Consider the following 92,943-nt stretch of genomic DNA (forward strand, 5'->3'; position numbering starts at 1 on the left):
GGGCAGGGGATCCAGGGGTGTTGGGCAAGGGGTGGCGCTCGACGTGCAGGCCGCATTCGCGGGTGTCGTCGTGTTCCCACCACCAGCGGCCGGCGCGAAAGTCCTCGCCGACGGCGATGGGGCGCGTGCAGGGCGCGCAACCGATGCTGGGCATGAAGGCGTCGTGCAGCGGGTTGTAGGGCACCCCGTGGCGGGCGATGTGGTGCCACACGTCGGCCCACGACCAGTCGGCCAGCGGATTGAGCTTGAGGCGACCCTGCGCATCCCGCGCCTGCAGCGGCACGTCGGCGCGGGTGGCGGACTGCTCGCGCCGCAGGCCGGTGATCCAGGCCTCGCGCCCTGCCAGCAGTCGCTCCAGCGGGGCCAGCTTGCGCAGCGCGCAGCACGCGTGGCGCAGCTCGCGGCTGCGGTACATGGCGTCCAGGCCGTGTTCGCGCTCGAAGGCGTCCACCGCCGCCGGGTCCGGCCGGAAGATCTCGACCGCCAGACCATAGTGCGCCTGCAGCCGGTCGATCAGCGCCCGCGTCTCGGGGTGCAGGCGCCCGGTGTCCAGCGTGGCCACGGCGATGGGCAGACCGTGGCGGGCGATCAGATCCGTGAGCACCATGTCCTCCGCCCCCAGGCTGGTGGCCAGCACGATGCGGCCGGCATGGGCGGCCGCGGCCTCGCGCAGGCGCTGCACCGTGGCGGCCACGCGCTGCGCATGGCCGGGCGTCTCGCGGGCGTACAGCGCGATGGCTCGGCCCGGCTCGACGGGCGGTATGTCGATCCGCAGCGACAGGGGTTCAGCCATGGGCGCGCTCCGGTGCCGTGCGTGTGCGGCGGGTGTCGGGTTGATAGTGGCCGTCGAAGGCCTGCAGCGCTTGCTGTGCGACTGCCGTCGATTCGCCCGGGCGCAGCACCGCGGTGTCGAAGCCGCTGCGCCACAGCAGCGGCGCCATGTCGGGGATGACGTCGCCCACGGCGCGGATTTGGCCGCGCCAGCGCCAGCGACCGCGCAGCAGCCGGGCCTGGCTGTAGGCCCGGCCGTCGGTCCATTTGGGAAAGGTCAGCGCGATCAGCTCCAGTCGGGGCAGGTCATCCACCAGCTCGGCGATGTCCGCGTCGTTGGGCCAGGTCACACCGACCGGGACTTCGGCCGGCCAGCCGGCGCGCACGGCACGCCACTGGTCGTGCCGGAGCAACAGGCCGGCGGCCGGGCGGGGCGCCGCCTCGTCCGGTGCGGGGCGCCACAGGTCCGCGTGGGGATCGATGAAGTGCAGGGTCGTCATGGCGGCGGGCTCAGGCGGGAACGGCGGTCGTGTGGCGCACGGCATCGGTGGCGGTGCGGAAAGGCTCCAGCCCCAGCCGGGTGAGCGTGTCCAGGAAGCGTTCGCCCGGTGCGCGCTGCTCCAGGTAGGTTGCGACCACGGCGTCCAGGGCATCGACGATCTCGTCGGCGGCAAAGGCGGGGCCGACCACCCGGCCCGCGCGCGCCGGGCCGTGACGCGTCTGTCCGTCGGAGCCGCCCAGCGTGAGCTGGTACCACTCGCTGCCGTCCTTGTCCACGCCCAGGATGCCGATGTGCCCGCTGTGGTGGTGTCCGCAGGAGTTCATGCAGCCGCTGATGTGCAGCGCCAGCTCGCCGATGGCTTCCAGCTCGTCCGGGTCCTGGTAGCGCTCGAGCACGGCCGCTGCGATGGGCAAGGTGCGCGCGTTGGCCAGACTGCACAGATCGCCGCCCGGGCAGGCGATCAGATCGGTCAGCAGGCCGTGGTTGGATGCCCCCAAGCCCACCGCCTGCGCGGCCTGCCACAGCGCGGGCAGATCGGCCTCGCGCACCCAGGGCAGCAGCAGATTTTGTTCGTGCGTCACGCGCGCCTCGCCGGCGCTGAAACGGTCCGCCAGATCGGCGGCTGCGTCGAGCTGGTCGGCACTGGCATCGCCCGGCGGCTGTCCGGCGCGCTTGAGCGTGAGCGTCACAGCGCACAGCCCGGGCAGCCGGTGCGCCTGCACATGGCGCTCGCGCCAACGCCGGTAGGCGGGCGGCAGCGCCGCGGCTGCTTCGGTCGGCGCAGCGGCGGCCGACGAGGGGGCCGATGGGGCGGTTGGTGGGGCTTCAGCCGCCCAACCCGGCGGGGGGGCGAAGTGCGCCTGCACCTCCGCCAGGGCGGCTGGTGTCAGACGCAGCTGCGCGCCCAGCGCATCGTCGTCCCGCAGCGCGCGGTATTCGGCCTCCACCGCGTCCACGAAGCGCTGACCCTCGGCCTTCACCAGAATCTTCAGCCGGGCTTTGTAGAGGTTGTCGCGTCGCCCGAACAGGTTGTACACGCGCAGGATCGCTTCCAGATACAGCACGATGTCCTGCCACGGCACAAAGGCGCGCAGCTCCGGCGCGATAAGCGGCGTGCGCCCCATGCCGCCGCCCGCCAGCACGCGAAAGCCCACCGCGCCGTGGGCGTCGCGGCGCAGTTGCAGGCCGATGTCGTGCCAGGCGATGGCCGCGCGGTCGTCCGCCGCGCCCGTCACGGCGATCTTGAACTTGCGCGGCAGGAAGGCGAATTCCGGGTGCAGCGTGCTCCACTGGCGCAGCAGCTCGCAATAGGGGCGGGGGTCCACGACCTCGTCCGGGGCGATGCCGGCCAGCGCATCGGTGGTGATGTTGCGGATGCAGTTGCCACTGGTCTGGATGCCGTGCAGATCCGCCTCGGCCAGCACATCCATCACATCGGCCGCGCGGGCCAGCGGGATCCAGTTGAACTGGATGTTCTGCCGCGTGGTGAAGTGGCCGAAACCACCCTGACCGGCCTGCGGCCCGTCGGTCACGCGGTCGAACTCGCGCGCCACGCGCGCCAGGGTGCGCAACTGGCGGCTGCTCAGTTCGCCATAGGGGATGGCCACGCGCAGCATGGGCGCGTGGCGCTGCACATACCAGCCGTTTTGCAGCCGCAGCGGCCGAAAGTCGTCGGCGCTGAGCTGCCCGGCCAGGTGCCGCCGCAACTGATCGCGGAACTGGGCGGCGCGCTGGCGGATGAAGCGTCGGTCGAAGTCGGAGTACCGGTACATCGCGGGGCATCAAGTCATCGATGCCCGGGATTCTCCGTTTTGGTTATGAAAAAACCAACGAAAAGATTGTTTGATATCTATAACCGGTGTTCATATGGCAGCGATTGCAATCCCCGCGATCGCCTCCACCAGCCGTGCGTCCTCGCCGATGGCCGGCGCCAGGAGCCACTGCACCGCCGGGTGCCGCGCGCGCAACCCTTCCAGGAGGTGGGGCAAATCCTTGCGGACGTGGCCGCCTGCGCCCAAAAACAGGGGCAGCACCGTCACCTGGCGGCAGCCGGCTGCCGCCAGGGCGGCGCCGGCAGCGGGCAAGTCCGGCGCCATGAACTCCAGGAACGCCAGCGACACCGCCAGCTCCGGCCGCGCGGCGCGCACGGCCGCCGCCACGCGCTCGAACGGGCCGGCCCAGGCCGGATCGCGTGCGCCGTGGGCGAACAGAATCAGCCCCACCTCGGGGCGGGGTGGCCCGCCCGGCGGGGCGGCGGGTGGCTCCTTGACTGCGTGCATGGCGCGCATAATGGCACGATCCGCGTAAAAAAAGGACCGTTGCCATGGATCTGTCGGACCGCTCGCACATCGTCGCCCCCACGGCCGGGGCGTTTACGCCCACCAGCGCCGAGGTCGCGCCCGGCGGCGCCGACTGGATGGCCGCGCACTGGATGCCGTTCACGGGCAACCGGCAGTTCAAGGCCGATCCGCGCCTCGTGGTCGCCGCCGAAGGCGCCTACTTGATCGATGCCGACGGGCGCCGCATCTTCGATGGCCTGTCGGGCCTGTGGTGCACGGGGCTCGGCCATGGCCGGCGCGAGATCGTCGAGGCCGTCAGCCGCCAGGTCGCGACGCTGGACTATTCGCCCGCGTTCCAGTTTGGCCATCCGCTGTCGTTCGAGCTGGCCAACCGCATCGTCGAGCGCATGCCGGCAGGCCTTAACCGCGTGTTTTTTACCGGGTCGGGGTCGGAGTCGGCGGACACCTCGCTCAAGATGGCGCGCGCCTACTGGCGGGCCAAGGGGCAGGCCAGCAAGACGCGCCTGATCGGCCGCGCCAAGGGCTACCACGGGGTCAACTTCGGCGGCATTTCGGTCGGGGGCATCGTGGGCAACCGCAAGCTGTTCGGCCAGGGCGTGGAGGCGGACCATCTGCCCCACACGCAGCCGCCGGCCGGGGGCTTTTACCGCGGCCAGCCCCCGGCGGATGCCGCCTATGCCCAGCATCTGGCCGACCATCTGCTGGACCTGATCGCGCTGCACGACGCATCGACGATTGCCGCCGTCATCGTCGAGCCGTTTTCCGGCTCGGCCGGCGTGGTCATCCCGCCGGTGGGCTATCTGCAGCGCCTGCGCGAGATTTGCACCGCGCACGACATCCTGCTCATCTTCGACGAGGTGATCAGCGGCTTTGGTCGCAGCGGCGCCTGGACGGGGGCCGAGGCCTTTGGCGTCACGCCCGACATCCTGAACTTTGCCAAGCAGGTGACCAATGGCGTGCAGCCCTTGGGCGGCGTCGTGGTGCGGCAAGAGATCTACGACACCTTCATGGCCGCGGGCGGCCCCGAGTATGCGCTGGAGTTTCCGCACGGCTACACCTATTCCGCGCACCCGGTGGCGTGCGCGGCGGGGCTGGCGTCGATGCGGCTGCTGGAGCAGGACGAGGCCATTGCCCGCGTGCGCGCGCTGGCCCCGGTGTTCGAGGCGGCGGTGCACGGCCTGCGCGGCGCCAGCCCGCACCTGACCGACATTCGCAACTACGGGCTGGCGGCCGGGCTGACCTTTGCGCCGGTGCCGGGCGAGCCGCTCAAACGCCCGTTCGAGATCGCCATGCGCATGTGGGCCAAGGGCTTTTACGTGCGCTATGGCGGGGACACGATCCAACTGGCACCGCCCTTCATCAGCACCGAGGCCGAGATCCACCGCCTGGTGGATGCGCTGGGCGAGACGATCCGCGAACTCGCCTGACCGGTGCCGACCCGTGCCGGGTCGCGGCCTCGGCCTCAGCGTTTGGTCAGCTTGAACACCGCGGTGCTGGCCAGCAGATTGGGCAGGGTGCGGACCTCGCGTCCGTTCTCCAGCCCAAACGCATCTTCGATGTGCAGGCCCAGGCGCTGCGCCAGCACCTCGAAGTCCGCGAACGTGCCGACGCGGATGTTGGGCGTGTCGTACCACTGGTACGGCAGCCGCTTGGTCACCGGCATGCGCCCGGCCAGCACGCGCAGGCGATTCGGCCAGTGCGCGAAGTTGGGGAAGGCGACGATGGCGCTGCGGCCCACGCGCGCGGTCTCGCGCAGCATCGTCTCGGCGTTGCGCAGGTGCGGCAGCGTGTCGATCTGCAACACGACGTCGAAGCTGCCATCGGCGAACATCGACAACCCTTCCTCGAGGTTGAACTGCAGCACGTCCAGCCCGCGCTTCAAGCACGCGAGCACCTGCGCGTCGTCCAGCTCGATGCCGTAGCCGTGGCAGCCGCGCGCCTCGCGCAGGTGCGCCAGCAGCGCGCCGTCGCCGCAGCCGAGGTCGAGCACGCGCGCGCCGTGCGGCACCAGGCCCGCGATGAGTTGCTGGATCTGGCGGTCGCTCATGCGGCACCTCCGGTGGTGGGCGGCTGCAGACCGGCGCCGACGCGGTGCTCGAAGTAGGCGCGCACGGCGGCGTGGTAGCGCGCGTCGTCGAGCAGGAAGGCGTCGTGCCCGTGCGGCGCGTCGATCTCGGCGTAGCTGACGGCGCGGCGGTTGTCCAGCAGCGCCTTGACGATCTCGCGGCTGCGCGCCGGCGCGAAGCGCCAGTCGGTGCTGAAGGACACGAGCAGGAAGTCGGCCTGCGCGCGTGCCAGCGCCGCCGACAGGTCTCCGTCGAACTCGCGCGCCGGGTCGAAGTAGTCCAGCGCGCGCGTGATCAGCAGGTAGGTGTTGGCGTCGAAGTACTCGCTGAACTTGTCGCCCTGGTGGCGCAGGTAGCTCTCGATCTCGAACTCGATGTCCTGCGTCGTGTAGCGGTAGGTCAGCCGCTCGGCGGCCTCCGCGTCGCCGGCGCGCAGCGCCTGCGCGAGCGGGCGCAGGCGGCGGCCGAACTTCTCGTTCATCACGTCGTCGCTCAGGTAGGTGATGTGGCCGATCATGCGCGCGATGCGCAGCCCCCGGCGCGGCTTGGTGCCGTGGCGCAGGTAGTGCCCGCCGTGGAAGTCCGGGTCGCTGACGATGGCGCGGCGCGCCACCTCGTTGAAGGCGATGTTTTCCGCCGTCAGGTTGGGGGCGCTGGCGATGACGACCGCGTGGCGTACACGCTGCGGATACTGCAGCGTCCAGCTCAGCGCCTGCATGCCGCCCAGGCTGCCGCCCATCACGGCGGCCAGCCGCTCGATGCCGAGCGCGTCCAGCAGCCGCGCCTGCGCCTCGACCCAGTCCTCCACCGTTACGACGGGGAAGTCCGCGCCCCACGGCTGGCCGGTGGCGGGGTTGACGTGCGTCGGCCCGGTGGAGCCGAAGCACGAGCCGACGTTGTTGACGCCGATGACGAAGAAGCGGCGCGTGTCCACCGGCTTGCCGGGGCCGATCATGTTGTGCCACCAGCCCTCGCTCTTGGGGATGGGCTGCCCACGTTCGTCGGCGTGCAGGCCGGCGACGTGGTGGCTGGCGTTGAGCGCGTGGCAGATCAGCACCGCGTTGTCGCGCGCGGCGTTGAGCTGGCCGTAGGTCTCGTAGACCAGCTCGAAGGCAGGCAGCACACCGCCCCCGCGCAAGGGCAGGGGTGTGTCGAAGGCATGACGCTGAGGAGTGACGATCACGGTATCGATCCTGTAGCCGCGCCGTGATCGAGGGCTTGCCGGACTTGGCCGATGGCCACGTCTTCCTCTTTAGCGGTATTTGTTACGCGCCCGCAAGCGGGACTCAAATCGGCGCTGGAAGGGAGTATACAAGCGCGGCATCCCACCCATGCGGGCGCGTGGCGGCGCGGGCCAAGTGTTGTTCTGACGCATCGCTGACGCGCTTTATCGGGCCGATCGTCGAAAAAACGGGCGCATATCGCGGCGAGCGCGCATAATGGGCGTTGCAAGTGTCCGCGACGCTTGCGTCTTGGTGATCGGTCGGTTTCGCGTGCTGCAGTTCTCTTGTGTGCCGTCGGGGCTCCATCGCTACCCTTTGTTTCGTGTGTTTTCAGGAGTCCCTCAGATGGGCAACAAGTTGTACGTCGGCAATCTTCCGTATTCGGTGCGCGATGGCGATCTCGAGCAGGCATTCAGCGCGTTTGGCCAAGTGTCCAGCGCCAAGGTCATGATGGAGCGCGATACCGGCCGCTCCAAGGGTTTCGGTTTCGTCGAGATGGGCACCGATGCCGAGGCGCAGGCCGCCATCTCCGGCATGAACGGCCAGTCCATGGGCGGCCGCGATCTGGTGGTTAATGAGGCGCGCCCGATGGAGGCGCGTCCCCCGCGCAGCGGTGGCTTTGGCGGCGGTCGCCGTGATGGTGGTGGCTTCGGCGGCGGCGAGGGCCAGTTCCGCAGCCCGTATGGCACCGGCCGTCGGCGCGACGACCGCGGCGGTTATTGACTCTGCGCTGGGCGTGCCACCAGCGTGGCGCGCACCTGCCCCTGCAGGTCGGCGATGCCATTGCGCTCGTCGTACCGCAGGCGGTTGCCGATGAGCGTGTCCGCACCGCGCGTCAGCCGAACCGGCTGATCCGATTCGAGCAACCGCCGATCGTCATGCCACGTCAGGGTCTGGCCTTCCAAGGTTAGGCGCGGCGTGGCATTTTTGCGTTCCCCCTCCGGCCAGGCCTCGCGCACCAGGCGCACGTCGCCGCGCAGGTGGTAGGTGGTGCGCGCGTCGTCGGTGCGCAGCTCGCGGGCGCGCGCCAGCAGCCGCATTTGCCCCGCGTGGTCGATGCGCTCCAGCGTGGCGTCCTGCACCCGCAGCAGGCCGTTGGCCGGAAAATGCTCCAGCACCGCACCGGTCAGCACCGATCCCAGGCGGCCATCGGCCTCGTAGCGGCGCAGGATGAAGCCCTCAAGGCGGTAGTCGGGCTGGCCTTCCGCCAGCGGCGTATCCGGTGCAGCGGCTGGCCCCGGGATGCGTTGGACGATCCCGTAGGTCACCAGGGCCAGTACCCCCATCAGCAGCACCGGCAGGTACAGCGACAGCCGCTCCCACAGCCCGTGCCAGCGCGGGGTGGCCGGGGACGGCGGGGCGGCGGGGATGGGGTTCACGCCGACGCCTCGGCCAGCAGGCTGGCGTAGCGGCCCGACGCCACCAGCAGCAGGTCGCAAAACTCCCGCGCCGCGCCATAGCCCGCCGCGGCCTGGGTGATGTGGTGCACACAGGCCCGCACCTCGGCGTGCGCGGATGGCGGGGCCACGGCGAACGCGCAGCGGCGCAGCACGGGCAGATCGGGCCAGTCGTCGCCCATGGCGGCGGCCTGCGACCAGTCCAGGCCCAGGGCATGCAGAATGGCCTCGGCGGCCGGCCGCTTGTCCTCCGTGCCGTAACGCACATGCTGCACACCGAGTGCCTGCAGGCGGTTGCGCAGGGCGGCCGAGTCGCGCCCGGTGACGACGGCGGGCTCGATGCCCGCGCGGCGCAGCAGTTTCAGCCCATGGCCGTCCAGGCTGGAAAAGCGCTTGAGCGCCTCGCCATCGGGCCCGAAGTAGAGCCCGCCGTCGGTGAGCACACCGTCCACGTCGAAGAAGGCGACGCGCACGTCCTGCGCCCGCAGCAGCGTTTCGGGGGGAAAGTTCAGCGCAGGCGGGGTCATCAGATCACCTTGGCGCGCATCAGGTCGTGGTGGTTGAGGGCACCCACCAGCCGCCCGCCGTCGTCGACCACGAGCACGCTGGTGATGCGGTGCGTTTCCATGAGGTCGGCCGCCTCCACGGCCAGCATCTGGGGCCGCACGGTGCGCGGCTGCGGGTGCATGACTTCGCCGGCGGTCAGCTGGCGCAGGTCGGCGCTCTCGCGCCGTTCGATCAGCCGTCGCAAATCGCCGTCGGTGAAGATGCCGATGGCCGCACCCGCGTCGTCCACCACCGCCGCCGCGCCCAGGCCGCCTGCGCTCATGGCGCGCATGGTCTCGATCAGCGTGGCGGTGGGGGGCACCTGTGGTGTCGCCTCCAGCGGGCGCATCACGTCGCGCACCAGTGTCAGCAGACGGCGGCCGAGCGCGCCGCCGGGGTGCGAGCGGGCAAAGTCGTCGGGCTGAAAGCCGCGTGCGCTCAGCAGCGCCACCGCCAGTGCGTCGCCCATGGCCATCTGCGCCGTGGTGCTGGCGGTCGGGGCCAGGTTATGGGGGCAGGCCTCGCGCGCCACCCCCGTGTCCAGCACCACATCGGCATGCCGGCCCAGGCTGGAGTCGGCCCGCCCCGTCATCGCCAGCAGCGGCACCCCCATGCGCTTGATCAGCGGCAGGATGGCGGTCAGCTCCTCGCTCTCGCCGGAGTTGCTGATGGCCAGGACCACGTCGGCCGGCGTGATCATGCCCAGGTCGCCGTGGCTGGCCTCGGCCGGGTGCATGAACAGGGCGGGCGTGCCGGTGGAGGCCAGCGTCGCGGCGATTTTGCGGCCGACGTGCCCGCTTTTGCCCATGCCGGTGACCACCACTCGCCCGCGGCAGGCCAGTACCGTGTGCACCGCCTGCGCAAATCGGATGTCCAGCCGGTCGGCCATCGCCTGCAGGCCCTGGATTTCGGTGTCCAGCGCCTCGCGCGCGAGGGCCAGCAGCGCATCGGCATCGGGCGCGGGATGGGTGGCGGGGGACGGCGTCATGTGGGGATTATCCGGCAAGGCCATCGCCCGCGCCGCCGTAAGATCGGCGGGATGAACTCGCTGGACATCGCGCTGCTGTATCTGCTGGCTGCCGTGCTGGGTGTCGTGGTCTGCCGCACCCTGCGGCTGCCGGCGATGATCGGCTACCTGGCGGTCGGCGTGCTGATCGGTCCGCACGCGCTGGCCTTGGCGCAAAACTCCGCCGGACTGCGCTACCTGGCCGAGTTTGGCGTGGTGTTCCTGATGTTCGCCATCGGGCTGGAGTTCAGCCTGCCCAAGTTGCGCGCGATGAAGCGCTATGTGTTTGGGCTGGGGACGGCGCAGGTGGTGGTGACGGTGCTGCTGACCACGCTGGCGTCGCTGGTGCTGGGGTGGTGGCTGCCGCAGTGGTGGAAGCTGGAGTGGCAGATGGCGCTGGCCATGGGCGGCGTCATGGCGATGAGCAGCACCGCCATCGTCGTCAAGCTGATGGCCGACCGGCTGGAGCTGGAGTCCGAGCACGGCCAGCGCGTGGTTGGCATTCTGCTGTTTCAGGATCTGGCGGTGGTGCCGCTGCTGGTGCTGATCCCGGCGCTGGGCGCCGACAGCGAGAACCTGGCCGGCGCGCTGCTGCTGGCGCTGGCCAAAGCGGCGGTGCTGCTGACCGTGCTGCTCACCGGTGGCCAGCGGGTGATGCGCTGGTGGCTGACGCTGGTCGCGCGGCGCAAGAGCCAGGAACTGTTCATGCTCAACCTGCTGCTCGTCACGCTGGGGCTGGCCTGGCTGACCGAGCATGCGGGGCTGTCGCTGGCGCTGGGCGCGTTCGTGGCCGGCATGCTGATCGCCGAGACGGAGTACAAGCACCAGGTGGAGTCGGACATCCGCCCTTTCCACGATGTGTTGCTGGGGCTGTTTTTCATCACCATCGGCATGATGCTGGACTGGCGCCTGGTGCTCGAGCGCTGGCCGTTGGTGTTGCTGCTGCTGACCCTGTCGCTGACCTTCAAGGTGGCGCTGATCACCGTGCTGGCCCGGGCGTTCGGCGCTTCGATGGGGACCTCGCTGCGCGTGGGGCTGTATCTGATGCAGGCGGGCGAGTTTGGCCTGGTGCTGCTGCAACTGGCCAACCAGAACGGCCTGGTGCCCCCGGCGCTGTTCAACCCGACGCTGGCGTCCATGGTCATCTCGATGCTGCTGACGCCCTTCATCATCCAGCACAGCAACGCCATCGTGGCGCGGCTGGTCGGCAGCGACTGGCTGATGCAATCGGTGCAGATGACGCAGATCGCGCGCAAAGCCATCGCGGCCGACAAGCACGTCATCATTTGCGGCTACGGCCGCTGCGGGCAAAACCTGGCCCGCCTGCTGGAGGGCGAGCGCATGCCCTACATGGCGCTGGACCTGGACCCCGACCGGGTGCGGCAGGCGGCGGCGGCGGGGCATTCCGTCGTGTTTGGCGACGCGGCGCGCCTGCAGTCGCTGATGGCTGCCGGGCTGGCGCGGGCGAGTGCCGTGGTCGTCACCTATCTGGACACCCCCAGCGCGCTGAAGGTGCTGCACCATGTGCGCGAACACGCACCGCACGTGCCGGTGGTGGTGCGCACGGTGGACGACGCGGATCTGGCCCGCTTGCAGGCCGCCGGCGCCACCGAGGTCGTGCCCGAAGCGCTGGAAGCCAGCCTGATGCTGGCCAGCCATGCCCTGGCACTGGTCGGCGTGCCGCTGCGCCGCGTGGTGCGGCTGGTCCAGCAGCAGCGCGAGGCGCGCTACCAATTGCTGCGCGGCTACTTCCACGGGGCCGACGACGACGCCACCGACGAACCCCACCAAGAGCGCCTGACGACGGTGGTGCTGCCCCCCGCGGGGCCGACCGTCGGGCGCACCCTGGGCGAGCTGGCCCTGCATGCGGTCGGCGTGCGGGTGGTCGGCGTGCGCCGTGCCGGCGGCCGACACGAGGACCCCACCGACGAGCTGCGCCTGCACGGCGGCGACGCCGTGGTGCTGTACGGCGCCCCGGAAGCGCTGGCGCTGGCCGAAGGCAAGCTGCTGGCCGGATAATCGCGCCCCTATGGACACCGCCGCCTACCTCAAAGCCCACATCCGCACCGTGCCCGACTGGCCTGCGCCCGGCGTGCAGTTTCGCGACATCACGCCGCTGCTGCAGGACCCCAAGGTCTTCCGCGTGCTGATCGACACCTTCATCCACCGCTACATGGACCGCGACAAGCGGCCCGATGTGGTGGCGGGGCTGGATGCGCGCGGTTTCATCATCGGTTCGGTGGTTGCCTATGAGCTGGGGATCGGCTTCGTGCCCATCCGCAAAAAAGGCAAGCTGCCCTTCACGACGGTGGAAGAGACCTACGAGCTGGAGTACGGCAGCGCCACCGTCGAGCTGCACACCGACGCCGTCAAGCCCGGCGACCGCGTGCTGCTGATCGACGACCTGATCGCCACCGGCGGCACCATGATGGCCGGCAAGAAACTGCTGGAAAAGCTGGGCGCCACCGTGACCGAGGGCGCGGCCATCGTGGCCCTGCCCGAGCTGGGCGGCCTGCAGCGCCTGCAAGAGGCCGGCTTGCCCCTGTTTACGCTGGTCAGCTTCGAGGGCCATTGATCTGGCCATGGGGCGGGCGGCCACCCGGCAGCGGGTTGCCGCGCCAGTACACGGCGCGCACCTCCAGCCCCAGGGTTTGCCGCGCCTCGGTCTGGACTTCCGCTTCCAGCCGCGCGGCCTCGGGTACGGGCCCGGCCGCCAGGCCCACCCGGTGCGGCAACCAGTCGATCAGCACCAGGTGCTGCAGGCCCTCGCGGTCCAGCGACAGCACGCGCACGCGGTAGCGGCCGGACAGCACCCCGTGGCGGATCATGATCTCGCGCACCAGCAGCGCCACCCGCTCGCGCTGGCGCCGCCGCGGGCTGGGCCGCGCGGCGTCGTGAGCCGACGCCTCGCGCGGCGCCAAGCCCCACCAGCGCCGCCACCGCGCCAGCCAGCCGGCGGCGGCAGGCGAGCGGCTGGGGTTGGGGGGCGGCGGCGACATGGCGGCGTGGGGCAAGGCGGGCAACGGCTGACATTTTGGCCACTTTTGGCGCGTCTGCGTCGCGTTTGCCGACTTTGCGGCCTGTTTTGCGCTTTCCGCGCGGGCGTTTTGGCCGATACTCTGTCACCATTGGTTTTGCGCCGTCCATCGTCGGCGGGCCCGTTCGCCCGGCCCCCTGCCCAAGAGGAGTCACCATGACCGCTGTTGCCACCTCGATCGCCGCCCATTCCGATGCCGCCTCCGGCCGCACGAGTGCCGAGTTTCTGACCTTCCGGCTCGGGGCGGAGGAGTACGGCATCGACATCCTGCGCGTGCAGGAGATCCGCTCCTACGAAAACCCCACCCGCATCGCCAACGCACCCTCGCACATTCTGGGGGTCGTCAACCTGCGCGGCGTGATCGTGCCGGTGGTGGACCTGCGCATCAAGCTCGGGTGCGAGAAGGTTGAATACAATGGCCTGACCGTGGTCATCGTGCTCAACGTCAAGGGGCGGGTGGTCGGTGCGGTGGTCGATTCGGTGTCGGACGTGCTGGAGCTGCCGCGCGACCAGATCCGCTCCGCGCCCGAAATGGCGTCGTCCACCGTGGACACGGCGTTCATCACCGGCATCGCCAGCGTCGGCGAGCGCATGCTGATCCTGATGGACATCGAAGCCTTGATGGGCAGCCCCGACATGGGGCTGATGGATGTTTGATCGCCCCCGCCATGCTGATCGAAAGGACACGGGCATGAGCACAAGCGACTGGATGCGCGCCTACAGCGTGCGCGTGCGCATGTGGGGCGCGATCGCCGTGGTGCTGGTGCTGATGCTGGCGCTGGCCGGGGTGGGTGTGTGGGCCGTGCACCACATGCAGATTGCGCAGCACGAGGCCCTGACGCTCGCCTGGGTGGCCGCCGGCAACGGCGCCAACGAGGCCTTCGCGCAACAGATGATCGAGCTGACCGAGCACGGCGAGCAGATCCGTGCGCAGTCGCTGTGGGCGCTGGCGGCCGCGCTGGTGGTGGCGATGGCCATCGTCGCGCCCACCACCTGGATGAACATGCGCAGCATCGTGCATCCGGTGCACGAGGCGCAGGCGCTGGCGGTGGCCATCGCCCGGGGTGACCTGACCACCCGCGCCGACACCGGCGGGCACGACGAACTGGCCGAACTGATGCGCAGCCTTGCCGATATGCAGGCGTCGCTCGCGCGCACCGTGGGCGAAGTCCACGCCACCGCCGAGCGCATGCGGGCCACGGCCGAATCGGTGGCCAGCGGCAGCCAGGACCTGGCCCAGCGCACCGAGCAGACCGCCGAGCACCTGCGCCAGACCGCCACCAGCATCGACGAGCTGACCCGCCATGTGGCGGCCAGCAGCGAGGCCGCGCAGGCCGCGATCGAACTGGCGCGACGCAACGCCGAGGTGGCCGAGCGCGGTGGCGAGGCCGTCGGCCAAGTGGTGGCGACGATGGACGGCATCCAGGCCGCCAGCCGCAAGATCGCCGACATCATCGGTGTCATCGACGGCATTGCCTTCCAGACCAACATCCTGGCGCTCAACGCGGCGGTGGAGGCGGCGCGCGCCGGCGAGGCCGGCCGCGGTTTTGCCGTCGTGGCCGGCGAGGTGCGGCAACTCGCGCAACGCAGCGCCCAGGCCGCCAAGGAGATCAAGACGCTCATCGAGGCCAGCGTGGTGCAGGTGGGCACGGGCACGGCCCAAGTGCACGCGGCCGGCGCCACCATCCGGGACATCGTCGCCAACGCCGAGCAGGTCTCCGCCTTCATCCGCGAGATCACCGCCGCCAGCCAGCAGCAGGCGCAGGGCTTGGCGCAGATCAACGCGGCCGTGGCCGAGGTGGACCAGATGACGCAGCAGAACACGGCGCTGGTGGCGCACAGCACCGACACCGCCACCCATGTGCGCGCGCAGGCGGAGCGCATGGCACAGATGGTCGCGGTGTTCCGCCTGCCGGGGGTGGCGGGCGAGCACGCACCGCTGGTGCCGGCGCAGGTGCGCGGGCATGGCGACCCGTCCAGCTACCACGGGCCGGAGCGGCGCCGCTCGCCGCGGGCGGCGTAACCCAAAGGCAAACGATTTCCTTCACTGCACGATACCAAATGGGGCTGCACCATGAGGCTCGATGACATCTCGGTCAGAGCAAGGCTTTACGGAGGATTTGGCGTGGTACTGGCGCTGCTGCTGATCGTGGCAGGCATCGGTCTGCTCGGGATGCTGCACATCGAAACCGACCTGCGCGAGGCCAAGGCGGTGGAGCGACGCGCGTTCACCGCGCAGCAATGGGCGGCGTTGACCGAGTTGAACGGCTCGCGCGTGCTCGCCCAGGTCAAGTCGGGTGGGGATCCTTCGGTCAAAGCTTATTTCGAACCGCTGATCAAGGAAACCACGGCCGAGATCAACCAGCTTCAAAAGGAGCTGGAGCAGTCCGTCCGGAATGAAGAGGTGCGGCGCGCGCTAGAGCAACTCGGCGCCATGCGCAAGGCGTACATCGATGCTCGTCAAGAGACGTTCAATGCGTTGTCCACCGGTGCTGTCGAGCTGGCGCAACAACTGGCTGACAGCAAGCTGCTGCCCGCGTTGCGCGCATATCAAAGCGCCCAGGCTCAGCTGGTCAAGCTCCAGACCGATCTGGCCGATCGATACACCCAGCAGACGTCGCAAGCCGTCGCCACCTCGGTATGGATCGTGGCGGGGCTGACGGTCGTGGCGCTGTTGCTGGGGCTGTTGGCCGCGTGGAGGATCACCCGCTCGATAGTGCAACCGCTGCGCTCCTTGCAGGATGTGGACACGCGAATTGCGCAGGGACACATCGAACAGACGCTCGACGTGCAGCGCCGCGACGAAATCGGCGACTTGTTGCGCAGCAAGGATTCGGTGCTGATCGCGCTGCGGCGCATCGTGGGCGACATTCGCCAAGCCAGCGTACAGATCGAGACCGCCAGTGCCGAGATTGCGCAGGGCAACCAGGACTTGTCGGCCCGTACGGAGAGCGCAGCCTCCAGCTTGGAGCAGACCGCCTCCAGCCTGGAAGAGTTGACCGAAGCGGTGCGCCGCAGCGCGGACGCTGCCCGTACCGCCAACCAGCTGGCGACCCAGGCGGCCGAACAGGCCCGGCAGGGGGGGCAAGTGGTGGAGCAGGCGGTGTCCGCCATGCAGGGCATCGAGGCGAGCAGCCAAAAGATCGCCGACATCATCCAGGTCATCGACGGCATCGCGTTCCAGACCAACATCCTCGCGCTCAACGCCGCGGTGGAGGCGGCGCGCGCCGGCGAAGCGGGCCGCGGCTTTGCCGTGGTGGCGGGCGAGGTGCGCGCGCTGGCCCAGCGCAGCGCCCAAGCGGCCAAGGAGATCAAGGCCCTCATCGAACAAAGCGTGGCCCAGGTGCGTGACGGCAGCGGACAGGTGCGCCAGGCGGGTGGGACGATACACGACGTCGTGCAGGCGATTCAGCGGGTCGCCGACATGATTGGAGAGGTCACCGCAGCGGCCAGCGAACAGAGCGAAGGGATCGCCCAGGTCAATGCGGCAGTGGGGCAGTTGGACCAGACCACACAGCAGAATGCGGCGCTGGCCGAGCAGGCCACCGCCGCAGCCCAAAGCCTGCTCGATCAAGCGCAGCGCTTGCGGGAGTTGGTGTCGTTTTTTCATACCAGCGATGCCACGGTGATGGTGGCGCGTGCGCCGACGTCCAAGGCGATGGGGAGCGTTTCCGCGCGGCCGGTACCCAAGGCCGTGGGCAACGCCGCCAAACCCGCTGTCCGTTTGAGTGCTCCCGCCTCCAAGCCACGAAGCGGACCGGCTGCCGCTTTGGCGACCCCAGCGCAGGGGGCTTCTGGGCCAACCAAGGCTGCCTCTGCTCGGCCGGCCGCGGCACCCGCGCCCAAGCCAGCCGACGACGGCGACTGGGAAACCTTCTGACCCTGGCTGACCGCGCGCGATGACCGACGACTTCATCGCCACCCTGCCCGGGATGGCCAGTGCGGCCGCCGACGAGGCCGCGCGCGCCGGCCGGCTGTCGGTGGCGCAGTTGCTCGACGCGCTGCAGCATGCGTTTGTGGTGCTGGACGCACAGGGGCGGGTGGTGGGCTACAACGCTTGCGCGCTGCAGATGCTGGAGTTGCCGCAGGAGCTGATGCAGCGCGCCCCATTGATCGACGAAGTGGTGCGTTGGCAGGCCGCGCGCGGTGACCTCAAGGGTGATCCACAGCGCCTGATCGAGCGCGTTTGGTACCACCTGCGGGCCACCCATGCCAGCGGCCAACCCCACGTGTACAGCTACACCACCGCCAGCGGGCGCACGCTGCAAGGCGCCACCGTCGCCGTGCCGGGTGGCGGTTGGGCGCGGGTCTACACCGACATTTCCAAACATGCCCAGGCGCTGGCGCAGCTGCGCGAAAGCGAGGAGCGCTTCCGCAGCCTCACGGAGCTGTCGGCCGACTGGTACTGGGAGTGGGACGTCCAAGGCCGCTACACCCGCCTGGAAGGGCGGGTGGTGCGCGAGCAGGGCATTGCGTCGATGTTTTTGGGGCGCGCGCCGTGGGAGGTGCCGGCCGCCAACCGCCCCCGGCCCGAGGATTGGCAGCCGCTGCGCGACGCCGTGGCGCAGGGCCGGCCGTTCAAGCGCTTTGAAATCCAACGTACCCTGCCGGATGGCGGCACCTATTGGTTTGCCATCAGCGGCGAGCCGGTGCGCGACGCCGCGGGACGCTGCGTCGGCTGGCGTGGCATCGGGCGTGATGTGACCGCCCGCAAAAACGCCGAGGCCACCATCCAGCGGCTGGCCTACTACGACGACCTGACGGGGCTGCTGAACCGCCGGGCGTTTCAGGATCGCTTGCGTCAGGCGCAGGCCAGCAGCGTGCGCAGCGGTCAGTGGGCGGCGCTGCTGTTCATCGACCTGGACGACTTCAAAGACGTCAACGACGCCTACGGCCACGCCGCCGGTGATGCCCTGTTGCGCGCCTGCGCCGAGCGCTTGCGCGCCGCGGTCCGAGCCGAAGATACGGTGGGGCGGCTGGGCGGCGACGAGTTCGTGGTGCTGCTGGAAGATTTGCACCCGCAGGCCGACCAGGCCGCCTGGCGCGCGCAGCATGTGGCCGAAAAAATCCGCCAGGTGGTGCAGCAGCCGGTCGTCGTCGACGGGCACGACCTGACGGTCACGCCCAGCATCGGCATCACGTTGTTCGCGGGGCAGGAGGAGAGCGCCGCCGACATCCTGGGCCGCGCCGACTTGGCCATGTACCACTCCAAGGCGGCGGGGCGCAACGCGGTGCAGTTTTTTGACCCATCGATGCAGGCCGCGGTGGTGCAGCGCGCCACGCTGCAGCGCGAGCTGCGCCACGGCCTGCGCGACGGCGAACTGCTGCTGTTCGGCCAGCCGATCGTCGACGTGCGCGCGCAGGTCTGCGGGCACGAGGCGCTGCTGCGCTGGCGCCACCCGGTGCGCGGCATGGTGCCGCCGGCCGAGTTCATCCCGGTGGCGGAGCAGACCGGGCTGATCCTGCCGATCGGCCAGTGGGTGCTGCGCGAGGCGTGCCGGGTGCTCGCGCGCTGGGCGGCCGACCCGGCGCGCGCCGGCTGGACGCTGGCGGTCAACCTCAGCGCCCGCCAGCTGCGCCAGCCGGACTTCGTCGACAGCGTGCGGCAGGCCCTGCACGCCGCCGGCGCCGACCCGCGCCGGCTGAAGCTGGAGCTGACCGAAAGCCTGCTGCTGCACGACGTGGAGGACACCATCGCGAAGATGGAGGCGCTCGCCGGCCTCGGCATCCAGTTCGCGCTGGACGACTTCGGTACCGGCTACTCGTCGCTCGGCTACCTGAAGCGCCTGCCGCTGACGCAGCTCAAGATCGACCGCAGCTTCGTGCGCGACCTGCTGACTGACCCCAACGACGCGGCCATTGCCCGCACCATTCTGCAGCTGGCGCAGAGCCTGGAGATGGAGGTGGTGGCCGAAGGGGTGGAAACCGCCGGCCAGTACGAGGTGCTGCGCGCCATGGGCTGCCGACTGTTCCAAGGCTACCATTTCGGCCGGCCCGCGCCGCTGGAGCCGGCCGCTTCTTCGCCTGAGCCAGCGCCGCCCGCCTGATCGGCGGGCCTGTCTCTCGCTCTTTGTTCCATCCGCCGACCCCGCACCCATGAACGCCCGCCTGCCCGACCCCGCCCAGCCCGTGCTCGACGTGCCCACTACCCGCGCCCGCGTGGACGAGCGCTGGCAGCGCGACATCCTGCCGGCGCTGCAGCGCTACATCGAGATTCCGGCCAAGTCGCCGATGTTCGACCCCGACTGGGCCACGCACGGCCACCTGGAGGCGGTGCTGCGCGACGCCGCCGACTGGGTGGCGCGCCAGCCGGTTCAGGGGCTTGCGCTCGAGATCATCCGGCTGCGCCGCCCGGACGGCACGCCGCGCACGCCGGTGCTGCTGTTCGAGGTCGCCGCACGCGCCGGTGCCGACGGCACGCCCGCGCCGGCCAGCGGCCAGACCGTGCTGCTCTACGGCCACCTGGACAAGCAGCCGGAGTTTGCCGGCTGGCGCTCGGGCCTGGGGCCGTGGACGCCGCGCCTGATCGACGACCGCCTCTACGGCCGCGGCGGTGCCGATGACGGCTACGCGGTCTATGCGGCACTCGCCGCCATCGAGGCGCTGCAGGCCGCGGGCCGCGCGCACCCGCGCATCGTGGGCCTGATCGAGACCGGGGAGGAGAGCGGCTCGCCGGACCTGCCGGCCACGCTCGAGGCGCTGCGCGCGCGCCTGGGCGACGTCGGGCTGGTGGTGTGCCTGGACAGCGGCGCCGGCAACTACGACCAGCTGTGGTTGACCGCCAGCCTGCGCGGGATGGTCAGCGGCGTGCTGCGCGTGGACATCCTGACCGAGGGCGTGCACTCCGGCGACGCCTCGGGCGTCGTGCCGTCGTCGTTTCGCATCCTGCGCCACGTCCTGGAGCGGTTGGAAGACAGCGCCAGCGGCCGCCTGCTGCCAGACTTCTTCCACGGCGAGATCCCGGCCGAGCGCATCGAGCAGGCGCGCGTCACCGCCGCGATCCTGGGCGAGGCGGTCTGGCGGCGCTTCCCGTGGGCGCACCACGACTGCGGCGGCAGCACGGCGTTCGCGCTGCCGGTCACGACCGACCCGGTGGAGGCGCTGCTGAACCGCACCTGGCGCCCGACGCTGTCGGTCACCGGGGCGGAAGGGCTGCCGCCGCTGCGCGACGCCGGCAACGTGCTGCGCCCCTACACCGCGTTCAAGCTCAGCCTGCGCCTGCCGCCGTTGGTGGACGCGGCGCAGGCCGCGCAGCGCCTCAAGGCGCTGCTGGAGGACAACGCCCCCTATCAGGCGCGCGTGACCTTCGAGCCGGAGGGCGCGGCCAACGGCTGGAACGCGCCGGGGAGCGCCCCGTGGTTCGAGCAGGCCCTGCAGGCCGCCAGCCAGGCGCACTTCGGCGCGCCGTGCGCCACCATCGGCCAGGGCGGCACGATTCCGCTGATGAACCTGCTGAGTGAGGGGTTTCCGCGCGCGCAGATGATGGTCTGCGGCGTGCTCGGCCCGCAGAGCAACGCCCACGGCCCGAACGAGTTCCTGCACGTGCCCTACGCGCAGCGCCTGACCGCGTCCGTGGCCGAGGTCATCGCGCGCATGCCGTGAGCGTCAGACGGGACGTGCCGGCCGGGTGGTGTGTGCCCGCTGCCGCCACGCCAGCGCCACGAGCGCCAGCCCCATCAGCGCCACCGGCACCGTGGAGCCGAGGTTGAGCCACCACCAGCCCTGCGTCGTCACCAGCGCGCCGGAGGCGAACGACGTCAGCGCCATCGTCGCGAAGACGCCGAAGTTGATCGCCGCCTGCGCGCGGTCCTTTTCCTCCGGGCGGTAGGCCTGCATCGCCAGCGTGGTGCTGCCGGTGAACAGGAAGTTCCAGCCGACGCCGAGCAGGAACAGCGCGATCAGGAACTGGTGCAGATCCTGCCCCGACAGCGCGATGGCGATGCAGGCGGCGTTCAGCAGCACGCCCACGCCCATGATGCGCAGCACGCCGAAGCGCTGGATCAGGTGCCCGGTGACGAAGCCCGGCGCGAACATGCCGATCACGTGCCACTCCAGCACCAGCGCCGCATCCGAAAACGGCATGCCGCAGGTCTGCATCGCCAGCGGCGTGGCCGCCATCAGCAGGTTCATGACGCCGTAGCCGAGTGCGGCGCCCAGCGCCGCCACCGCGAAGCGCGGCTCGCGCAGCAGCTCGGCGACGCTGCGCCCGCCCGCGGCCGCACCGGTCGGACGCGGCGGCTCGGCCGGAAAGCGGATGCCGGCCATCACCGCCATCGACAGCAGCGCCACCACCGCCAAGGCGAGGTAGGCGCCGAGGAACGGCGTGCCGAGCACGTCGCGCGTGTGGTTGGCCAGATTCGGCCCGACGATGGCGCCGATCAGCCCGCCGGCCAGCACCAGCGAGACGGCCTTCTCGCGCTGCGACGGCGCGGCCAGTTCCCCGGCGGCGAAGCGGTAGAGCTGCCCGTTGGCGCTGTAGTAGCCGGCCACCACCGTGGCCGCCACCAGCAGCGCGAAGCTGCCCACCCAAAGCGCCAGCGCCGCCAGCAGCGCCGAGGCGAACGCCACCGCGAGGCCCAGCTGGAACGCCACCTGCCGTCCCCAGCGCGCCTGCGAGCGCGCCACCAGCCCGGTGGACAGCGCCCCGCCGACCACGTAGCCCATCACCGGCAGCGTCGCCATCCAGCCGGCTGGCGCCAGGCTCAGGCCCACCAGCCCGTTGATGGCGATGAAGACGACGTTGTTGGTCAGGAACAGGCCTTGTGCAACGGCCAACAGCCACAAATTGCGGTTCATGGGCATTGGTTATAACCGATACCCGCCCGGGTTGTGGGAGCCGCGCGCGACTTCCTACAATCGGTGCATTCCCCCGCTGACGCCGTCCCGTCGGGCGGCCTCGTTCCTCATTCCGTCAGAGGGCCTACCATGGTTCCCCACCTCGTCACCGCGCTGACCGGCCCCATCAACGAGCTGGAGCAGCGCATCCTCGAATCCACCCCGGTCATCGAGCGCTGGTTCCGCCTGGAGTGGATGGAGCACACGCCGCCGTTCTATACCTCGGTGGACATCCGCAATGCCGGCTTCAAGCTCGCGCCGGTGGACACCAACCTGTTCCCCGGCGGGTGGAACAACCTCACGCCCGAGATGGTGCCGCTCGCGGTACAGGCGGCCATGGCCGCGATCGAGAAGATCTGCCCCGAGGCGAAAAACCTGCTGCTCATCCCCGAGAACCACACGCGCAACCTGTTCTACCTGATGAACGTGGCGCAGTTGCAGCGCATCTTCTACTCGGCCGGGCTCAATGTGCGGCTGGGCTCGCTCAACCCCGAGATCCAGGCCCCCACCACCATCGACCTGCCCAACGGCGAGCAGGTCACGCTCGAGCCCCTGATTCGCGAAGGGCGCCGCCTCGGGCTCAAGCACTTCGATCCGTGCACCATCCTGCTCAACAACGACCTCTCCGCGGGTGTGCCGGGCATCCTGGAAGATCTGCACGAGCAGTACCTGCTGCCTCCGCTGCACGCGGGCTGGCATGTGCGGCGCAAGAGCCACCACTTCCGCGCCTACGAGGAGGTGGCCAAGCGCTTTGGCAAGCTGCTGGGCATGGACCCGTGGCTGATCAACCCCATGTTCGCCCACTGCGGCCAGGTCAACTTTGCCGAGGGGACCGGCTTCGAGTGCCTGCAGGGCAACGTCGATGCGCTACTGGCCAAGATCCGCCGCAAATACAAGGAGTACGGCATCCAGGAGCGCCCGTTCGTCGTCGTCAAGGCCGACAACGGCACCTACGGCATGGGCGTGATGATGGTGCGCGACGCGGCCGAGCTGGCCAATCTCAACCGCCGCACCAAGAACAAGATGAGCGTCATCAAGGACGGCCAGCAGGTCAGCGACGTCATCATCCAGGAAGGCGTCATGACGCACGAGCGCATCAACGAGGCCGTGGCCGAGCCGGTGGTCTACATGATGGACCGCTACGTGGTAGGGGGCTTTTACCGCGTGCACGCCGAGCGCGGTGTGGACGAAAACCTCAACGCCCCCGGGGCGAGCTTCGTGCCGCTGGCGTTCGAGAAGAGCGCCCTGCAGCCGCAGCCCGGCACCCGGCCGGGGGCGAGCGTGCCCAACCGCTTCTACATGTACGGCGTGGTCGCGCGGCTGGCCATGCTGGCCGCCGCCTACGAGCTGGAAGCCACCGACCCCGAGGCCGAGCACTATGCCTGAGACCCCCACCGCACCGGGTGGCCTGGGCCGTGTGCTGGTGGTGGCCGATCCGCTGCACACCTTCGCCACCTACAAAGACAGCACCTTTGCGATGATGCGTGAGCTGGCGCGCCGCGGCGTGCGCCTGGCCGCGTGCGAGCCGGCGCACCTGCACTGGCGCCGCGGCGAGCCCGTGACGGCGCTGGTGCGCGAGGTCGAGCTGACCGGCGCGGCCGGCGACTGGTTCCGCGTGCTCGGCCAGCGCCGCGCGGCGCTGCACGACTTCGATGCCGTGCTGATGCGTAAGGACCCGCCGTTCGACGCCGAGTACTTCTACGCCACGCACCTGCTGCAGCAGGCCGAGCGCGAGGGCGCGCGCGTCTTCAACCGCCCGGCGGCGCTGCGCGATCACCCGGAAAAGCTGGCGCTGATGGAGTTTGCCGACTGGGCGCCGCCGACGCTGGTGACGCGCTCGGCGGAGGCGATCCGCGCCTTCCACGCCGAGCACGGCGACATCATCTTGAAGCCCCTGGACGGCATGGGGGGGCGGGGGATTTTCCGCGTCGGCCCGGACGGGCTCAACCTGGGTGCCGTGGTCGAGACGCTGACCCAGCACGGCCACACCACGATCATGGTGCAGCGCTTCCTGCCGGCCATCGCGCAGGGCGACAAGCGCGTGCTCGTCATCGGCGGCGAACCGGTGCCGTACTGTCTGGCGCGCATCCCGCAGGGCGGCGAGGTGCGCGGCAACCTGGCCGCTGGCGGGCGCGGCGTGGCGCAACCGCTGTCCGAGGCCGACTGGGGCATCGCGCGCGCGCTCGGGCCGCGGCTGGCCGCGCGCGGGTTGCTGCTGGTGGGGCTGGACATCATCGGCGAGCACCTGACGGAGGTCAACGTCACCAGCCCGACGTGCTTTCAGGAAATCACGCAGCAGACCGGCTTTGACGTGGCGGCGCGCTTCGTCGACGCGCTGCAGGCGGCGGTCGTCGCCGCGGCGGCGGAGGGCGGGGCGTGAGCGCGCGCTGGGGGCTGGCGCGGCTGGCGTTCGCGGCGGCGCTGCTGGCGGTGACGGTGCTGTCGCTGCTGCCGCCGCGCCACCTGCCGCAGGTCGCCGTCGACGTCTGGGACAAGGCGCAGCACGCGCTGGCCTACGCGGGTCTCGCGCTGCTGGCGTGGGCCGGCTGGCCGCGCGCGCCGTGGGCAGTCGTGGCCGCGGCGCTGCTGGCGCACGGGGCCGCCGTCGAGCTGGCCCAGCAGGCCAGCGGCTGGCGCCAGGGCGACCCGCTCGACTGGCTGGCCGACGCGGTGGGGGTGGGCATGGGCTGGGGGTTGTGTATCGCCTGGCTGCGCCAGCGGCCGGGCGCGGCCTGAGCCGCGTTCAGGTGCCCGTGTCGGTCATCGGGGCGCCATCGACGAACACGCGCAGTTCCCCTGGGGCGAACGGAATCCAGACCTCGTCCCTCGTCAGCGGGGTGGTGACGATCACCGCCACGCGGTCGCCCGGTTGGGTGACGGTGGAAAAGTCGATCGTCCAGTCTTCGTCGGCCAGTGTGGCGCGAGAAAACGGGTAATCCCGCACCCGGTAGTGCAACTGCGTGCTGCAGTGGGCCCACATCGCGTCGCCGCACGAGAGCAGGAAGTTGAAGGTGCCGTAGCGGCTGATGTGCGGCACCAGCTCGCGCAGCGTGGCGGTCAGTTCGTCCACGGGCGGCAGGCTGGCGTGCGACTTGTCCAGCTCCTGCAGCAGCCAGCAGAAGGCGCGCTCGCTGTCCGTGTCGCCCACGGGGTGGAAGTGGCGGTGCAGCTTGGGCTGATAGCCGTGCAGGTCGCCGTTGTGCGCGAACACCCAGTAGCGTCCCCACAGCTCGCGCATGAAAGGGTGGGTATTCTCCAGCGCCACACGCCCGAAGGTGGCCTTGCGCACGTGGGCGATCACATTGCGGCTGCGGATGGGGTAATGCTCGAGAAAGTCCGCCATCGGCGAACGGGCCGCCGCATCCGGATCGATGAACAACCGCACGCCGCGCCCCTCAAAAAACGCGACGCCCCAGCCGTCGGCATGCGCATCGGTGGCACCACCGCGGCGGCGGAACCCCTTGAAGCTAAACACCGCATCCGTGGGCGTCGCGCAGTTGAGGCCGAGCAATTGGCACACGATGGGCAAGGCCGGGTCGGCGACGGGTCAGAGCTTTTCGGTTTCGCCCGCCTTGGGCTGCCAGGTGAGCAGCCGCCGCTCGATGCGGCCGACCAGTCCGTCCAGCACCAGCGCAAAGGCCGTCAGCACCAGGATGCCGGCCATGACGGTGTTGATGTCGAAGATGCCCTCGGCCTGCAGGATCAGGTAGCCCACGCCCTGGCTGGAGCCCAAATATTCGCCCACCACCGCGCCGACGAAGGCCAAGCCCACGCTGGTGTGCAGCGAGCTGAACACCCAGCTCGTGGCGCTGGGCAGATAGACGTGGCGCAGCAACTGCTTGGGCGCAGCACCCAGCATGCGCGCATTGGCCAGGATGACCGGGCTGACCTCCCGCACGCCTTGGTAGACGTTGAAGAACACGATGAAGAACACCAGGGTCACGCCCAAGGCGACCTTGGAGCCGATGCCCAGGCCAAACCACACGGCAAAAATCGGCGCCAGGATGATGCGCGGCATGGAGTTGAGCGCCTTGATGTAGGGCTCCAGGATGGCCGAGGCCATGGGCGACAGCGCCAGCCACAGCCCGGCCGCCAGCCCCGTCACCGAGCCGATGCCAAAGGCCAGCAGCGTCTCGGCCAGCGTCACGCCCAGGTGGCGGTAAATATCGGCATCGGTCACGAACCAAGCCCAGATGCGCTCCAGCACCTTCAGCGGCTCGCCAAAAAAGAAGGCGGCCTGCCGGTCGTTGTCGAACAAAAAGGGCGGGATCAGGCCCGGCTGCGTCAGCACGTGCCACAGCAGGAACAGCGCGGCCAGCAAGCCCAGTTGCCACAGCCGCAGGTTGCCCGGTCGGGGTTTGATCAATTGCCACATAGCGGGGGTGGGGTGGGGTACGCTCAGGCAGCGCGGCGCAGTTGCTGTTGGTAGCCCTTGAGCACCTCCTCGCGCAACACGCCCCAGATGGCGGCGTGCAGCTCCAGGAAGCGCGGGGTCATCTTCACCTCGGCCACGTCGCGCGGGCGCGGGATGTCGATGGCGAATTCGCCGATCGGGCGCGAGGCCGGCCCGGCGCTCATCACCACCACCCGGTCGCTCATGGCGATGGCCTCGTCCAGGTCGTGCGTGATGAACAGCACCGCCTTGCGTTTGGCCTGCCACAGTGCCAGCACTTCGTTTTCCATCAACTGCCGGGTCTGGATGTCCAGCGCCGAGAACGGCTCGTCCATCAGGATGATGTCGGGGTCGAGCACCAGCACCTGCGCGAGGCTGGCGCGCTTGCGCATGCCACCGCTCATCTGGTGCGGATAGCGGTCGCCAAAGGCCCCCAGGCCCACGCGGCGCAGCCACTCCTCGGCCTGTGCGCGTGCCTCGGCCGGCGGCATGCCGCGAAACTCCAGCCCCGCCATCACATTGCCCAGCGCCGTGCGCCACGGCATCAGGCTCTCGGCCTGGAACATGTAGCCCGCGCGCGCATTCAGGCCCGTCAGCGGCTGGCCAAAAATGCGCACCGTGCCCCGGCTGGGGGCCAGCAGCCCCGCGGCGACGTTGAGCAGCGTGCTCTTGCCGCAGCCGGTGGGGCCGACGACGCTGACGAATTCCCCAGCCCCCACCGTCAGCGAGACGTGCTCGACCGCCGTGTAGCGCTGGCCCGGGGCGTCCTTGCTGATGAAGGTGCAGGCGATGTCCTGCAGCTCGATCGCCGGCGTCGTCACCGTCAGCCTTTCGGATACTTGGCGTTGGCCTTTTGCACGAAGGCGTTGGTGTAGACGGCGTTCAGGTCCAGCTTGGCCGCGGCCAGCTTGTCGTCCACGCTGCCCAGTGCGCGGAAGGCGGTTTCCGCCCCCTTGGCCGGGAACGCCCCGTCCGGCGACAGCGCGGGCTTGGACGCCAGAAAGCCGTCGATGTATACCGCGCGGTCGCCCAGCAGGTAGCTTTCCGGCACCACCTTGATGATGTCGCCCGCGCCGGCCTGCTGAATCCACTTGTTGGCGCGCACCATGGCGTTGGTCAGGGCCTGCACCGTGTTGGGGTGCTTGTCCACGAACGGCACCGGCGCATACAGGCAGCCGGCCGGCATCGGGCCGCCAAAGACGCGCTCGGCCTCGGCCGGCTTGCGTGTGTCGACGACGATGCGCAGATCGCCCGAGCGCTGCAGCAGCGTGATGACCGGGTCGAGGTTGCTGATGGCGTCGATCTGGCCCGAGCGCATGGCGGCCACCGCGCCGTTGCTCGCCCCCACGCCGATGACACTGACGTCGCTGGGCTTGAGCCCCGCCTTGGCCAGCACGAAGTTGAGCATGATGTTGGTGGAACTGCCCGGGGCCGTGACGCCGATCTTCTTGCCCTTGAGGTCGGCGATCGATTTGAAGTTGGGCAGGGTCTTGGGGTTGACGCCGAGCACGATCTGCGGCGCCAGCCCCTGCAGCACGAAGGCGCGCATCGGCTGGCCCTTGAACTGCATGTTGACCGTGTGCTCGAACGCGCCGGAGACGGCGTCGGCGCTGCCCCCCACCACGGCCTGCAGCGCCCGCGCGCCGCCCGCGAAATCGACGATGTTGACGTCCAGCCCCTCGGCCTTGAAATAGCCCAGTTCTTCCGCGATGGTCAGCGGCAGGTAATAGAACAGGTTCTTGCCGCCGACGGCGATGGTGACCTTGGTCTTTTCCAAGGCCTGGGCGCGCACCCAGGGGGCGGCGGTGGTGGCGGTCAGGGCCGCGGCGGCGGCCAGCCATTGGCGTCGTTGCATCGTGCGTCTCCTCGTCGTATCGATGGTGATGGTCAGCGGACACTGTAGCGCAAAAGCGCCCGGCCTCGCGGGTCGCCCGGGGGCACGGGGCAGGGGCCGGTGGCTCAGCCGGCCCGCAGGGCGGTCAGCACACCCAGCACCGCCAGCGCCAGGACGTTGAGCACCAGGCCCGCGCGCGCCATCGCGCCGGCGCCGACCACGCCCGCGCCGTAGACGATGGCGTTGGGCGGCGTGGCCACCGGCAGCATGAAGGCGCACGAGGCCGCCAGCGCCACCGACGCGGCCATCGCCGCCGCCGGCAGGCCCAGCTCGGCGCTCAGCGTCAGCACGATCGGCACCAGCAGCGCGGCGCTGGCGGTGTTGCTGACCAGCTCGGTCAGGAAGATCACGAACGCGATCAGCGCCAGCCCGATCAGCCACGGCGGCCAGCCGTGCAGGTGCGCCAGCAGCGCCTGCACCAGCCAGGCGGTGGCGCCGGTGCGCGCCATCACCTCGCCCAGCGCCAGCCCGCCGCCGAACAGCAGCAGCACGCCCCACTGCGCGTGGCGCTCCAGCGCCTCGAAGCGCAGCGCGCCGCTGCCCACCAGCGCCACGATTGCGGCCAGCGCCACCAGCGCGTCCGCGTCGCCGGCGATGCCAAGCCGGCGCAGCAGCGGCGCGCCGACTACCCAGCCCAGCGCCGTCAGCGCGAAGATGACCGCCGTCAGCACGCGCGCCCGGGTCCAGACGAACGGCGCCTCGGCGTCGGCGTCCTGGGCCGGTGCGGTGAAGGTGGAGTCGCCATCCGCCGCACGGGGGGCGCTGCCGGGGGGGCTCCCCGGGCGGTGGAATGCCGGGCGCAGCAGCAGCGCCAGCGCCAGCCCCATCAGCGGCCACAGCAGCAGCGCGGCCGGCAGCCCGTAGGCCAGCCACGCCGCGAAGTCCAGCCCCGCCTGCGCCGCGGCGATGGCGTTCGGCGGGCTGCCCACCAGCGTGGCCATGCCGCCGATGCTGGCGCTGTAGGCCACGCCCAGCAGCACGAAGGCCGCGGTGCGCGTCGCGGCCATGTCGTTGGGTGCGGCCGGTGCAGGCGGCCGCACCGCCCCGTCGCCGGGGCCGGCCGGTACCGCGGGCCACCAGCCCCCGCGCTGCAGCAGCCCGATGGCCAGCGGCAGCATCATGGCCGTGGTGGCGGTGTTGCTCAGCCACATCGACAGCAGCGCCGTGGTGCCCCACAGGCCCAGCACCGCGGGCCACGGCCGCCCGCGCGCCAGCCGCAGCAGCTGCCGCGCCAGCGCCCGGTCCAGCCCGTGCTGCGTCAGCGCCGCCGCCAGCGCGAAGCCGCCCAGGAACAAAAAGATCACCGGCTGCGCGAAGGCCGCCAGCGCCTCGCGCAGCGGCAGCAGGCCCAGGCCCACCGCCAGCAGCGGCACCAGCAGCGCCGTCACGCTCAGGTGCAGCGCCTGCGTCAGCCACAGCAGGCCGATGGCCGCAAACAGCGCCAGCCCGCCGCGTGCGGCGGCAGGCGCGTCCACGCCCGCGTGCACCGCCAGCGCCGCCACAGCGGCGGCCGCCAGACCCACGGCCGCGCGCGCCGTCATCGCCGCCCCTCCGGATGGCGGGGCGGTCGCAGCGCCCGGGCGCTCAGCAGCGCCAGCGCGCACACCCCGGCCAGCAGCCAGAACGTGTCGGCGAAAGCCCCCAGCCGCGCCGGCGCCGTGGCGGCCCCTGCCGCCGCGTCGGCCAGCGCCCCCGGCCCCATCGCGGCCACCCCGTGGGCCGCCAGCCGCCATTCCAGAAACACCCCGCACACGCTCACCCCCGCCGCCCCGCCCAGCATGCGCAGCAGGTTGATGGCGCTGGAGCCGTGCGGCAGCTGCGCTGCCGGCAGGCCCCGCATCGCCCCCAGGTTGAGCGACGGCAGCACGAAGCCCAGCCCGACGCGCCCGAGCACCGCCAGCGCCACCAGCAGCGCCAGCGGCGCGCCGGCCGGCACGAGCGCGAAGGCGACGAACGACAGCGTCAGCAGCGCCAGGCCCACGGCGACCAGCCGGTGGGCCGGCTGGCGATCGGCCAGCCGCCCGACGACGGCGATGGTCAGCGCCAGTACCAGACCGGCCGGCAGCAGCAGCGCGCCCACCCACGCCGCCGACAGCCCCAGCCCGAGCTGCAGATAGACCGGAAACAGGTAGGTGGAGCCGAACAGCGCCGCGCCGTAGATCAGCGACACCACGCTGCCGGCGGCGAACGCCCGGTGGCCGAAGACGCCCAGGTGCATCAGCGGCTGCGGCCGGCCCCGGTGCGCGCGCCGCCGCTGCCACGCCACGAAGGCCGCCAGCAGCACGCCGGCCAGCGTCAGCAGCGCCGCCGCCCGCCCCGGCGGGCCGCCGTGCAGCACGGTCAGCCCCAACAGCAGCGCCAGCGTGGCCGCCGCCGCCAGCGCCAGCCCAGCCAGATCCAGCGCCAGCCCGGGGCGGGCCGGCACGCCGCCCGGCGCCGTCACCGGCACGTAACGCCGCGCCAGCGCCCACGACACCAGCCCGAACGGCACCACGAGGAAGAAGATCGCCCGCCAGCCCCAGGCGTCCACCAGCAGGCCGCCCAGGCTCGGCCCTAGCGCCGGGGCCAGCACCACGCCCATCCCGAACAGACCGCTGGCGCGGCCCTGCTCGTCGGGCCCGAAGGCGCGCAGGATGATGATGGCCGGAATCGGCTGCACGATGCCGGCGGCCACCCCTTCGGCCAGCCGGGCCGCCAGCACCAGCGCGTAGTGGTCGGCCACGCCGCCCAGCACGCCGCCCGCGATCAGCGCCGCCATGCACAGCACGTAGGTGCGCCGAAAGCCAAAGCGCGCCAGCATCCACGGCGTCGTCAGCATCGACACCACCGAGGCGGCCATGAAGCCGGAGGTGACCCACTGCGCCGCGTCCTGCCCGAGGCCGAAGTGGTGGCTCAGGTCCGGGATGGCGACGTTGACGACGGTCGAGGACACCAGCGCCGCCATCGCGCCCAGCATCACTGACAGCAGCAGCCGCCAGCGGTAGCGCGGGCCGTAGCGCGCCTGCAGCGCTTGCAGGCTGTCGGGCGCGGCGGGGGCAGGGGCGGGCGGGGCGGACATGGCGGCATGGTAGCCGCTTCTACAATCCCGGCATGAGCTTTGTCGACATGCTGCTGCGCGCCGAGGCGCGCCACCGCTCGCGCCTGTGCGTCGGGCTGGACCCGGACCCGGCGCGCCTGCCCGGCCGCTGGCGCGGCCGCGTGGAGCACCTGTACGACTTCTGTGCCGCCATCGTCGACGCCACCGCCGACCTCGTCTGCGCCTACAAACCGCAGATCGCCTACTTCGCCGCACACGGGGCAGAGGCGCAGCTCGAGCGCCTGATGGCGCACATCCGCGTGGCCGCGCCCGAGGTGCCGATCATCCTGGACGCCAAGCGCGGCGACATCGGCAGCACCGCCGAGCAGTACGCCCGGGAGGCGTTCGAGCGCTACGGGGCGGACGCGGTGACGCTGTCGCCGTTCATGGGCTTCGATTCGGTCGAGCCCTACCTGCGCTACCCCGGCAAGGGGGTGTTCCTGCTGTGCCGCACCAGCAACCCCGGCGGCGACGACCTGCAGGCCCAGCGCCTGGCCGACGTGCCGGGCCAGCCGCGGCTGTACGAGCACATCGCGGCGCTGGCGCAGGGGCCGTGGAACCGCCACGGCCAGATGGGGCTGGTGGTGGGCGCCACCTACCCGCAGGAGATCGAGCGTGTGCGCGCGATCGCGCCCACGGTGCCGCTGCTGATCCCGGGCGTCGGCGCGCAGGGGGGCGACGCCGCCACCACGGTGCGCGCCGGCTGGCGCGGCGACGCGCAGGGCCGCACCACGGGGCCGGTGATCGTCAACTCCTCGCGCGCCATCCTGTACGCCAGCGCGGGCGAGGACTTCGCCGCCGCCGCGCGCGCCGAGGCCGAGCGCACGCGCGCGGCGCTGTGGCTGGCGCCCTGAGCGGGGGCCGCCAAGGATCAGCAGAGCACGAAGCGGATGCGTGTGCCGGCCAGTGCGATCACGTCCCCGTCGTGCAACGGGGCGCCGCTGGGGCCGATGGCCTGGCCATTGAGCGTCGCGGGGTGCTCCCCGGCCGCCTGGGTCAGCACATAGTCCGCGCCGGTGCGCGTCAACGTGGCCACCGCGACCCCGGGTTTGCCGATGGTGGTGGCCGCCTTGGTCAGCGCCACGGTTCGGCCGGCGGCCGGGCCATCCAGCACCTCCAGCCGGGCTTGCCGCGCCGGCTGCGCCAGGGCGGGGGGCGGGGCTGCCGCCGTCGCGGTCGGGGGTAGGGGGGTGTCGTCGATCACCCGCAACTGATAGCGCGCGATCTCGATCAGATCGTCGGGGCCCACGTCGGCCGACACGACGGCGCGGCCGTTGACGTAGGTGCCGTTGGTGCTGTTGAGGTCGAGCACCTGCACGCGGCCGTCCGGCTGCAGCACGAACACCGCGTGCTCGCCGCTGACGGCCAGGTGTTCCATCACGATGTCGTTGTACGGCCGCCGCCCGACCGTGGTGCGGGGGCGGGTCAGGGGCAGGCGCTGGAGCTCGCGGCCGTCCAGCGCGATGGTCAGCGTGGGCATGGGGCGCTCCCGGCCGCGCCATCGGGCGCGCAGTGGATCAGGGCGACGGTGAGGTTGTCGCGGCCGCCGGCGGCGTTGGCCGCGGCGATCAGGGCCTGCGCCGCGTCGGCGCCCCGGCCGCAGCGGCACAGCAGGTGGGCGATCTCCGGCTCCGTCAGCATGTCGGTGAGGCCATCCGAGCACAGCAGGTAGGTGTCGCCCGCCGCCACCGTATGTAAGGCGATGTCGGCGTCCACCCGCGGGGCGATGCCGATGCCCCGCGTGACCAGATTGCGGTAATCGGTGGCGCGGGCGTCTTGTGCGCGGATCAGGCCCGCGTCGATGTGCTCCTGCACCAGGGTGTGGTCGCGGGTCAGCGGCGCAAACTGCCCCTGGCGCAAGCGGTACAGGCGCGAGTCGCCCACGTGCCCCACGGCCAGGCGGTCCCCCCGCACCCATGCGGCGACCACCGTCGTGGCCATGCCGCGGTGCGCCGGGTGGCTCAGCGCGTCCAGATAGACCGCGGCATTGGCCCGTTCGATGGCCTGCGCCAGGGCCTGCCCGGGGTCGGTGCCCACGGTGTGGGGGTGTTGGCGCAGCGTGGCATGCACCACCTCGCAGCACAGCCGGCTGGCCACCTCGCCGGCGTTGTAGCCGCCCATGCCATCGGCCAGCACGGCCAGTCCCAATTGGGTATCGACGAGCACGGCGTCTTCGTTGTTGGGACGCACCCGGCCGACATCCGTGGCACAGGCGAACTGGTATTGCATGGTGCGGTGCAGGGCGTGGGGCTACCGCAGTGTAGCGCCCCGCGCGCGCAAAAAAACGGCCCCGCCAAAGCGGGGCCGGGCCGTTCTGGCGGGGCGCAAGGGGCGCCGCCGCTTGCGATCAGAGCAGGCTCTTGAGCAGCTTGCCCATCTCGGAGGGGTTGCGCGTGACCTTGAAGCCGCACTCCTCCATGATGGCGAGTTTGGCCTCGGCCGTGTCGGCGCCGCCGCTGATCAGCGCGCCGGCGTGGCCCATGCGCTTGCCCGGGGGGGCGGTGACGCCGGCGATGAAGCCGACCACCGGCTTTTTCATGTGCTCCTTGCACCAGCGCGCGGCCTCGGCCTCGTCCGGCCCGCCGATCTCGCCGATCATGATGACGGCGTCGGTGTCCGGATCGTCGTTGAACATCTTCATCACGTCGATGTGCTTGAGGCCGTTGATCGGGTCGCCGCCGATGCCCACCGCGCTGGACTGGCCCAGCCCGAGCTCGGTGAGCTGCGCGACCGCCTCGTAGGTCAGCGTGCCGGAGCGCGACACCACGCCGATGCGGCCCTTGCGGTGGATGTGGCCCGGCATGATGCCGATTTTGATTTCCTCCGGCGTGATCAGGCCCGGGCAGTTCGGCCCCAGCAGCAGCGTCTTCTTGCCGCCGGCGGCCTCCTTGGCCTTCATCTTGTTGCGCACCATCAGCATGTCGCGCACGGGAATGCCTTCGGTGATGCAGACCACCAGGTCCAGGTCGGCCTCCACCGCCTCCCAGATGGCGTCCGCCGCGCCGGCCGGCGGCACGTAGATGACGCTGACCGTGGCACCCGTCTCGGCCGCCGCCTCTTTCACGGAGGCGTAGATGGGGATGTCGAAAATCTTCTCACCGGCCTTCTTGGGGTTGACGCCGGCGACGAAGCAGTTTTTGCCGTTGGCGTACTCCTGGCACTTTTCGGTGTGGAACTGGCCCGTCTTGCCGGTGATGCCCTGGGTGATGACCTTGGTGTCTTTGTTGATCAGGATGGACATGATGCGCTTTCCTCTCGGCAGGGCCAATCAACGGCCGGCGACGGCGGCGACGACCTTCTGGGCGGCTTCGGCCATGGTGTCGGCGCTGATGATGGGCAGGCCCGACTCGGCCAGCATCTTCTTGCCCAGGTCCTCGTTGGTGCCCTTCATGCGCACGACCAGCGGCACGTTCAGGTTGACCGCCTTGCACGCGGTGATCACGCCGGTGGCGATCACGTCGCAGCGCATGATGCCGCCAAAGATGTTGACCAGGATGGCCTTGACGTTGGGGTTCTTGAGCATGATCTTGAACGCCTCGGTCACCTTCTCGGCCGTGGCGCCGCCGCCGACGTCCAGGAAGTTGGCCGGCTCGCCGCCGAACAGCTTGATGGTGTCCATCGTCGCCATCGCCAGCCCGGCGCCGTTGACCAGACAGCCGATGTTGCCGTCCAGGCTGATGTAGGCGAGGTCGAACTTGGAGGCCTCGATTTCGGCCGGGTCTTCTTCGTCCAGGTCGCGCAGGGCGACGATTTCCGGGTGGCGGAACAGCGCGTTGGAGTCGAAGTTGAACTTGGCGTCCAGCGCGATCAGGTTGCCCTGGCTGTCGCGGTTGAGCGGGTTGATCTCCACCAGCGACGCGTCGGTCTCCATGTAGCAGCGGTACAGGTTCTGCAGCAGCGTCACCGCCTGGTCCACCGTGTGGCCGGTCATGCCGATGCCCTCGGCCAGTTGGCGCGCCTGGGCGTCGGTCAGGCCGGTCAGCGGATCGACGAAGATCTTCACGATCTTGTCGGGCGTGTGCGCGGCGACCTCCTCGATGTCCATGCCGCCTTCGCTGGAGGCGATGATCGCCACCTTCTGCGTCGCGCGGTCGGTCACCACCGACACGTAATACTCTTTCTGGATATCGGCGCCGTCTTCGATGTACAGGCGCCGCACCTTCTGGCCCTGCGGGCCGGTTTGGTGCGTGACCAGCTGCATGCCCAGGATCTGGCCGGCCAGTTCGCGCACCTGGTCGATGCTCTTGGCGACCTTGACGCCGCCGCCCTTGCCGCGGCCGCCGGCGTGGATCTGGGCCTTGACCACCCAGACCGGTCCGCCCAGTTTCTGGGCCGCCTCGACCGCCTCCTGCACCGTAAAGGCCGCAATGCCGCGCGGCACCGGCACGCCGAACTGACGCAAGATTTCCTTGCCTTGGTACTCGTGAATCTTCATGTGGTTCCTGTCTGAAGTGGCGTCTGACGGGAGGTCCGCCCGGCAGCAGGCGAGGGGTCGGCCAGACCGCTCGCGCCGCCGCGTGCACGAGTGCGCAGCGCCCCAGCATGGGGCGCCACGGCTGGCGGGCCAGCGCGGGACAGCGCGAACTGTATCATGGTGCGTCGCACAAACCTTGTGCGAAGCTGACGGGCCGCGCCGTCCCGTCGGGCGGGATTTTGACCTTGTCAATGGGGGGCAACCCCCGTGGAGTATCGCGATGGCCCACATCTTCATCGACGGGGAAGCCGGCACGACCGGCCTGCAGATCCGCGAGCGGCTGCAGGGGCTGGCCGGCGTCACGCTGCTGTCGATCGACCCCGAGCGCCGCAAGGACCCGCAGGCCAAGCGCGAGCGCATGGCGCAGGCGGATCTGGTCATCCTCTGCCTGCACGACGAGGCCGCGCGCGAGTCCGTGGCCATGATCGACGCCTTGCGGGCCGAGACCGGGCGCGCGCCGCGCATCATCGACGCCTCCACCGCGCACCGGGTGGCCCCGGGCTGGGTGTATGGCTTTGCCGAACTGGCACCGGGGCAGGCCGAGGCCATCCGCGCGGCCGACCGCGTGGCCAACCCCGGCTGCTACGCCACGGGGGCCATTGCGCTGATTCGCCCGCTGGTCGATGCCGGCCTCATCCCGCCCGACCACCCCCTGTGCCTGCCCAGCGTCAGCGGCTACACCGGGGGCGGGCGCACCATGATCGAGGCGTACGAATCCGGCCGCGCCCCCGCCTTCGAGCTGTACGCCCTGGGGCTGGAGCACAAGCACCTGCCGGAGATCATGGCCTACACCGGCCTGCAGCGCCGCCCGCTGTTCGTGCCGTCCGTGGGCAACTTTGCGCAGGGCATGCTGGTGCAGCTACCGTTGCATCTGGATGCGCTGCCGGGCCAGGTGCGCCCGGCCGATCTGCACGACGCGCTGGCGGCCCATTACGCGGGCAGCGCGTGGGTGTCGGTCGAGCCGCCCACCGCCGATGGCAAGCTGGACGCGGTGGCCCTGGCCGGCAGCGACCGGCTGGAGCTGCGGGTGTACGGCAACGACGCGCGCCGCCACGCCCTGCTCGTGGCTCGATTGGACAACCTGGGCAAAGGCGCCAGCGGCGCCGCGGTGCAGAATCTGCGGCTGATGCTGGACGTCTGACGAGGAGACCGACCATGACCCGCGACCCCCACGACCGGCGCGCAAGCGCCCACCCCTTGCGGGGCTGGCACCGGCGTGCGCTGTCCGCCCTGGGCGCCCTGAGCGGCGCGCTGCTGTCCGCGTGGCTGGCCGGCTGCGCGGCCCCGCCGCGCGACTTCGACTACCGCGTTCCAGCCCAGCCGGAGGCTGCCACGGGCAGCGCCGCCAAGCCGGGCTGGGCCACGCAGCGCTTTGCGGTCGCGGCGGCCAACCCCCTGGCCACGGATGCCGGCTACCAGGTGCTCAAGGCCGGTGGCAGCGCGGTGGACGCGGCGGTCGCCGTGCAAATGGTGTTGACGCTGGTCGAACCCCAGTCCAGCGGCATTGGCGGCGGGGCCTTCCTGCTGCATTGGGACGGCCGGCAGATCCAGGCCTACGACGGGCGCGAAACCGCCCCCGCCGGCGCGGACGAGCGCCTGTTCCTCAAACCCGACGGCACGCCCATGGCCTTTCACGACGCGGTGGTGGGCGGCCGCTCGGTCGGCGTGCCGGGTACGCTGCGCATGCTGGAGCTGGCGCACCGCCAGCACGGCCGCCTGCCGTGGGCCAAGCTGTTCGAGCCCGCCATCCGGCTGGCCGAGGAGGGCTTCCCCGTCAGCCCGCGCCTGCACGGCCTGCTGCGCACCGAGGCCCACTTGAAGCGCGACCCGGTGGCGGCCCGCTACTTCTACCAGCCCGACGGCCAGCCCTGGCCCGTGGGCACCCGTGTGCGCAACCCCGAGCTGGCCGCCGTGCTGCGCGAAGTGGCTGCGCGCGGCGCCGATGCGTTCTACCGCGGCCCGATCGCGCGCGATGTGGTGGCCAAGGTGCAGGGCCATCCGACCAACCCCGGCCGCCTGACCGAGGCCGATCTGGCCGCCTACCGCCCCGCCGTGCGCGAGGCCCTGTGCGCCGACTGGCGGCAGTACCGCCTGTGCGGCTTTCCGCCGCCGTCGTCGGGGCATTTGGCCATTTTGCAGATGCTGGGCATGCTGGAGCACACGCCGGTGGCCGCGCCGTTGCAGGACGGGCTGCCGGGGGCGGACTTTTTGCATGTCTACACCGAAGCCGCGCGGCTGGCCTTTGCCGACCGCGCGCAGTACGTGGCCGACCCCGACTTCGTCGCCGCGCCCGGCGGTGACTGGCGCACCCTCATCGACCCGGCCTATCTGCGCCAGCGCGCCGCCCAGATCGGCGCGCAGTCCATGAAGCAGGCCAAGCCCGGCCAGCCCGCGCCGCTGCGCGTCTCCCAAGCCCCGCAGCCGGATCAGCCCGAGTACGGCACCTCGCACATTTCCATCGTCGATGCCGAGGGCCGCGCGCTGGCCATGACCACCACCATCGAAGACCAGTTCGGGGCGCGGCAGATGGTGCGCGGCTTTTTGCTCAACAACGAGCTGACCGACTTCTCCTTCGCGCCGGCCGATGCCGCCGGCACGCCGATCGCCAACCGGGTGCAGCCGGGCAAGCGCCCGCGCTCCAGCATGAGCCCGACGCTGGTGTTCGACCGCCGCGACGGCCGGCTGGTCATGAGCGCCGGCTCGCCGGGCGGGGCGTTGATCATCCACTACACCGCCAAGACGCTGCTGGGCACGCTGGCGTGGGGGCTGAATGCGCAGCAGGCCATCGACCTGCCCAATTTTGGCTCCACCAACGGCCCCACGCTGCTGGAAAAAGGGCGCTTCCCCGCCGCCACCGTCCAGGCGCTGCAGGCGCGCGGGCACGAGGTGCGCGAGATGGACATGACCAGCGGCCTGCAGGCCATCCAGCGCAGCGGCAGCGGCTGGTTTGGCGGCGCCGATCCGCGCCGCGAGGGCGTGGTGATGGGGGATTGACGCAGGGAAAACTCAACCGCCGTCCACCAGCCAGTTCCCCTCGCGCCGCGCCGCGCCGCTGGCGCACAGGTCGTCGATCAGGTCCTGCAGCCAGGTGTCGAAGGGCTGGCCCCCGCCGTGGGCGGTGTGCAGGCGCACCAGGTAGGGAACGCCCTGCGCCCAGGCGCGCACCGCGGCGAGGGACTGGCGCTGCCACGCCAGCAGCTTGAACTTGAGCAGCACCTTCAGCCCGTAGCGCCGGTGTCGCGCCGGGTCGGCGACGAACTGCGCCAGCCGTTGCCGGGCAACCGCCAGCGCCGCCGCCACCGGCGCGGCCGGCCCGCCGCCGCGGTGCGCCGCGTCGCCGAACGGGCTGCCGTGGCCGGGGATGACGACGCACGGCGCCAGCCGCTCGATCAGGTCCAGCGTCGCCGCCACGGCGTCGAAGCCGGGTTCTCCCTCCAGCTCCGGGAAGACGACGCCGAAGCCGTGCTGCCACAGCGCGTCGCCGCTGATCAGCGTGCGGCTGGTCGGCTCGAACAGCATCACCGCGTCCGGGTCGTGGCCCGGAGCGGCGTGGATTTGCCACGCGCGGCCGGCCAGCGTCACCGTCGCGCCCGGGGCCAGCAGCGCGTCGAAGGCAAAGCGCGCGCAGTCCTGCCCGGTGGCGCGGTAGCTCAGGCGATCCTCGTCCCAGGCGCGCACGGCGTCGGCCGCCCCGGGTGGGATGGCGGTGCGCAGACCGGGATAGCGGGCCTGCAGCGCGGCGTTGCCGCCGCAGTGGTCGCTGTGCAGGTGGGTGTTGAGCAGCCGGCCCAGCGGCCGCCCGCCGAGCGCCTGCTCCACCAGCGCCAGCGTCTGCGCGGCGTGGGTGACGTAGCCGCTGTCGATCAGCGCCGTGCCCTCCGGCCCCTCGCACAGCACATTGTTGGCCGACAGCCAGCCGCGCTCGAACACGCGCACGCCGGCGGGCAGGGCAGGGTGGTGCGTGCTCATCTCACCCCGCGCAAGCCCATCAGCACCGTGCCGACGAAGATGACCAGCGGCCCAGCCGCCCACCACGCGGCGGCGGGCAGCAGCTCGCGGTTCTGCCGCCACAGATGCAGCAGCACCACCGAGGTCAGCACGCCGATGGCGCCCAACAGCAGCACCACGGCGCGCAGGTCGAGTTCGCTCGTCATCGCCCATCCCTACGACGTTGCCGGATGGATACCAGTGTAGCCGGCTGGCGGGGCGAATCGGGCCGGAGCGTGGCGGGCGCGGGCGGCGCGAGGGCATCGGTCACAGCGCGAACGTCCAGCGGCGCAGCACCGCCACCGTCTGCGTCAGGCCCTGCGCCCGCAGGGTGTCGAGGTATTCCTCGGCGGTCTTGGGCGGGTGGCGCAGCGAGCGGCGGTGGCGGGCGGCCGCCTCCAGCGTCCGCGCCGGTTGCTGGTCCAGCAGGTCGGTGACGAAGTCGTCCGGGTGCTGCGCCACGAGGCCATGGGGCCGCAGCGCCTCGGCGGGGAAGTCCTGCAGGTTGAAGGTGACGATCAGCTCGGCCCCGGCGCGCCCGGACGTTGCGCATCCATTCCTCGTGGATGCGTGCACTCCAGCGCGCCCGCACCAGATCGGCCAGCGCCAGGTGCATCAGCAGGTCGCGCAGCGGCGCGGGGTAGAGCACGCAGGCGTCGTAGACGGCGGTCGGCGGCGCGCCCATCCCGTCAGTAGCCCATGCCGAGCGCCTGGGCCTGGGCCGCCAGCTCGTCGAGCGCCTGGCCGCGCGCGGCGTCGATGCGCTGCTTGTAGGCGAGCACGTCCTGGTAGCGCACGCGCCGGTGGCGGCCGACGCGGTGGAACGGGATCTCGCCCTTTTCCAGCAGCTGGACCAGGAAGGGCCGCGACACCTGCAGCAGGTCGGCCGCCTCTTGCGTCGTCAGCTCGGCGTGCAGCGGGATGAGGGTGACGGCGTGCCCCTGGCCGATCTCGGTCAGCACGTCCAGCAGCAGGCGCAGCACCGGCGCCGGCAGCGTCACCGAATGCACGCCGCCCTGCTCGTCGCGAAAGTCGATGCACTGGCTGCCCGCGCGGGTCTGCAGCACGGTCGATCCGTCATTCGTTTCTCTCGTCGCCCCTTCCTTCCCACGCCGCGGATCAGGTCTTGCCGCGCAGCTCGCGGCGCAGGATCTTGCCGACGTTGCTCTTGGGCAGCTCCTCGCGGAACTCGATGTACTTGGGCCGCTTGTAGCCGGTCAGGTTGTCGTGGCAGAAGCGCATCACCTGCTCCTCGGTCAGCGTCGGGTCGCTGCGCACGACGTAGAGCTTGACCGCCTCGCCGGAGTGCGGGTCCGGCACGCCCACCGCGGCGCACTCCAGCACCCCGGGGCAGGTGGAGACGACGTTGTCGATCTCGGTTGGGTAGACGTTGAAGCCCGAGACGATGATCATGTCCTTCTTGCGGTCGACGATGCGGATGTAGCCGCGCTCGTCCATGATGCCGACGTCGCCGGTGCGCATGTAGCCGTCGGGGGTGAAGACCTTGGCCGTCTCCTCCGGCTTGTTGTAGTAGCCGGTCATGACGTTGGGGCCGCGGATACAGATCTCGCCGACGCCGCCCGGCGGCAGGTCCTGGCCGTCGTCGTCCTTGATGGCGATGTCGACGCTGGGCAGCGGCAGGCCGATGGTGCCGGTGAACTCGGTGTTGGTGACCGGGTTGTTGGTGCCGATGGCGCAGGTCTCGCTCATGCCCCAGCCCTCGATCATGGCGCAGCCAGTGACCTTTTGCCACTGCCGCGCCGTGCCCTCGCTGGCCGCCATGCCCCCGGCCTGCGACAGCACCAGCGACGAGAAGTCCAGCTGGCGGAAGCGCGCGTTGTTCAGCAGCCCGTTGAACAGCGTGTTGACGGCGGGCAGGACATTGAACGGCCGGCTCTTGAGGACTTCGACGAACTTGGGGATGTCGCGCGGATTGGGGATGAGGGTGGCGTGCGCGCCGTGGCGCATGACCAGCAGCATCAGCGTCAGCGCAAAGATGTGATACAGCGGCAGCGCCATGATGTGGTTGGCGTGCCGCGGGTCGCCCACCTTGCTGAGCGCGGGGGTGAACCACGCCTCGGCCTGCAGAATGGCGGCGATGACGTTGCCGTGCGTCAGCACCGCGCCCTTGGACAGGCCGGTGGTGCCGCCCGTGTACTGCAGGAAGGCGATGCTGTCGCGGTTGACCGCCGCCGGCTTGAGGGCTTGCGACTGGCCACTCTCCAGCGCCCGGCGAAAGGGCACGATGGTGCGCGCGCCCCCGGGCCCTTGCAGCGGGAGCTTGAACGCCGGCACCAGCTTGGCCACATGCCGCACCAGGAAGGTCATCCATCGCCCATACCAAAAACCCAGCAGATCGCCAAAGCTGGCCACCACCACGTGCCGCACCGGGGTGTGGTCGATGACCTCCTCCAGCGTGTGGGCAAAGTTCTCCAGGATGACGATGGCCTCCGCGCCCGAGTCCTTGAGCTGGTGCTCCAGCTCGCGCGCGGTGTAGAGTGGATTGACGTTGACGCAGGTGTAGCCGGCGCGCAGCACCGCCGCCATGGTGATCAGAAACTGCGGCAGGTTGGGCAGCATGATCGCCACGCGAGCCCCCGTGGGCAGGCCCAGCGACTGCAGGTACGCACCCAGCGCGGCGCTGTAGCGGTCCAGTTGGCCGTAGCTCATCCAGCGGTCCATGCACACCGACACCGGGTCCTGCGGATGCCGGCGGAAGGCCTGTTCCAGCAGGCTCACCAGCGAGTCGTACTGGGTCGGGTCGATGTCGGCGGGCACGCCGGGGGGGTAGCTCGATAGCCAAATTCTTTGCATGGCGGCGTCGTGATCGTGTGGGCTGCCCATTGTGGCCGGTGCCCCGCGCCGCCCGGCTCAGGGGATGCCCCTAGAAGCTGTCGCCGGCGGCACAGTTGCGCGGGGTGCGCCGGCCGTCCCCGCGATGTGAGGGCATACGGGAAAACCCTAACCGTTTCGGGCGATTCGCCGTATAGTGTGGGCCATGGTCGTCTCCGCCCCGCCGCCCCACGTCGCCGCGCCCCTGCGCGGCGAGCGCGTGCCTGTGCGCGATCTGCCGGCCGCCACCGACCCCGGCCCGGTGCGGGTGCGGCGCCCGCGCGCGCCGATCCGCACCCTGGAAGCCCAGCACCGCGACGCCATCCTGCGCCACCTGCTCGCCCTGGGCGAGCGCGACCGCTACCTGCGCTTCGGCTACGCCGCGCAGGACGAGCACATCCGCCGCTACGTCGATGGCCTGCGGTTTGGTCTGGACGAGGTGTTTGGCATCTTCAACCGGCGGCTGGAGCTGATCGCCATGGCGCATTTGGCGTACATGGTGTCGCCCGAGCGCGGCAGCGACAGCGCCGAGTTTGGCGTCAGCGTCAGCGCCCATGCGCGCGGCCGCGGCTACGGTCACCAGTTGTTCGGCCGGGCGGTCGTGCATGCGCGCAACCACGGGGTGCGCTACCTGTACATCCATGCCCTGAGCGAAAACGCGCCGATGCTGCGCATCGCGCGCAGCGCCGGGGCCGCGGTCGTCCAGCACGCGGGCGAGAGCGAGTGCCACCTGGAGCTGCCGCCGGCCGACTTCGAGTCGCACGTCAGCGAACTCATCGAGGAGGAGGTGGCCCGCACCGACTACTGGCTCAAGGCCTGCCGCCGCGGCTGGCGGCGCCTGGTGCGCTGGCTGGCCGCGCGCGGCTGACGCCCGACGCGGGGACACGGCAAGGGGACACGCCAGGGACATGAGCCTGTTGTATCCTAGGGCCCGTCGCAACCCCTGACCACACCCGTGGCCGATTCTTCCCACTCTCCGGGGCCGCACGCAGGCGTGCGGCACGAGGACAAGCGCAGTTTCCTGCAGCGGCTCGCCGAGTTTCTGCATCCGGGGCCGGACTCCAAGGACGAGCTCATCGAGACGCTGGCCGAGGCCGAGGACAACGCCGTCATCGACGCCGAGTCGCGCGTGATGCTCGAGGGCGTCATCCGCATCGCCGACATGACCGCGGGCGATGTCATGGTGGCCGCCCCGCGCATGGACGTGCTCGACATCCACGCCCCCTACGCCGAGCTGCTCAACACCGTCATCGACACCGGGCATTCGCGCTTTCCGGTCTACGAGGGCGAGCGCGAAAACATCATCGGCATCCTGCTGGCCAAGGACCTGCTCAAGCTGCAGCGCGCGCCCGAGCTGAATCTGCGCGCCCTGCTGCGGCCGGCGGTGTTCGTGCCCGAGAGCAAGGGCCTGAACGACCTGTTGCGCGAGTTTCGCGGCAACCGCAACCACTTGGCCATCGTCATCGACGAATTCGGGCGGGTCGCCGGCCTCATCACCATCGAGGACGTGCTGGAGGAGATCGTCGGCGAGATCGAGGACGAGTTCGACGAGGACGAGGAAGAGGGCGACATCTTTGCGCTGGCCGACGGCACCTGGCGGGTGAGCGGCGACACCCCCATCGAGCGCGTCAACGAGTGGTTCCAGGTTGCGCTGCCGGAGGCGGACTTCGACACCATCGGCGGCTATGTGGCCCACGCCATGGGGCGCGTGCCCCGGCGGGGCGAGTCCCACCAGGCCGCGGGGTTGGTGTTCCAGGTGCAGCACGCGCGCGGCGGCGCGGTGCGCTGGTTCAAGGTCACGCGGCAGACGGCCGCATGAGGGGGCGGGTCGGCGCGGCGCTCGTGCTGGCCGGGCTGGCGCACGCGGCGGCGCTGGCGTGGCCCTTCGACCTGGCGCTTGGCGCGTGGCTGCGCCCCGGCGAGCCGGTGGCCGGGCTGCAGGGGGCGAGTCTGGTCGTGCTGGTTGCGCTGCTGGCCCGCGCGCCGACCGCTGCCGCCGCCGCGGTGCGGGCGGGCGGGTTTGCCCTCGCGTGGCTGGCGGGCACCTTCTGGTGGCTGTTCGTTTCCATGCATGTTTACGGCGGGCTGGCCGCGCCGTTGGCGGTCGCTGCCGTGCTGGCGCTGGCGGCCTTTCTGGCGCTGGACTACGCGCTGGCCGCCGCCCTGTGGTGGCGCTGGCGCCACGCGGGCGTCGCAGCCCGGGTGGGGGCCTTTGCCGCGCTGTGGACGCTGGCCGAGATGGCCCGCGGCGTGCTCTGGACCGGCTTCCCCTGGGGTGCCGGGGGCTACGCCCAGATCGAGGCGCTGGGCTGGCTGGCGCCCTGGGTGGGCGTCTATGGCATGGGCGCGGCGTCGGCCGCGCTGGCCGCGGCGCTGGCACTGGGGGGGACGGCGCTGCGCGCCGGGGCGGGCGTGCTGGCCCTGGCCCTGTGGGCGGTGCCCGCCACCGGCCCCGGGCTGGTCGCGGCGCTGCCCGACGCCACTCGGCCCGCGGGCACCCTGCCCGTGCGGTTGCTGCAGGGTGCCATCGCACAAGACCAAAAATTCGACACCGAGGCCGGCGTGCCCCTGGCACTGCGCTGGTACGGGCAGGCCATCGTGCACGCCAGTGCCGACCCCAAGCTGGCGGGCGGCCTGGTCGTCGCGCCCGAGACGGCCATTCCCGTGCTGCCGCAGGACATCGACGCCGATTACTGGCACGCGCTCGCGGGCGCCGTGCGCGCCGGCCGCGTGGCGGTGCTGCTGGGCGTGCCCTTGGGCAGTTTCACCGATGGCTACACCAACTCGGTCGTCGGCTGGCCGCCGGACGAGCCGGCGACCGATGCGGGCCCTGACCCCTTCGCGGCGCTGAGCCGCTACCGCTACGACAAGCACCATCTGGTGCCGTTTGGCGAATTCATCCCGCGCGGCTTTCGCTGGTTTACCGACCTGATGCACATCCCGCTGGGGGATTTCGACCGCGGCGCGCTGCCCCAGCCGCCGTTTGCGTGGGCCGGGCAGCGCATCGCGCCCAACATCTGCTACGAGGACCTGTTCGGCGAGGAACTGGCCGCGGGTTTTCGCGATCCGGCCACGGCCCCCACCGTGCTGGTCAACGTCAGCAACATCGCGTGGTTTGGGGACACGGTGGCCATCGACCAGCACCGCCACATCTCGCGGCTGCGGGCGCTGGAGCTGGGCCGGCCCATGGTGCGCGCCACCAACACCGGTGCCACCGCCTTCATCGACCACCGCGGCCGCGTGGTGGCGGAGTTGCCGCGCGGGCAGCGTGGCGTGCTGGACGCGACCGTCGAGGCCCGCACCGGCATCACGCCCTATGCCGCCTGGGCCGCGCGCTGGGGCCTGTGGCCGCTGGCGGCCGCCTGTGTGGCGGTGCTGGCGCTGGGCCGGCTGGGGTGGCCGCGCCGGAGCGCGCCGTAGAATCGGGCGCTTATGCTGACCTTCCAACAGATCATCCTGAAGCTCCAGTCGTACTGGGACGCCCAGGGCTGCGCGCTGCTGCAGCCATACGACATGGAGGTGGGGGCGGGCACCAGCCACACCGCGACCTTTTTGCGCGCCATCGGCCCCGAGCCGTGGAAAGCCGCCTATGTGCAGCCCAGCCGCCGCCCCAAGGACGGCCGCTATGGCGAAAACCCCAACCGCCTGCAGCACTACTACCAGTACCAAGTGGTGCTCAAGCCCGCGCCGGCCAACATTCTCGAACTCTACCTGGGCAGCCTGGAGGCGCTCGGCTTCGACCTCAAGCGCAACGACATCCGCTTCGTCGAAGACGACTGGGAGAACCCCACGCTGGGCGCCTGGGGCCTGGGCTGGGAGGTCTGGCTCAATGGCATGGAGGTGACGCAGTTCACCTACTTCCAGCAGGTTGGTGGCATCGACTGCAAGCCCATCACGGGCGAGATCACCTACGGCCTGGAGCGGCTGGCCATGTACCTGCAGGGCGTGGAAAACGTCTACGACCTGACCTACGCGCCCGGCCTGACCTACGGCGACGTGTTCCACCAAAACGAGGTGGAGCAATCCACCTACAACTTCGAGCACTCGGACCCGGACTTTTTGTTCACCGCCTTTGCCGCGCACGAGCGGCAGGCCAAGCACCTGATGGAACAGCAACTGGCCCTGCCGGCTTATGAGCAGGTGCTCAAGGCCGCGCACACCTTCAACCTGCTGGACGCGCGCGGCGCGATCAGCGTGACCGAGCGGGCCGCCTACATCGGCCGCATCCGCAACCTGGCGCGCAGCGTGGCGCAGAGCTATCTGGAGAGTCGCGCGCGGCTCGGCTTCCCGATGGCGCCGCGCGCCTGGGCCGACGATGTGCTCGGTCAGCTCGAGAAAAAGGGGGCCGCATGACGACCCGGACCGCAAACCTGCTGGTGGAGCTGTTCGTCGAAGAGCTGCCGCCCAAGGCGCTCAAGACCCTGGGCGAGGCCTTTGGCCGTGTGCTGGCCGACCAGTTGCGAGACCAGGGCCTGGTCGATGCCGACGCCGTGCTGACCCCCTACGCCAGCCCGCGCCGGCTGGCCGCCCACCTGAGCGGCGTGCGCGCCAAGGCGGACGACCGCGCGGTGCAGCTCAAGCTGATGCCCGTGGCCGTGGGTCTGGACGCGCAGGGCCAGCCGACGCCCGCCTTGCTCAAGAAGCTGACCAGCCTGGGTGTGGACACGGCCGACCCCGCAGCGCTGAGCGCCCGACTGCGCCGCCAGTCCGACGGCAAGGCCGAGGCGTTGTTCTGGGACAGCGTGGTGGCCGGGGTGACCCTGGACGTCGGGCTGCAGAAGGCGCTGGACGAGGCGCTGCGCCGCTTGCCCATCCCCAAGGTCATGACCTACCAACTGGCCGACGGCTGGAGCAGCGTGCACTTCGTGCGCCCTGCGCACGGTCTGGTCGCCCTGCACGGGGACCAGGTGGTGCCGGTGCAGGCCCTGGGGCTGACCGCCGGGCGCCACACCCATGGCCACCGCTTCGAGGCGGCGCGCGACCCGATCGAGCTGCCGCACGCCGACGCCTATGCCGAGACCCTGGCGCGCGACGGTGCTGTCATCGCCAGCTTTGCCGAGCGCCGCGCCGAGATCCAGCGCCAGCTCGCGCAGGCTGCGGCCCGCGTGGGCGGCGGCTGCCGGCCCATCGAGGACGACGCGCTGCTCGATGAGGTGACCGCGCTGGTCGAGCGCCCGAATGTGCTGGTCTGCCAGTTCGAGGAGACCTTTCTGGAAGTGCCGCAGGAGTGCCTGATCCTGACGATGAAGGCCAACCAGAAGTACTTCCCGCTGCTCGATGCGCAGGGGCGGCTGACCCACCGCTTTTTGGTGGTGAGCAACATCACGCCGCAGGATCCGAGCGCCGTCATCGCCGGCAATGAGCGCGTGGTGCGCCCGCGGCTGGCCGACGCCAAGTTTTTCTACGATCAGGACCGCAAGCGCCCGCTGGAGTCGCGGGTGCTCGGGCTGGCCAAGGTGGTCTACCACAACCAGTTGGGCACCCAGGGCGAGCGGGTGGAGCGCGTGGGGGCGATCGCGCGCGCCATCGCCGCGCGCCTGGGCGACGACACCCTGGTGCGCCAGGCCGATCTGGCGGCCCTGCTGGCCAAGGCCGATCTGCTGACCGACATGGTGGGCGAATTCCCCGAGCTGCAAGGCATCATGGGGGCCTACTACGCCCGGCACGACGGGCTGGACGATGCGGTCGCCGACGCCATCGAAGACCACTACAAGCCGCGCTTTGCCGGCGACGACCTGCCGCGCAACCCCGTCGGCCTGTGCGTGGCCCTGGCCGACAAGCTGGAAACGCTGGTCGGGCTGTTCGGCATCGGCAGCCTGCCCACCGGCGACAAAGACCCCTACGCCCTGCGCCGGCATGCGCTGGGGGTGGTGCGCATGCTCATCGAGCGCGACCTGCCGCTGGATCTGCCCGCCCTCATCGACGCGGCCGTGCCGGTGTTTGGCGACCGCATCCGCGACCCGCGCGAGGCGCTGACCGCGTTTTTCTACGACCGTCTGGCCGTGAACCTGCGCGAGCAGGGCTACAGCGCGCAAGAGGTGGACGCCGTGCTGGCGCTGCGCCCGGCGCAACTGCGCGAGGTGCCGCGCCGGCTGGCCGCGGTGCGCGCCTTTGCCGCGCTGCCCGAGGCGCCGGCGCTGGCCGCCGCCAACAAGCGCGTCACCAACATCCTGCGCAAGGCCGAGGCGGCCGTGCAGCCCCAGGTGGACCCGGCCCGGCTGGTGGAGCCGGCCGAACAGGCCCTGCACCAGGCCCTGCAGACCGTGCAGCCCGCCGCCGATGCGGCGTATGCCGCGGGCGACTACACCGGCAGCTTGCAGCGTTTGGCGGCGCTCAAGGCGCCGGTGGACGCCTTCTTCGACGGGGTGATGGTCAACGCCGACGACGCCGCCCTGCGCGCCAACCGGCTAGGGCTGCTGGCCGTGCTGCACCAGGCCATGAACCGCGTGGCCGACCTGTCGCGTCTGGCGGCCTGAAGGCGATCCATGGCGGTGCGTGACCTGCGGCTGGTCGTCATCGATCGCGACGGCACTCTCAACCGGGATCCGGAAGACTTTCTGCACGGCCCGGACGATTGGGAGCCGCTGCCCGGCGCGCTGGAAGCCGTCGCGCGCCTGAACGAGGCCGGCTGGCGCGTGGTCGTTGCCTCCAACCAGTCGGGGCTGGGGCGCGGGTTGTTCGACGTGGACACCCTCAACGCGGTGCATGCCCGCATGCACAAGGCGCTGGCCAGGGTGGGCGGGCGCATCGACGCCGTGTTTTTCTGCCCCCACGCGCCGGAGGACGCCTGCGACTGCCGCAAGCCCGCGCCCGGGCTGTTTTTGCAGATTGCCGCCCGCTACGGCATCGCGCCGGCCCAGTTGGTGGCCGTGGGCGATTCGGTGCGCGACGCCTGCGCCGGGGTGGCCGCGGGCTGCGATACCCATCTGGTGCTGACCGGTCAGTCGGCCGTGCACCGCGATGGCACCCGCCCGGTCGGTCTGCCCGAGGGCGTCACCATCCACGACGACCTGCTGGCCTTTGCCGACGCCCTCATCGCCCGCCATGCGCCAGCGGCCCGCGCGGCGGACGGGCCCGCCGGGGGGATGGGAGCGGCGCGCCCATGATCATGAATGTCCTGCGCTCCTGGCTCCACCTGCTGTTCATGGGGGTGACGGTCGTGCCATGGGCCACGGCCGCGGTCGTCATGTCCCCGTTCGTCTCGGCCAACCGGCTGTACTGGTTTTGCGTGGGCTGGGTGCGGCTGCAGGTCTGGGCCGCGCGCTGGATGCTGGGCATCCGCAACGAGGTCATCGGCTGGGAGAACCTGCCCGTCGGCGAGACGGCCCCCGCCATCCTGCTGGCCAAGCACCAATCGACGTGGGAGACGTTTTGCCTGCCGGCGCTCATGCCCCATCCGCTGGCCTTCGTCTTCAAGCGCGAGCTGCTCTATGTGCCCTTCTTCGGCTGGGCGCTGGGCCGGCTGGACATGGTCCACATCGACCGCGCCAAACGGGCGCAGGCCTTCAACAAGGTCGTGGAGCAGGGGCGCCGGCTGCTGGCGCGCGGCACCTGGGTGATCATGTTCCCCGAGGGCACCCGCGTCGCCCGTGGCGCCCGGGGCCAATACAAGACCGGCGGCAGCCGCCTGGCGGTGCAGACCGGCGCGCCCGTGATTCCCATCGCCGTCACGTCGGGCCGCTGCTGGCCGCGCCGGGCCATCGTCAAACGGCCGGGCACCGTGGTGTTTTCCATCGGCCGGCCCATCCCGAGCGAGGGCCGCGACCCCGAAGCGCTGATGCGCGAGGTCGAGGACTGGATCGAGTCCGAGATGCGCCGGCTCGACCCCGAGGCCTACCGCGACGAGCGCCAGGCGGCGCTGGCCGCCTAAGGGCTGTCGGGTGTCGCGGCTGCCCGCTGCCCCACCGCAACCGCCCGCGACGCCAACCGCGTGGGCGCATCCGCGCGCCAACCGCGAGGTCGAGCTGCACGGGGTGCGCATCGCGTACGAATTTCGGCGCAGCGCGCGGCGGACCATCGGTCTGTCGGTTGGCCCCCACGGCCTGAGCGTGCGCGCCCCGCGCTGGGCCACGTGGCCGGAGATCGAAGGTTTTCTGTGCCGCAAAGCGGCCTGGGTGCTGGCCCATCTGCACCGCCAAGCCACCCGGCCGCGCCCCGCCTGGCCCGAACCGACCCCCGCCCTGCGCGCGCAGGCGCGCGCGCTGTTTGCCGCGCGCGTGGCCCACTACGCCCCGCTGCTGGCCGTGCGTCCGGCGGCGCTGCGGGTGTCGTCGGCGCGCACGCGCTGGGGCAGTGCCAGCACGCGGGGCACGGTGTCGCTCAACTGGCGGCTCGTCTGCCTGCCGGCGGAGCTGCTGGATTACGTCGTGGTGCACGAGCTGGCGCACCTGCGCGAGATGCACCACGGCCCCGCCTTCTGGGCCCTGGTTGCTGCGGTGCTGCCGGACTACGCCGAGCGCCGCGCGGCCCTGCGGCGCTACGCTCTCGGCTGATCCCTCTCGACGGGGAGGCCTCGATCGGCCCCGGCCCGGTGTCAGACGGATCTGCGCGCGCCTTCAGAGCGACCGGGCGATGGCCGCAAAGGCGCTCGCCAGCGCCACCGCATGCACCAGCGCCGCGCCGATGGTCAGGCCAATCACCGGGCGCAGCGTGGCCACGGGCCGGCCCGTGGCCACATGCCGCCACAACAGGCTTGCCGCCGCCAGCGACAGCGGCAGCGAGGCCAGCCCCCACCACGCCGTCTCCGGCGCGATCACGCCCAGCACCGCGGCCGCCAAGGCCCCGTGGGCCAGCACCACCAGCGCCGTGTACAGGGCTGCCACGCCGATCGGGCCCAGGCGCACCGCGAGCGTGCGCTTGCCCACCTGGGCATCCCAGGGGGCGTCCGGCAGCCCGTTGACCAGCAAAATGGCCGCCACCAGCAGCGCAAAGGGGATGGCCGACACCATGGGCACGATCAGCCATTGTCCGCGCTGGGTGTAGTAAGCGCCCAGGACGACCAGCCACCACGCCAGCGCCACCGTCAGCTCGCCGGCGCCGCGCGCCATCAGCCGCAGCGGCGGTGCCGAATAGGCCCAGCCGAGCAGCAGGCCGCCCAGCCCGATGGCGATCAACCCGCCGCCTGCCGTCAGGGCCAGCCACAGCCCGCCCAGCACCACCAACCCCGTCAGCCCCAGGGCCAGGTGCCGCGCATGGGCGGGCGATGCGGCCCCATCGGGGATCACGCGCGAGCCCCCCGTGAACGGCGACAGCGGCGCCGGGTTGAGGGCGTCCGCCCCGCTCAGCGCATCGTGGTAGTCGTTCCAGACGTTGGCCGCCGCATGGGCCATGGCCGCCAGCGCCAGCGTCACGCCCGCGCGCAGCGGGTCGAATCCGCAGCCACAGGCCGCCGCCATCGCCAGGCCCAGCGCCACGCCGGCCACGGTCACCCAAAGAAAACCCGGGCGACTCAGCCGCCATGCCGCGGACAGGCTCAAAGGGGTGTTGGGGGATACCGTCATCGGTATCACTATAGCCAAGCCGCGGCGTGTTGCGACATGCTCCGTCTCTTTCGGTGTGCCGCCGGCCCGCCTCCCTGCCGCCCGGGCGCACTCTGCCGTAAGATCGGGCCTGCATTGACGTTTACGTCAACGTCAAATTTGGCGGCCCCCGCCTCGGCGCGCCGCCGTTCACCGTCACCCGCCATGGCGAGCAGCACCACCTACACCATCAGCGATCTGGCACGCGAATTCGACCTGACCACGCGCGCCATCCGCTTCTACGAAGACATGGGGTTGCTCAGCCCGCGCCGGGAAGGCCCGGGCGGGCGCAGCCGGGTCTATTCCGCGCGCGACCGCACGCGCCTGAAGCTGGTGCTGCGTGCCAAGCGCCTGGGCCTGAGCCTGTCCGAGGCCAAGGACCTGATCGACATGTACGACAGCCCCCGCGATACGGGGCCGCAGTTGCGCAAGTTTTTGCAGGTGCTGGCCGCCCACCGGCGCCAGATCGAGGAGCAGATGGCCGACCTGCAGGCCACGCTGGACGAGATCAAGGTGCACGAGAAAGAAGCGCGCACCTTGCTGGCCCGCCTGGGCGACGGGGCGAGCCCGCCCGAAAAAGCGGCATAATTGACGTTTACGTAAACGTCAATCAAAGCGTTCGCTACCCCGCGCCGGAGAACTCGCCCGTGACCGCTGCCGCCCCCGATCCGACCGCGCTGCGCGAGCGCGTCGCCGCCAGCCTGGCCCGCCAGGGCATGATGCGCCACCTGGGCGTGCGGCTGGTCGATGTGGCGCCGGGCACCGTGACGCTGGCACTGCCGTACTCGGACAAGGTGACGCAGCAGCAGGATGGCTTCCACGGCGGCGCCATGGGGGCGCTGGCCGACATCGCGGGGGGCTACGCCGGCCTGACCGTGGCCCCGGACGGCATGGAAGTCACCACCGTCGAATACAAGATCAATTTCCTCGCCGCCTTCCAGGACGGCGAGTTGCTGGCCATCGGTCGCGTCGTGCGCGCCGGCCGGCGCATCATCGTCACCACGGCGGAACTGGTGCATGTGGCCCCCGACGGCACGCGCAGCCCCTGCGCGGTCATGCAGCAGACGCTGGTGCCGGTGCCCAAGACCTATTGACCGCGATTCCACCCCGATCCCCACTCCAGGAGACGACCCATGACCCACTTGCCCGGCCTCGATTTCCAGCTCGGTGACGACATCGATGCGCTGCGCGACGCGGTGCGCGCCTTTGCCCAGGCCGAAATCGCCCCGCGGGCCGCGGAGATCGACCGCACCGACCAGTTCCCGATGGACCTGTGGCGCAAGATGGGCGAGCTGGGCGTGCTCGGCATCACCGTGGAGGAGGAGTACGGCGGTGCGGCCATGGGCTATCTGGCGCACATGATCGCGATGGAGGAAATCAGCCGCGCCAGCGCGTCGGTAGGCCTGTCGTACGGTGCGCATTCCAACCTGTGCGTCAACCAGATCCGCCGCAACGGCACCGAGGCGCAGAAGCGCAAATACCTGCCCAAGCTGATCACCGGCGAGCATGTCGGCGCGCTGGCGATGAGCGAGCCCGGCGCCGGCTCCGACGTGGTGAGCATGAAGCTGCGCGCCGAGGACAAGGGCGGCTACTACCTGCTCAACGGCAGCAAGATGTGGATCACCAACGGCCCCGACGCCGACACGCTGGTGGTCTATGCCAAGACCGAGCCCGAGCTGGGCGCGCGCGGCATCACCGCCTTCCTGATCGAAAAGGGCATGAAGGGCTTTTCCATCGCGCAGAAGCTCGACAAGCTGGGCATGCGCGGCAGCCACACCGGCGAGCTGGTGTTCCAGAACGTCGAGGTGCCGGCGGAGAACATCCTGGGCGGCCTCAACAACGGCGTCAAGGTGCTGATGAGCGGGCTGGACTACGAGCGCGCGGTGCTCGCCGCGGGGCCCGTCGGCATCATGCAGGCGGTGATGGACAACGTCATCCCCTACATCCACGACCGCAAGCAGTTCGGCCAGAGCATCGGCGAGTTCCAGTTGATTCAGGGCAAGGTCGCCGACATGTACACCACGCTGCAGGCGGCGCGCTCGTTCCTGTACACCGTCGGCAAGAACCTGGACCGGCTGGGCGCGGCGCATGTGCGGCAGGTGCGCAAGGACTGCGCCAGCGTCATCCTGTGGTGTGCCGAGCAGGCCACCAAGATGGCTGGCGACGGCATCCAGATCTTCGGCGGCAACGGCTACATCAATGAGTATCCGCTCGGCCGCCTGTGGCGCGATGCCAAGCTGTACGAGATCGGTGCCGGCACCAGCGAGATCCGGCGCATGCTGATCGGCCGCGAACTGTTCGCGGAGACCCTGTAATGCCCCTGCGCCACCTGCTGGCCCACAACCGCGACTGGGCGTCGCGGATGGAGGCGGAACGCCCGGGGTTCTTCTCGGGGCTGGCCGGGCAGCAGTCGCCGCGCTACATGTGGATCGGCTGCTCCGACAGCCGGGTGCCGGCCAACCAGATCACCGGGTTGGAGCCGGGCGAGGTCTTCGTGCACCGCAACGTGGCCAACGTGGTGGTGCCCACCGACCTGAACTGCCTGACCACCATCCAGTACGCGGTGGACATGCTGCACGTGGAGCATGTGATGGTGGTCGGCCACTACGGTTGCGGCGGGGTGCATGCCGTGCTGGAGGGCATACGCGTCGGCTTGGCCGACAACTGGCTGCGCCATGTGCGCGACGTGGCGGACCGCCACCAGCGCCTGCTGCAGGTGGCGCCCGCCGAGCGCCGGCTGGACGTGCTGTGCGAGCTCAACGTCATCGAGCAGGTGCGGCACGTTGCGCAGTCCACGGTCATCCAGGACGCCTGGGCGCGCGGCCAGCCCGTCATGCTGCACGGCTGGGTGTACGGCCTCAAGGACGGCCTGCTGCAGGACCTGCGCGTGTCCATGCGCGGCGCCGACGAGGTGGAAGCCGCTCATCGCGCCGCCTGCGAGGGGGTCGCGCAACGCCACGGGCTCGTTCTGTCATGATGGCGCGGTGTCCACCGCCGTAGGAAAGACCGCATGCTGCCGCGCCGACTCGACTCCTCGCTCGCCTACGACATCGCCCGCGCGATGATCGATGGCTTCAACCGCCACTACCGGCTCTTTCGCACCGAGTCGGCCCGCGCCAAGCACCGCTTCGAGACCGCGGACTGGGTGGGCCAGCAGCGGGCGCAGCGCGAGCGCATCGAGTTCTACGACCTGCGCGTCAAGGAGTGCGTCACGCGCCTGGAGCGGGAGTTCCACGCCTCGCAGCAGCCGATGGAGGTGTGGCAGCAGGTCAAGCTGCTCTACATCGGCATGCTGGTGGATCACCGCCAGCCGGAGCTGGCCGAGACCTTCTTCAACTCGGTCACGACCAAGATCCTGCACCGCAGCTATTTCCAGAACGATTTCATCTTCGTGCGGCCGGCCATCAGCACCGAGTACATCGAGCCGGAAGACCCCAAATCGCACACCACCTACCGCTGCTACTACCCCAAGTCGGTCGATGAACTGCCCGCCACCCTGACCCGCCTGATCGAGGACTTTGGCCTGCGCGTCCCGTTCGAGGACCTGGCGCGCGACGTGGGCGACGTGCTGGCGGCGCTGCTGCCGCTGTTCGACCATGGCCGCCTGCGGGCCAACTTCCAGATTCAGGTGCTGGACAGCCTGTTCTACCGCAACAAAGGGGCGTACGCGGTGGGCAAGCTGATCAACGGCTTTCAGGAGGTGCCCTTTGCCCTGCCCATCCTGCACGGGGCGGCCGGTCGGCTCGTCATCGACGCGCTGCTGCACGGCGAGGACGACCTGCTGATGATCTTCAGCTTCGCGCGGGCCTACTTCATGGTGGACATGGAGGTGCCCAGCGCCTACGTGCAGTTCCTGCGCAGCATGATGCCGCGCAAACCCCGCGCGGAGTTCTACAACGCGCTGGGCCTGGCCAAGCAGGGCAAGACGCTTTTCTACCGCGACTTCCTCTACCACCTGCGGCACAGCACCGACCAGTTCCGCATCGCCCCCGGCATCAAGGGCATGGTCATGCTGGTGTTCGACCTGCCGAGCTTTCCGTTCGTGTTCAAGGTCATCAAGGACTACTTCCCGCCGCAAAAGGACACGACGCGCGAGCAGATCCGCGGCAAATACCAGCTCGTCAAACAGCACGACCGCGTCGGCCGCATGGCCGATACGCTGGAGTTCAGCGGCGTGGGCTTCCCCCGCGAGCGGTTCACCGACGAGCTGATCGAGGAAATCCAGAAGTTCGCGCCCAGCCAGATCGAGATCGGCGACCGCAACGGCGACGGCAACGTCGAGGTCTTCCTCAAGCACGTCTACATCGAGCGGCGCATGATCCCGCTCAACATCTACCTGCAGGAGTGCTTCGACACCCTGAGCAAGGATCCGGGCAATGCAACGGCCCGCCAGCAGCTCGAGCATGCCGTCATCGAGTACGGCAACGCGATCAAGGACCTGGTGGCGGCCAACATCTTCCCCGGCGACATGCTGTGGAAGAACTTTGGCATCACGCGCCACGGCAAGGTGGTGTTCTACGACTACGACGAGATCGAGTACATCACCGACTGCAACTTCCGCCGCGTGCCGCCGCCGCGCGACGAGGACGACGAGATGAGCGGCGAGGTCTGGTATTCGGTGGGGCCGCACGACGTCTTCCCCGAGACCTTTGGCCCCTTCCTGCTGGGCAACCCGATGGTGCGCGAAATCTTCATGCGCCACCATGGCGACTTGCTGGATGTGGCCTTCTGGCAGGGCCACAAGGAGCGCATCCTGGCCGGCCACGTCCACGACGTTTTCCCCTACGAGCGCGAGCGGCGTTTCTGCGCGCAGCGCGCCGTGCCCCTTTCCCCCACGGCCGAGGCCGCGAATGCGCCGGCCGCCACCTCCACCCTCCATCCGACAGGAGCCACAGCATGAGCCAAGCCGATCCGATCGTCATCGTCGGTGCCGCGCGCACCCCCATGGGCAGCTTCCAGGGCGACTTTTCCGCGCTGGCCGCGCACGACTTGGGCGCCGCCGCCATCCGCGCCGCCGTGGAGCGCGCGGGCATCCAGCCCGATGCGGTGGACGAGGTGCTGATGGGCAACTGCCTGATGGCCGGCCAGGGGCAGGCCCCGGCGCGGCAGGCGGCGCTCAAGGCCGGCCTGCCCAAGAGCGCGGGCGCGGTGACGCTGTCCAAGATGTGCGGCTCGGGCATGCGCGCGGCGATGTTTGCCCACGACATGCTCGCGGCGGGCACGGCGGACGTCATGGTCGCCGGCGGCATGGAAAGCATGACCAACGCGCCGTACCTGCTGCTCAAGGGCCGCGGCGGCTACCGCATGGGGCACGACCGCGTCTTCGACCACATGATGCTCGACGGCCTGGAGGACGCCTACGAGCCCGGCCGCAGCATGGGCACCTTCGGCGAGGACTGCGCCGCCAAGTACCAGTTCACCCGCGAGCAGCAGGATGCGTTTGCCACCGCCTCGGTGACACGGGCCCAGAAAGCCGTGGCCGACGGCAGCTTCGCGGCCGAGATCACCCCCGTCACCGTCAAGGAGCGCGCCGGCGAGCGCGTCGTTGCCAGCGACGAGGGCCCGGGCAAGATCAAGCTCGACAAGATCCCGCAGCTCAAGCCCGCGTTCAAAAAGGACGGCACCATCACGGCCGCCTCCAGCTCGTCGATCAACGACGGTGCGGCGGCCCTGGTGCTGATGCGCGCCTCCACCGCCGAGCGGCTGGGCTGCACGCCGCTGGCGCGCATCGTCGGCCACGCCACCCATGCGCAGGAGCCCAACTGGTTCACCACCGCGCCGGTCGGCGCCACGCGCAAGCTGCTCGCCAAGACGGGCTGGCAAGTGTCCGACGTGCAGCTGTGGGAGGTCAACGAGGCCTTTGCCGTCGTGCCGATGGCGCTGATGGCCGAGCTGGGCGTCTCCCACGACATCGTCAACGTGCACGGCGGCGCCTGCGCACTGGGGCACCCGATCGGCGCCAGCGGCGCGCGCATCATGGTGACGCTGATGTATGCGCTCAAGGCGCGCGGCCTCAAGCGCGGCGTGGCCACGCTGTGCATCGGCGGCGGCGAGGGCACCGCCATCGCGCTGGAGATGCTCTGATGCGCGCGGCGGCGCGGCGCCGAGGCTCAGCCCAGCAGGGCCGACAGCGGGCCGCGCCAGCCGATGCTGGTCAGTTCCGCTTCGGCCTGTATCCCTTCGACGACGTGGTGCTCGAAGCGCCCCTCGGCGTTGCGGCGGAATACCTCCAGCCGCAGGCGCGCGGGGTCGAGCAGCGCGTACTCGCGAACGCTGGGCAGGCGCTGCAGGCTGAGGAATTTTTCCCCGCGGTCGTACGCGGCCGTGGAGGGCGACAGCACCTCCAGCACCAGGACGGGTGCGCGCAGCGCCGTGGCGTCCGGGTCGTCCAGATCCTGCGGGTCGCAGGTGACGACCACATCGGGGTAGAACCAGTGCTGCGCCGCGTCCACCGCCACCCGCACGTCGCTGACGAACACCTGGCAAGGCGTATCCTGCAGATGCCGCTGCAGCGTCATCGCCGTGGCCAGCGTGGCGCGGTTGTGTCGCAGCGAGCCGCCCGTCATCGCATACACCTCGCCGCGCCAGAAGTCGTGACGCACCGTTTGCGTACTTTCCCAACGCAGGTATTCCTCGAGGCTCTGGCGGGCGGAGGCGGCTCGACCCATGGGGGCTCCTTTGGGCGGGGGACGGATAGAAAGCCTATCGTAGTGGATCGGCAAGGCGGGTGCCAGCCCACGGCACCGCAGCCGACGATGGCCCCCTTGCGCGTCCGCCCGCAGGGATGGGCCTTTGATCGAGACGAGGACATCCAACGATGCTGTTGACCGACGACCAACACATGATTCGCGACGCGGTGCGCGCCTATGCCCGCGAGCAGCTTTGGCCCCATGCCGCGCGCTGGGATCTGGAGCACACCTTCCCGCGCGAGGCGCACCGCGCCCTGGCGGAGCTGGGCTGCTACGGCGTGTGCGTGCCGCCGGAGTACGGCGGCGCCGGGCTGGATTACCTGAGCCTGGCGCTGGTGCTGGAGGAGATCGCCGCCGGCGACGGCGGCACCAGCACCGCCATCAGCGTCAACAACTGCCCGGTGTGTGCGATCCTGCTGCGCTACGGCAGCGAGGCGCAGAAGCGCCGCTGGCTCACCCCCTTGGCGCGCGGCGAGATGCTGGGCGCCTTCTGCCTGACCGAACCGCACGTGGGCTCGGATGCGGCGGCGCTGCGCACCACCGCGCGGCGCGACGGCGACGCCTACGTGCTCGACGGCGTCAAGCAGTTCATCACCAGCGGCAAGAACGGGCAGGTGGCCATCGTCATCGCTGTGACCGACAAGGCCGCCGGCAAGCGGGGCATGAGCGCCTTCCTCGTGCCGACCGACACACCCGGCTATATCGTCGAGCGGCTGGAGGACAAGGTCGGCCAGCACTCCAGCGACACGGCGCAGATCCGCTTCGACGGCTGCCGCATCCCGCTGGAAAACCGCATCGGCGAGGAGGGCGAGGGCTACCGAATCGCCCTGTCGGCGCTGGAGGGCGGGCGCATCGGGATCGCGGCGCAAAGCGTCGGCATGGCGCGCAGCGCGCTGGAGGTGGCGATCGACTACGCCAAGCAGCGCGAAAGCTTCGGCAAGCCGATCTTCGAGCACCAGGCGGTGGGCTTTCGCCTGGCCGAGGCGGCGGCGCGGCTGGAGGCGGCGCGCCAGCTCACCTGGCACGCCGCGGCGCTGCGCGACGCCGGCCAGCCATGCCTGAAGGAGGCGGCCATGGCCAAGCTGATCGCCAGCGAAACGGCCGAGTGGGTCTGCTCGGTGGCGATCCAGACGCTGGGCGGCTACGGCTACGTGCGCGACTTCCCGGTCGAGCGCATCTGGCGCGACGTGCGCGTCTGCCAAATCTACGAGGGCACCAGCGACGTGCAGAAAATCCTGATCCAGCGCGCCCTGTGACGCGCGCCCGCGGCGCTGCTGCCGTCCGCGGGCGCGGCGTATGATAGGCGCGCCATGAACATCATCATCTTCGGCGCCGGGCGGGTGGGGGAGAGCGTGGCCGAGAGCCTGGTGTCCGAGCAAAACGACATCACGGTCATCGACCAGGACCCGGCGCGGGTGCGCGCGCTGGAGGAGCGGCTCGACCTGCGCGGCGTGGTCGGCAATGGCATCCAGCCCTCGGTGCTGGCCGAGGCGGGTGCCAAGGATGCGGACATGGTGATTGCCTGCGCGGCGCTGGACGAATCCAACCTGGTGGTGTGCAAGGTGGCGCACGACGTGTTCCAGGTGCCGACGACCATCGCCCGGCTGCGCTCGCCGGAGTTCGAGGAGGGCAGCCCCCTGCTGGACAAGGCCGGCTTTGCGGTGGACCATGTGATCTGCCCGGAAGAGTCGGTGATGCGCTATATCCACCAGCTCATCGACTACCCCGAGGCGCTGCAGGTGGTGGAGTTTGCCGAGGGCCGGGTGTGCCTGATCGTCGTGCGCGCGGCGGCCGGTGGGGCGTTGGTGGGCCACACGATCGGGGAGTTTCGCGACCGTTTTCCGCAGGCCGAGATGCGCGTGGTCGCCCTCTACCGGCTGGACGCCGAGGTGGAGGCGACCGCGCAGACCCGCATCCTGCCGGGGGACGAGGTATTCGTCCTGGCCGCCAGCGACCAGATCCGCTGGGTGCTGGCGGCCATCCACAACATCGACCAGCCCGTGCAGCGGGTGATGATCGCCGGCGGGGGCAAGGTCGGGCTGCGGCTGGCCCGCTCCCTGGTCGGGCAGTGCGAGGTCAAGATCATCGAGAGCAACCCCCGGCGCTGCGAGTACCTGGCCAGCCAACTGCCGTCCAGCACGCTGGTGCTGCAGGGCGACAGCGTGGACGAAGCGCTGCTGGAGGAGGAAAACGTCGCCGACATGGACCTCTTCCTCGCGCTGACCAACGACGACGAGGACAACATCATGTCGGCCATGTTGGCCAAGCGGCTGGGCGCGCGCCGGGTGATGGCCTTGATCAATCGCCGCGCCTATGCCGAGATGATGCAGGGCAGCGCCATCGACATCGCGGTGTCGCCCGCGCAGACGGTGATCGGCGAGCTGCTGGCACACGTGCGCCGCGGCGACGTGGTGGCGGTGCACAGCCTGCGCCGCGGCGCCGCCGAGGCGCTGGAGGGCGTGGCGCGCGGCGACGTCAAGACCTCGCGGCTGGTCGGCCGGCGGGTGGAGGAAATCCGCCTGCCCAAGGGCGCGCGCATCGGCGCCATCGTGCGCGGCGAGGGGCGCGACGCCGAGGTGCTGATGCCGCACCACGACACGCTGATCCGCGCCGACGACCACATCGTCATCTTCATCCCCCACAAGCGCCTGGTGCGCGAGGTGGAAAAGCTCTTCCAGGTCGGGGCGACCTTCTTCGGCTGACACCCGCGGCCCGCACCCGCCATCCGCACGCATGCAATCCCTCGGCCCCGCGCTCTACGTCTTTTCGCATGTGCTGATGGCCTTTTCCGTGGCCTTCGGGGTACCGATGGCGTGGGCCTGGTTCCACGACGACCTGACGCACGAGCTGCAGTGGGCCGCGTGCGCGGGGCTGACCCTGGCCAGCGGCGCGGTTCTGTGGCTGATCACGCGCTCGCGCCGGCGCGAGCTGATGCCGCGCGACGGCTTTTTGCTGGTCAATCTGGTGTGGCTGGTGCTGCCGGCGTACTCCGCCGTGCCGCTGATGCTGATGGTGCCCGGCATCACCTGGCACCACGCCTACTTCGAGGCCATGAGCGCGCTGACCGCCACCGGCGCCACGGCGCTGTCCGGGCTGGAGCGCTTGCCGGTGTCCATCAACATTTGGCGCTGCTTTTTGCAGTACGTGGGCGGCCTGGGCGTGATGCTGCTGGTGGTGGCGGTGCTGCCCATGCTGGGCCTGGGGGGCATGCAGCTCTACAAGGCCGAGACGCCCGGCCCCATGAAGGATGCCCGCCTGACCCCCCGCATCGCCGAGACCGCGCGCGGGCTGTGGGGGGTGTACTTCGGCTTTTCGGTGCTGTGCCTGCTGGCCTACCGCTGGGCCGGCATGGGCTGGGCCGACGCCTTCATGCACATGTGCTCGACCATGGGCTTGGCGGGGTTTTCGTCCTACGACGCCAGCATCGGCCACTTCCAGTCCGCAGCGGTGGAGTGGGTGGCCGTGGTGTTCATGGCGCTGGCGGGCATCAGCTTTCTGCGTTACTTCATGGTCCTGCGCGGGATGACGCTGCGCCCGCTGTGGAACGACCACGAAATCCGCACCTACGCCATCGTGCTGGCAGCCTCCATCGCGCTGGTGACGCTGATGCTGCTGGCCGAAGGGGTGTACGCCGACGGGCCGACGGCCGTGCGGCAGGCGGCCTTCCATGTGCTGTCGCTGGCCACGACCACCGGCTACGCCACGACGGACTATATGCAGTGGCCGGTGTTCATCCCCGTGTTCCTGTTGTTTTTGGGGACCTTCGTGTCGTGCGCCGGGTCCACCGGCGGCGGGATCAAGATGGTGCGCATGGTGCTGCTGGTCAAGCAGGCGCGGCGCGAGCTGGTGCGCATCATCCACCCGCATGTGGTCAATCCGGTCACGCTGGGGGGGCAGGCCGTGCCGGCGCAGGTGATGGCGGCGGTGCTGGGCTTCATGCTCTTCTACGGTGCCGCAACCATGGGGCTGACGTTTTTGCTGCTGCTGTCGGGGCTGGATCTGGTGACGGCCTTCTCGGCCGTGGTGGCGACGGTCAACAACATCGGCCCCGGCCTGGGCGAGGTCGGCCCCGCCGGCAACTACGGCGGGTTGTCGCCGTTTCAGTTGTGGGTGCTGAGCTTTGCGATGCTGCTCGGGCGGCTGGAGCTGCTGAGCGTGCTGGTGCTGTTCACGCGGGCGTTTTGGCGGCGGTGAGGGGATCAGTGCCCGCCCAGCATCCAACCGCCCGCCGCGTACACCCCCACCAGCGCCCACACCGGCACCCGGCCGCTGCGCAGCAGCGCCAGGGCGGCGGCTGCGGCCACGGCCGTCGCGACCCCATGGATGGCGGCGTGGGCCGCGTGGGCGAGGGCGGCAGCCAGCAGCCCGGCCACGCCCGCGTGCACGCCCTCCAGCATGGGCCGCAGCCGCGGAGACTGGCACCAACGGGTCCAGCCGGGCAGGGTGCCGGCGAGCACCAGAAAAGCCGGGGCGTAGATGGCCAGCAGGGCCACGGTGGCGCCGGTCCAGCCGCCCAGGGGTGGCGTCAGGGCGGCGCCCACATAGCTGGCGATGGTCAGCATGGGTCCCGGCATGGCTTGTACCGCGCCATAGCCGGCCAGAAAGGTCTCTGCGCCGATCCAGCCAGGGCCCACCACTTCCGCCTGGATCAGCGGCAGCACCACATGACCCCCGCCGAAGATGAGCGCCCCGATGCGGTAGAACGCATCAGCCACGGGCCACCACCCGCCAGGGGCCCAAGCCGCCAGCATGGGCAGAACGGCCAGGCCCGCGCCGAACAGGCCCAGCCAGACGGCGCCCGCCCGGCGCCCGATGTCCACGGCCAAGGGGCTGGCAGGGGGTGCCCATCCCTGGCGGAAGGCCCACGCGCCAAAGCCGGCGCTGAGGGCGATCAGCACCGGCTGGGCCCAGGCGCTGGGCCACACCCAGGCGGCAACGCCCACGGTCGCGGCCCAGGCCAACCGCCGGCCGCCGGGGGCGTAGCTGCGTGCCATGCCCCAAACGGCATGGGCCACCACGGCGACGGCGGCCAGCATCAGGCCCTGCAGCAGGCCCGGGGGCACGCGCGCGCCGGGGGCTGGGCCCGCCAGCCACAGGGCCAGCGCCGCCATCGCGACGGCCGAGGGCAGCGTGAAGCCGATCCACGCCGCCAGCGCCCCGGCGTAGCCCTGCCGCAGCAGCCCCAGCGCCATGCCCACCTGGCTGCTGGCGGGCCCGGGCAGCACCTGACACAGCGCGACCAGATCACCGTAGGCCCGGGCATCCAGCCAGCCGCGGCGCTGCACGAATTCGCGCCGGAAGACCTCCAGGTGCGCCACCGGCCCGCCAAAGCTGGTCAGGCCCAGTCGCAGGAAGATCAGCGCGATGGCAAAGCACTCGCGTGCGGACTCGCGTCGGGACATGCGTGGATCATGCCCGATCGGCAGGTGATCGCTATGCCAGGCGGTTGGCGGGCCTTTCGCCGTCGCCTGACACGCCATCGGTCTCGTTGCGCCCCCCGCCCGCCCCGCGGCGAAACGCAGTCGGCGTCTGCCCCGTCCAGGCCTTGAAGGCGCGCACGAAGCTCTTTTCGTTGTCGAAGCCCACTTGGGCGGCGATGCGCTTGACCGGCCAGCGCGTGCGCAGTAGGTGTTCGGCGGCCAGATCGCGGCGGACCTGGTCCTTGAGGCCCTGCACGCTGGTGCCGGCGTCGTGCAACTGGCGCTGCAGCGTGCGCACCGAGACGTGCAGCGCGTCGGCCAGGCGCTCGGCGCTGGCGGTGTCCGGGTGGGTGCGCAGCCACGTGCGGGCCCGCTCGACCAGCAGACGGTCGCGGCGGTCGGGGTGCACCATCAGCGCCACGGCGCGTTGCAGCATGGTGCGCAGGGCGGCCTCGTCGCGGCGCAGGGGCTGATCCAAATAAGCGGCATCGAAGGTGACGGCCGTCTGTGCCGCGTCGAAGCGCACGCGCGCGCGGGGGAACAGCACGGCGTAGGCGTCGGCGTGCGGTGGCGCGGGGTAGGCAAAGGCGGCCTCGCGCAGCCCGATGCGCGAATCGATGAACCAGGCCGACAGGCCCAGCGCATTGCGCAGCAGCGAGACATGGGCGAATTCGCGCATCTGGGCGCCCTGGGCCGCGTCGGGCACGTTCGCGCCCGGAGGGCGTTGTTCGATCAGCCGCAGTGTGGCGGTGTCGCCGCTGCGCTCCAGCACCCAGGCGATGTCGTCGGTCAGCAGCCGGTGGTGGCGGCACCAGCGGGCCAGCGCCAGCCCCAGGTGGGGCGCGGTCAGCGAGGCGCGCGCCAGCATCCCGTAGCTGCCCCAGGGCAGCCGGCGCGAGAACCAGCCCAGCGCTTCGTCGTCCAGCTCGCGCATGGCATGGGCGCTCATGCGTTCGAAGGGCAGGGCGGACACCCGGGCGGGCCACTGGCCGCGCGCATCTGGCGCAATCTGCGCCTTTTCCAGCGCGCCGGACGGATCCATCCCACGCAGGGCATAGGCCGTCATGATGCAATGGACGAACGCGAACGGCGTGCGCGCAGGGGGCGGGTGGAGACGGGCGGTCATGGCGGCGGCGGGTCGGCGATCGCGTGGCGTATTTTGTGGCTTTTGTGGCGCCATGCGTGGCGGGCTGCGGGGTATTCTGTGCGCTCGGCCATGCGCCGAGCTGGGGCATGGCCAGGATGTTTGCGAGGAGACAGCCAGCATGGCGACCTACACCGAAAGCTACGCCCGTGGCGACACGGCGCAGCCCCTGATCGAGCAGACCATCGGCGCCTATTTCGATGCGATGGTCGAGCGCTTTCCCGACCGCGAGGCGCTGGTGGTGGTGCACCAGCAGCGCCGCTACACCTACCGCCAGTTGCAGGCCGAGAGCAACCGCCTGGCCAGCGCCCTGCTGCGGCTGGGGCTGCGGCCCGGCGACCGCATCGGCATCTGGTCGCACAACAACGCCGAATGGGTGTTGATGCAGCTGGCCACGGCCAAGGCGGGCCTGGTGCTGGTCAACATCAACCCGGCCTACCGTGTGGCGGAGGTCGAGTACGCGCTCAACAAGGTGGGCTGCCGCGCGCTGGTGACCATGCCCCGGTTCAAGACCAGCGACTACATTGGCATGCTGCGCGAGCTGGCGCCCGAGCTGGCGCAGGCCGCACCGGGCGCGTTGCGCGCCGCGCGGTTGCCGCAGCTGGAGCACGTGATCTGGATCGACGTCGAGGGCCAGGGGGCGGACGAGCCGGGGCTGCGGCGGTTTTCCGACCTGATGAAGATGGGCGATCCCGCGGATGCGCAGCTCGCGTCGGTGGCGCGTCTGCTGACCGCGCACGACCCGATCAACATCCAGTTCACCAGCGGGACCACGGGCTTCCCCAAAGGGGCGACGCTGACGCACCGCAACATCCTGAACAACGGGTATTTCATCGGCGAGGCCATGAAGCTCACCGAGGCGGACCGGCTGTGCATCCCCGTACCGCTGTACCACTGCTTCGGCATGGTGCTGGGCAATCTGGCCTGCCTCACCCACGGCGCCTGCATCGTGTATCCGAACGACGCCTTCGAGCCGCTGTCGGTGTTGCAAACCGTCGAGCAGGAGCGATGCACCGGGCTGCACGGCGTGCCCACCATGTTCATCGCCGAGCTGGACCATCCGCGCTTCCGGGAGTTCGATTTGTCCACGCTGCGCACCGGCATCATGGCCGGCTCGCCGTGCCCGATCGAGGTCATGAAGCGCGTGCAGTCCGAGATGCACATGCAGGAGGTCACCATCGCCTACGGCATGACCGAGACCAGCCCCGTGAGCTGCCAGAGCCGCACCGACACGCCGCTGGACAAGCGCGTGTCCACCGTGGGCCAGGTGCAGCCGCATCTGGAGGTCAAGATCATCGACCCCGAAAGCGGCCGCATCGTGAAGGTGGGCGAGCGCGGCGAGCTGTGCACCCGCGGCTATTCGGTGATGCAGGGCTACTGGGGCGATCCGGCCCGCACGGCCGAGGCCATCGACGCCGAGGGCTGGATGCACACCGGTGACCTGGCCACCATGGACGAGGAGGGCTACGTCAACATCGTCGGCCGGATCAAGGACATGGTCATCCGCGGTGGCGAGAATGTCTATCCGCGCGAGATCGAGGAATTCCTCTACCGCCACCCCAAGGTGCAGGATGTGCAGGTGGTCGGCGTGCCCGACCCGAAGTACGGCGAGGAGCTGTGCGCCTGGATCGTCACCAAGCCCGGCCAGACGCTGACGGACGAGGAGGTGCGCGCCTTCTGCAAGGGACAGATTGCCCACTACAAGATTCCGCGCTATATCAAGTTCGTCGATGCCTTCCCCATGACCGTGACCGGCAAGATCCAGAAGTTCAAGATTCGCGAGGCGATGAAGGAAGAGCTGGGCCTGACCGAAGCCAAGACCGCCTGACCCCCGAAGCGCCATGACCACACTCGAAACCAAGCTCAACGCGCGATCCGCCGAGTTCCAGGCCAATGCGGCCGCCATGCGCGCGCTGGTCGATGACCTGCACGCCCGCATCGCCCTGGTGGCGCAGGGCGGCGGCGAGGCCGCCCGCGCCAAGCACACCGCGCGCGGCAAGCTGCTGCCGCGCGAGCGGGTCGAAATGCTGCTCGACCTCGGCACGCCGTTTCTGGAAATCGCCCCGCTGGCGGCGCTGGACATGTACCAGAACGACGCCCCGGCAGCCGGGCTGATCGCGGGCATCGGCCGCGTGTCGGGCGTGGAGTGCGTCATCGTCTGCAACGACGCCACCGTCAAGGGCGGCACCTATTACCCGATGACGGTGAAGAAACACCTGCGTGCGCAGGAAATCGCGCAGCAAAACCGCTTGCCCTGTGTGTACCTGGTGGACTCGGGGGGCGCCAACCTGCCCAACCAGGACGAGGTGTTCCCGGACCGCGACCACTTCGGGCGCATCTTCTACAACCAGGCCAACATGAGCGCGCAGGGCATCGCGCAGATCGCGGTGGTGATGGGCTCGTGCACGGCGGGCGGGGCCTACGTGCCGGCGATGAGCGACGAGACGATCATCGTCAAGAACCAGGGCACGATCTTCCTGGGCGGCCCGCCGCTGGTGAAGGCCGCCACCGGCGAGGTCGTCAGCGCCGAGGATCTGGGCGGCGGCGACGTGCACACGCGCCTGTCGGGCGTGGCCGACCACCTGGCCGAGAACGACCTGCACGCGCTGGCGCTGGCGCGCGAGGCGGTGGCGCGGCTGAACCGCCGCAAGGACTGGCCGGTGGCGCGCCGCGAGCCGCGCGCGCCGCTGTACCCGGCCGAGGAGCTCTACGGCGTCATCCCGACCGATGCGCGCAAGCCGTTCGACGTGCGCGAGATCATCGCGCGCCTCGTGGACGGCTCGGAGTTCCACGAGTTCAAGGCCCGCTACGGCACGACGCTGGTGTGCGGCTTTGCGCACCTCGAAGGCATGCCGGTGGGCATCGTCGCCAACAACGGCATCCTGTTTGCCGAAAGCGCCGACAAGGGCGCGCACTTCATCGAACTGTGCTGCCAGCGCAAGGTGCCGCTGGTGTTCCTGCAGAACATCACCGGCTTCATGGTCGGCCGCAAGTACGAGAACGCCGGCATCGCGCGTGCGGGCGCCAAGATGGTGACGGCGGTGGCGTGCGCGCAGGTGCCCAAGTTCACCGTCATCATCGGCGGCAGCTTCGGCGCTGGCAACTACGGCATGTGCGGGCGCGCGTACTCGCCGCGCTTCCTCTGGATGTGGCCCAACGCCCGCATCAGCGTGATGGGCGGCGAGCAGGCGGCCTCGGTGCTGGCCACCGTCAAGCGCGACGGCATCGAAGCCAAGGGCGGCACCTGGAGCGCCGAGGAGGAGGAGGCGTTCAAGGCCCCGATCCGCGCGCAGTACGAGCGCCAGGGGCACCCCTACTACGCCACGGCGCGGCTGTGGGACGACGGCGTCATCGACCCGGCGGACACGCGCCGCGTGCTGGCGCTGGGGCTGTCGGCGGCACTCAATGCGCCGATTCCGGACACTCGCTTCGGCGTCTTCCGCATGTGAGCAAGGGGGCGACCATGGGGAACCTGACCGTTGCCGTGACTGGCCACCGTGCCACCGTCACCCTCACGCGCGCCGAGCTGCGCAATGCCTTCAACGACGAGGTGATCGCCGAGCTGACCGCGGCATTTGCCGAACTGGGCGCGCGCGACGATGTGCGCGCCATCGTGCTGGCCGCCGAGGGGCCGGCGTTTTGCGCCGGGGCGGACCTGAACTGGATGCGCCGCATGGCCGACTACAGCCGCGACGAAAACCTGGCCGATGCCGGCCGGCTGGCGGCGATGCTGCGCACGATCCACGAATGTCCCAAGCCCACGGTAGCCCGGGTGCAGGGCGATGTGTACGCCGGCGGCATGGGGCTGGTGGCGGCGTGCGACGTGGCGGTCGCGGTGGAGAGCGCGGGCTTTTGCCTCAGCGAGGTCAAGCTCGGGTTGATTCCCGCCACCATCGGGCCGTATGTGGTGCGCGCCATGGGCGCGCGCGCGGCGCACCGGTATTTTCTGACGGCTGAGCGCTTCGACGCGGCCGAGGCGCTGCGCATCGGCTTCGTGCACGAGGTGGTGCCGGCCGACGCGCTGGACGCCCGGGTGGACGCCATCGTGCAGGCCCTGTGCAGCGCCGGACCGGCGGCTGTGGCCGCCGCCAAGCGGTTGGTGCGCGACGTCGCCGGGGCCCTGCTGGACGATGCCCTGGTGGCCCGCACGGTCGAGGCCATCGCCGACATCCGCGCCAGCGCCGAAGGGCGCGAGGGTGTCCAGTCCTTCCTGCACAAGCGCAAGCCCCAGTGGCTGGCGTGACGGAGTCGACCCCATGTTCCACAAAATTCTGATCGCCAACCGCGGAGAGATCGCCTGCCGCGTGGCCGCCACGGCGCGCCGGCTGGGCATCCGCACCGTCGCCGTGTACTCCGAGGCCGATGCGCAGGCGCGTCACGTCGCCGCCTGCGACGAGGCGGTGTGCGTCGGCGGCGCCGCGCCCAAGGACAGCTATCTGCGCTGGGAGCGCATCATCGAGGCCGCGCGGGCCACCGGCGCCCAGGCCATCCACCCGGGCTACGGCTTCCTGAGCGAAAACGAGGGCTTTGCGCAAGCCTGCGCGGACGCGGGGCTGGTGTTCATCGGCCCGCCGCCGTCGGCCATCGCCGCCATGGGTCTAAAGGCGGAGTCCAAGCGCCTGATGGAAACCGCCGGCGTGCCGCTGGTGCCCGGCTACCACGGCGCCGATCAGGATCCGCGCCTGCTCAAGGCCGAGGCCGACCGCATCGGCTACCCGGTGTTGATCAAGGCCAGCGCGGGCGGCGGCGGCAAGGGCATGCGGCTGGTGGAGGCGCCCGAGGCCTTCGACGACGCCCTGGCCTCGTGCCAGCGCGAGGCGCTCAACAGCTTTGGCGACGCGGCGGTGCTCATCGAAAAATATGTGCAGCGCCCGCGCCACATCGAGATCCAGGTGTTTGCCGATGCGCACGGCAACGCGGTCTACCTGTTCGAGCGCGATTGCTCGGTGCAGCGCCGCCACCAGAAGGTGCTGGAGGAGGCCCCCGCCCCCGGCATGCCGCCGGAGCTGCGCGAGCGCATGGGGCTGGCCGCCGTGGCGGCCGCGCGCGCGGTCGGCTATGTGGGCGCGGGGACGGTGGAGTTCATCGTCGAGCAGCCACAGGGGTACGACCACCCCGAGGCGATGCGCTTTTACTTCATGGAGATGAACACCCGGCTGCAGGTCGAGCATCCGGTGACCGAAGCCATCACCGGGCTGGATCTGGTCGAGTGGCAGTTGCGCGTGGCGGCGGGCGAGCCGCTGCCCCTGGCCCAGCGCGACCTGCGCCTGCAGGGCCACGCGATCGAGGCGCGCATCTGCGCCGAGAACCCGGACAACCAGTTTCTGCCTGCCACGGGCCGACTGAGCGTGTACCGCAAGCCGGCGTGCAGCGCCTTTGCCGTGTCGGATGTGCGCATCGACGACGGCGTGGGCGAGGGCGACACCATCAGCCCGCACTACGACTCCATGATCGCCAAGCTGATCGTGCGCGGCGACACGCGCGAGCAGGCGCTGGCGCGGCTGGACCAGGCGCTGGCGCAGTTGCACATCGTCGGCGTGGCCAACAATGTGGCGTTTTTGCGCCATGTGGTGCGCAGCCCATCGTTCGCGCAGGCGCGGCTGGACACGGCGCTCATCGCGCGCGAGTCCGCCGTCCTCTTTGGCCAGCAGCCGGTTTCGTTGACGGCGGCGGTGGCGATCGCGGTCGCCCACACCCTGACCACCGAGGCGCAGGCCGCCCAGGAGGCGAGTGCCGAGGGGCACGACCCCTGGCGCGCGCGCGACGGCTTTGCCAGCCATGGCGAGCGCAGCCGGCGCTTCGCCTTCCAGTGGGGAGAGGACACCGTGCCGGCCCGCCTGACCTGGCGCCGCGACGGCTCCCGCTGGCTGGTGGTGGGCGAGGGCGAAGCCGCCACCGCCGGCGCGCTGGCGTGGCGCGACGCGCCCGGGGGCGGCTGGGCGCTGGGGGTATCGTTTGCCGGCGAGGACTGGCGCGCCACCGTCTACGCCCAGGGGGAACGGCTGCATCTGTTCACCCCGCAGGGGTCGGCCGCCATCGTCGAGGTGGACCTGCTGGCCCACGCCGGTGACGCGGCGGCCGAGGGCGGGCGGCTCACCGCGCCCATGCCGGGCAAGGTCGTCGCCTTCCTGGTGCAGGCTGGCGATGCGGTCAAGAAGGGGCAGCCGCTGGCCGTGCTGGAAGCGATGAAGATGGAGCACACCATCGCCGCCCCGGCCGACGGCACCGTCGCCGAGCTGCTGTATGCGCCCGGCGATCAGGTGGCCGACGGGGCCGAGCTGCTGCGTCTGGGCGGCGCCTGACCCGGCGCTTGACCCAGTGCGACAGCGCGCCCCTGCCGAGTGCGCTAGGCTTGCGGGCCATGCACCTGACGTTTTGCTGCACCGATACCAAGGCCGAGCCCTGGCTGGCCGGCCTGCGCGCCGCGCTGCCCGGCGCCGCCGTCAGCGAGTGGACGCCGGGGGCGCCCCCGGCGGACTATGCGGTCGTCTGGGCGCCGCCGCAGCGCTTCATCGACGAGCAGCCGCGCCTGCGCGCCCTGTTCAACATCGGCGCCGGAGTCGATGCCTTGCTGCGCCTGCGCTTGCCCCCGGGGCTGCGCGTGGTGCGGCTGGACGACGCCGGCATGGCGGTGCAAATGGCCGAATACGTCTGCCACGCGGTGATTCGCCAGTTCCGGGAGTTCGACGCCTACGAAGCGGCCCAGCGCGAGGAGCGGTGGGCCTTTCGCAAACCGCAGCGGCGCGCCGACTGGACCGTCGGTTTGCTGGGCCTGGGCGTGCTGGGCACGCGCGTCGCGCAGGCGCTGCAGGGGTTCGAGTTTCCCGTCATCGGCTACAGCCGCAGCCCCAAGGCGCTGCCAGGGGTGATCAGCTTTCATGGCGCGGACGGGCTGGCCCCGTTTCTGGCGCGCAGCCGTGTGCTGGTCAATCTGCTGCCGCTGACGCCCGAGACGCGCGGGCTGCTCAACCGCCAGACGCTGGCCCAACTGCCGCGCGGGGCGTACCTGATCAACGTCGCGCGCGGGGCCCATGTGGTGGAAGACGACCTCCTCGCGCTGCTGGACAGCGGCCACCTCAGCGGTGCCGCACTGGACGTGTTTGCGACCGAGCCGCTGCCCGCCGGGCACCCGTTTTGGCGGCATCCGCGCATCACCGTCACCCCCCACACGGCCGCGCGCACCCTGCGCGATGAGAGCATCGCCCAGATTGCCGGCAAGATCCTCGCGCTGGAGCGCGGCGAGCCGATCCGCGGCGTCGTCGATCCGGCGCGCGGCTATTGAACGACCCAGAACCCTGCCATGAGTACCGCGAACTACCCCGCCCGTGTCCGCCTGATCGACGTCGGCCCGCGCGACGGCCTGCAAAACGAAAAGCAGCCCGTGCCCGCGGCGGTCAAAATCGAACTCGTGCACCGCCTGCAGGCCGCGGGCCTGTGGGAGATCGAAGTCACCAGTTACGTCAGCCCCAAATGGGTGCCGCAGATGGCCGACAACCACGCCGTCATGGCCGGTATCACCCGCCAGCCGGGCGTGCGCTACTCCGTGCTCACGCCCAACCTCAAGGGCTTCGAGGCGGCGCTGGCCGACCGGCCGGACGAGATCGTGGTGTTCGGTGCGGCCAGCGAGGCGTTCAGCCAGAAGAACATCAACTGCAGCATTGCCGAGAGCATCGAGCGCTTTGCGCCGGTGGTGGAAGCGGCGCGCAAGGCCGGTATTGCCGTGCGCGGCGCCATGAGTTGCACCGTGGGCTGCCCGTACGAGGGCGACATCGCGCCCGAGCGCGTGGGCATGCTGGCCCGGTTGATGAAGGGTATCGGCGTGCAGCGCGTGGACGTGGCCGACACCATCGGCGTGGGCACGCCGCTGAAGGTGCAGCGCGCCATCGAGGCGACGCTGGCCCACTACGACATCGACCACATCAGCGGCCATTTCCACGACACCTATGGCCAGGCGCTGGCCAACACGCTGGCGGCGCTGCAGATGGGGGTGTGGAACTTTCAATCCTCGGTCGCGGGGCTGGGCGGCTGCCCCTACGCCAAAGGCGCGACCGGCAATGTCGCCACCGAGGACGTGGTCTATCTGCTGCACGGCCTGGGCATCGACACGGGCATCGATCTGGAGGCGCTGGCCGACACCGGCGCCTGGATCAGCGAACGGTTGGGGCGTCCGACGGGGTCGCGCGTCGGGCGTGCCCTGCTGGCCAAGCGCGCGTCCGCAGCAGAGAGGTGCTGAGATGTGTGGCGCGCAGGTCAAACCGCTGCCCGAGGGGGTGCGCCGCGTCGCGGCCGCCTTGCATGGCCATGGTGCCGGGCACGAGCCGGTGATGCTGGACGACGCCGCGCGCACGGCGCAACAGGCGGCCGATGCGCTGGGCGTGGCGTTGGGTCAGATCGCCAAGAGCATCATCTTCCGCCGGCTGCCGGACGATGCGGCGGTGCTGGTCATCACCAGCGGCGACCGCCGCGTGGACGAGGCCAAGGTGGCCCCGCTGGTGTGTGCGCCGGGCCAATCGCTGGGGCGGGCGGATGCGGCGTTCGTCAAGGCGGCGACGGGGTTTTCGATCGGCGGGGTGGCGCCGCTGGCGCATGCCCGCCCCCCGGTGACGCTGATCGATGCCGAGCTGTTTCGCTTCGACGTGATCTGGGCCGCGGCGGGGCATCCGCATGCGGTGTTTCGGCTGACCCCGGCGGAGCTGCGGGCATGGACCGGGGCCCCGGTGGCCGATGTCACCGCCCGCTAACATCCGCCCATGACGACGAATCCCCCCGCTCGCCGCCGCCTGTCGCTGGCCGATGCGCTGCGCCGCAGCCCGGCCGGGGCGCCCGTGCCGTCGCCCTGCATCGGCGTCTGCCGCATGGACGAAGCCCGCGGCCTGTGCGCCGGTTGCTGGCGCACGCTAGACGAGATCGCCGCCTGGGGCGGCAGCGACGATGCCACCCGGCGCCGTATTTGGCAGGCGGTGGAGGCGCGGCAGGCGGCCGCGCTCGGCTGAGCGGCGTCAGGCCGCGGCGGCCGGTGCGGGCGACGCGCCATCGGCGGGTTCGGCCAGCGCGGCCCGCCGGTCGCTGCGCTTGGCGCGGTACATGGCGCGGTCGGCGCTGCGCAGCAGGTCCGCCAGTTGCCGCCCGTCGCGGGGGTAGCGCGCGATGCCGATGCTGCCGCCCACCGCCACCTCCACCCCCTGGTTGCGGATGGGCTCGGCCACGGCGAGGGCGAGCCGCTCCCCCAGCGACAGCAGCAGTTGGGCGTCGCGCTGGTCGCGCAGCAGGATCACGAATTCGTCCCCACCCAGGCGGGCGACGGTATCCGTCTCGCGCACCTGCTGCTGCAGCCGCCGCGCGACGGTTTGCAGCACCCGGTCGCCCCATTCGTGCCCGTGGCGGTCGTTGACCGGCTTGAAGCGATCCAGATCGAGCAGCATGAGCGCGTGCTCGCCGTCCCCGCCGAGCAGCGGCTGGGCGGCGCGTGCCAGGCCCGACCGGTTGGCCAGGCCCGTCAGGGGGTCGGTGGCTGCGGCCTCGGCCAGGTCGGCGGCGCGCCGTCCCAGCACGGCCTGCTCCTCCTGCAGGGCTCGAATGCGGCGGCTCAGGGCGATGGCAAAGACGACCAGCTCGGCCACGATGCCGATCTGCAGGCCGTTGGCGAGCACGAACGGCGCGTGGAGCACGCCCTGGTTGACCAGCACCAGCGCGATCACCATGACGAACAGCGCGCCCTGGCCCGCCAGGTACCAGCGCGCCGGCCCCGCGGCCCGCACGGCGTCCAGGGTCAGCGTGCCATCCGGATCCGCCAGCATTTTCACCTGGCCTGTCAGCGGCAGCCCGGACGGCAGCCGCTGCACCAGGACGCCGTCGCCCGCCCAGGCCGACAGGGCAAGCATCCACCCCAGGAGCAGCGTCCCTAACCGCCGCCATGCCATGGCCCACCCCGTCGCCAGGAACGGCGACCGGCGGGGGCATGGGTGCGCAAGCAAGCCGGTGGGCATGGGGACGTTGGCCGACCGGGAGGCCGCCAGGGAGGGAAATTGCGCGATCATGCTCGCAGAGACGGGCGGCGCCGCCGTGTCGTTCCCGTCTTGGCCGGTGCCGCGTCGCCTATCGGGGCTGTCCGAGGGTTTGCGGCATGTAGTAAAGTGCATCAGGCAGACCAAAATTCGGCCGAACCAGCGGCGATTTCAGGAGCAAGAGGTGAATTCAACTGCATTGGCGCAGCGGCCGTCCGACCGGCTGGGCCGTCCGGTCCCCAAGGGCCGCACCCCCACGCCGCAGGCCCGCGCCACGGTGGCCCGGCTGTGCGACGGGCTGGAGCCGCGGCGCGACCTGCTGATCGAGCACCTGCACCGGCTGCAGGACGCCTTGGGCGGCCTGTCGCGCGACGCTCTGGTCGCGCTGGCCGAGCGGCTGCGCCTGAGCCAGGCCGAGGTCTACGAGGTCGCGACGTTCTACCACCACTTCCGCGTTCTGGACGACGGCGCGGTGCCGCCGCGCGTGACGGTGCGCGTCTGCACCAGCCTGCCGTGCGCGCAGGCCGGCGGCGAGGGGCTGCTGGCGCGTGTGCGCGCTGCGCTGGCCGGCGACCCGGGCGTGGCGGTGGAGGCGGTGCCGTGCATTGGGCAGTGCCACGCGGCGCCGGCCGCCTGCGTCGGGCAGCGGCAGGTGGCCCCGGCGCCGGCCGAGGCGGTGATCGAGCTGGCGCGCGCTGGCGAGACCGCGCCGCGCCGCGCCCCGGCGCACGGCGCACCGCCGCAGCCGCACGACTACGCGCAGCTGGAGCGGCTGCTCCGCGGCGAGCTGCGCCCGATCGACGTGCTGCGGGAGCTGGAGGCCAGCGGCCTGCGCGGCCTGGGCGGCGCGGGCTTTCCGGCCTGGCGCAAGTGGGTCACGGTGGCCGGCCAGCCGGGGCCGCGCCACGGCGTCGTCAACGTGGACGAGGGCGAGGTCGGCACCTTCAAGGACTGGCACCTGCTGGCGCACGACCCGCGCCCGGCGCTGGAGGGTCTGCTGATCGCCGCCGCCGTGGTGGGCCTGCGCCACCTGTGGATCTATGTGCGTGACGAATACCCCGACGTGCGCGCCCTGCTGGCGCAGGAGCTGCGGGCCCTGCGCGAGCGGCTGGCCGTCTGGCAGCAGCGCCACCCGCACGCCTTCGGCGACCCGGACGCGCCCCGGGCGGACGGCACGCGCGCGCTGCTGCCGGCGGGCGGGCCGGCGATCGAGCTGCGCCGCGGCGCCGGCGCCTACGTCTGCGGCGAGGAGTCGGCGCTGATCGAGTCGATCGAGGGCAAGCGCGGCCTGCCGCGCCTGCGCCCGCCGATCGTCGCGCAGCGGGGCGTGTTCGGCCGCCCGACGCTGGCGCACAACGTCGAGACGCTGTGGTGGCTGCCGACGCTGCTGCGCGACGGCGGGGCGGCCTGGGCCGCCGGCGGCGTGCGCGGCCGGGCCGGCTGGCGGCGCTACAGCGTCAGCGGCCGCGTGCGCCGGCCCGGCTGCTACCTGCGCCCGGCCGGCACCACGCTGCGCGAGCTGATCGAGGCCGCCGGCGGCATGGCCGACGGCCACGAGCTGTACGCCTTCCTGCCGGGCGGCGCCTCCGGCGGCATCCTGCCGGCGGCGCTGGCCGACGAGCCGCTGGACTTCGACACGCTGGCCGCGCACGGCGCCTTCGTCGGCTCGATGGCGGTGGTGGTGCTGTCGCAGGCCGACCGCGCACGCGACGCCGCGGCGTCGCTGCTGCGCTTCTTCGCGCACGAATCCTGCGGCCAGTGCACGCCGTGCCGCGCCGGCACGGCGCAGGCGGTGGCGCTGCTGCAGGACGAGGTCTGGGGCCGCGAGCGCCTGGCGGACCTGTCGCAGGCGATGCGCGAGGCCTCCATCTGCGGGTTGGGGCAGGCCGCGCCCAACCCGTTCGACAGCGTGTTGCGCTACTTTCCGCATGAGGTGACGCGATGAACGCCCCCGCCGAGGCCGCCGCGATCGAGTTCACGCTGGACGGCCGCGCCGTGACCGCCCGGGCGAGCGAGACGCTGTGGGAGGTGGCGCGCCGCGTCGGCGTCGAGCTGCCGCACCTGTGCCACCGCCCCGGCCTGCCGCCGGCCGGCAACTGCCGCGCCTGCGTCGTCGAGGTGGCGGGCGAGCGCACGCTCGCCGCCTCGTGCTGCCGCGCGCCGCAGCCCGGCATGCAGGTGCGCACCGACAGCGAGCGCGCCGTGCGCGCCCGCCGCACGGTGCTGGAGCTGCTGCTGGCCGATGCGCCGGCCAGCGCCGGGCTCAAGCTGGACAGCGAGCTGGAGCACTGGGCGCGGCGCACCGGCGCGGCCGCCGGCCGCTGGCCGGCGCGCGGGGCGGCGCAGGCGCACGCCGCGCCCGACGCCACCCACCCGGCGTTCACGGTGCGGCTGGACGCCTGCATCCAGTGCACGCGCTGCGTGCGCGCCTGCCGCGACGTGCAGGGCAACGACGTGCTGGGCCTGGCCGGCCGCGGCGGGCAGGCGCGCATCGTCTTCGACCAGGGTGACCGCGTGGCCGACAGCACCTGCGTGGCCTGCGGCGAGTGCGTGCAGGCCTGCCCGACCGGTGCGCTGGCGCCGGCCAACGGCGCCTACGCGCGGCGTGCCGAGCGCGTGGTGCGCTCGGTGTGCCCGTTCTGCGGCGTCGGCTGCGCGGTGGACCTGCACGTGCGCGGCGGCCGCCTGGAGCGCGTCGACGGCGCGCCGGGGCCGGCCAACGATGGCCGGCTGTGCGTCAAGGGCCGCTTCGGCATGGACTACGTGCACCACCCGCAGCGCCTGACCACGCCGCTGATCCGCCGCCCCGACGCGCCGAAGGATCCATCCCTGCTGGCGCCGGGGCCGGACGGCCGCCCCGACCCCGCGGCGCTGTGGGCGCAGTTCCGCCCCGCGACGTGGGAGGAGGCGCTGGACGCCGCCGCCGCCGGGCTGGCGCGCGTGCGCGATGCGGCGCGCGCCCAGGGCCTGCGCGGCCGCGCGGTGCCGGTGGCGGGCTTCGGCTCGGCCAAGGGCAGCAACGAGGAAGCCTACCTGTTCCAGAAGCTGCTGCGCAGCGCGTTCGACACCCACAACGTCGACCACTGCACGCGGCTGTGCCACGCCTCCAGCGTCGCGGCGCTGATGGAGAGCATTGGCAGCGGCGCGGTCAGCAACCCGGTGCGCGACTGCGCGCACGCCGACCTGATTGTCCTGATCGGCGCCAACCCCGCGCAGAACCACCCGGTGGCGGCGAGCTGGATCAAGAACGCGGTGCGCCGCGGCGCGCGGCTGGTGCTGGCCGACCCGCGCCGCACCGAGCTGGCGCGCCACGCCTGGCGCACGCTCGCCTTCAAGCCCGGCACGGACGTGGCGCTGCTCAACGCGCTGCTGCACGTCATCGTCGACGAGGGGCTGGTCGATGAGGCCTTCGTCGCGCAGCGCGTGCACCCGGGCGACCTCGAGGCGCTGCGCGCGCACCTGCAGGCCTTCAGCCCGGAGGCGATGGCGCCGGTGTGCGGCATCGACGCCGCCACGCTGCGCGAGGTGGCGCGCGCCTACGCCACGGCGCCGGCGGCGATGATCTTCTGGGGCATGGGGGTGTCGCAGCACGCCCACGGCACCGACAACGCCCGCGCGCTGATCGCGCTGGCGCTGCTGACCGGCCAGATCGGCCGCCCCGGCACTGGGCTGCACCCGCTGCGCGGCCAGAACAACGTGCAGGGCGCCAGCGACGCCGGGCTGATCCCGATGGTGCTGCCGGACTACCGGCGCGTGGCCGATCCGCTGGCGCGCGCCGCCGCCGAGGCCGCCTGGGGCCTGCCGGCCGGCGCGCTGCCGGACGAGCCGGGCCTGACGGTGGTGGAGATCCTCGACGCCGCGCACGAGGGCCGCATCCGCGCGATGCTGATCCAGGGCGAAAACCCGGCGATGAGCGACCCGGACGTTGCGCACGCGCGCGCCGCGCTGGCGCGGCTGCAGCACCTGGTGGTGATCGACATCTTCCTGACCGAGACTGCGGCGCTGGCCGACGTGGTGCTGCCCGCCACCGCCTGGCCGGAGAAGACCGGCAGCGTCACCAACACCGACCGGCTGGTGCAGCTGGGCCGCCCGGCGCTGGCCCCGCCCGGGCAGGCGCGCGCCGACGCCTGGATCCTGGAGCAGCTGGCGCGCCGGCTGGGGCTGGACTGGGACTATGGCATCGACCCGCTGGGCGGCGCGCCCGAGCCCGACCGCGGCATCGGCCGCGTGTTCGACGAGATGGCCGGCCTGATGCCGGCGCTGGCCGGGCTGACGTGGGCGCGGCTGCTGCGCGTCGGCGCCATCACGCACCCGGTGGTCGGCCCGGATGACCCCGGCCGGCCGATCGTCTTCACCGAGGGCTTCCCGACCGCGGACGGGCGCGCGCGGCTGGTGCCGGCGCGGCTGACAGCACCCGCGGAGCCGCCCGACGCCGACTACCCCTACGTGCTGATCACCGGCCGCCAGCTCGAGCACTGGCACACCGGCGCGATGACGCGGCGCAGCGCCGTGCTGGACGCGCTGGAGCCGGCGCCGCACGTCAGCCTGCATCCCGCGCTGCTGGCGCGGCTGGGCCTGCGCGCCGGCCAGCCGGTGCGCCTGCGCACGCGGCGCGGCAGCGTCACGGTGGCCACGCGCGCCGACGAGGCGGTGCCGGACGGCGCGGCCTTTCTGCCGTTTGCCTACGCCGAGGCGGCGGCCAACCTGCTGACGATCGCGGCGCTGGACCCGGTGGCCAAGATCGCCGAGGTCAAGCACTGCGCGGTGGCGATCGAGCCGGTGGCGGCGGCCGCGACCGTTTGACCCACCGCAAGGAACCGGCGCGCCACCCGCGCCGACCCCAGTCATCCGGTTGCCGTGGCGCCGGGCTGGGCTAAGATGCCGTCACCCTATTGCAGGAGACCGACCGATGTTCAAGAAGATCCTCGTTCCCGTCGATGGCTCGGCGCTGGCGCACGCCGCCGGCGAACTGGCGGCCGATCTCGCCCGCCAGCACGGCGCCCAAGTGGTGGGCGTCTATGTGATCGACCCGTTCCCGTATATCGGCATTGGCGACGCGTCGGCCGTGGGGCTGCAGGCCTATCTGGCCGAGGCGCAGGCCGCGGCGGGCAAGGCGCTGGACGATCTGCGGCAGGTCTGCGCCGCGCGCGGCGTGCCGTTCTCCGGCGACACCATCGAGCGCAACGTCACCTACGAAGGCATTCTGGAGACCGCCGAGGCCGAGGCCTGCGACCTGATCGTCATGGGCTCGCACGGCCGCAAGGGCGTGCAGGCGCTCATCCTGGGCAGCGTCGCGCAGAAGGTGCTCACCCACGCCAAGGTGCCGGTGCTGATCGTCAAGCCCCAGGCCTGATGCCGCCGCCCCGCGCGGTGGGGGGGCCGCGCGGGGTTACGGCGGGGTGCCTAGAATGATCGGCTCCCATTGCCAGCCCCGCACCCCGCCATGTCCGCCCGCCTGCCCGAGACCAGCGATCCGACCCGCGACGACGAGGAGGGCGCGCCCCTGCAGGGCGTCATCCGCATCCGCGGCGCGCGCCAGCACAACCTCAAGCAGATCGATCTGGACATCCGCACGGGCGAGCTCACCGTCGTCACCGGCCCGAGCGGATCGGGCAAGTCCAGCCTGGTCTTCGACACCCTGTTCGCCGAGGGTCAGCGCCGCTACGTCGAAACCTTCTCGGCCTATGCGCGGCAGTTTCTGGACCGCATGGACAAGCCGGCGGTGGACCGCATCGACGGCGTGCCGCCCGCCATCGCCATCGACCAGACCAATCCGGTGCGCTCGTCGCGCTCCACGGTCGGGACGATGACCGAGCTGAACGACCACCTGAAGCTGCTGTTCGCCCGCGCCGGCCAGTTGTTCGACCGCGACACCGCCCTGCCGGTGCGCCACGACACGGTGGAGACCATCGCGGCCGATCTGCACGCGCGGGCCGCCGCCGCTGGCGATCCGCGCCTGGTCGTGACCTTCGCCGTCGAACTGCCCGCCAGCACCCGCGACGAGGAGGTGCAGCAGTGGCTGTCCGCCAGCGGCTACACCCGCGTGCAGGCCGAGCAGACCGTGGGCGAGCGCCGCCGGCTCGACGTGGTGGCGGACCGCTTTCGCATCGGCAGCGCCGATCCGGCACGCGTGGCCGAGGCCGTGGAGACCGCGCTCAAGCGCGGCGGCGGGCGCCTGACCGTGTATGCGCTGGCGGACGGGGCCGAGCCGGCCCTGTGGCGCTACTCCACCGGGCTGCACTGCCCGGAGAGCGACATCCGCTACGCCGACCCGCGGCCATCGCTGTTCTCGTTCAACTCGCCCGCCGGAGCCTGCGAGACCTGCCGCGGCTTCGGCCGCGTCATCGGGGTGGACTGGGGCCTGGTCATCCCGAACGACAAACTCACCCTGCGCGCGGGCGCCATCAAACCCATCCAGACCCCGGCCTACCAGGAATGCCAGGACGACCTGATGCGCCACGCCGAGGCGGCGGGCATTCCGCGCGATACGCCGTGGTACCAGCTCGCCCCGGAGCAGCAGCGCTGGGTGCTGGAGGGGTCGCCGCACTGGACCGGGGACTGGAAGCGCCAGTGGTACGGCATCCGCCGCTTCTTCGACTACCTGGAGAGCAAGGCCTACAAGATGCACATCCGGGTGCTGCTGTCCAAATACCGCAGCTACACCGAGTGCCCGGCGTGCGGCGGCGCGCGCCTCAAGACCGAGAGCCTGCTCTGGCGCATCGGGTCGCGCGCCGATGCGGATGCCGTGCTGCCGCCCGAGCGGCGCTTTCGCCCGCGCGGCGTGGCCTGGAGCGACGCGCAACTGCAGGCACTGCCCGGGCTGTGCCTGCACGACCTGATGGGGCTGCCGATCGAGCGCCTGCGCCGCTTCTTTCAGGGCCTGCAGGCCCGGCTGGACGAACTGCCGGCAGGCGAGCGCCAGGCCCAGGCGCTGTTGTACGACGAGATCACCGCCCGGCTGCGCTACCTGTGCGATGTGGGGCTGGGCTATCTGACGCTGGACCGCCAGAGCCGCACCCTCTCCGGCGGCGAGGTGCAGCGCATCAACCTGACCACGGCGCTGGGCACCTCGCTGGTCAACACCCTGTTCGTGCTGGACGAGCCCTCCATCGGCCTGCATCCGCGCGACATGGCCCGCATCAACCAGGCTATGGCCCGCTTGCGCGACGCCGGCAACACCCTGGTCGTGGTGGAGCACGACCCGGCCGTGATGCTGGCCGCCGACCGCATCCTCGACATGGGCCCCGGCCCCGGCGAGCGCGGCGGCCGCATCGTGTTCGATGGCACGCCGGCGCAACTGCGCGGCGCCGACACGCTCACCGGCCAGTACCTGTCGGGGCGGCGGCAAATCGGCTTTGGCGTCAAGCGCCGGGTCACCGAGTCCACCCCCCGCCTGATCCTGGAAGGCGCGCGCGAGCACAACCTGCGCGCGCTGGACGTGGCTTTTCCGCTGCAGCGGCTGGTGGTGGTGACCGGGGTCAGCGGCTCGGGCAAATCCACCCTGGTGCAGGACATTCTGGCGCCCGCGCTGCTGCGCCACTTCGGCCAGGCCACCGAATCCCCCGGGGCGCACGACCGGCTGCTCGGCGCCGATCACCTGGAGGGTGTGGTCTTCGTGGACCAGTCGCCCATCGGCAAGACGGCGCGCTCCAACCCGGTCAGCTATGTCGGCGCCTGGGACGCCATCCGCACCCTGTTCGCGCAGTCGCCACTGGCGCAGCAGCGCGGCTACACGGCAGCCAAGTTCAGCTTCAACAGCGGCGACGGGCGGTGCCCCACCTGCGGGGGCTCGGGCTTCGAGCACGTGGAGATGCAATTCCTCTCCGACGTGTATCTGCGCTGTCCGGACTGCCAGGGGCGGCGCTACCGCCCCGAGGTGCTGGAGGTGACCATCGAGCGCGCAGGCCGTTGGCTGAGCGTGGCAGACGTGCTGGAGCTGACCGTCACCGAGGCCGCGCACTGCTTTGCCAGCGACCGCGACGTGATGCGCGCGCTGCAGCCGCTGCTGGACGTGGGGCTGGAATACCTGCGGCTGGGCCAGCCGGTACCCACGCTGTCCGGCGGCGAGGCGCAGCGCCTCAAACTGGCCGGCCATCTGGCCGCCGCCGCGGCCGCCGAGCCGCGCCCGCGCCGCGCCCGCACGACGGCCGCCGCGCCCGCGCCGTCGCCCTGGGCGGGCAAGGCGCCGGCGCGGGCGCGCGGGACGCTGTTTTTGTTCGACGAACCCACCACGGGGCTGCACTTCGACGACATCGCCAAGCTGATGCGCGCGCTGCGCAAGCTGCTGGAGGCAGGCCATTCGCTGGTCGTGATCGAGCACAACCTGGACGTCATCCGCGCCGCCGACTGGGTGCTGGACCTGGGGCCGGAGGGCGGCGACGGCGGGGGCACGCTGGTGTTCGCCGGCCCGCCCGAGGAGTTGCGCCACCACCCCACGAGCCACACCGCCCAGGCGCTGCGCGAGTACGCCGAGGCCCTGGGCGAAGCGACCGCCGCCCGCGAGCCGCGCCCGGCACCGCCCGCGCCCGTGTCGCGACCCGCGTCCGCGCCGCCGGCCATCCGCATCGTGCACGCGCGCGAGCACAACTTGCGCGATCTGTCGGTGGACATCCCGCGCGGGCGCTTCACCGTCATCACCGGCGTCAGCGGGTCGGGCAAGTCCACCCTGGCGTTCGACATTCTGTTTAACGAGGGGCAGCGCCGGTACCTGGAAAGCCTCAACGCCTACGCGCGCAGCATCGTGCAGCCGGCCGGCCGGCCCGAGGTGGATGCCGTCTGGGGCATCCCCCCGACGGTGGCGATCGAGCAGCGCCTCTCGCGCGGCGGGCGCAAGTCCACCGTCGGCACGGTGACCGAGGTCTGGCACTACCTGCGCCTGCTCTACGTCAAGCTGGGGGTGCAGCACTGCGTGCACGACGGCGCTCCCGTCCAGCCGCAGACGCCGGACAGCATCCTGGCGCAGCTCATGCAGCGCCACCGGGGGCAGACGCTGGGCATCCTGGCGCCGCTGGTCATCCACCGCAAAGGGGTCTATACGGAGTGGGCCGAATGGGCCGCCCAGCGCGGCCACACCCACCTGCGGGTGGATGGCGAGTTTCTGCCCACGCAAGGGTTTCCGCGCCTGGACCGTTTCAAGGAGCACACGCTGGAGCTGCCCGTGGCCACCGTCCACGTCACGCCCGCGGCCGAGGGCGAGCTGCGCGCAGCGCTGGCGCAGGCCCTGCAGCATGGCAAGGGCGTGGTCCATGTGCTGGCGGGCATCGAGGGTTTGGCCGCGGCGCTGGAGGCCGGCGGCACCGGCCGCGGCCTGGGCACGGTGGCGGTGTATTCCACCCTGCGCGCCTGCCCGGTGTGCGCCACCAGCTATGCGGAGCTGGACCCGCGCCTGTTCTCGTACAACAGCAAGCACGGCTGGTGCCCCGACTGCGTGGGCACGGGCGTGCAGCTCACGCGCGAGCAGCGCCGGGCACTGGACGACAGCCAGCGCGACGACGACCGCCGCGGGCGCGAGCAGACCTTTGCCGAGCCCGATCTGGAAGACCTCGGCGACCAGCCCTGTGCGACTTGCGGCGGCACGCGGCTCCATCCGGTGGCGCGCGCCGTGCGCTTCCACGGCCGGCCCATCACCGACATCGCGCGTCTGAGCGTGGGCGAGGTGCTGGACTGGGTGCGCGCCCTGCAGCAACCCGGCGCGCTGACCGCGCGCGAGGCCGACATCGCCCGCGATCTGCTGCCCGAAATCGAGAGCCGCCTGCGTTTTCTGCTGCAGGTGGGGCTGGGCTATCTGACGCTGGACCGCGGCGCGCCCACCCTCTCGGGGGGCGAGGCGCAGCGCATCCGCCTGGCCGCGCAGCTGGGCTCCAACCTGCAGGGGGTGTGCTATGTGCTCGACGAGCCGACCATCGGCCTGCATCCGCGCGACAACCGCATCCTGCTCGACGCACTGCATGCGCTGCGGCGGCACGGCAACACCCTGGTGGTCGTGGAGCACGACGAGGACACCATCCGCCGCGCCGATCACCTGATCGACATTGGCCCCGGTGCGGGGCGGCTGGGCGGGCGGGTGGTGGCCCAGGGGCGCATCGAGGATGTGATGGCGGCCGCCGACTCCCAGACCGGGCGCTACTTGGCGCAGGCCATCCGCCACCCGCTGCAGGCGCGCCGCCCCGTGAGCGCGGACGCGCCCGCCCTGGTGGTGCGTGGCGCACGCCGGCACAACCTGCAGGGCATGGATGTCACCGTCCCGCTGCACCGGCTGGTCGCCGTCACCGGCGTCAGCGGCTCGGGCAAATCCACGCTGGCCCGCGACGTGCTGCTGACCAATCTGGCCGCCGCGCTGGCCCAATCCCGGTCACGTGGTGTGTCCAGCCCCGCGCGCGCCATCGTTTGGACCGGCTGCAGCGGTCTGGAAGGGGCCGAGGCCGTGGACCGCGTGCTGGAGGTGGACCAGACCCCCATCGGCAAGACCCCGCGCTCCTGCCCGGCCACCTACATCGGCTTCTGGGACACCATCCGCAAGCTCTATGCCGAGACGCTGGAGGCGAAAGCGCGCGGCTACGGGCCGGGGCGTTTCTCGTTCAACACCGGCGAGGGGCGCTGTCCGGTCTGCGAAGGGCAGGGCCTGCGCACCATCGAGATGAGCTTCCTGCCCGACGTCAAGGTGCCGTGCGAGGCCTGCCACGGGGCGCGCTTCAACCCCGAGACGCTGGCCGTCACCTGGCGCGGCAAGTCCATCGGCGACGTGCTGGCCCTGTCGGTGGACGAGGCGGTGGACTTCTTCGCTTCGATGCCGTCGATCGCCCACCCGCTGCAGCTGCTGCGCGACGTCGGCCTGGGCTACCTGACGCTGGGCCAGCCCAGCCCCACGCTGTCGGGCGGCGAGGCCCAGCGCATCAAACTGGTGACCGAGCTGACCAAGGTGCGCGACGACGTTGGCCGCCGCGGGCAGAAGGCGCCGCACACCCTGTACGTGCTGGACGAGCCCACCGTGGGCCTGCACATGGCGGATGTGGACAAGCTCATCCGCGTGCTGCACCGGCTGGTCGATGCGGGGCACAGCGTGGTCGTCATCGAGCACGACCTGGACCTGATCGCCGAGGCCGACTGGGTCTTGGATCTGGGGCCCGAGGGCGGCGCGGGCGGCGGTCGCCTGGTCGGCGCCGGCACCCCCGAGGATCTGGTGCGCCTGGGCACCCACACCGGTCAGGCCCTGGCCGCGGTGCTGTCGCGCGGCGCCTGAGCGCGCATCGCCCCATGAACGGCCCCGGGCGTGTGGTGTGGATCGAGCCGGACGCCCCGGCCAAGCCGGCCTGGGGGGCGCCGTGCAACGGTTGCGGCGTGTGCTGCCTGATCGAGCCGTGCCCGATCGGCCTACTGCTCAGCCGCCGCCGACGCGGCCCTTGTGTGGCCTTGCGCTGGGTGGGGGCCGAGCGCCGCTACCGCTGCGGGGCGGTCGCTGCGCCGGGGGAGGTGCTGGGCTGGGGGCAGGGGCCGTGGGGGCGTGGGCTGTCGGCCCTGGCGCGGCCGGTGTTGGCGCGCTGGATCGCCGCGGGCCGCGGGTGCGATTGCGACGCCCAAGTCGATCCCGGCCCCGGATCTTGACGCGCGTCAACTCCGGCGCGTGCCCGTTCTTGCATCATCCGCATATTTGAATGGACCGATGAAAGGACAGCCATGGACATGGCGGCGTGGATCGAGCGCTGGGGCGAGCCCGCCGTGCTGGCCATGGGCGGGTTGGTGCTGGGCTTGGGGTTTGGCTTCTTCGGCCAGCGCTCCAAGTTCTGCCTGCGCGCGGCGGTGATCGAGTTCTGGCACCGCCGCTTCGGTGACAAGCTGGCGGTGTGGCTGCTGGCGTTTTCCACCGCCGTGGTGGCGGTGCAGGGCATGATCCTGCTGGGCTGGCTGGACGTCTCCAGCGCGCGCCAGCTCGCCGCGCGCGGCAGCCTGTCGGGCGCGCTGGTCGGCGGGCTGCTGTTCGGCCTGGGCATGGTGATGACGCGCGGCTGCGCCAGCCGGCTGCTGGTGCTGTCGGCCAACGGCAACCTGCGCGCCCTGCTGTCGGGGCTGATCTTTGCGGTGACGGCGCAGGCCTCGCTGTCCGGGGCGCTGGCACCGTGGCGCGAGGCGATCAGCAGTTGGCGGGTGGTGGACGGTGGCCCCGCGCGCGATTTGTTGGCGCTGATCGGCGGCGGCCCCAAGGTCGGCCTGCTGTTCGGGCTGGTGTGGATGGCCGCGGCGCTGTGGTTTGCCGTGCGCAGCGGCTGGAGTTTCTGGAAGTGGGTCGGTGGCGCCGCCACCGGGCTGATGGTGGCGCTGGCCTGGTGGTTCAGCTACCAGGTGATGGCGCACTCGTTCGAGCCGGTGCAGATCCAGGGCATGACCTTCAGCGGTCCGTCGGCCGAGTGGCTGATGCGCGTGCTGGCCGAGTCGGACAAGCCGTGGACCTTTGGCCTGGGGCTGATGCCGGGGGTGTTCCTCGGCTCGCTGGCCGGCGCGCTGGTCGGGCGCGAGTGGAGGCTGGAGGGCTTCGGCGGCGCCTACACCATGCCGCGCTACATTGTCGGTGCGATGCTGATGGGTTTTGGCTCGATGCTGGCCGGTGGTTGCGCGGTCGGTGCCGGTATGACCGGCGGCGCCATCTTTGCGGTGACGGCCTGGCTGACGCTGGTGGGCATGTGGGTCGGCGGGGGCATCGCCGACCGGCTGATCGACCGGCCCCAACCCCGGGCCGAGCCGATGCCGACCGGTGGCGCAGCCGCCGACATGGCCCGTGCGCCCTGAGGCGTCCCGCTGCGTCCCGAACCGCCCGCCAAGCCGCGGCAACGGGTTCACAGCCGGTGGCCGGCCCGCGCCCGTGCCAGCAGCACCAGACACGCCACGGCCACCGCCAGCAGCAGCGCCGGAAAGCCCATGCGCGGGGCCCACTGCAGGGCGGCGCCGGCCAGCGACGGGGCCAGTACCCCGCCCAGCGTGTAGGCCATCACCAGCACGGCCGTGCTGTTGACCAACGTCACCCCGCGCTCGCGCGCCCCGATGTCGATCATGGCCAAGGTATAGAGGCACCCGCCGGCCCCGCCCCACAAAAAGGCCACCGGCCACGCCAGCCACGGCGTGCCAGCCACCCACGGGATGACCAGCGTGGCCAGCAGGGTGATCGCCGCGCATCCCCGCATCAGCTGCAGACGGGCCCCGCCCGCGCCGCCGCGGCGGCCACCCTGGCGGCCCAACCGGTCGGCCAGCGCCCCGGCCGGCAGCATCAACACCGAACTGCCCAGTCCGCTGGCCGACACCAGCAGGGCAGCCGCGGCGGCCCCCAAGCCCAGCGCCAATCCATACAGCGGCAGGATGGCGGTCAGGCCGCTTTCGAAAAAGCCGCCGCAAAAGCCCGCCGCCATGATGACGGGGTGGGCGCGCAGCGCCGTCCAGACGCCGCGCCAGCCGACGCGGGCCTCGTGCGCATCCGCCTCCGGCGGCAGCGGGGGTACGAAGAACGCCCACACCAACCCCGCCGCCAGCAGCGCCACCGACAGCCACAGGGCGGCCGCGCTGGACGGCCCGACGGCGGCCAGCAGCATCGGCCCGATCACGAAGGTGGCGCCCACCATTGTTTCGAACAGCCCGACGGCGCGTCCCCGCAGATGGGCCGGGGCGAATTCGGCGACCAGCGCCTCGGCGAGTACCCAGCGCAGGCCCGAGGCCATGCCCGCCAGCACCTTCAGGCCAAACCACAGCGCCAGCGCCGCCGAGCCCTCCAGCGGCAGGCCATAGCCGATGCCCGCGAGCACCGGCACGGCCCCCGACAGCCACAGCGCCGGGCGCCGCCCCAAGGCGCGCGTCAGCGCCGAGGCAAACGGCGTGACCAGCAGAATGCCCACCCAGGCGCTGGCGGCGAACACCCCGATCAGCGCCGTCGGGGCCCCCTGCTCGGTCAGGCGTAGGATCAGCCAGGGCGTGAGCATGAAGTAGCCCGCCAGCTCAAAGAAGGTCGAGCCAAAAATCACGAACAGCCCCCGACGGGAGGGGGCGGCAGCGGCAAGGGTCATGGTGAGCGATGACGGCCGGAAGGCCAGGGTTAGGGCAGGGCGCGGGCGCCGTGGGCTTGGCACACGGCCGCGCTTGTCTGTACAATTATGGGTTCGGCGGAACCACGCTGCCGAGTGTTTTGCCGGCCGCAAAAGCCGGTACATCCAGCAAAGAGGACTCCTATGTACGCGGTCATAAAAACCGGTGGCAAGCAGTATCGCGTCGCTGCCGGCGAAAAAATCAAAGTAGAACAGATCGCTGCGGACGTAGGCCAAGAGATCGTGATCGACCAGGTGTTGGCCGTCGGCAACGGCGCGGACATCCGGGTGGGCACCCCCTTGGTCAGCGGCGCAACGGTCACGGCCACGGTCGTGTCGCATGGTCGGGGTGAGAAGGTGCGCATCTTCAAGCTGCGCCGCCGCAAGCACTACCAAAAGCGCCAGGGCCATCGCCAAAACTTCACCGAGCTGCAGATCGGCTCGATCAACGTCTGACGAGGTGACACACCATGGCACAGAAAAAAGGCGGCGGCTCCACCCGTAACGGCCGCGACTCCAAGCCCAAGATGCTGGGTGTGAAGGTGTTCGGCGGCCAGGACGTCAGCGCCGGCGCGATCATCGTGCGTCAGCGCGGCACCCAGTTCCACCCCGGCATCGGCACCGGTATCGGCAAGGACCACACCATCTACGCCACCGTGGCGGGCAAGGTCGAGTTCGCCGTCAAGGGCGCGCTCAACCGCAAGGTGATCAACGTCATCCCGGCCTGACGCAGGCGTGGCGGGGGCATCGTCCCCCGGGGCCACGGCCGGCTGCAGGCCATCCCTGCACGGGCCCGCGCTGCGGGCCCTTGTCGTTTTGCGATCGGCGCAGGAGCCGTCATGAAGTTCGTCGATGAAGCCTATGTCGACGTCGCCGCAGGCGACGGGGGCAACGGCTGCGCCTCGTTCCGGCACGAGAAGTTCAAGGAATTCGGCGGGCCCGACGGCGGCGACGGCGGCCGGGGGGGGCACGTCTGGGCCTTGGCCGACGAGAACCTCAACACCCTGGTCGATTACCGCTACACGCGCCGCTTCGAAGCGCAGCGCGGCGAGCACGGCAAGGGCTCCGACATGTTCGGCGCCAAGGGCGAGGACATCGTGCTGCGCATGCCGGTCGGCACGGTCATCAGCGATGCCGAGACCGGTCAGGTGCTGTTCGAGCTGCTGCAGCCCGGACAAAAGGAACTGATCGCCAAGGGTGGCGACGGCGGTTTTGGCAACCTGCACTTCAAAAGCTCCACCAACCGCGCGCCGCGCCAAAAGACGCTGGGGCGCCCGGGCGAGCGCCGCAGCCTCAAGCTCGAACTCAAGGTGTTGGCTGACGTGGGGCTGCTTGGCATGCCCAACGCGGGCAAGTCCACGCTGATCGCGGCCGTCTCCAACGCGCGGCCCAAGATTGCCGACTATCCCTTCACCACGCTGCACCCCAACCTGGGCGTGGTGCGTGTCGGGCCGGAAAAGAGCTTCGTCATCGCCGACGTGCCGGGCCTGATCGAGGGCGCGGCCGAGGGGGCCGGTCTGGGCCACCAGTTCCTGCGCCACCTGCAGCGCACGCGGTTGCTGCTGCACATCGTGGACATGGCGCCCTTCGACGAGTCGGTCGATCCGGTCGCCCAGGCGCGCGCCATCGTCGCGGAGCTGAAAAAGTACGATCCCCAACTGGCGGCCAAGCCGCGCTGGCTGGTGCTCAACAAGCTGGACATGGTGCCGGCCGAGGAGCGCGAGCAGCGCGTGCGGGACTTCGTGCGCCGCCTGCGCTTCAAGGGCCCGGTGTTCGAGATCTCGGCCCTGACGCGCGCAGGCTGCGAGCGGCTGATGCAAAAGGTCTATGAGCATCTGGTGGCGCAGCGCGAGGCCGAGGCGCCCCCGGTGGAGGTGGACCCGCGCTTCGACGCGGCGCGGCAGGATGCCGACACCCCCGCCGCCGACGATCCGCGTTTTCGCGCCTGACCCCTTTCTTTCCCCCTTGCCCGACGACGATGACGACCGACCTGACCAGCGCCGATGTCCGCCCCGTGGACGGGGCCGCCCCCGCCAGCGCACTGGCCACCCCGAGCCGTGCGCCGGCCGAGGTGCTGCGCGGCGCGCGGCGCATCGTGGTCAAGGTCGGCTCCAGCCTCGTCACCAACGAAGGGCGGGGCCTGGACGAAGGCGCCATCGGCCAGTGGAGCCGTCAGCTCGCCGCCCTGGTGCGCGACGGCCGCGAGGTCATCATGGTCAGCAGCGGCGCCATCGCCGAGGGCATGAAGCGCCTGGGTTGGACCACCCGCCCCAAAGAGGTGCATGAGCTGCAGGCCGCCGCTGCCGTCGGTCAGATGGGCCTGGCCCAGATGTACGAGACCAAGCTGCGCGAGCAGGGCGTGGGCAGCGCCCAGGTGCTGCTCACGCACGCCGACCTGGCCGACCGCGAGCGCTACCTGAACGCCCGCTCGACCCTGTTGACGCTGCTGGCGCTGGGCGTCGTGCCCGTCATCAACGAAAACGACACCGTCGTCAACGACGAAATCAAGTTCGGCGACAACGACACCCTGGGCGCGCTGGTGGCCAATCTGGTCGAGGCGGATCTGCTGGTCATCCTGACCGACCAGCGCGGCCTGTACACGGCCGATCCGCGCAAGGACCCGGCGGCGGCATTCGTGCACGTCGCCCGCGCCGGTGATCCGCTGCTCGAAGCCATGGCTGGCGGCGCGGGCAGCCGCGTGGGCACCGGCGGCATGATCACCAAGATCCTGGCGGCCAAGCGCGCGGCCGGCTCCGGCGCATCCACCGTGATTGCGTGGGGACGCGAGCCGGACGTGCTGCTGCGCCTGATCGGCGGCGAGCCGATCGGCACCTGTCTGGTGGCCGATGCCCCCAAGCAGCAGGCCCGCAAGCGCTGGATGACCAGCCATTTGCAGTTGCGCGGCTCGGTCACGGTGGACGCTGGCGCCGTGGACAAGCTGGTCAAAGAGGGCAAGAGCCTGTTGCCCATCGGCATGACCGCGGTGGAAGGCGACTTTCACCGCGGCGATGTGATCGCGGTGCGTGCGCCCGACGGGCGCGAGATCGCCCGCGGGCTGGCCAACTACGCCGCGGCCGAGGCGCGGCTGATCTGCCGCCGCTCCTCCGCCGAATTCGACAAGCTGCTCGGCTATGCGGCCGAGCCCGAGATGATCCACCGCGACAACCTGGTGGTCACCCTGCGCTGATCCGGCGCCGGCGGTCGCCCCACGGGCGTGCCGTCAGCGCTCGGGCTTGCCGACGCGCAGGGCGCGCAGCATGTCGGCCGGCCGCCCGTTGGGGGTGGGGCCGTCGCAAAAGCCGTTGCGCGCCAGCGCCACCGCCGGGCGGGAGGCAAACTCCCCGCCCAGGTTGCGCCACTCGGCGCCGGGGTTGGGGCGCCATTCCCCGGGCGGGCCGGGGTTCCAGTGGGCGTAGGTCTTGACCTGGGCGGTGGTGCAGCGCAGCCCCTCGTACCAGGCGTTGAGCGCACCGCTGGCGCTTTGCGCCACGATCACATACCGGATCACCCCATCCGGGCCCAGCGTCACCGAGGCCGGGTCCACGCCAAAGCGCAACTGGCTGTTGACCGACACCACGAACGGCACCAAGCCGTCCTGCCGCAGCGGCGGGGGCGGCGGCGCATCGGCCTCTCGCCACTCGCGGTTGGGGTCGGTCAGCAGTTGTGCCTGGGCCCCGGCGGCCGCAACCCCTAGCAGCAGCGCAGCCAGCAGTAGCCGGCCGGCCGGGCGCGCCCGGTATCCGGTGGGGGCGAGGGCGGAGGAGGGGGG

Annotated in this window: 81 protein-coding genes, 2 pseudogenes and 1 riboswitch; of the genes and pseudogenes, 50 read left to right on the forward strand and 33 right to left on the reverse strand. The window is 71.1% G+C overall.

Going from position 1 to position 92,943, the window contains the following annotated elements:
- The 4 genes from Tfont_RS06175 to Tfont_RS06190 all read right to left on the reverse strand — a co-directional run.
- The coding region (locus tag Tfont_RS06175; RefSeq protein ID WP_143968793.1) for a phosphoadenylyl-sulfate reductase at positions 1-793 on the reverse strand (793 nt) is incomplete at its 3' end.
- Complete coding sequence (locus Tfont_RS06180) at positions 786-1,271, reverse strand: DUF934 domain-containing protein (RefSeq protein WP_143968794.1); 486 nt, start codon at positions 1,269-1,271, stop codon at positions 786-788. The genes Tfont_RS06175 and Tfont_RS06180, both read right to left, overlap by 8 nt.
- A gap of 10 nt (positions 1,272-1,281) precedes the next feature.
- Positions 1,282-3,045, reverse strand: a complete 1,764-nt coding sequence (locus tag Tfont_RS06185; protein WP_143968795.1) for a nitrite/sulfite reductase — start codon at positions 3,043-3,045, stop codon at positions 1,282-1,284.
- Between the two features lie 90 nt (positions 3,046-3,135).
- The gene (locus Tfont_RS06190) at positions 3,136-3,552 is read right to left on the reverse strand and encodes a sirohydrochlorin chelatase (RefSeq protein ID WP_143968796.1); all 417 of its coding nucleotides are present in this window, start codon (positions 3,550-3,552) and stop codon (positions 3,136-3,138) included.
- A gap of 44 nt (positions 3,553-3,596) precedes the next feature.
- On the opposite strand from Tfont_RS06190, the gene Tfont_RS06195 reads away from it, so the two are divergent.
- Positions 3,597-5,000: an aspartate aminotransferase family protein gene (locus Tfont_RS06195; protein ID WP_143968797.1), complete on the forward strand. Its 1,404-nt coding sequence runs from the start codon at positions 3,597-3,599 to the stop codon at positions 4,998-5,000.
- A 35-nt stretch (positions 5,001-5,035) separates the two neighbouring features.
- Here the strand turns inward: Tfont_RS06195 and metW are convergent, their stop codons facing one another.
- Both metW and metX read right to left on the reverse strand, forming a co-directional pair.
- Complete coding sequence (metW, locus tag Tfont_RS06200; protein ID WP_143968798.1) at positions 5,036-5,620, reverse strand: methionine biosynthesis protein MetW; 585 nt, start codon at positions 5,618-5,620, stop codon at positions 5,036-5,038.
- Positions 5,617-6,822 (reverse strand): homoserine O-succinyltransferase MetX, encoded by a 1,206-nt coding sequence (gene metX, locus Tfont_RS06205; RefSeq protein ID WP_143968799.1) that lies wholly within the window; start codon positions 6,820-6,822, stop codon positions 5,617-5,619. Before metX ends, metW begins: the two co-directional genes overlap by 4 nt.
- Before the next feature lie 48 nt (positions 6,823-6,870).
- Positions 6,871-6,947: riboswitch (SAM riboswitch) on the reverse strand.
- Between the two features lie 260 nt (positions 6,948-7,207).
- Between metX and Tfont_RS06210 the strand changes: the two genes are divergently transcribed.
- The gene (locus tag Tfont_RS06210) at positions 7,208-7,585 is read left to right on the forward strand and encodes an RNA recognition motif domain-containing protein (RefSeq protein ID WP_068607050.1); all 378 of its coding nucleotides are present in this window, start codon (positions 7,208-7,210) and stop codon (positions 7,583-7,585) included.
- Here Tfont_RS06210 and lptC read toward each other — a convergent pair.
- The 3 genes from lptC to Tfont_RS06225 are packed head-to-tail and all read right to left on the reverse strand — an operon-like array spanning position 7,579 to position 9,793.
- Positions 7,579-8,241 (reverse strand): LPS export ABC transporter periplasmic protein LptC, encoded by a 663-nt coding sequence (lptC, locus tag Tfont_RS06215; protein WP_143968800.1) that lies wholly within the window; start codon positions 8,239-8,241, stop codon positions 7,579-7,581. The two genes, Tfont_RS06210 and lptC, sit on opposite strands and share 7 nt — an antisense overlap.
- The gene (locus Tfont_RS06220) at positions 8,238-8,786 is read right to left on the reverse strand and encodes a KdsC family phosphatase (protein ID WP_068607047.1); all 549 of its coding nucleotides are present in this window, start codon (positions 8,784-8,786) and stop codon (positions 8,238-8,240) included. The genes lptC and Tfont_RS06220 overlap by 4 nt, the downstream gene beginning before the upstream one ends.
- A complete protein-coding gene (locus tag Tfont_RS06225; protein WP_143968801.1) occupies positions 8,786-9,793 on the reverse strand; it encodes a KpsF/GutQ family sugar-phosphate isomerase in 1,008 nt (335 codons plus the stop codon). Before Tfont_RS06225 ends, Tfont_RS06220 begins: the two co-directional genes overlap by 1 nt.
- 51 nt (positions 9,794-9,844) lie before the next feature.
- Here Tfont_RS06225 and Tfont_RS06230 point away from each other — a divergent pair, with 51 nt between their 5' ends.
- Both Tfont_RS06230 and Tfont_RS06235 read left to right on the forward strand, forming a co-directional pair.
- Positions 9,845-11,830 (forward strand): cation:proton antiporter, encoded by a 1,986-nt coding sequence (locus tag Tfont_RS06230; protein WP_143968802.1) that lies wholly within the window; start codon positions 9,845-9,847, stop codon positions 11,828-11,830.
- Between the two features lie 10 nt (positions 11,831-11,840).
- Complete coding sequence (locus Tfont_RS06235) at positions 11,841-12,386, forward strand: adenine phosphoribosyltransferase (protein ID WP_068607041.1); 546 nt, start codon at positions 11,841-11,843, stop codon at positions 12,384-12,386.
- Here the strand turns inward: Tfont_RS06235 and Tfont_RS06240 are convergent.
- Positions 12,367-12,810, reverse strand: a complete 444-nt coding sequence (locus tag Tfont_RS06240; RefSeq protein ID WP_143968803.1) for a hypothetical protein — start codon at positions 12,808-12,810, stop codon at positions 12,367-12,369. The two genes, Tfont_RS06235 and Tfont_RS06240, sit on opposite strands and share 20 nt — an antisense overlap.
- Before the next feature lie 194 nt (positions 12,811-13,004).
- Here Tfont_RS06240 and Tfont_RS06245 point away from each other — a divergent pair, with 194 nt between their 5' ends.
- The 5 genes from Tfont_RS06245 to Tfont_RS06265 are packed head-to-tail and all read left to right on the forward strand — an operon-like array spanning position 13,005 to position 20,450.
- On the forward strand, positions 13,005-13,505 hold the full coding sequence (locus Tfont_RS06245) for a chemotaxis protein CheW (RefSeq protein ID WP_143968804.1): 501 nt from the start codon (positions 13,005-13,007) through the stop codon (positions 13,503-13,505).
- Between the two features lie 34 nt (positions 13,506-13,539).
- A complete protein-coding gene (locus Tfont_RS06250; RefSeq protein WP_143968805.1) occupies positions 13,540-14,871 on the forward strand; it encodes a methyl-accepting chemotaxis protein in 1,332 nt (443 codons plus the stop codon).
- 51 nt (positions 14,872-14,922) lie between these two features.
- Positions 14,923-16,728, forward strand: coding sequence for a methyl-accepting chemotaxis protein (locus Tfont_RS06255; RefSeq protein ID WP_143968806.1), 1,806 nt, complete (start codon positions 14,923-14,925; stop codon positions 16,726-16,728).
- Positions 16,729-16,747: 19 nt separating this feature from the next.
- The gene (locus tag Tfont_RS06260) at positions 16,748-18,895 is read left to right on the forward strand and encodes a putative bifunctional diguanylate cyclase/phosphodiesterase (RefSeq protein ID WP_143968807.1); all 2,148 of its coding nucleotides are present in this window, start codon (positions 16,748-16,750) and stop codon (positions 18,893-18,895) included.
- 49 nt (positions 18,896-18,944) lie between these two features.
- On the forward strand, positions 18,945-20,450 hold the full coding sequence (locus tag Tfont_RS06265; RefSeq protein WP_143968808.1) for a M20/M25/M40 family metallo-hydrolase: 1,506 nt from the start codon (positions 18,945-18,947) through the stop codon (positions 20,448-20,450).
- 3 nt (positions 20,451-20,453) lie between these two features.
- On the opposite strand, the gene Tfont_RS06270 is transcribed toward Tfont_RS06265, so the two are convergent.
- On the reverse strand, positions 20,454-21,644 hold the full coding sequence (locus Tfont_RS06270) for an MFS transporter (protein WP_143968809.1): 1,191 nt from the start codon (positions 21,642-21,644) through the stop codon (positions 20,454-20,456).
- A 129-nt stretch (positions 21,645-21,773) separates the two neighbouring features.
- Between Tfont_RS06270 and gshA the strand changes: the two genes are divergently transcribed.
- The 3 genes from gshA to Tfont_RS06285 are packed head-to-tail and all read left to right on the forward strand — an operon-like array spanning position 21,774 to position 24,419.
- Positions 21,774-23,069 carry a glutamate--cysteine ligase gene (gshA, locus tag Tfont_RS06275; protein WP_143968810.1) on the forward strand — a complete coding sequence of 432 codons (1,296 nt, stop codon included), beginning with the start codon at positions 21,774-21,776 and terminating at the stop codon, positions 23,067-23,069.
- Positions 23,062-24,063, forward strand: coding sequence for a glutathione synthase (gshB, locus tag Tfont_RS06280; protein ID WP_143968811.1), 1,002 nt, complete (start codon positions 23,062-23,064; stop codon positions 24,061-24,063). Before gshA ends, gshB begins: the two co-directional genes overlap by 8 nt.
- Positions 24,060-24,419, forward strand: a complete 360-nt coding sequence (locus tag Tfont_RS06285) for a hypothetical protein (protein WP_068607021.1) — start codon at positions 24,060-24,062, stop codon at positions 24,417-24,419. Before gshB ends, Tfont_RS06285 begins: the two co-directional genes overlap by 4 nt.
- A 7-nt stretch (positions 24,420-24,426) precedes the next feature.
- Here the strand turns inward: Tfont_RS06285 and Tfont_RS06290 are convergent, their stop codons facing one another.
- The 6 genes from Tfont_RS06290 to Tfont_RS06315 form a co-directional block, all read right to left on the reverse strand.
- A complete protein-coding gene (locus tag Tfont_RS06290; RefSeq protein ID WP_143968847.1) occupies positions 24,427-25,203 on the reverse strand; it encodes a class II glutamine amidotransferase in 777 nt (258 codons plus the stop codon).
- Between the two features lie 27 nt (positions 25,204-25,230).
- Complete coding sequence (locus tag Tfont_RS06295; RefSeq protein WP_143968812.1) at positions 25,231-26,058, reverse strand: ABC transporter permease; 828 nt, start codon at positions 26,056-26,058, stop codon at positions 25,231-25,233.
- 23 nt (positions 26,059-26,081) lie between these two features.
- Complete coding sequence (locus Tfont_RS06300) at positions 26,082-26,897, reverse strand: ABC transporter ATP-binding protein (RefSeq protein ID WP_068607018.1); 816 nt, start codon at positions 26,895-26,897, stop codon at positions 26,082-26,084.
- A gap of 2 nt (positions 26,898-26,899) precedes the next feature.
- Positions 26,900-27,931, reverse strand: a complete 1,032-nt coding sequence (locus Tfont_RS06305) for an ABC transporter substrate-binding protein (RefSeq protein WP_082955295.1) — start codon at positions 27,929-27,931, stop codon at positions 26,900-26,902.
- A gap of 104 nt (positions 27,932-28,035) precedes the next feature.
- Positions 28,036-29,511 carry an SLC13 family permease gene (locus tag Tfont_RS06310; RefSeq protein ID WP_143968813.1) on the reverse strand — a complete coding sequence of 492 codons (1,476 nt, stop codon included), beginning with the start codon at positions 29,509-29,511 and terminating at the stop codon, positions 28,036-28,038.
- Positions 29,508-31,028, reverse strand: a complete 1,521-nt coding sequence (locus Tfont_RS06315) for an MFS transporter (protein WP_143968814.1) — start codon at positions 31,026-31,028, stop codon at positions 29,508-29,510. The genes Tfont_RS06310 and Tfont_RS06315 overlap by 4 nt, the downstream gene beginning before the upstream one ends.
- A gap of 32 nt (positions 31,029-31,060) precedes the next feature.
- Between Tfont_RS06315 and pyrF the strand changes: the two genes are divergently transcribed.
- On the forward strand, positions 31,061-31,900 hold the full coding sequence (pyrF, locus tag Tfont_RS06320; RefSeq protein WP_143968815.1) for an orotidine-5'-phosphate decarboxylase: 840 nt from the start codon (positions 31,061-31,063) through the stop codon (positions 31,898-31,900).
- 17 nt (positions 31,901-31,917) lie between these two features.
- On the opposite strand, the gene Tfont_RS06325 is transcribed toward pyrF, so the two are convergent.
- The 4 genes from Tfont_RS06325 to sucC all read right to left on the reverse strand — a co-directional run bounded on the left by Tfont_RS06325 (position 31,918) and on the right by sucC (position 35,481).
- Entirely contained in the window at positions 31,918-32,526 is a 609-nt protein-coding gene (locus Tfont_RS06325; protein ID WP_143968816.1) for an FHA domain-containing protein, read from the reverse strand.
- On the reverse strand, positions 32,514-33,275 hold the full coding sequence (locus Tfont_RS06330) for a Stp1/IreP family PP2C-type Ser/Thr phosphatase (RefSeq protein WP_143968817.1): 762 nt from the start codon (positions 33,273-33,275) through the stop codon (positions 32,514-32,516). The genes Tfont_RS06325 and Tfont_RS06330 overlap by 13 nt, the downstream gene beginning before the upstream one ends.
- 118 nt (positions 33,276-33,393) lie before the next feature.
- Positions 33,394-34,287, reverse strand: a complete 894-nt coding sequence (gene sucD / locus Tfont_RS06335; RefSeq protein WP_068606989.1) for a succinate--CoA ligase subunit alpha — start codon at positions 34,285-34,287, stop codon at positions 33,394-33,396.
- A gap of 27 nt (positions 34,288-34,314) precedes the next feature.
- Positions 34,315-35,481: an ADP-forming succinate--CoA ligase subunit beta gene (sucC, locus tag Tfont_RS06340; RefSeq protein ID WP_068606987.1), complete on the reverse strand. Its 1,167-nt coding sequence runs from the start codon at positions 35,479-35,481 to the stop codon at positions 34,315-34,317.
- Between the two features lie 259 nt (positions 35,482-35,740).
- Between sucC and argC the strand changes: the two genes are divergently transcribed.
- Both argC and ggt read left to right on the forward strand, forming a co-directional pair.
- Positions 35,741-36,661 carry an N-acetyl-gamma-glutamyl-phosphate reductase gene (gene argC, locus Tfont_RS06345; protein ID WP_068606985.1) on the forward strand — a complete coding sequence of 307 codons (921 nt, stop codon included), beginning with the start codon at positions 35,741-35,743 and terminating at the stop codon, positions 36,659-36,661.
- 14 nt (positions 36,662-36,675) lie between these two features.
- A complete protein-coding gene (ggt, locus tag Tfont_RS06350) occupies positions 36,676-38,514 on the forward strand; it encodes a gamma-glutamyltransferase (protein ID WP_143968818.1) in 1,839 nt (612 codons plus the stop codon).
- Positions 38,515-38,526: 12 nt separating this feature from the next.
- Here the strand turns inward: ggt and Tfont_RS06355 are convergent, their stop codons facing one another.
- The 5 genes and pseudogenes from Tfont_RS06355 to Tfont_RS06375 form a co-directional block, all read right to left on the reverse strand.
- Complete coding sequence (locus Tfont_RS06355; RefSeq protein WP_143968819.1) at positions 38,527-39,489, reverse strand: MBL fold metallo-hydrolase; 963 nt, start codon at positions 39,487-39,489, stop codon at positions 38,527-38,529.
- Positions 39,486-39,674, reverse strand: a complete 189-nt coding sequence (locus Tfont_RS06360) for a hypothetical protein (protein ID WP_068606982.1) — start codon at positions 39,672-39,674, stop codon at positions 39,486-39,488. Before Tfont_RS06360 ends, Tfont_RS06355 begins: the two co-directional genes overlap by 4 nt.
- Before the next feature lie 100 nt (positions 39,675-39,774).
- Positions 39,775-40,192, reverse strand: a pseudogene (locus Tfont_RS06365) (PIN domain-containing protein).
- 4 nt (positions 40,193-40,196) lie between these two features.
- A pseudogene (locus Tfont_RS06370) lies at positions 40,197-40,580 on the reverse strand (excisionase family DNA-binding protein); the annotation flags it as partial.
- 46 nt (positions 40,581-40,626) lie between these two features.
- Complete coding sequence (locus Tfont_RS06375) at positions 40,627-42,321, reverse strand: AMP-binding protein (RefSeq protein ID WP_143968820.1); 1,695 nt, start codon at positions 42,319-42,321, stop codon at positions 40,627-40,629.
- Positions 42,322-42,505: 184 nt separating this feature from the next.
- Between Tfont_RS06375 and Tfont_RS06380 the strand changes: the two genes are divergently transcribed.
- The 8 genes from Tfont_RS06380 (at position 42,506) to Tfont_RS06415 (ending at position 50,831) form a co-directional block, all read left to right on the forward strand.
- Positions 42,506-43,207 carry a GNAT family N-acetyltransferase gene (locus Tfont_RS06380; protein WP_082955291.1) on the forward strand — a complete coding sequence of 234 codons (702 nt, stop codon included), beginning with the start codon at positions 42,506-42,508 and terminating at the stop codon, positions 43,205-43,207.
- An 87-nt stretch (positions 43,208-43,294) separates the two neighbouring features.
- Complete coding sequence (locus tag Tfont_RS06385; protein ID WP_068606978.1) at positions 43,295-44,158, forward strand: HlyC/CorC family transporter; 864 nt, start codon at positions 43,295-43,297, stop codon at positions 44,156-44,158.
- The gene (gene lnt / locus Tfont_RS06390) at positions 44,155-45,759 is read left to right on the forward strand and encodes an apolipoprotein N-acyltransferase (protein ID WP_143968821.1); all 1,605 of its coding nucleotides are present in this window, start codon (positions 44,155-44,157) and stop codon (positions 45,757-45,759) included. The genes Tfont_RS06385 and lnt overlap by 4 nt, the downstream gene beginning before the upstream one ends.
- 12 nt (positions 45,760-45,771) lie before the next feature.
- Positions 45,772-46,692: a glycine--tRNA ligase subunit alpha gene (gene glyQ / locus Tfont_RS06395; RefSeq protein ID WP_143968822.1), complete on the forward strand. Its 921-nt coding sequence runs from the start codon at positions 45,772-45,774 to the stop codon at positions 46,690-46,692.
- On the forward strand, positions 46,689-48,815 hold the full coding sequence (gene glyS, locus Tfont_RS06400; protein ID WP_143968823.1) for a glycine--tRNA ligase subunit beta: 2,127 nt from the start codon (positions 46,689-46,691) through the stop codon (positions 48,813-48,815). Before glyQ ends, glyS begins: the two co-directional genes overlap by 4 nt.
- Positions 48,816-48,824: 9 nt before the next feature.
- Positions 48,825-49,445, forward strand: coding sequence for a D-glycero-beta-D-manno-heptose 1,7-bisphosphate 7-phosphatase (gene gmhB, locus Tfont_RS06405; protein ID WP_143968824.1), 621 nt, complete (start codon positions 48,825-48,827; stop codon positions 49,443-49,445).
- A 2-nt stretch (positions 49,446-49,447) separates the two neighbouring features.
- Positions 49,448-50,209 (forward strand): lysophospholipid acyltransferase family protein, encoded by a 762-nt coding sequence (locus Tfont_RS06410; RefSeq protein ID WP_068606968.1) that lies wholly within the window; start codon positions 49,448-49,450, stop codon positions 50,207-50,209.
- 10 nt (positions 50,210-50,219) lie between these two features.
- Positions 50,220-50,831 carry a M48 family metallopeptidase gene (locus Tfont_RS06415; protein WP_082955290.1) on the forward strand — a complete coding sequence of 204 codons (612 nt, stop codon included), beginning with the start codon at positions 50,220-50,222 and terminating at the stop codon, positions 50,829-50,831.
- A gap of 63 nt (positions 50,832-50,894) precedes the next feature.
- Here the strand turns inward: Tfont_RS06415 and Tfont_RS06420 are convergent, their stop codons facing one another.
- Positions 50,895-51,839 carry a prenyltransferase gene (locus tag Tfont_RS06420; protein WP_143968825.1) on the reverse strand — a complete coding sequence of 315 codons (945 nt, stop codon included), beginning with the start codon at positions 51,837-51,839 and terminating at the stop codon, positions 50,895-50,897.
- Positions 51,840-52,022: 183 nt separating this feature from the next.
- Here Tfont_RS06420 and Tfont_RS06425 point away from each other — a divergent pair, with 183 nt between their 5' ends.
- From Tfont_RS06425 to Tfont_RS06450, 6 genes are all read left to right on the forward strand, one after another.
- A complete protein-coding gene (locus Tfont_RS06425; protein WP_143968826.1) occupies positions 52,023-52,445 on the forward strand; it encodes a MerR family transcriptional regulator in 423 nt (140 codons plus the stop codon).
- A 131-nt stretch (positions 52,446-52,576) separates the two neighbouring features.
- The gene (locus Tfont_RS06430; protein ID WP_082955299.1) at positions 52,577-52,951 is read left to right on the forward strand and encodes a PaaI family thioesterase; all 375 of its coding nucleotides are present in this window, start codon (positions 52,577-52,579) and stop codon (positions 52,949-52,951) included.
- Positions 52,952-52,990: 39 nt separating this feature from the next.
- Entirely contained in the window at positions 52,991-54,172 is a 1,182-nt protein-coding gene (locus tag Tfont_RS06435) for an isovaleryl-CoA dehydrogenase (RefSeq protein WP_143968827.1), read from the forward strand.
- On the forward strand, positions 54,172-54,834 hold the full coding sequence (gene can, locus Tfont_RS06440) for a carbonate dehydratase (protein WP_068606959.1): 663 nt from the start codon (positions 54,172-54,174) through the stop codon (positions 54,832-54,834). Before Tfont_RS06435 ends, can begins: the two co-directional genes overlap by 1 nt.
- Before the next feature lie 33 nt (positions 54,835-54,867).
- Complete coding sequence (gene aceK, locus Tfont_RS06445) at positions 54,868-56,757, forward strand: bifunctional isocitrate dehydrogenase kinase/phosphatase (RefSeq protein WP_143968828.1); 1,890 nt, start codon at positions 54,868-54,870, stop codon at positions 56,755-56,757.
- On the forward strand, positions 56,754-57,941 hold the full coding sequence (locus Tfont_RS06450; protein ID WP_068606957.1) for an acetyl-CoA C-acyltransferase: 1,188 nt from the start codon (positions 56,754-56,756) through the stop codon (positions 57,939-57,941). The genes aceK and Tfont_RS06450 overlap by 4 nt, the downstream gene beginning before the upstream one ends.
- Positions 57,942-57,967: 26 nt before the next feature.
- On the opposite strand, the gene Tfont_RS06455 is transcribed toward Tfont_RS06450, so the two are convergent.
- The gene (locus tag Tfont_RS06455) at positions 57,968-58,525 is read right to left on the reverse strand and encodes a Uma2 family endonuclease (RefSeq protein ID WP_143968829.1); all 558 of its coding nucleotides are present in this window, start codon (positions 58,523-58,525) and stop codon (positions 57,968-57,970) included.
- Between the two features lie 149 nt (positions 58,526-58,674).
- Here Tfont_RS06455 and Tfont_RS06460 point away from each other — a divergent pair, with 149 nt between their 5' ends.
- Genes Tfont_RS06460 through Tfont_RS06470 form a run of 3 tightly spaced genes read left to right on the forward strand, consistent with a single transcriptional unit; the run spans position 58,675 to position 62,740 of the window.
- Positions 58,675-59,802: an acyl-CoA dehydrogenase family protein gene (locus Tfont_RS06460; RefSeq protein ID WP_143968830.1), complete on the forward strand. Its 1,128-nt coding sequence runs from the start codon at positions 58,675-58,677 to the stop codon at positions 59,800-59,802.
- 54 nt (positions 59,803-59,856) lie between these two features.
- Positions 59,857-61,248: a Trk system potassium transporter TrkA gene (gene trkA / locus Tfont_RS06465; RefSeq protein WP_143968831.1), complete on the forward strand. Its 1,392-nt coding sequence runs from the start codon at positions 59,857-59,859 to the stop codon at positions 61,246-61,248.
- A 31-nt stretch (positions 61,249-61,279) separates the two neighbouring features.
- On the forward strand, positions 61,280-62,740 hold the full coding sequence (locus tag Tfont_RS06470; RefSeq protein ID WP_143968832.1) for a TrkH family potassium uptake protein: 1,461 nt from the start codon (positions 61,280-61,282) through the stop codon (positions 62,738-62,740).
- A gap of 5 nt (positions 62,741-62,745) precedes the next feature.
- Here the strand turns inward: Tfont_RS06470 and chrA are convergent, their stop codons facing one another.
- Positions 62,746-63,948, reverse strand: coding sequence for a chromate efflux transporter (gene chrA, locus Tfont_RS06475; protein ID WP_143968833.1), 1,203 nt, complete (start codon positions 63,946-63,948; stop codon positions 62,746-62,748).
- Between the two features lie 31 nt (positions 63,949-63,979).
- Positions 63,980-65,092, reverse strand: coding sequence for an AraC family transcriptional regulator (locus Tfont_RS06480; protein WP_143968834.1), 1,113 nt, complete (start codon positions 65,090-65,092; stop codon positions 63,980-63,982).
- A gap of 139 nt (positions 65,093-65,231) precedes the next feature.
- On the opposite strand from Tfont_RS06480, the gene Tfont_RS06485 reads away from it, so the two are divergent.
- Genes Tfont_RS06485 through Tfont_RS06520 form a run of 8 tightly spaced genes read left to right on the forward strand, consistent with a single transcriptional unit; the run spans position 65,232 to position 74,103 of the window.
- On the forward strand, positions 65,232-66,938 hold the full coding sequence (locus Tfont_RS06485) for an AMP-binding protein (protein WP_143968835.1): 1,707 nt from the start codon (positions 65,232-65,234) through the stop codon (positions 66,936-66,938).
- 13 nt (positions 66,939-66,951) lie between these two features.
- Positions 66,952-68,559: a carboxyl transferase domain-containing protein gene (locus tag Tfont_RS06490; protein ID WP_143968836.1), complete on the forward strand. Its 1,608-nt coding sequence runs from the start codon at positions 66,952-66,954 to the stop codon at positions 68,557-68,559.
- A 14-nt stretch (positions 68,560-68,573) separates the two neighbouring features.
- Complete coding sequence (locus Tfont_RS06495; protein WP_068607088.1) at positions 68,574-69,353, forward strand: enoyl-CoA hydratase/isomerase family protein; 780 nt, start codon at positions 68,574-68,576, stop codon at positions 69,351-69,353.
- A gap of 13 nt (positions 69,354-69,366) precedes the next feature.
- Positions 69,367-71,412, forward strand: a complete 2,046-nt coding sequence (locus Tfont_RS06500; protein WP_143968837.1) for an acetyl-CoA carboxylase biotin carboxylase subunit — start codon at positions 69,367-69,369, stop codon at positions 71,410-71,412.
- Between the two features lie 59 nt (positions 71,413-71,471).
- Positions 71,472-72,392: a 2-hydroxyacid dehydrogenase gene (locus tag Tfont_RS06505; protein WP_143968838.1), complete on the forward strand. Its 921-nt coding sequence runs from the start codon at positions 71,472-71,474 to the stop codon at positions 72,390-72,392.
- Between the two features lie 18 nt (positions 72,393-72,410).
- Entirely contained in the window at positions 72,411-73,343 is a 933-nt protein-coding gene (locus Tfont_RS06510; protein ID WP_068606909.1) for a hydroxymethylglutaryl-CoA lyase, read from the forward strand.
- A 1-nt stretch (position 73,344) separates the two neighbouring features.
- The gene (locus tag Tfont_RS06515; RefSeq protein WP_143968839.1) at positions 73,345-73,851 is read left to right on the forward strand and encodes a YbaK/EbsC family protein; all 507 of its coding nucleotides are present in this window, start codon (positions 73,345-73,347) and stop codon (positions 73,849-73,851) included.
- A 9-nt stretch (positions 73,852-73,860) separates the two neighbouring features.
- On the forward strand, positions 73,861-74,103 hold the full coding sequence (locus Tfont_RS06520; RefSeq protein ID WP_068606905.1) for a DUF1289 domain-containing protein: 243 nt from the start codon (positions 73,861-73,863) through the stop codon (positions 74,101-74,103).
- A 6-nt stretch (positions 74,104-74,109) separates the two neighbouring features.
- Here the strand turns inward: Tfont_RS06520 and Tfont_RS06525 are convergent, their stop codons facing one another.
- Complete coding sequence (locus Tfont_RS06525) at positions 74,110-75,030, reverse strand: GGDEF domain-containing protein (protein WP_185974484.1); 921 nt, start codon at positions 75,028-75,030, stop codon at positions 74,110-74,112.
- A gap of 268 nt (positions 75,031-75,298) precedes the next feature.
- Between Tfont_RS06525 and Tfont_RS06530 the strand changes: the two genes are divergently transcribed.
- The 6 genes from Tfont_RS06530 (at position 75,299) to Tfont_RS06555 (ending at position 87,894) form a co-directional block, all read left to right on the forward strand.
- Positions 75,299-77,059, forward strand: coding sequence for an NADH-ubiquinone oxidoreductase-F iron-sulfur binding region domain-containing protein (locus tag Tfont_RS06530; protein ID WP_260682294.1), 1,761 nt, complete (start codon positions 75,299-75,301; stop codon positions 77,057-77,059).
- Positions 77,056-79,917, forward strand: a complete 2,862-nt coding sequence (locus tag Tfont_RS06535; protein WP_143968842.1) for a molybdopterin-dependent oxidoreductase — start codon at positions 77,056-77,058, stop codon at positions 79,915-79,917. Before Tfont_RS06530 ends, Tfont_RS06535 begins: the two co-directional genes overlap by 4 nt.
- A 106-nt stretch (positions 79,918-80,023) precedes the next feature.
- Positions 80,024-80,467, forward strand: a complete 444-nt coding sequence (locus tag Tfont_RS06540; RefSeq protein WP_068606899.1) for a universal stress protein — start codon at positions 80,024-80,026, stop codon at positions 80,465-80,467.
- A 90-nt stretch (positions 80,468-80,557) separates the two neighbouring features.
- Complete coding sequence (uvrA, locus tag Tfont_RS06545) at positions 80,558-86,353, forward strand: excinuclease ABC subunit UvrA (RefSeq protein WP_143968843.1); 5,796 nt, start codon at positions 80,558-80,560, stop codon at positions 86,351-86,353.
- 14 nt (positions 86,354-86,367) lie between these two features.
- The gene (locus Tfont_RS06550; RefSeq protein WP_068606897.1) at positions 86,368-86,715 is read left to right on the forward strand and encodes a hypothetical protein; all 348 of its coding nucleotides are present in this window, start codon (positions 86,368-86,370) and stop codon (positions 86,713-86,715) included.
- A 72-nt stretch (positions 86,716-86,787) separates the two neighbouring features.
- Positions 86,788-87,894: a YeeE/YedE family protein gene (locus Tfont_RS06555; RefSeq protein WP_143968844.1), complete on the forward strand. Its 1,107-nt coding sequence runs from the start codon at positions 86,788-86,790 to the stop codon at positions 87,892-87,894.
- Between the two features lie 47 nt (positions 87,895-87,941).
- On the opposite strand, the gene Tfont_RS06560 is transcribed toward Tfont_RS06555, so the two are convergent.
- Positions 87,942-89,156 (reverse strand): MFS transporter, encoded by a 1,215-nt coding sequence (locus tag Tfont_RS06560; protein ID WP_185974485.1) that lies wholly within the window; start codon positions 89,154-89,156, stop codon positions 87,942-87,944.
- Between the two features lie 162 nt (positions 89,157-89,318).
- Here Tfont_RS06560 and rplU point away from each other — a divergent pair, with 162 nt between their 5' ends.
- The 4 genes from rplU to proB all read left to right on the forward strand — a co-directional run bounded on the left by rplU (position 89,319) and on the right by proB (position 92,361).
- Positions 89,319-89,630 (forward strand): 50S ribosomal protein L21, encoded by a 312-nt coding sequence (gene rplU / locus Tfont_RS06565; RefSeq protein WP_068606890.1) that lies wholly within the window; start codon positions 89,319-89,321, stop codon positions 89,628-89,630.
- Positions 89,631-89,644: 14 nt separating this feature from the next.
- Complete coding sequence (rpmA, locus tag Tfont_RS06570; protein ID WP_068606886.1) at positions 89,645-89,902, forward strand: 50S ribosomal protein L27; 258 nt, start codon at positions 89,645-89,647, stop codon at positions 89,900-89,902.
- A 111-nt stretch (positions 89,903-90,013) separates the two neighbouring features.
- Positions 90,014-91,123 carry an Obg family GTPase CgtA gene (gene cgtA / locus Tfont_RS06575; RefSeq protein WP_068606884.1) on the forward strand — a complete coding sequence of 370 codons (1,110 nt, stop codon included), beginning with the start codon at positions 90,014-90,016 and terminating at the stop codon, positions 91,121-91,123.
- A 29-nt stretch (positions 91,124-91,152) separates the two neighbouring features.
- Positions 91,153-92,361 (forward strand): glutamate 5-kinase, encoded by a 1,209-nt coding sequence (proB, locus tag Tfont_RS06580; protein ID WP_082955284.1) that lies wholly within the window; start codon positions 91,153-91,155, stop codon positions 92,359-92,361.
- Between the two features lie 33 nt (positions 92,362-92,394).
- Here proB and Tfont_RS06585 read toward each other — a convergent pair.
- On the reverse strand, positions 92,395-92,943 hold a 549-nt coding region (locus Tfont_RS06585), incomplete at its 5' end, for a CNP1-like family protein (protein WP_143968846.1).

Source organism: Tepidimonas fonticaldi, from assembly GCF_007556755.1.
GTDB classification, from domain to species: Bacteria; Pseudomonadota; Gammaproteobacteria; order Burkholderiales; family Burkholderiaceae_C; genus Tepidimonas; species Tepidimonas fonticaldi.

Excerpts from the sequence above, each read along its gene's own strand:
- Tfont_RS06180 (WP_143968794.1), bottom strand. The coding sequence starts at position 1,271 with ATGACGACCCTGCACTTCATCGATCCCCACGCGGACCTGTGGCGCCCC.
- Tfont_RS06185 (WP_143968795.1), bottom strand. The coding sequence starts at position 3,045 with ATGTACCGGTACTCCGACTTCGACCGACGCTTCATCCGCCAGCGCGCC.
- Tfont_RS06190 (WP_143968796.1), bottom strand. The coding sequence starts at position 3,552 with ATGCACGCAGTCAAGGAGCCACCCGCCGCCCCGCCGGGCGGGCCACCC.
- Tfont_RS06195 (WP_143968797.1), top strand. The coding sequence starts at position 3,597 with ATGGATCTGTCGGACCGCTCGCACATCGTCGCCCCCACGGCCGGGGCG.
- metW (WP_143968798.1), bottom strand. The coding sequence starts at position 5,620 with ATGAGCGACCGCCAGATCCAGCAACTCATCGCGGGCCTGGTGCCGCAC.
- Tfont_RS06210 (WP_068607050.1), top strand. The coding sequence starts at position 7,208 with ATGGGCAACAAGTTGTACGTCGGCAATCTTCCGTATTCGGTGCGCGAT.
- Tfont_RS06220 (WP_068607047.1), bottom strand. The coding sequence starts at position 8,786 with ATGACCCCGCCTGCGCTGAACTTTCCCCCCGAAACGCTGCTGCGGGCG.
- Tfont_RS06225 (WP_143968801.1), bottom strand. The coding sequence starts at position 9,793 with ATGACGCCGTCCCCCGCCACCCATCCCGCGCCCGATGCCGATGCGCTG.
- Tfont_RS06230 (WP_143968802.1), top strand. The coding sequence starts at position 9,845 with ATGAACTCGCTGGACATCGCGCTGCTGTATCTGCTGGCTGCCGTGCTG.
- Tfont_RS06235 (WP_068607041.1), top strand. The coding sequence starts at position 11,841 with ATGGACACCGCCGCCTACCTCAAAGCCCACATCCGCACCGTGCCCGAC.
- Tfont_RS06240 (WP_143968803.1), bottom strand. The coding sequence starts at position 12,810 with ATGTCGCCGCCGCCCCCCAACCCCAGCCGCTCGCCTGCCGCCGCCGGC.
- Tfont_RS06245 (WP_143968804.1), top strand. The coding sequence starts at position 13,005 with ATGACCGCTGTTGCCACCTCGATCGCCGCCCATTCCGATGCCGCCTCC.
- Tfont_RS06250 (WP_143968805.1), top strand. The coding sequence starts at position 13,540 with ATGAGCACAAGCGACTGGATGCGCGCCTACAGCGTGCGCGTGCGCATG.
- Tfont_RS06255 (WP_143968806.1), top strand. The coding sequence starts at position 14,923 with ATGAGGCTCGATGACATCTCGGTCAGAGCAAGGCTTTACGGAGGATTT.
- Tfont_RS06260 (WP_143968807.1), top strand. The coding sequence starts at position 16,748 with ATGACCGACGACTTCATCGCCACCCTGCCCGGGATGGCCAGTGCGGCC.
- Tfont_RS06265 (WP_143968808.1), top strand. The coding sequence starts at position 18,945 with ATGAACGCCCGCCTGCCCGACCCCGCCCAGCCCGTGCTCGACGTGCCC.
- Tfont_RS06270 (WP_143968809.1), bottom strand. The coding sequence starts at position 21,644 with ATGAACCGCAATTTGTGGCTGTTGGCCGTTGCACAAGGCCTGTTCCTG.
- gshA (WP_143968810.1), top strand. The coding sequence starts at position 21,774 with ATGGTTCCCCACCTCGTCACCGCGCTGACCGGCCCCATCAACGAGCTG.
- gshB (WP_143968811.1), top strand. The coding sequence starts at position 23,062 with ATGCCTGAGACCCCCACCGCACCGGGTGGCCTGGGCCGTGTGCTGGTG.
- Tfont_RS06295 (WP_143968812.1), bottom strand. The coding sequence starts at position 26,058 with ATGTGGCAATTGATCAAACCCCGACCGGGCAACCTGCGGCTGTGGCAA.
- Tfont_RS06305 (WP_082955295.1), bottom strand. The coding sequence starts at position 27,931 with ATGCAACGACGCCAATGGCTGGCCGCCGCCGCGGCCCTGACCGCCACC.
- Tfont_RS06310 (WP_143968813.1), bottom strand. The coding sequence starts at position 29,511 with ATGACGGCGCGCGCGGCCGTGGGTCTGGCGGCCGCCGCTGTGGCGGCG.
- Tfont_RS06315 (WP_143968814.1), bottom strand. The coding sequence starts at position 31,028 with ATGTCCGCCCCGCCCGCCCCTGCCCCCGCCGCGCCCGACAGCCTGCAA.
- pyrF (WP_143968815.1), top strand. The coding sequence starts at position 31,061 with ATGAGCTTTGTCGACATGCTGCTGCGCGCCGAGGCGCGCCACCGCTCG.
- Tfont_RS06325 (WP_143968816.1), bottom strand. The coding sequence starts at position 32,526 with ATGCCCACGCTGACCATCGCGCTGGACGGCCGCGAGCTCCAGCGCCTG.
- Tfont_RS06330 (WP_143968817.1), bottom strand. The coding sequence starts at position 33,275 with ATGCAATACCAGTTCGCCTGTGCCACGGATGTCGGCCGGGTGCGTCCC.
- sucD (WP_068606989.1), bottom strand. The coding sequence starts at position 34,287 with ATGTCCATCCTGATCAACAAAGACACCAAGGTCATCACCCAGGGCATC.
- sucC (WP_068606987.1), bottom strand. The coding sequence starts at position 35,481 with ATGAAGATTCACGAGTACCAAGGCAAGGAAATCTTGCGTCAGTTCGGC.
- argC (WP_068606985.1), top strand. The coding sequence starts at position 35,741 with ATGGCCCACATCTTCATCGACGGGGAAGCCGGCACGACCGGCCTGCAG.
- ggt (WP_143968818.1), top strand. The coding sequence starts at position 36,676 with ATGACCCGCGACCCCCACGACCGGCGCGCAAGCGCCCACCCCTTGCGG.
- Tfont_RS06355 (WP_143968819.1), bottom strand. The coding sequence starts at position 39,489 with ATGAGCACGCACCACCCTGCCCTGCCCGCCGGCGTGCGCGTGTTCGAG.
- Tfont_RS06360 (WP_068606982.1), bottom strand. The coding sequence starts at position 39,674 with ATGACGAGCGAACTCGACCTGCGCGCCGTGGTGCTGCTGTTGGGCGCC.
- Tfont_RS06375 (WP_143968820.1), bottom strand. The coding sequence starts at position 42,321 with ATGCAAAGAATTTGGCTATCGAGCTACCCCCCCGGCGTGCCCGCCGAC.
- Tfont_RS06380 (WP_082955291.1), top strand. The coding sequence starts at position 42,506 with ATGGTCGTCTCCGCCCCGCCGCCCCACGTCGCCGCGCCCCTGCGCGGC.
- lnt (WP_143968821.1), top strand. The coding sequence starts at position 44,155 with ATGAGGGGGCGGGTCGGCGCGGCGCTCGTGCTGGCCGGGCTGGCGCAC.
- glyQ (WP_143968822.1), top strand. The coding sequence starts at position 45,772 with ATGCTGACCTTCCAACAGATCATCCTGAAGCTCCAGTCGTACTGGGAC.
- glyS (WP_143968823.1), top strand. The coding sequence starts at position 46,689 with ATGACGACCCGGACCGCAAACCTGCTGGTGGAGCTGTTCGTCGAAGAG.
- gmhB (WP_143968824.1), top strand. The coding sequence starts at position 48,825 with ATGGCGGTGCGTGACCTGCGGCTGGTCGTCATCGATCGCGACGGCACT.
- Tfont_RS06410 (WP_068606968.1), top strand. The coding sequence starts at position 49,448 with ATGAATGTCCTGCGCTCCTGGCTCCACCTGCTGTTCATGGGGGTGACG.
- Tfont_RS06420 (WP_143968825.1), bottom strand. The coding sequence starts at position 51,839 with ATGACGGTATCCCCCAACACCCCTTTGAGCCTGTCCGCGGCATGGCGG.
- Tfont_RS06425 (WP_143968826.1), top strand. The coding sequence starts at position 52,023 with ATGGCGAGCAGCACCACCTACACCATCAGCGATCTGGCACGCGAATTC.
- Tfont_RS06430 (WP_082955299.1), top strand. The coding sequence starts at position 52,577 with ATGCGCCACCTGGGCGTGCGGCTGGTCGATGTGGCGCCGGGCACCGTG.
- Tfont_RS06435 (WP_143968827.1), top strand. The coding sequence starts at position 52,991 with ATGACCCACTTGCCCGGCCTCGATTTCCAGCTCGGTGACGACATCGAT.
- can (WP_068606959.1), top strand. The coding sequence starts at position 54,172 with ATGCCCCTGCGCCACCTGCTGGCCCACAACCGCGACTGGGCGTCGCGG.
- aceK (WP_143968828.1), top strand. The coding sequence starts at position 54,868 with ATGCTGCCGCGCCGACTCGACTCCTCGCTCGCCTACGACATCGCCCGC.
- Tfont_RS06450 (WP_068606957.1), top strand. The coding sequence starts at position 56,754 with ATGAGCCAAGCCGATCCGATCGTCATCGTCGGTGCCGCGCGCACCCCC.
- Tfont_RS06455 (WP_143968829.1), bottom strand. The coding sequence starts at position 58,525 with ATGGGTCGAGCCGCCTCCGCCCGCCAGAGCCTCGAGGAATACCTGCGT.
- Tfont_RS06460 (WP_143968830.1), top strand. The coding sequence starts at position 58,675 with ATGCTGTTGACCGACGACCAACACATGATTCGCGACGCGGTGCGCGCC.
- trkA (WP_143968831.1), top strand. The coding sequence starts at position 59,857 with ATGAACATCATCATCTTCGGCGCCGGGCGGGTGGGGGAGAGCGTGGCC.
- Tfont_RS06470 (WP_143968832.1), top strand. The coding sequence starts at position 61,280 with ATGCAATCCCTCGGCCCCGCGCTCTACGTCTTTTCGCATGTGCTGATG.
- chrA (WP_143968833.1), bottom strand. The coding sequence starts at position 63,948 with ATGTCCCGACGCGAGTCCGCACGCGAGTGCTTTGCCATCGCGCTGATC.
- Tfont_RS06480 (WP_143968834.1), bottom strand. The coding sequence starts at position 65,092 with ATGACCGCCCGTCTCCACCCGCCCCCTGCGCGCACGCCGTTCGCGTTC.
- Tfont_RS06485 (WP_143968835.1), top strand. The coding sequence starts at position 65,232 with ATGGCGACCTACACCGAAAGCTACGCCCGTGGCGACACGGCGCAGCCC.
- Tfont_RS06490 (WP_143968836.1), top strand. The coding sequence starts at position 66,952 with ATGACCACACTCGAAACCAAGCTCAACGCGCGATCCGCCGAGTTCCAG.
- Tfont_RS06495 (WP_068607088.1), top strand. The coding sequence starts at position 68,574 with ATGGGGAACCTGACCGTTGCCGTGACTGGCCACCGTGCCACCGTCACC.
- Tfont_RS06500 (WP_143968837.1), top strand. The coding sequence starts at position 69,367 with ATGTTCCACAAAATTCTGATCGCCAACCGCGGAGAGATCGCCTGCCGC.
- Tfont_RS06505 (WP_143968838.1), top strand. The coding sequence starts at position 71,472 with ATGCACCTGACGTTTTGCTGCACCGATACCAAGGCCGAGCCCTGGCTG.
- Tfont_RS06510 (WP_068606909.1), top strand. The coding sequence starts at position 72,411 with ATGAGTACCGCGAACTACCCCGCCCGTGTCCGCCTGATCGACGTCGGC.
- Tfont_RS06515 (WP_143968839.1), top strand. The coding sequence starts at position 73,345 with ATGTGTGGCGCGCAGGTCAAACCGCTGCCCGAGGGGGTGCGCCGCGTC.
- Tfont_RS06520 (WP_068606905.1), top strand. The coding sequence starts at position 73,861 with ATGACGACGAATCCCCCCGCTCGCCGCCGCCTGTCGCTGGCCGATGCG.
- Tfont_RS06525 (WP_185974484.1), bottom strand. The coding sequence starts at position 75,030 with ATGGCATGGCGGCGGTTAGGGACGCTGCTCCTGGGGTGGATGCTTGCC.
- Tfont_RS06535 (WP_143968842.1), top strand. The coding sequence starts at position 77,056 with ATGAACGCCCCCGCCGAGGCCGCCGCGATCGAGTTCACGCTGGACGGC.
- Tfont_RS06540 (WP_068606899.1), top strand. The coding sequence starts at position 80,024 with ATGTTCAAGAAGATCCTCGTTCCCGTCGATGGCTCGGCGCTGGCGCAC.
- uvrA (WP_143968843.1), top strand. The coding sequence starts at position 80,558 with ATGTCCGCCCGCCTGCCCGAGACCAGCGATCCGACCCGCGACGACGAG.
- Tfont_RS06550 (WP_068606897.1), top strand. The coding sequence starts at position 86,368 with ATGAACGGCCCCGGGCGTGTGGTGTGGATCGAGCCGGACGCCCCGGCC.
- Tfont_RS06555 (WP_143968844.1), top strand. The coding sequence starts at position 86,788 with ATGGACATGGCGGCGTGGATCGAGCGCTGGGGCGAGCCCGCCGTGCTG.
- Tfont_RS06560 (WP_185974485.1), bottom strand. The coding sequence starts at position 89,156 with ATGACCCTTGCCGCTGCCGCCCCCTCCCGTCGGGGGCTGTTCGTGATT.
- rplU (WP_068606890.1), top strand. The coding sequence starts at position 89,319 with ATGTACGCGGTCATAAAAACCGGTGGCAAGCAGTATCGCGTCGCTGCC.
- rpmA (WP_068606886.1), top strand. The coding sequence starts at position 89,645 with ATGGCACAGAAAAAAGGCGGCGGCTCCACCCGTAACGGCCGCGACTCC.
- cgtA (WP_068606884.1), top strand. The coding sequence starts at position 90,014 with ATGAAGTTCGTCGATGAAGCCTATGTCGACGTCGCCGCAGGCGACGGG.
- proB (WP_082955284.1), top strand. The coding sequence starts at position 91,153 with ATGACGACCGACCTGACCAGCGCCGATGTCCGCCCCGTGGACGGGGCC.